The following is a 115,343-nucleotide window of genomic DNA, read 5'->3' as shown; positions in this document are numbered from 1 at the left end:
AGCGTTTTTGAACACGTTCAAAGCGCTGCAGAAGGCAGTTGCCGACAATGACAAGGAGAAAGTGGCCGATTATATTTTGTACCCTCTGCGTGTTAATGATAGTGAAAAGTCGTTAACGATTCCGAATAAGAAAGATTTTATTGCCAAGTATGATCAGATTTTTACGGACGCGATTCGCGAGGCGCTTGTGAATCAAAAGACAGATGATTTGTTTGTTAATTATCAGGGAGTCATGGTGGGATCAGGTGAACTGTGGTTGAGAAGGGCTACGGACAATCCGAAGCTTTTTGGAGTCTTTTCGATTAATCTTGAAACGGTTGCCAACTAAGTCGTACCCCGTGTGTAAATGACCTCTAAACGGTCGGAAACATATACAATGTTTCTGACTGCCCCCCTTAAAGAAAGAAAAGTACAGATAATGCATACCAAAAAAAGGTTTGACATCACTCCTAAACTCTCGTATTATATCCGTATAACTCATTAAACAGGTAGGAATTAAAGAATTAAAGTTTGATCTCGCCATTTTGGCGGAGAACCTCTAGGAACAGCAGGCAGACACTGTCCACACGACAGGTTTGACCTAACAGGGCTGCATCAGGGAATTCTCCGCTCTTTTTTTAATTATGTCTGTAAATAACAGGCGTAAATGAATACAAATTACATAGAATTCGGGGTGTCTTGATGAAGAGGCAATGGAAAAGTGGACTTATTCTCGGACTATCTTTGGTTTTAACGATGATGCTAAGCGCTTGCGGGGCAAGCAAGGGAGGGACGGAGGCGGATGGTAGCTCTGCTGCCGTGGAGTTGCTCAATGTTTCTTATGATCCGACCCGTGAGCTGTATGAGGCATATAATAAAGCATTTGCCGCCCATTGGGAGAAGGAGAAAGGACAGAAGGTTACGATTAAGCAATCTCACGGAGGATCTGGCAAGCAAAGTCGTTCTGTGCAGGACGGGCTGGATGCGGACGTGGTCACTCTGGCTCTGGGCTATGATATTGATGCGCTACAGGAAAAAGGACTCGTTCAAGAGGGATGGCAAAGTAAATATGAGCATAACAGCGCCCCGTACACTTCAACCATCGTGTTATTGGTACGCAAAGGGAACCCGAAAGGGATTAAGGACTGGGACGATTTAATCCGTGGCGATGTGCAAGTCATTACACCGAATCCTAAAACTTCGGGTGGAGCACGTTGGAACTATCTTGCAGCCTGGGCTTATGCGCTCAAGAAGAACAATAATGATGAAGCCAAGGCCCAGCAGTTTGTACAGGAGCTGTATAAGCATGTGCCGGTATTGGATAGCGGAGCACGTGGAGCGACAACGACTTTCGTAGAGCGTGGAATTGGCGATGTGCTGATTGCATGGGAAAATGAAGCACTGCTCTCGGTGAAGGAGCTGGGTGCGGATAAATTCGATATCGTATATCCGTCGATCAGTATATTAGCTGAACCTCCGGTAGCAATAGTCGATAAGGTGGTAGATAAAAAAGGTACACGCGAGGTAGCGGACGCGTACCTGAAATATTTGTACAGTGAAGAAGGGCAGACCATTGCTGCTGAAAATTATTATCGCCCAACATTGAAGAGTGTGACGGCAAAGTTCAAGGATCAATTTCCTAAATTGGAGCTCGTAACCTTGAAGGATGTATTCGGGACATGGAAGGAGACGCAGCAGAAGCATTTCAGCGACAAAGGCATTTTTGACCAGATTTATGTACCCGGCAGTTCATAAAATAGGTGGACTGTGTAGACGATTGGATTGGTATCCGCGAGTGTCATAGTGAATGAATTCAGAGAGGGATGGACAGAACATGAGTCAAGTGCAAGCCACTCGAAAACGCGTACTTCCCGGGTTCGGGTTAACAATGGGTTATAGTGTGCTGTATCTCAGTCTGGTGGTGCTGGTGCCTTTATCGGCACTGCTTCTGAATTCAACTGGACTGACGTGGGAGAAATTTTGGGACGTGGCGACTGATGTCAGGGTGCTGGCTTCCTACAAGGTTAGCTTTTTGTGTGCCGCGGCTGCGGCGCTGATCGACCTGTTTCTCGGTTTATTGATAGCCTGGGTGCTGGTGCGTTATGAATTTCCGGGGAAACGAATTTTTGATGCGGTGATTGATCTGCCCTTTGCTTTGCCTACTGCGGTAGCGGGGGTTGCTCTAACTGCCCTATATGCGCAGAACGGCTGGATCGGTTCGTTGTTCGAACCGCTTGGATGGAGGATGGCGTACTCACAGACGGGGATTACGCTAGCATTGATGTTTATTGGCATTCCGTTTGTCGTACGGACAGTTCAGCCGGTGCTGGAGGAACTGGACAAGGACGAGGAGGAGGTCGCTGCTACGCTGGGAGCTGGCAGATGGCGTATCTTCTGCAGCGTTATTGTGCCGGAGCTGGTACCACCGCTGCTGACGGGTTTTGCGCTCGCCTTTGCCCGTGGCATTGGCGAGTACGGCTCTGTCGTCTTCATTTCTGGCAATATGCCGATGAAGACGGAAATTGCTCCACTGCTCATAATGTCCAAGCTGGAGCAAAATGACTATGCAGGAGCTACGGCGGTAGCATTGATGCTGTTGGTGATTTCATTCGTGCTGTTATTCGTGATTAACAGCATTCAGCGCTGGTCACGGCGCCGTGCAGTTTAACGTAACTGCCTAAACGCAACTGTTAATATAATTGTTTAACGTTAATATGCAGGGCTGCGCATAATACCCGCGTTCTAAGGAGGGATACACCATGTCACAAGCAATAACTGGGCAGGAGCTTGCTTCTGCACCAGTGCCTTCATCTGCACCGCCCAACAGGGTCACAACCGAAGCCCCTTGGGTGAAGTGGACGCTGATTGGTGCTGCTTTTTTAGCTTTGCTCTGGGTACTGGTATTGCCGCTAATCGTCGTGCTTACCGAAGCGCTCAAGCAAGGATGGGGCGTCTACGTCGAAGCGTTACGGGACCCAGATGCCATGTCTGCATTGCGGTTGACGCTGCTGGTGGCAGCGATAACGGTACCGCTGAATACGGTATTTGGTGTAGCTGCCGCTTGGCTGATCACGAAATTTCAATTTCGCGGCAAAGGCTTACTGGTCACCTTGATTGATTTACCCTTTGCCATCTCTCCTGTCGTTGGAGGGCTGATGTATGTATTAGTGTTTGGTGCACAGGGCTGGCTTGGACCGTGGCTGGACGAGCATGATATTAAAATTATATTTGCTTTGCCTGGTATTATTTTAGCGACGCTGTTCATCACCTTTCCATTTGTGGCGCGAGAACTCATTCCAATGATGGAAGATCAGGGACAGCAAGAGGAAGAAGCGGCGGTCACGCTGGGCGCGCGCGGTTGGCGCATTTTCTGGAAAGTGACGCTGCCGAACATCAAGTGGGGTCTGCTGTATGGCATCATTTTGTGTAATGCGCGAGCCATGGGTGAGTTTGGTGCAGTGTCCGTCGTCTCTGGACATATCCGGGGAGAGACGAACACACTGCCGCTGCATGTGGAAATTTTGTATAACGAATATCAGTTCTCGGCATCTTTTGCGGTGGCCTCGTTATTATTATTACTTGCTCTGGCAACCTTGGTGCTTAAAAGCTGGTTTGGACGCAAACGCGTGCATTAACTTATGATTTTGTATATGATCCCTTAGGGCCTCTCTTTGCGTCTATCGTCTGTTAACGGCGAGAAGATGGGAAGAGAGGCCCTTGTTCTAAGGTGGCTGATATGGATAATAAAATGATCATATCAAGGCACGTTGGTGTGCCCAGGAGGAGCGAAGGGAAAAATGAAACATCCGTTTCAGTCCTACCGTCAGCTGTTTCCAGTGCTGTCCTCACATATCCATGTAGGGAGCTGTTCCCAAGGGGCCGTATCGAGGCCGGTTTCCGCTGCCATTGAGGAATATCATCGAAGTTTGCTGCAACACGGTCATAACGGTGATCTGTCTATGGCACGTTTGGAGGAGGCTAGAGGGCATTTTGCCAAGCTCATCGGGGCGGAGACTGACGAAATTGCGGTCCTGTCCTCAGCCTCTGAGGCGATTGCCGGGGTGGCCACAGCCCTTCCTTATGTATCGGGAAAAGAAGGCATTGTGTATGCGGACACCGACTTCCCGACAGTGGGACACATCTGGCAGGCACAGGAGATGTTCCGTGATCACATCTGTTGTATCCCCTCCATCGAGGGAGAAGTGATAATAGAACAGTATGAGGAGCATGTTACGGAGAAAACTGCGCTCGTTATGGTGTCACAAGTGAACTATACCAACGGATTTCAGCAGGATTTAAAATCCATTGCAGATATAGCTCACCGAAATCAGGCGTTGCTGTTTGTGGATGCCTATCAGTCTGTAGGGATTATTCCAGTGGATGTAAAGGCAATGGGCGTAGATATTCTGGTCGCTGGAGCACGCAAATATATGCTTGGAATTCCGGGCGTGGCTTTTCTTTATGTAAGCAAGGATCGAATAGACCGCTTCAAGCCCCGTCTTACGGGCTGGCTTGGGCAGGAGCCCGCTTCCCGGTTTGATATTGCTCACCCGGTTCCGGCGGCGGGAGCCCGACGCTTTGAGACGGGATTGCCTTCTTTCATTAGCATTTTTGCCGCCAATGCGGCCTTAAAGCTGCTGCTGGAGATTGGAGTCACGAGTATTCAGGCCTATATGAGTGAGTTGTTGGATTTTTCCGTTGAACATGGACGGCGCAAAGGGTTACACATACGTGTACCTTACAGGGGAGGCACATTACCAAGCCTGCTCGCTGTTGAAGTAGCCGACGTGTCGGCTGTAGAGAGGCGATTGAGAAGCCAAAATATGATCGTTTCAGCACGAAAGGATGTTATCCGTGTGGCTCCGCATTTTTACAATACGGCTGAGGAAGTCCGACGGATCATAGATGAATTGGCAGAGAGATGTTGAACGGCAAAAGCCTCTTCCGAGTGAATGGGAGCATAACATGTCCCTTTTTACACAGGAGAGGCTTTTTTGGCGTTTAGAATTCTAATTATACGATTCGTTTGCGCAGCCAGCCGGAAATCAGATCCGTCAAAATGATCAGGACCACGATGCCGAGCAAGATAACGCCTACGCGGTTCCAGTTGCGCATTTGGAGTGCAAACAGTAGCGGAGTACCGATACCACCTGCACCGACCAGACCGAGCGTGGTAGCAGAACGGATGTTAATTTCAAAACGGTAAAGCGAATACGAAAGAAACTGTGGAATCACCTGCGGTAGCACGGCGAAGAAAATCACCTGCCAACGGTTGGCACCGCACGCGATCAAAGCTTCCTGGGGCCCGTGATCGACACTTTCAATCGTTTCCGAGAAAAGCTTCGCCAGCATGCCGATGGAATGAATGCCGAGGGCAAGCACACCCGCAAACGAGCCGGGGCCAACGGCTTTGATAAACAAGATGGCGACGATCATTTCGGGAAATACCCGGATGACACTAAGTACAAATTTCCCGCTACCCGATAAGGGACGCAGACGGGTCATATTGCTGGACGCCCAAAAGGCGAACGGAAGGCAGACAAATGCGGACACGAAGGTTCCGAGCACTGAAATGACCAGCGTATCCAGTAACCCGCGCAGTAAATCCTCTCCCTCAGGAATGTAGACGAACGACCAGTCGGGATGAAGGAAGCCGTCCAATATAGCGACAGAGACACTTTTGGCCGTTCCCTGTAATCCTTCAAACTGCATCCCGCGAAAAGCCCAAATATAAATGATGATTAGCAGAATAGCTATCGCCCATAGGCGCAGGCGGGAGCCAATAGGTCTGCGAAGCGTAGGATCATTCATAATAATTTCCTCCGTAGCAGGTTACTGCCGTAATCAATCGCAAGGACGATGACGAGGGTCAGTAGAATAATGATGCTTGCCCGATCATATCGGAACAGCCCCAGAGAACGGTCAAGCAACAGACCGATACCGCCAGCGCCAACCAGGCCCAGAACGGAAGCCGCGCGCACATTGACCTCAAAGGTATACAGCAAGTACGACACAAAATAAGGCAGAGCCTGCGGAACCACACCAAAGGCGATGACTTGGATGCGGCTCGCCCCAACAGCAGTCATGGCCTCCAGTGGTCCGGGATCAATGGCTTCAATCGCCTCAAAGGTCAGCTTGGCTATAATGCCAAAGGAGAAGAAGAGCAGGGCGAGCATCCCTGCAAACGGCCCGATGCCGAATACCGCCACAAAGATCGAGGCGAACAGCAAATCGGGAATCGTCCGTACTAGATTCAGGATCGTGCGCATCGGCAGCGAAATCAGCTTGTGCGGCATTACATTATAGGCACACAGCAACGCGACAGGGATCGCCAATATGGCTCCCAGTGTCGTGCCGACAATAGCGATCTGGATCGTTTCCAGCATCGGTTTCCAGATGGTAGGCAAGTAACTCCAATCAGGAGGAAACATTTCCTCCAGCAATTTGCCCATCTCCGGTAAGCCAACGATCAATTGGTAAGGCGTGGCATCCGTATGAATGGAGCAGGCTACCAGCACTACGATAAAGATCATCCAGGTGGCGTAACGCTTATAGCGTCCTGGCAAAGGTGGCCCTGCGGGCGGCTTACTTGGCTGCGGCGGTCCAGCATGCGGTGACGGTTGCGTCGAAGAGAGCGGCTGGGCAGTAGAGTCGGGCTTCATGATCCCACTCCCAGCAGCTCATCATGCTTGATGGCCCGGCCGTAGATCTCCGCAAAGGCCTCATCCGTAGCCTCCTTCGGTGTGCCGTCAAAGACCACTTCTCCGGCGCGCAATCCGATGATCCGCGTTGCATATTCGCGCGCGAGATCAATGAAATGCAGATTGACGATGGTCGTAATCTGCATTTCACGGTTGATCCGCTGGAGGTCATCCATCACCTGGCGGGTGGTCAGCGGATCCAGCGACGCGACAGGCTCGTCCGCCAGAATGATTTTAGCCTCTTGCGCCAGAGCGCGGGCGATGGATACGCGCTGCTGTTGGCCACCGGACAGTTCATCTGCCCGGCTGTAGGCTTTTTCGCGGATGTTCACGCGCTCCAGCGCTGTTAGTGCCAGTTCGATATCCTCCTTCGGGAAGAGGCCGAGAATGGTTCGCAGCGTCGAATGATAGCCGACACGGCCGGAAAGTACATTGCGGAGCACCGTCGAACGCTTAACCAGATTGAAACTTTGAAAGATCATGCCGATGTCACGGCGAATGCGCCGCAGCTCGCTGCTTCCAGCAGACGTGACGGACCTGCCACCCACGACAATATCGCCGGACGTAATGTCATGCAGTCGGTTAATGGAACGCAGCAGGGTAGACTTACCTGCACCGGATAAGCCGACGATGACGACCATTTCTCCCTCCTGAATCGTCAAATTAATATGGTTCAACCCTTTGGTGCCGTTCGGGTATGTTTTCGATACGTTACGGAATTCGATCATATGCTCCCAACTTTCTCCCCCGATGGGGTGGAATGAAAACAACACCGCCATGAATACATGGACGGTGCTGCCCTGTCATTCGTAAAGCCTGTTTCGTAGCTGTTACTTCATTACAGTACCTTGCTTGCTCCGGTTACTTAACCGCTTGGCCAACAGCTTCGGCGTATTCACGCACGGAGTCGAAGTTTTTATCGTCGCCCTTTTCATAACCTACATGGGTGTAAATCTCTTTAATGATTTCGCCGCCTGCTGGGTCTTTGGCAATGTCAATAAAGGCTTGGCTGATCTTGTCTCTCCACGCTTGATCCATATCAGAACGTACGCTGACGGTGTCATTTGGAATTTTAGCTGTGTAATGAATGACGCGAGTTTTTTCAAATACATCCGGGATTTCCTTCTTCACCGTGTTACGTGCATCCTGGAAAACAGCTACCGCATCAACCTGACCGTTCAACAACGCCAGAATAGCAGCATCGTGGCCTTTGATTGTCACACCCTGCACATCCGTGTCCGGGTCCACGCCAGCTTTTTTCAGCTCTGCTGCAGGGTACACGTAGCCTGCGGAGGAGGTTACATTTTGCCAGCCAACCTTCTTGCCTTTCAGATCAGCTAGACTTTGAATCGGAGAATCCTTTTTCACTACGATCATGGCTTTATAAAAGTTTACTTTTTCAGTCGTGTCCTTGCCTGTAGCATCTTCAATGCCGTAGCGTTGAGCTTGCAACAGCAAATCGGCTGCTTTACGGTTATCGTGTGCCAGTACATAAGCATTTGGCGGAAGGAATCCTACATCTACCTGTTTGGAAGACATGGCTTCCACGATTGTATTGTAGTCAGGAGATACCGTTACTTTCACCGGGATTCCAAGCTTGTCACCCAGTAGATTTTCGAGCGGTTTGGCTTTGGCTTCGAGCGTATCTGCATTTTGAGAAGGAACGAACTGTACCTTTAACTCCTTAGGAACATAGGCTGTGCTTTCGTTTTTAGAGCCATCTGTACCCGGAGTGGACACGCTGTTGTTATTGCTTGCATTGGAGCCACAAGCGGCCAGACCCGCTGCCAGTGTGAAGGTCATGCACAAGGTCAGTGCTTTTTTGAACAAAATAATTTCCCCCTAAACATAGTAATAACGAAATAAAATTAAAAACCTGTAAATGCTGTGACAAACCAAATCTTAACAGCTAGTCCCGCTGCTAGGGTAAAAACCACTCCTGACTTTGGTAAAAATGATGTAAAATTTATCATATTAACATTCTCTTAACAGTGCTCTGTTAGACTTGTTCAAGCTCTATGACCGAAGCTGAGGGAGAGAACAAGATTGGATATTTTGGATATTAACGAAAAGGCAGGCCATGAAAATGTAGGTCCTGTGAGGGTGAAGTTCCGCATTATGGTTACAACCGATCTGCATGTCAGCTTGTGGAATTATGACTATTATACAGATCAGGAAACGCTGCATTACGGTCTGGCGCAAACTGCCAGCCTGATTCAAACGGCCCGGGCAGAGGTGCCCAATCACCTGCTGCTGGATAACGGAGATGTGATTCAAGGGAATCCGATGGGGGATTATGCTGTACAACGTCTTCAACAAGACCCAAGCGCGGTGCATCCCGCCTATAAAGCCATGAATCTGCTTGGGTACGAGGTGGGCAATATCGGGAATCATGAATTTAACTATGGACTGGAATATTTGCAGACTTGCCTTCAAGGAGCGAAATTTCCTTATGTGAATGCCAACATTTATATAGCAGGAGAACAAGAACGAAATTATTTTACACCTTATCTATTGCTGGATAAGACGGTAGAGGATGAAGCAGGCAGTAAGCATCTATTGAAGGTGGGGGTCATCGGCTTTGTCCCTCCGCAAATTATGCAATGGGACAAGGCGTGGCTGGAGGGGAAAATCATTGTCAAAGATATGCTGGAAACGGCAAGACGGTTTATTCCGCAAATGAAGGCGGCGGGAGCCGATCTGATCATTGCCATGCCCCATGCTGGCTTCGAAGATATTCTCGAAACACCTTATATGGAGAATGCGGTGCTGCATCTGAGCAGGGTGGAAGGGATCGACGCCATTGTGTTTGGTCATGCCCATAAAGTATTCCCTGGACCTTCGTTTATGGGGAAAACAGGTGTTGATCTAGAGCGAGGTGCCATCCATGATATTCCAGCCGTGGAGCCGGGCTTTTGGGGGGATCATCTGGGTATCATTGATCTGGAGCTGACCTTTAGTGGAGGAAAGTGGCAGGTGGTTGCATCTGCTGCCGAGGTCCGAACGGTGTATGATCCGATACGCAAGGAGGCGCTAGTACAACCGGATACTGCCATTCAGCAGTCGGTAGCAGAAGAGCACGCCGGAACACTGGAGTATATTCGTGCACCTGTAGGTCAGACGACGGTGGCGGTGAACAGCTTTTTTGCTCAGGTGATGGATGATGCTTCGGTTCAGCTCGTGAATGATGCGCAAATGTGGTATGCGAAGCAGCAGATGCAAGGGAGCGAGTACGAAGGATTGCCCGTTCTGTCGGCAGCAGCTCCTTTTAAAACAGGCGGCAGATATGGCCCAACGTACTATACCGATATTCCGGCGGGGACGTTGGCGATCAAGCATATCGCCGATCTGTACAATTTTCCGAATACGCTGCATGTCGTTCGACTGACCGGAACGGAAATTCGGGAATGGCTGGAGTGGTCTGCTGGTCAATTCCGGCAAATTGATCCTTCAGCAGAACAAGAGCAAGAGCTGATTAATTCTGATTTTCCAAGCTTTAATTTCGATATCATCGACGGCATCAGGTATCAGATTGATGTAACACAGCCAGCCAGATATGATGCTGACGGGGGCCTAAAGGACCCAGATGCACACAGAATCATTCAGATGTCTTTTGATGGCGAACCGATGGATATGCAGCGAAATTATCTGGTTGTTACGAATAACTATCGCGCGTTTTCCTCTGCGCTGGTCAATCCGGGTGGAGAGCGAATTATACTTGCTTCACCGGATGAGAATCGTCATGTGCTGACCGAATACGTGCGGCATATGGAGACGTTGACGCCAAAAGCTGACGGCCATTGGTCCCTCGCCCCATGGTCAGGGCGTCCGCATGTGACGTTCCTGACCTCGCCGCAAGCAACGGATGCCGCTAATGCCTATTCGGAGTTGCTTTATGAAGGGTTAACGGTAGAAGGGTACGCTAAGTTTGCCGTCGATTTCGGACGTTCACGGTAGAACTGCTAACTAGTTTTTGTCCTATAAGTCCACAGCATCAAAATAATAGAAATAGACTGTCCCGCAGAGGACGGTCTTTTTTCATAAAACAGATTTAAAATCGTACAAAACTCGTGATTTTATATGTCCTGAGTCGTGTTTAAAGTTATTGACCTCTCGTATAAATAGACATATACTTTGATTAAACAAATTTTGGTTTAAAAGGTAATGAAAAAGTCACCATCATTCGTTTGAGGGGGTGTCCCTTTGGAAAAAAACACCACGATCCGCGCAGAAATAGAAAAGTATATTCAAAATGAAGGCATTTCAATGCAATGTTTTGCAGATGCTTCCAAGGTAAATCCGGGTACACTTAGCGGTATACTTAATCGGAACCCACCACGGCCGATCTCAGTCAATCAGCTTGATCTGATTACCGAGGCCATGGGATTGGAAGAAGGATCTTTGTTCGAGATGTATGTTGATGAATGTTTTATTCATTCCTTGCCGCACTGGAGGAGGTTGCGTCCGTTTCTCCTGCGTTGTTCAGAGTTGAACAAGCTGGAGTGTATACGCAGTGTACTTGCCTATTTGATGGACGATTTATCGAACGTTCCTGCCATTTTTGAGACCGCAGAAGCGATGTTTGAGGATGGCAGATATGAAGCTTCCATGCTTCTGTATGATTGTGTCATCGAAAGTGAGAAGTATACCCACTCTGAACGATTGGCGATCAGCTATTTCCGTATATTCCAGATTCAGATTAAGGATAGCCAACGGAACTTGAAGGCTGCTGTACAATTCCATTTGTACCGTAGTCGTCTACCGGAAATTTACGCATTGGAAGGCTTACATATGCTATCTCAAGTGTTTGCTTTAAAAATGCAATGGTCCGAGATGGAGATGTATGCGGACGAGCTAAGAGAGCTGGCGCAGGCATTGTATCGCAATCGGAACCGTTTCGGAGATGAGCACCTGGAGCTGCTTAAGCCGCTCGTTTATTACTATGCTCAGGGGCATCTACTCAAGGCCAGTTGCTATGAGTTTCAGGGTAGATATGAGGAATCCAAGCAATGGATTGAAGGTTATGCAGATTTGAGCTGGTTTGAGGGTTTAGACGAAGAAGGATGGAAAGTGGTCAACCTGCATCGTGTATATGCACAGGGCAACCGACTTTGTATTGAAATTAAAATGGGCAACACTTCTGCAATCTATGAATATATTACTTACCTGCGCGAGCATCCGGATGAGACATTGGAAGGCTTGAACACCTTGCTCGAATCGGCGAACCGGTTCGGTTATTTCGTGGATGCCGAACTGGGACTGTTTAGTCAGCAACTCAAGAACTTCTGGGAGCTTGCACCGGAACGATGGGATACTCATTATCGCAAGCACTTTAATGCATTTCGTTTTGCATCCTTTTGTAAGGTGTTTGCAGAATATTATTTCCGAAAAGGCGATTACCCCGAGGGAGTGGGACAAACACTGCACTGCTTGCAACTGTCCGTTGATAATAGCTATACCGAACATATCATTGGTTGTATGGCTTTATTTGAGCAGCATCGGAATTTTGCTACACCGGAACAGCAGCAATTGTATCAGAGCCTATGCCTGGGCGTACGTGCAAATGAAAAGAATCATGCCTATGATCACAGTACCGGCGGATATTTATAATTCTAAATTTCCTTCAAATTCTTCATATAACACGTTATTGCGAGGATATTCCCGTTTCAAAAGGGGATGTTCTCGTTTTTTAGCTGCTGCCGTCGCTTGTGACTTTTAGCATAGAGAGGACCGTTTTGCGCGTTGACAAGTTTCGCAAGCGGGATTAGGATAAATGCAGCACAGAAAGTGAAGGAGAGCATGAACAAATGACGATTCCCAAAACATTAACGATAGCCGGCTCCGACACAAGCGGTGGAGCGGGTATTCAGGCAGACCTGAAAACCTTTCAGGAGCTTGGCGTATATGGTATGACCGTATTGACAACCGTAGTAGCGATGGGGCCTAAAACCTGGGACCATCTTGTATATCCTGTTGCGTTGGATGTGGTAGAAGCGCAGCTGCGTACTGTATTGGAAGGTATCGGCTTTGATGCGATGAAAACCGGCATGCTAGGCTCGGTTGATATTATCGAGCTGGTAGCCAGCCATTTGAAAAAGCATGATTTGAAGCGGATCGTAATTGACCCGGTCATGGTCTGCAAAGGCACGGATGAAGTGCTTCAGCCGGAAAATACAGAGGCGATGCTGGAATTGTTGATCCCTGGCGCTGACCTGGTAACACCGAACTTGTTTGAGGCTTCGCAACTGGCGAAGAATGGACCGATCACGACACTGGAGCAGATGCAGGAAGCGGCTGCGATTATCCATGAGCGTGGAGCTAAGCATGTACTGATCAAGGACCGTGGCAAAATTCGTGCAGGTAAAGCGATGGATCTGCTATATGACGGAATCACTTTTGACTGGTTTGAAGCCGATGTTGTAAAAACAAACTTTACCCACGGTGCAGGCTGCACCACTTCGGCAGCGGTAACGGCTGGTTTGGCACAAGGGCTGACTGTACGTGAAGCAGTGGATCAGGCCAAGAGATTCATTACACAGGCCATTGAAGGTAGCTTCAAGCTGAATGAATTCGTCGGTCCAACCCTGCATGCGGCACATCGTTTGCAAAATCAATAAAGCATGAAGGTCTGCGACTTTGGGGAGGCTTATAAATCCCCACCAGGCTGTATATATATTTAGGTTGCTTTAGGCAGCGACATCTATGATATATAAGTTAGATTAGGCTCAAAAGCCGCAATACATAGTATTGCGGCTTTTGAGGTTGTATTTTTTTGGAATTGCAGCTTCCAGTTTGGCCTAATCGTACTGTATAATAGGCATCAGATTTAGTACATTTAAGGAGGAACCGAAGCAATGACATTATTCAGCCAAATGGCTTACAGCCGACCAGAGCAACCTGAAATTGAACAGCGGTTTAAAACGCTGTTGCAGCAGTTTCGTGAAGCGGACAGCGTAGAACGTCAAAATGAAGTGATTCATGCGATTAACAAGCTGCGCAGTAACGTGGAAACGCAATTGCAATTGGTGGAAGTTCGGCACTCCATTAATACGGAGGACGCCTTTTACAAAGCGGAGCAAGAGTACGCTGATGATTTCATGCCGGTTATTCAGGAGTATGTAACCGATTACTACCGGGCATTGGTGGATTCTCCATTCCGCAACGAGTTGGAGAGTCTATGGGGCAGCCAGCTTTTCAGTATTGCCGAGGTAGCCCTCAAGTCGTTCCATCCGGATATTATTGAGGATTTGCAGCAGGAGAATAAGCTGACTTCGGAATATGCTCAATTGATTGCTTCAGCGAAGATCCCGTTCGAGGGGGAAGAACGCACATTGTCACAGCTCCTGCCATTTGAAATGGCTACCAACCGGGAGACACGCAAACAGGCCTCCGAGGCTAAATATCAATTTATGAGTGAGCATGAGGACAAGCTGGATCGAATTTATGATGAATTGGTCAAGGTACGTACGCGCATGGCACACAAGCTGGGCTATGACAACTTCGTAGAATTGGGCTATGCCCGCTTAGGACGTACAGATTACAATGCCGAGATGGTAGCCAATTTCCGCGAGCAGGTGCTGAAGCACATCGTTCCTTTGGCAACCAAGCTGAAGGAGCGCCAGCGCGAACGGATTGGAGTAGATCAGCTTCGCTATTACGATGAAGGCTTCAACTTCCTGTCAGGCAATCCTACGCCTAAAGGTGACCCGGAGTGGATCCTTCGTAATGGAGCACGCATGTATGAGGAGCTTTCAGCGGAAACACATGAATTTTTCAGCTTTATGATCGAACGTGGATTAATGGATTTGATCAGCAAAAAGGGAAAACAAAGTGGAGGCTATTGTACATTTTTGAGCGAATATGGCACGCCGTTTATTTTCTCCAATTTCAATGGTACGTCCGGTGATATCGACGTATTGACGCATGAAGCAGGTCATGCCTTCCAGGTCTATGAAAGCCGACATTTTGAAATTCCCGAGTACCATTGGCCAACGATGGAGGCGGCTGAGATTCACTCTATGAGCATGGAGTTTTTTGCATGGCCCTGGATGAATCTGTTCTTCGAGGAAGATACGGACAAATATCACTTTGAACATCTATCTTCATCGTTGCTGTTCGTTCCTTACGGCGTAGCCGTGGATGAATTCCAACATGCCGTATACGAACATCCGGATTGGACCCCAGCCGAACGTAAAAGCGCATGGCGCTCCATTGAACGTAAGTATAAACCGCATCTGGATTATGAAGGCAACGAGTATCTGGAGCAGGGCGGATTCTGGCACAAACAGGGGCATATTTTCCAATCTCCGTTCTACTACATTGACTATACACTCGCGCAACTGTGCGCGTTCCAATTCTGGAAACGCATGAGTATCGACCGGACAGCAGCGTGGGAAGATTATTTGAAGCTGTGTCGTGCTGGGGGAAGTCGATCCTTTACCGGATTGGTTGAGCTGGCTGGACTCATCTCGCCATTCCAAGATGGTTGCATTGCCTCAGTAATCGGAGAAATCGAAGCATGGCTGAACAGTGTGGATGATAAAAAGCTGTAAGCATAACTAATAAGGGCACTTCGCTTACCAGTTAAAGCTGAAAAGCATGCAGATGACATGTTTTTTTAGGTGAAAGCAGGACGGTTGCACGAAAAAAAGCCGGGAACCTCTACATGATGTAGGAGTCCCGGCTTTGTGTGATTTTAGAGCAAATATACCTTATTCATGTTTGGTGTTGAGTGGTTTGAGATTAGCCTCAATCGAAGCACGGCGCGACTCCAAAAATGGAGGCAGTGATAGGGATTCGCCCAGAAACTCCAATTCCTCATCGGTGTCAAACCCTGGTCCATCGGTAGCCAATTCAAACAGAATGCCGTTCGGCTCACGGAAGTACAAGGAACGGAAATAAAAGCGATCTACAAAACCAGAGTTGGAAATTTGCAGCTGACCAATACGCTCTACCCATTGTTTGAGCTCTTCCTCGGTTTCAACACGGAAAGCTACATGATGCACACTGCCGCGTCCTGGTCGCTCTTGTGGCAGATCGTTGCGCTCTTCCAGATGCACCTCAGTTCCTGTACCGCCTTCACCCGTTTCATAGATGACCACATCCGGTTGTCCAGCAACAGGGGAAGGATAGGAGCCCTTTTTGCGGAAGCCCATAACCTGTTCAAGAATGAGAATAGTATTCTCCGCTTTGGGAATGGTCAGATGAACGGGCCCAAGTCCTACAATGCCGTATTCGGCAGGGACAGGGCTTTTCTCCCAAGGCGTGCCGCCACGCATTCCGTGATCATGCTCATCTGAAACGAGGAAGAAGCGTTGTCCTTCAAAATCCTCAAACGAAAGTGCCAGGCGTCCTGCTTGATCCGTAATTTCGCCATGTTTTACATCCAGCTGCTCGAAGCGGTTTTTCCAGTAATCCAGTGCCTTGTCATTTGGTACCCGTAGGGAGAGAGCTGAAATGCTGTTATTTCCTGTACGAGTTTGTCCCGCATGTGGAATTTCAAAGAAAGTGACTTCTGTACCCGCAGTTCCACGCTCATCTCCGTAAAAAAGGTGATACACACTAACATCATCTTGGTTCACCGTTTTCTTGATCAACCGAAGTCCCATTACCTGAGTATAAAAATCAACATTTTTAGCCGCTGCCGCTGTAATCGCCGAAACGTGATGCAATCCTAATAGTTTCATGTCATTATCCTCCTTGGTTTTTATATGATTAGGTTTTTCTAAACAAAATAAACAGTCGAAAAACTTTTCTTTATATTTATTATCTTGATATTAAGATATATTATTTTTGATTGTTTGTCAACTTAAATTATGACTTTGCTTGGAAGACGGACAAAACTAGAATTTCGAAATAATGCAAAAGCAGATACAATAAAGCCCAATAAGGCCCAATATAGATAGAACGAATTTTATTATAAAAGGAGTGTACTCAATGTATACGGATAAGGATTTAACGATTAGGCCTGTTACAGAAGAAGACCTGCCGGCTCTTTGGACGTTAACTTTTAAGGAAGAAGCACCGGAATGGAAGCAGTGGGACGCACCTTATTATGAACATAAGCCACTTTCTTTTGAGGAGTATTTAAAAGAGAAGGAAAAGCGAATCGGGCAAGATGACTTTTGGATCATTGAAGTGGAGGGTAAGGTCATTGGATCGGTTAGCTACTATTGGGAGCATCAGCCTTCCCAATGGCTTGAAATGGGGATAGGTATCTTTGATTCGCGGTATTGGAGCGGTGGGTACGGTACGAGGGTGCTTCGACTGTGGATCACGCATTTGTTTAATACATTACCTCTAGTAAGAGTGGGCTTTACAACCTGGTCAGGAAACCATCGGATGATGAAGGTTGGGGAGAAACTGGGCATGACCCTCGAAGCCAGGCTTCGCAAGTGCAGATATTATGATGGAGAGTATTATGATTCGATCCGAATGGGGCTTTTACGGGAAGAGTGGCGGGGATAGTTGTTCTGCAAATAAGAACCTTTCTAAGCATAAAAAGATGATCTCTGAATGGATCAGAAGTCATCTTTTTTGACGCGCATGGGTATTTTGCTTTCTTATTGTTAGGTGTATCTACTCTGATCCTCGAAGTCGCTCTACAATACTTTGTTTGTTGTTCATAGAATAGACTGCTGCTGGAATAAGTATCCCAAGCAATAACAGTAAAGGCAATGAGACTAGAAGTGGCCAAATTATAAAGTGATAGCTTAAAAGCCATAGCAAGCTGCAAAACGGTTTCACAATCAAAAGAGAAAATAAGACTGCCAATAGAATAGAGGTTAGGCTAGTAGCCCCAACATAATATAACCCTTCATAAATTAGCATTCCTCGCAGCTGCCGTTTGGTCATGCCTATGCTCTGCAGCATAGCAAATTCTTTGCGTCGGGTCAGTATGCTGGTTAAAATCGCATTAATAAAGTTCAGGATACCAATCAGGCCAATAATCAAGCTGAGCAGGCCGCCGATCATTATAACAGTAGTTTGCATACCTGATAAAGCATCTCTGGATGTAATTTTAGATTCATAGCTCATCATTGGTTCAATTGTTTCAGTGTATCGCTTCAAAAAACTCTGCATGGATGCTTCCTGAATTGAAGATACATTAAAGGCATAGCTCATTACCGCAGGCTGCTTTACAAGTGATTTGTATATATTCGCCGGGAGGTAGAAGCTATAACTCTGAAAGCGATCCGAATTGGAATATTTGATACCCACATGGCCAAGTACTGTAAACTTTTGCGTTATATACTCTCTATCCGGTGGAGCATCTGATGTACTCACATAACTATGCAAAGTAACGTTTTCTCCTACTTTATGATGAGTGGATTTCATGTAGGGCTTATCGTTGTCATCCAGTTCGACGCCTTCTAGGATATACTTACCGGAAGCTAGTTTCTTAAAATCAAGCTCACCATCAATCAATTGCAGCCGATGTAGCGGTAGCTCTTCAAGACCATACACTTCTATAAGGAAGTTGCCGCGAGCATCAGTGTTCTGGGTTTCATCCGTGATTCCTTTTGTATTCTCAGCAGTGAGAACCGTTGGACTACCGTACAATCGACCGCCTTCTTCAAAGCCTGGTTGTGCCTGTACAGCCTTAATAAAACTTTCAGTGGTTTCATTTTCATGCCCACTAAAACTGCTCGGGACCTGGAAATATCCAGCATGGGCAATGAGAAAATCGGTATCATTAAATTTGGATAAAAATTTATCCATATCAAAACTCTGAGACAGCGTGAAAACTGTATTTAGAAGCACCAAGCTTAAAGAAAGACTAATCACCACTAAAATAGTGCGTTTTTTATTACGCCCCAGGTTGGAACGAGCCATGAGGTGGATTTTTGCACCTCCGGTTGATTTTTTCAGCTTACCATTGTTCTTGTTTGCCCCACTTGTGTATCTGACTGCTTCTATCGGTGATACGGATGATGCAACTCTGCCTGGCTTGAAAGTGCTGATCATTACGGTAATGAGCGCGAACAAAGCAGATCCGATAAAAATCCATGGGTTGGGAGATACCGATATCACGGTACCGTTAAAATTACTCATATTTATAATAAAAGGCACGAGCGATTTACCAATAAAAAAACCTGCAATCAATCCAATCGGGATTCCTAGAACTGATAGAATCAGCGCTTGTCTGCGGATGATCCTGCGAATTTGTTTACTGCTTGTACCGATCGTCTTTAAAAGACCATAAAAACGGATATCTCGCATTACCGATATTTGGAATATATTATAGATGATCAAATAACCAGTAAATATGATCAGTAACAGGGCAGAAGTCAACGCTATGATGGTCTCTGTATCTAGACTAAAATTGGTTGAGATGTATGCCCAATTTACATTACTCGCGATATAGTTCGGTGCATCTTCGTCAAGCGAATATCCACTTTCGGTAATCACTTTATTGAGCTTTCCTCGCAAATCAAAACTATTGTCGAACATCATATATGCACAAATGACTCCTGTATAGAAGTGATCCTTTTTATAGGTGCTTTGTAATTCCTTGGCATGAGCATCGACATAGGCTTTAGAAGCGAATATTTGCCCTACCTTAACTACAGGATCACTTTTCCACCAGCCAGAGAGGACAAAATCACGCTGTACTTCTTTACCTCGTATGTTAAGCTTTATTCTCAAAGGTGCTCCAATCTTCAGTGGAACATCCAATAGCTGCAACGTCTTGGAGTCTGCAATCACTTCATTTTCTGCGACAGGCTTGTGCCCCTCTTTAAGCTCAATAAAACCGAGCTTCATCCCTACATCATCGTAATACCAGAACTCTGTACGGCGTTTTAGGAAGTTGTCGTTTTTAACTCCGTCGCTTAATATACGGTTATAAGCGATTTCCTTGATCAATGGATGATCCTTGACATGATTAAATTCATCATCCGTTATATATTTGAGTACGGCATGTCCATCTCCACCGACCTGTCGCATAGTTGCCCGTTGTAAGTTTTCTATAGCGCCAATCCCCATAGTGAACAGTGTTGTAAATAGCAATGAGGTTAGTGCTATGGCAACAATAGCAAAGAGGTTACGGGCTTTATTTACTTTGAAGCTCTTCTCTGATAAATTACGGATTACTTTTTTGTTCTTTACCTTGATCATTTTGTATCACCGCCGACAATTTTACCGTCCTCAATACGGATGATACGATCCGCCATTTGCGCAATTTCCTCGTTGTGGGTGATCATCACTATCGTTTGGCGGAACTGCTGGCTGGATACTTTGATCAATCCCATCACATCCAGACTGGTTTTACTGTCCAGATTTCCGGTGGGTTCATCTGCCAAGATAATGGCGGGCTTGGCTGCCAGTGCTCTGGCAATGGCTACACGTTGCTGTTGTCCACCGGAAAGATTGTTTGGCAGATTATTCATTTTATGGTCAAGGCCCAAGGTATGTACAATTTTATCTACGTGGGTTTTGTCGGGTTCTTTACCGTCCAGTTCAATAGGAAGCACAATATTTTCGTAGACATTCAAGACAGGTACCAGGTTGTAATTTTGAAACACGAAGCCAATCTTTCGTCTGCGAAAAATAGTCAATTCTTCGTCTTTCAGTGAAGAAATATCCTTACCATCAATCGTAACGTTTCCACTGGTTGGGCGATCAAGTCCACCCAGCATATGGAGAAGGGTGGATTTGCCGCTCCCGGACGTACCGACAATAGCGACAAATTCTCCGCTTTCCACCTCTAGATTCACGCCGTCTAAGGCATGAACAGCGGTATCCCCATCACCGTAATTTTTCTTTAATGCCTGAGTTTTTAATAAAGTCATTTTGTTTCCCTCCAAGAAATAGTCTGTATCTCCTTGCTATACTATACAGACCGTATCATAATAATCTTTCAACAATCTTTCTGAAATCTAACAATGTTGAAAGAATAACCTGCCTATGGAAAGAAAAATGGAAAAGGTGAGCTACCCCGGCGTGAACATATCTTGATGTAACCACCTTCTACCATGAGCTCTTTTTCTTGCTAAAAATAGTCCAATGCCAACACCCTCCTACGAATTAGCGGTATGGGAGCGATAGTAGCGCGTGAAGATTTTACCATATTCCTCTTCCACAATGCCTATGCCATTATCGGTAATATCAATTCGGCAAAAAATCGTACGCATCACTTTAATGTTCATGTGTCCGGCAGTTTCTGTGTATTTGATCCCTTTAGCAATGCATGTATAAGGAAATGAAGTTTTTCGGCTTGTGTGGATAGAGCTTTTATACAAGAGGAGTATCCTCCAGCAAATCATATTCGCTAAGCAGTTGTGAGTAAAGGAGGATGTAGCAATGCCATTCGCGTTTTCATTAGAGTCCCGTTGCCAGGAGGGATACGGATCAGCGAAATAGATTTGTACATCATGAGTGGCTTCCAAATTTGAATAGCAGGCAAACTCTTTACCGCGGTCAGCGGTTACCGTTTGGAATGCAGCAGTAGGGTACGGGGAAGCAGCTATACCAAACGCAATCTCCATGGATAACGCCGTGCGATCCGGCATCTGAATGGTGGTGTACAAGCGGGTTTTGCGTTCCACAAATGTGGCCACACAGCCTTACTTTCTCCACGGACTGAAACGACGGTGTCCAGTTCCTAATGACCGAACGTTTCCCGAGACCGTACCTCTTTTGGACGCTGGGAGATGGGCTTGCCTTTGTGTCGCAGGACGGTAAGTAGGCCTTTCACCAAAAGGTCTATATATAGCCAGCGATAGATGGTTTTAAAGCATACGATAATGACCCAGCCAGAAGTTTTGACCAGGTCATTTTCTTTACAGGGGGATTTATTCTTCTGTTCGCAGTCGTTCTACGATAGTTTTCCTGTCGCTCAGAGAATAAATAGCGAGAGGAAGACATATCCCAAGAGCGAGCAGAACAGGCAGCACGAGGATCAGCGGCCAGATAATAAATTTATAACTCATAAACCATATTTGACTACTCAAGGGTCTCGCAATCAGGACGGAAAATAGGCTTCCTAATAAGATGGAGCATATGCTGGTGCCGAGCACATAGTACATCCCCTCATAAACAAGCATTGTTTTTAATTGTTTGTTGGTCATGCCGATACTTTGTAGTATAGCAAATTCTTGATGGCGGGTCAGAATACTAGTTAGAAGCGCGTTTGCAAAATTAATAATGCCAATCACCCCAATAATAATACTGAGCGCACCGCCGATCATCAAAATTGTTTTTTGCATACCTGAAAGCTCGGCAATTGAGGTGAATTTGGATTTATAATGCATCGTGGGCTCCTTTATTTCGGTATAGTTCTTTAAGAAGCTCTCCATCGTTTTTTCTTTACTATCGGATACATTAAAGGCATAACTCATCACCACAGGCTTCTTCACAAGCGTTTTGTAGATATCCGCCGGGAGATAGAAGTCAGTATAACTAGCAACGGCTACACCAGAATTGGATGATTTTACGCCAACATGACCAAGCACTGTGAATTCATGGCTAGTATACTCCTGGGCATTTGCTGTGTCCATATAGTTATGAAGAGTAACCTTTTCACCTACTTTGTATACGGATAGTTCCATTTCAGGATGATCGTAATTGTCTAACCTGATTCCTTCCAAAATATACTTTCCTGAAGCTAGCTTGCCATAATCAAGCTCACCATCAATTAATTGTAGTCGGTGAAGGGGGAGATCTTCAAGCCCATACATTGGTGCAGATAAGTTGCCGCGAGCGTCAGGAGTGACGATTTCCCCGTACAGCTTCTTCCCCTCTTTGTTCTCTTTATACTCGACAGTGAATAAATTGCCGCCACTGTACAATCGTCCACCTTCTTCAAAACCGGGTTGTGCCTGGACGGCCTGAATATAGCTTTCTGTCGTTGCATTGTCAGGGCCCGTGAAATGTTCTTGAAAATAATCAGCATGTGCAATCAGAAAGTCAGTGTCATGACTTTTAGACACATACTTATTCATATCCAGACTTTGGGATAATGTAAAAGTAGTATTCAGTAGCACTAGACCTAGAGAAAGGCTAAGCAGCACCAAAATAGTCCGCTTCTTATTGCGGCCTAAGTTGGTTCGAGCCATCAGCGGCATTTTAGCACCGTTAGTAGATTTTTTTAGTTTTTTCTTATCCTTTTTGGTAGTTCCGTCTACGTATCTTACTGCCTCGATCGGAGACACAGTCGCCGCAATTCTACTAGGCTTATATGCACTGATCATAACTGTCATGACTGCAAACAAAGCGGAGCCGATAAAAATCCATGGGCTGGGGGATGTAGTTACCTCAGCATTTGCGTGCATAGAAGTGTTCATAAGCAGCAGAGGGATAAGCGATCTGCCGACTAAAAAACCTGCGAGCAAGCCGATAGGAACCCCGATCAAGGAAAGAAATAATGCCTGTCTGCGGATAATTCTGCTGATTTGCCTGCTGGTTGTGCCAATGGTTTTTAGAAGACCGTAGAAACGAATATCACGCATCACCGAGATTTGGAAAATATTATAGATGATCAAGTAGCCAGTAAGCATGATCAGTAACAGACCAGTGGCTAGGGGGAAGACGGCTTCAGGGTTCGAACTGAAAGTGTTGGAAAGATACGCCCAGTTCACAGAACTTGCAATGTAGTTCGGTGCATTTTTGTCAAGGGAATAACCGCTTTCTGTAATCACTTTATTAAGATTTTCCCGCATATTCGAGCTGTTACCGAACATGATAGTTGCATTGATGGTTCCGGTCATATCATGATCCTGCTTATATGTGTAGCGTAATTCTTCGGCATGTGCATCCACATAAGCTTTAGAAGCATAAATTTGACCTCTGTCTATCATGGCGGCGGGGTCACTCTTCCACCAGCCGGAGAGGATAAATTCACGCTGTACCATTTTGCCGTGAACCTCAAGCTTCAAGGACAATGTGGCGCCCTCTTTCAGGGGAGTACCCAGTAACTGTAGGGTCTTCGAGTCCGCGATAACCTCATTTTCCGCCACTGGCTTGTGGCCTTTTTCTAGCTCAATCAATCCTAGCTTCAGCCCTACATCGTCATGATACCAGAACTCCGCATGGCGCTTTAAAAATTGCTCGTTCGTCACCTTTTCACTTAACAGGCGGCTATACGCTATCTCTTTAATAAGAGTGTGGTCTTTGATGTGATTAAATTCCTCATCGTTGATATATTTGAGATAACCCTGCCCTGCCCCACCAGCCTGTCGCATCGTTGCCTGTTGGAAGCTATCCATCGTGCCAAGCCCCATAGTAAATAGAGATGTAAATAACAAAGTGGTTAAGGCAATAGCGATAATCGCAATAATATTGCGGATTTTATTCGCTTTAAAACTTTTATCTGATAAATTACGAACCGCCTTACTGTTTTTTACTTTGATCATCGGGTCGCACCACCTACTATTTTACCGTCCTCAATGCGGATGATCCGATCTGCCATCTGCGCGATTTCTTCGTTGTGGGTAATCATTACCATCGTTTGGGCGAACTGCTGGCTGGATACCTTAATCAATCCCATTACATCCAAACTGGTTTTACTGTCCAGATTTCCGGTGGGTTCATCTGCCAAGATAATGGCGGGCTTGGCTGCCAGTGCTCTGGCAATAGCTACACGTTGCTGTTGTCCACCGGAAAGATTGTTTGGCAGATCATTCATTTTATGGTCAAGGCCCAAGGTATGTACAATTTTATCTACGTGGGCTTTGTCTGGTTCTTTACCGTCCAGTTCAATAGGAAGCACAATATTTTCGTAGACATTCAAGACAGGCACCAGGTTGTAATTTTGAAAAACAAAGCCAATCTTTCGTCTGCGAAAAATAGTCAATTCTTCGTCTTTTAGTGTAGAAATATCCTTGCCGTCAATCGTAACGTTTCCACTTGTCGGACGATCAAGTCCACCCAGCATATGGAGAAGGGTAGATTTTCCGCTCCCGGACGTACCGATAATAGCGACAAATTCTCCGCTTTCCACCTCCAGATTCACGTCGTCTAAGGCATGAACAGCAGTATCTCCGTTCCCGTAATGCTTCCTTAATGCCTGAGTTTTCAATAGGCCCATATACATTCTCCTCCACAAAAAAATGTCTGTATCGTAGTCATCTACAGTACAGACACTAACACACTAATCTTTCTACAATCTTTCTGAAATCTAACGGTATTGAAAGAATTAAGTATCCATAGAAAGAAAAATAGAGAAGGTAGAACCACGGCCGTAGTGTGACCGTACTTTGATGTACCCACCCTCCGCAGCGATGATTTCTCTAGCTAAAAACAGTCCAATCCCGACACCCTCCTGCGAGTTAACAGTAGGGGAGCGATAGAAGCGGGTAAAGATCTTCCCTTGTTCTTCTTCTGCAATGCCTATGCCGCTATCAGTAATATCAATTCGACAAAACAATTCGTATGCCATCACTTTTATATCCATGCTTCCGCCTGTCTCTGTATATTTTATAGCGTTATCCATAATGTTATAGACAGCTTCACTGGTCCACTTTAGGTCAAAATAAGCATGAATAACGGTGTCCTCCCTAATAACTGAAATCCCTTTGGCATCTGCTTTTGGCGTTATTTGCTCCAGTGCAGCATCAAGGAGCTTATGAACAGATTCTTGCCTTGGCGCTACCGTGATAATCCCCGTTTCAAGCCGCGATGTTTTCAACAATGCCTGGATTAGGAAATTAAGCTTTTCGGCCTGTGTTGATAGAGCTTTCACACAAGTGGAGGTATCCTGTGATAGTTCGTATTCGCTAAGTAGTTGGGAATAAAGCAGGATGTTGGCCAATGGTGTTTTCGTTTGGTGTGAAATATCGGAAATCAGCTCATTTATTTTATTCTTTTCAGCAAGCAGATTTTTGGAGGACACGGAACAAATGGAAAGAAATCTCACGAATTTAGCTTCTATTGAAGAAAGAACGGATTCATCAAAGACATCCTCTGAGAAGCTGCCATTTATCGCGGCATCCAGCATGTTCTCAATGGTTTTCATTGTTTTATGGATGCTCCTGCGATACAGCATAATAGCACCCACAGCGGTGCATACAGCAACAACGGCAATTCCAATACATATATATAGGAGTGTTGTCATTTCAACGCCCATGTGTAGCCCAGCCCATAAACCGTTTTAATATATTGTGGGGAAGAAGGATGATCCTCGAGCTTGTCACGTAGCCTTTTTATCGTAACCGACAAGGCATTTTCACCTACATATTCAGCCCCGTCAGTCCAGATGCTGTCTATTAAATGATCACGCGAAACGGTATTTCCTCGATTGTTGATTAGAATGCGCAACAATTTTTGCTCCGTTTTACTTAGTTCAATCGGTATATCATTCTTATTAAATTCCATCCTCTCAAATGAGAAGGAAAAATCACCTAGCTGAATGGAGTCTGCAAGCGAGTATTTGGATTTCTTAAGCTGAACACCAACTCTTGCTCTCAGTATCATCAGACTGAAGGGTTTGGTGATGTAGTCATCAGCACCCAGCTCAAGACCAGTGACAATATCTGTTTCCATATCATTCGCAGTCAGAACAATGACTGGTAAAGCTTTTGTTTTACGTATATGGGTTAAGAGGTCGAGTCCATTCCCATCCGGCAAGTTTACATCAAGTATCACTAGGTCAAAAGCAGTGATGTTCAATTGTTCTTTTGCAGCAGTAATGTCATATGTTTGCGTAAATACGTTGTTAGGTTCTTTGAGAGCAAGAACAATACCATTACTCAAGGCGGTATCATCCTCGACGATTAATATGTGATTCATCATTCTCCTCCTGTTTTTTTGGTCTATCAAATTAATGAAACCCGAATTCCAAGAACTGCTTACAGTAAAAATGGAAAAGAGGGCCCAAAATCTTCCACCTCTATTTTACAGGATATTGCTCTTATTTGCTCATTCGCTCTTTAGACTATTCAGGTTTTGCTAACACCTTTCTTGATATGGTTTATTCATTGCAAAAAAATTTGACAGATACAATATCACTGATATAATTTATGCTAGTTGATTTTGATAATCATTATCATTATTGGAGGGGAGGACAGGGCCGAAGCTTGGTGCAGGTTATTGGACAGGCTCCCTTAGTTAGAGATGAAATTGCGTTATTTAATACTGGCTTTTCTAGTACTGGCCTTCGCCTCGGTTTTTATTGGTGTTCATGATGTAACTCCACTTGATGTGTTCCACTTAACCAACGATCAGGCGCAGGTACTCCTGATTAGCAGATTCCCACGTTTGATCAGTATCATTATCGCAGGGGCGAGTATGAGTATCTGCGGGCTCATTATGCAGCAGCTTACCCGGAACCGATTCGTATCGCCCACCACCGCAGGAACGATGGATGCGGCACGATTGGGTGTGCTGATGGCTATTATGGTGTTTGGAGCGGCGGAATTCTGGACGAAGATGCTGACGGCTTTCGGATTTGCTCTAGGGGGAACACTGATTTTTATGAAGATACTGGATAAAATCCGTTTCAAGGACCCGGTGTTTATCCCGCTGGTCGGTCTGATGTTTGGGGGCATTTTAAATTCGGTAACGACTTTTTTTGCCTACAAATATAACCTGATTCAGGGCATTTCTTCGTGGATGCAGGGAGATTTTTCTCTCATTATGAGTGGTCGCTACGAGATGCTATATCTTAGTGTTCCTTTGGTTGCGCTGGCGTACATATATGCGAATCGTTTTACAATTGCAGGCATGGGTGAGGATTTTGCGGCCAACTTGGGTGTACATTACAAGCGCACCGTCAATGTCGGGTTAGTGATCGTGGCTTTGGTTTCCTCTGTTGTCATCTTAACGGTGGGGACAATTCCCTTTTTGGGGCTGGTTGTACCTAATCTCGTCAGTATGTATATGGGGGATAATCTGAAAAAAAACCTGGCCCATACCGCGATCTTGGGCGCCGTTTTTGTGCTGTTTTGCGATATTTTGGGACGGGTGATCATTTATCCGTATGAAATTTCTGTAGGGCTTACGGTGGGTGTGATCGGGAGCGCGTTGTTCTTGTATTTGCTGCTGAGGAGAAGGGCCTATGAATCCTAAATTAAAAATCGGCATATTAGCCGCTGCCGCGCTTGTGTTGATTGCTGCTTTCGTGTTTATAGATCTTCCGCATACCTGGCATTACGCGCTGCCACGACGATTGAAAAAGATCGCAGCTTTCATTCTGACAGGTGGCTCCATTGCTTTTGCAACCGTTATTTTCCAGACGGTTACGAATAATAAGATTTTGACTCCGGGTATTATCGGCCTGGATTCACTGTACATGCTGATTCAGACGACGATTATTTTTGCATTTGGCTCCGTCCCGTTGATTTCGACCAGCAAAGAATTAAACTTCTTGCTGTCGGTGGGGCTGATGGTGCTGTTCGCAGGACTGCTATACAAATTAATTTTCCGCAAAGATGGACGTGGGATTTATGTACTTTTGCTGATTGGTCTGGTGTTCGGCACACTATTCAACAGTCTGTCTACCTTTATGGAGGTACTGATTGATCCAAACGAATTTGCGAAAATCCAGGACAAGAGCTTTGCCAGCTTTAGTAATGTAAACACCGAACTGTTATGGCTTTCTGTATTCGTGCTTGTGCTCGTATTTGCTTATGCGTGGAGATTCATTAAGTATCTGGACGTGCTGTCGCTCGGACGAGAGCATGCGATTAATTTAGGTCTCCCTTATGGTTTTATTATCAAAAGGCTGCTAATTATCGTAGCGATTCTCATTTCCATTTCTACAGCGCTTGTCGGGCCGATTACGTTTCTCGGATTAATTGTGGCCAATGTGGCTTATCAGGTGATGAAAACCTATCAGCATCGTTATATTATTCCGGCCTCTATCTGTGTCAGTGTTATTGCGTTGGCAGGATGCCAACTGCTGGCAGAAAGAGTATTCGACTTATCGACAACAGTCAGCGTCATTATTAACTTTATCGGGGGGGTGTACTTCCTGTACCTTTTGCTGCGGGAGAATAAGTCATGGTAGAAGTCAAAAACGTATCCAAACGCTACGGGAATAAAAATGTGGTGGATCAGGTATCCGTCACTGTACCTAAAGGAACGATTACCTCCTTTATTGGACCTAACGGCGCTGGAAAAAGCACCTTGTTGTCGATGATCAGTCGCCTGACTGACAGTGATGAGGGAGAAATCCTCATTGACGGGCAGGCCGTGAGCCTGACGAAAAGTGAGGAGCTAGCCCGGAAGATATCGATTTTAAAACAGACGAATGATGTCAATATTCGCTTAACCGTGAAGGAACTAGTCAGTTTCGGTCGTTTTCCGTATTCCAAGGGCAGATTGAACAGCGAGGATCGCAAAATGGTGGAGCAGTCTATGGCTTACATGGGACTGGAGGATATGAAAGATAAGCATATTGATTTGCTTAGTGGGGGACAGCGACAACGGGCTTTTATTGCCATGATTTTGGCTCAGGACACAGAATACATCCTGCTGGATGAGCCACTGAACAATCTGGATATGAAGCATTCGGTTCAGATTATGAAGACGTTGCGTGGTTTAGTTGATGATCTCGGCAAAACGATTCTAGTCGTGCTGCACGACATTAATTTTGCATCCTGCTATTCAGACTATATTGTGGGGATGAAGGATGGCAGGTTGCTAAAACAAGGAACGGCAGACGAGATGATTGATAGTCAGGTATTAAAGGACTTGTACGATATGGATATTCCGATTCAACAGATTGGTGACCATAAAATTTGCGTTTATTTCACTTAGGGGGAATGTTAAATGAAGAAAAATATGATGTTTTTAACGCTGATGCTTGCATTGGTACTGATCGCGTCAGCCTGTGGCAAAGCAGCTCCGGCAACACAAGAGACGACTGGAAACGGCTCCTCTGCTGCAACAACGGAATCCAAAACCATCTCGGTCAAACACGCACTGGATGAAAACCCGGTCCAAGTCAAAGTTAACCCCAAAAATGTCGTTGTCTTTGATTTTGGTTCATTGGATACGCTCGATAAGCTGGGTGTTGACGTTGCGGCAGTGGCGCAGCAGGATCTTCCTACGTATTTGAGCAAATATAAAGATTCCAAATATGCAAGTGCGGGCACGCTGTTTGAACCGGATTACGAGAAAATCAGTGATCTGTCTCCTGAACTGATCATCATCGGCGGCAGACAAGCTGATGCATATAAAGAGTTGAGCAAAATTGCACCGACCATTTCGATGGCGGTAGACACCAAGGATTATATCCATTCCTTTAAGAAAAACGTTGAAACACTGGGGCAAATCTTCGACAAAGAGGATGCGGCCAAGCAGGAACTGGCTGCGATTGATAGCTCCATCAAGGGCGTACATGACAAGGCTGTAGCGAGCAAAGCTAAAGGACTGATCGTGCTGACAAATGAAGGAAGCCTGAGCGCATATGGCTCACAATCCCGTTTCGGTATCATTCATGATGCTTTTGGCGTAACCCCTGTAGATCCTGGCATTAAAGTATCCACGCATGGACAAAAAGTTTCTTTTGAATATGTACAGCAAAAAAATCCGGATTATATTTTTGTCGTTGACCGTGGAGCAGTGGTGGTCGAAGAAGGCAAGGAGCAGGTTACAGGTAAACAAACCATGGAGAATGAACTGGTGAAGAAAACCAATGCATTTAAAAACGGTCATATTATATACCTTGATCCTAACTACTGGTACCTGTCAGGTAATGGTCTGGAATCCGTATCTGAAATGATCAAGGAAATGGATGCTGCATTGTAATGCATACATTTACATCATGGGGGACTGTGTAGGATGAAAGGTCATGTAGATGAAATTTCATTAGATGGGTATCTTGTGCACGTCTATACACCTCCCGTCTCCGTGAATCATAATGAGCTGTATCCGGTGCTGTATGTGCAGGATGGTAGCTCTTTATTTCTAAGCGGATTAGATGAGCTGGAAAGAGGTTTTTCTACGGGGGAGCTGCCCCGTGTGGTGCTGGTAGGTATTAAGCCCGTAAATCGGCTGGATGATTATACGCCTTGGAAGGCAGCTGCTTTAGTAGAAGGAAGACCTGCTTTTGGTGGTGGTGGAGATGCCTATCTGGCGTTTGTGGTTACAAAAGTAATGCCATACGTCGAGGCAAAATATCCAGTGCATACTGGAACGGAGCATACGGGCATTATCGGCGCCTCATTGGGCGGATTAATTTCCATGTATGCCGTCTTCCAGTATAAGGACGTATTCAAACGCGTCGGTTCTATCTCAGGCTCGTATTGGTATCCGGGTATGATTGATTATATGCAATCTGCATCATGTGCAACTGTGAGGGATGGGACACAACGCTTTTATATATCTGTCGGGACCCGTGAAGGTGAAGGAAAGACGAATGTACAAAAAGATATGGTTCCGCTCACCCTCCAGGCATACGAGTTGCTGCGGACACAGGGACTGGATGCAAAAGATGTGCTTCTTGAGCTGGATCAGGATGCGGTACATCGTGTGGATTGTTTTCAGCGTCAATTTCCTAAGGCCGTTCAATGGCTGTTCGGATAGCATGAATGGAATACAAATCTCATACAACAACCTCTAAGGATTGGAGAGCGTGGAGTCTCTATGTCTTTGGGGTTGTTTTTTTCGTATAATAGAGAAATATTGAAAATTTAAAGTTATACGTTATTGGAAGTGAGGGGAGCATAAATGAAAAGAAACCGCCTAGGATCATCAGATTTGCTGGTAGGTGAGATTGGCCTGGGATGTATGTCGGTCGGTACGGAGGAGCAGCAAGCTGTTTACTTGATTCATGAAGCGTTGGATAAAGGCGTAAACCTGTTGGATACGGCCGATTTGTACCAGCACGGACGCAATGAAGAAATTGTGGGTGCAGCGATCCGTGGACGGCGACAGGATGTCATCCTGGCGACCAAGGTCGGCAATCGGCGTCTACCGGGGCAGGAGGGCTGGGGATGGGACCCATCCAAGAAATATATTCTGTCTGCTGTTAAAGAGAGCCTGAGCCGCCTGGGAACGGACTATATCGACCTGTATCAGCTGCATGGAGGGACAATTAACGATCCGATAGACGAAACCATTGAGGCTTTTGAGCAGCTACAGCGGGAGGGCGTCATCCGTTATTATGGTATTTCCTCCATTCGCCCGCACGTCATCCGTGAATATGTCAAACGCTCGAATATCGTTAGTGTTATGAATCAGTATAGTTTACTGGACCGACGTGCAGAGGAAGAGGTACTGTCTTTGCTTCAGGAGCGGGGAATCAGCGTGATTGCACGTGGACCCGTAGCGAGCGGTGTATTGGCTGATAAGGGGGAAGAAAAGGCAGCGAAGGGATACCTAGACTACGAAGAAGCAGAGCTGCTGGACGTGCGTAAGCAATTAAAGGCTTTTGCAGGGGCGGACCGTAGTATGGGGCAGACAGCTATCCGTTATAGCCTTTCACATCCGACTGTCGCTGCTGTGATCCCGGGTGCAAGCTCTTTGGGACAATTGGAGCATAATATTTCTGCTGCAGATATTGCACTGCTAACTCAACAAGAGCGGCAGGCGCTACAGCAAATTAGCCGAGCCAATCGTTATGATGCGCAATACCGCTGATCCCGGCAATGATGGGACAAGTGTCAAACATGTACCCGTCCCAGTTGCAATTTATAAAAGAACCATTACAATATAAGAATAAGCTTCCGTTTATATAATTCCATATGTGAATATGGAGATGTTTTGTAAATACAACCTAGGAGGGACTAACGAATGGAACGCATCGAATCTCAGCAGCAATATCAGGATTTAATTAACGGTGACGGTCTGACCGTCGTGAAATTTGATACAACCTGGTGTCCGGATTGCAAGACACTGGATAAATTTATGGACGGCATTATAGAAGAAAACGCGGATAAGCGTTTCTTTGCGCTTGATGCGGAGAAATTCCAGCCGATTGCCGACGAAAATCAAGTGCGCGGCATTCCGAGTCTGCTCGTGTTCCGAAATGGCGAAAAAATTGCTCATTTGCACAGCAAATACGCTAAAACGCCAGCTCAAATCTCGGAATATTTGACTACGCTGGAATCCAAACAATAATCAGAACGCATGATAGGGATCGTTCAGTACGATCTATCCTTTCTGCAAAATAGTAAAAGGGATATCCAAGGCTGATCATTCAGATCCTATGGATATCCCTTTTTAGTTAGTGGTTATCGGTACCAAACAATGGCTTATAAAATAATGAAAAAGAACACAGCCGCCAGCACGAAGCGGTAAATGGCGAACGTAGTCAGACTCAAGCGTTTGAGCAGACCGAGGAATGTTTTGATCGCCAGCATCCCGACGATAAAGGAAGTAATAAAGCCTGCTGCGAACACCGGAAAATCACTCATAGACAGATGATCCATACTTTTAATCATATCAATACCCGATGCACCCAGCATGACCGGAACCGATACGAGGAATGTAAATTCCGCGGCTGCCGTATGACTTACACGTGCGAATAGGCCCCCAGACATGGTTGAGCCTGAACGGGAGAAGCCTGGCCATAGAGCTAGGACTTGGAACAGACCGATGGTAAAAGCCTGTTTGTACGTGATCTCATCCAACGTATGTGATCTAATGGGCGGATGAAATTTCTCGGCCGCAATCATCAACAGGCCTCCGATGACTAAACTATAGAGAACCGTTTCAGGACCAAACAGGTATTGCTTAATTACATCACGGAACAGTACGCCAATTAGCCCAGCTGGGATCATGGCTAAAATAATATGTAACAGGTTTAGACGTGGCTGACTCGAGATTTTGCGTCTGAAATCAAACAGGCTCAGGAATCTGCGCCAGTATAATACGACGACTGCCAGCACAGCACCTAATTGCACGATAACCTCAAACGTTTTGACCGTATCATTCTCTGTGTTTAATCCTAGAAGATCAGCCGTGAGGATCATGTGACCCGTCGAAGAGACCGGCAAAAACTCTGTCAGCCCTTCAATAATTCCCATAATAATAGAAGATAAAATATCCACTTTACTAGCTCCTCCTTACACGCGTGCAGGGCAAACGACCTAAGCCGTTTGCCCTGGAGATATGTCATTTCAGTAGGAGTGAACACAAGTGTCAAGTGCAAAGATAACGCTCAGGTCACACGGTTCATTCCCGGGAAGAAGTGTCCGATTCTGCTTCCAATTCAGATGCGGGGGATGTGTAGTGTAAAATAATCTCCACCCGACGAATACGATTTTTACCCATTTCACGAATGATAAATTTCACATCTTCTTCTATGAATTCCTTGCCCTGTCTAGGTTCCGGAACCCGGCTATACACCCACCCTCCGACAGTATCCACGTCTTCATCGTCCAATGTCAAGCCAGTCAGATCACTCAGATCGGAAAGCATCACTTTACCATCCATCAAATAACTGTTCTCCGTCAGTTTCTCGATTTCCTTCCGTTCATCCTTATCAAATTCGTCCCGAATTTCGCCAACAATCTCCTCCAAAATGTCCTCGATGGTAATAAGACCGGAGGTTCCACCGTATTCATCGACCAGGAGAGCGATATGAACCTGCTCCTTCTGCATACGTTTCAGCAGTGTGTTGACGGGGATAACTTCCGGAACGGTCAAGATCGGTTGAATCAGGCTGTCGAAAACAAGCTCGGGATTGCGATCATACTCAAGGAATAGCTGTTTGGTATTAATCATACCAATGATCTGATCCTTGCTATCTGTCGCCACCGGAAAACGGGTATACTGCTCTTCGTGAATAGTCAGCATGTTTTCTTTTAGCGAGCGATTCGTAAACAAGCATACCATATCTGTACGTGGCACCATAATTTCTTTGGCAACGGTCTCGTCAAAAGCAAAGATACGATTTACGTAGCCATATTCGGTGTTATTGATCTTACCACTTTCCACGCTTTCGGACAAAATGATCTGAATTTCTTCCTGAGAGTGCGCTTCTTCATGCTCACTAGCCGGTTGAAGACCAAACAGACGAACCAGACGATTGGCCGAGCCGTTAAGGAGCCAAATAAACGGATACATAATCCGGTTAAACCACACGATGACTGGAGAGGTTAACAAACTGACAGCTTCCGCTTTGCGGATCGCCAATGTTTTGGGAGCCAGTTCGCCGATCACCACGTGCAGGTAAGTTACAATGACGAATGAAATAATAAAGGCCAGGATATGTGAAAAATCCCCATTGATGTTGAGCTGTTGAAAGAGAGGCTCCAGCAATTTGACTACGGTCGGTTCACCGAGCCAGCCGAGTCCCAACGCTGTAATCGTAATACCAAGCTGACAGGCGGACAGGTAGCCGTCCAGATTATTGACGACCTTTTGTAGCGCCAGTGCGTTTTTACGGTTCTCCACAACCAGCTGATCGACCCGGCTGGAACGGATTTTAATAATCGCAAACTCGGTAGCCACGAAGAAAGCACTAAATAAAATCAACACCGCAAACAAAAATAGACTGACACCTATACCCATATAATTTTCACTCATCCCTTTTTCGTTCAATTTTTTTAAGGAACTCCATTTTAAGTTCACTTGAACTTATTTTAAGAACTTAAAAGAAAATATACAAGGTTCATATGGAATCGTAGCAGGTCGCCTACCTCCAATTTACACAGAAAATAAGGCATAATAGAACCCGCACGTCTCATTGCTTCACTTTACAAGCCTAGTTTGAGGGCGTATGATGAGTTCAAATGAACTTGAAATGTAATAAAGGGAGGAAAGCAGATGGAGTCTTTTACCCTTACTCGTCGTGATATGGCCCATTTGCTGCTGGCCATGGAAGGTCGCCGCGAATTGCAGCCTTTGGCCGTTCTGCAGGACGCCTGGAGGCGCACTCATGGCCATCTCGCCCGCTCCGGGAGCGCGATGCCGACATTTTTATACACCGATGTGACACCTGTGCTAGATAAAATCATCAAGGGAAAGCACAGCGCAGCCTTTTCGCTGCAAGAGATTGTTTCCCTGGGGCAACTAGTCGAGTACAGCCATGTGTCACTAGCATCTATGCAAAATTGGGTCAAACGCGACTTCAAGGAATTTCTCGGCGCTCCGAAGATCGGCAAAAAATACTCGGTCAACCAGGCAGCTATATTGCTCATTGTAGAAGATTTAAAATCATGTCTTGATTTTGAATCCATTCGTCAGCTATTTCATATCCTGTTCCAACAGCCCGAAGATGATACGGACGATCTGATCCAGCCGGTTGATTTGTACGCCGCATATTCAACTTTGTTTGAGGAGCTGGATGCGAACGGAGACCAACTGCTCGATGTTGCTGGTGCAGGCTATGTAAAGGATAACGGAGATTCCGTTACAGTACAGCAGCGTCAGGAAGGTGCGACAGAGGAGTTGCTGGTTCAGGCGGCTGATCAATACACCAGTCGTTTACAGCATTTGACCCCTAACCAGTGTGAAGCAGTGCGTAATACTTTGCTGGTGGCAGCAGTAGCGGTGCAAAATAGTTATTTTTTGTCCATGGCACGTCGGTATGTGAATGCGACGTTGTTTCTGGACTTCCAAGGGTAAATCAGGATTGGCATTAGAAGCCAATCCTCAGATTGTCGAGAAACCCCGTCATTTTGAGACGTGGGTTTCTTTTTTACATCATAATGCTTTGGTCTCTGGAGAAGCAGGGGGGGTTACCCCTGTTTCTCCAGGCGATCTAGGTGGATCGCCATCTTCTTCATGTTCTGCACGGCTGCCGTCATAAGGGCTTGTTCCCTGACGTTTGGAAGACCGCGCAAACGACAATAGCGAAACCCATGGAGCTCTTTGGCATCCGCGAAGCTTCGCTCAATCGTCTCTTTTCGTTTGCGGTACAGCTTTTTACCAGATGGGCTCAGCCGGTTGCTCCGTACCCATTCTTTGCTGTCTTCCCAGACATGCCGAGTCACCACTTTGCGGTGGTTTCGAGACTGGGTACACTGACTTAGCAGTGGGCAATGCTGGCACTGAGCTGGGTCAGAGGCATACTGCCGGTATCCCTTACGGTCCGTCGTTCGGTAGGGCAGTTCCTGTTGGGCTGGGCATCTATACGCATTGCGTTTGGCATCGTATTCAAACTTCCATTTCGGAAACAGTCCTTGTCTGGGATGGAATCTTCGGTGAGCAATCACGGCAAAAATCTTTCGGTTCTGCAAACCTCGGCAAATCGGCGTTGTTAAATAACCTGAATCTAGTGCAACAGCTTCTACTTGAAAACCAAAACGTTCTCTTTGGCGATCCAAACGGGACAAATAGGGGACAGAATCATGTACATTCCCTGGTGTCACATGCACGTCCGTAATCAGATTGTACTTCATATCCACCGTGCGGTGGTCCAGATAGAAGAAGCCTTCGGGCTTGCCATCACGGATCATATAGCCGCTGTCCGGGTCTGTTTTGCTCACTTTAATTTCTTTTTCTTCGTTCACCTCCTCTCGGGATTTTAAGGCTTTTTTCCGTGGTTTCTCCGGTCATCCTTCACCGCTTCGTTCAGCTCGTCCATATAGTCTTTAGTATTCTGCAACACTTGTTCTTTGGTGTACTGGTGCCTGTTAGCATTGGCTTTGACGTGTGTGGAATCGGTGACGAGAACACGCCCACCCACCATTCGATGAGAGATCGCCTGCAGCACAATTTCATCGAAGATATCTTGAAAGATCGTGGTGTCTTTAAAGCGAGTGCGACGATTCCAGCTAATCGTCGTATGGTCCGGAACTTTATCCGTTAAGCCCAACCCCAGAAACCAACGATAAGCTAGGTTCGTCTGAATTTCTCGCTCAAGTTGCCGTTCTGAGCGAATGCCATAGAAATAACCGAGAAAGATCATTTTAAACAATACGGTAGGATCAATGGCAGGACGCCCGTTGTCTGCACAATACAGTGGTCGAACTTTATCATCGATAAACGAAAAATCGATATACTTATCTACTTTGCGGAGCAAGTGATCTTGAGGAACCAGATCTTCGATGGAAACAAATTCGTAGGATTGTTGTTTTTCGCGGTTGGAGCGTAGCATATCAACACCATCCGTTCTACAATAGTTACCTATATTATACAACATTAACGCGGTGTCGTCTTAAACAAAATTAACATAAAATAGGCTGTCGAGACTTTCTCGACAGCCTGAGGATTGGCATTAGAAGCCAATCCTATTTTTTTACTCTTTTTAGAGGATTGTCTACCCTTTTGGAGACTGAAAAAGTATACAAAAGAGGTATATACACTAAAACGCTGTCAAAGATACAATAAACATATATAATCCAGCAATTGGAAAAACTTTGAATATCTCTTCCAAAGCATCTGGATACACACACAGGAGGTAATGGCATGTCCGATGTCTCCATCATCATTTGTACCCGCAACCGGATCGAAGACCTGACACGCTGTATACAATCTATTGCAGTACAGCAGCAATTGGAGCATACGGCTGTAGAACTGCTGATTGTTGATGACGGCGATATTTCCGACCAACAGATCGAGCAGTACCGTCACATGGTATCCGGATTGCCTCAAAGCGTTTTGAAATATTATAAAAAAAGTCGTCCCGGCGTTTGGTTATCTCGCTATGAGGCCTTGTCCCTTGTGCGGTATGATATTGTGCTGTATTTTGACGATGATGCAGAACTGGACGATAAACTCTATATCCGGCGCTTGCTCGATACCTATGATCAGGATAAAACGATTGTGGGTGTTGGAGGGATTGCAAAGGGATTACATTCGAGCCGGGCAGGAAAGCTGCTGGGCGTTTTGACATTTCAGATGTCTTCATCCCTCGGCAAGCTCTCGCCTAGTAGTCTGGCAGGTTCTTTGCTGCGTTGGGGCGAAGCAACTGAGGTTTTCGATACAGAATTCTTTCATGGCTGCAATATGTCCTTTCGTAGGGATGCGCTTCGGGATATGAAGCCGTATCCGTGGATGACCAGTTATGCTGTGGCTGATGATTTGTACATGTGCCAGTTGGCGAGCCGTTACGGCAAATTGGTTATCAATCCTGACTTAACCATTATTCATCATGAATCTCCAAGCTCGCGCGATAAGGCGGGCAAAGTAGCCAAGGCTACAGCGATTAACCACTATTATTTTCTTGCCTTGAAAAAGGCTGGAGTGATTCAGTATGGAGCCCTTTTATGGACCTTATCCTACTTGATGCTCAAAGAAACGCTGCGTCGCAATTTTAATGCCGCAGATGGATACAAGCAGGGGGTGTTGTTCATTCTGAACCCGCGCAAGCAAAAATATAACGAATATTTAGGCCCGGCGGTTCAGTAATCTGTTTTTTTACACATTGACAGGATAAAGGGGGAGTATGATGTTAAGCTTGTCCATTGCTCTGTGCACCCGAAATCGGGTTGACGATCTGACCCGATGCATCAATTCAATTGCCATTGGGGGAGCACCGGAGGCATGTGAAACCGAGCTATGGATTATTGATGACGGAGAACTGCCGAAGCATGTGCTGGAACGCTATGAGCGTCAGTTGGGCAGAGCAGGAATTACCTACCGATATCATCGTAAGGAGCAGCCGGGATTATGGTTATCTCGTGTAAAGACAGCTGAACTTGCGCAGGGTGACATTATTTTGTTCCTTGACGATGATGTTGAGTTGCCGAGCAACTATTTAAATGAGTTGATGCGTACCTATGAAGCTTACCCGCAGGCTGCTGGTGTCGGCGGTATTGCACAGGGAATGAGTAACAGCTTCATGGGAACGATTCGATGCTTGCTGTCATTCCAGCAGTCTTTGTCCAAAGGGAGGTTGTCCCTCAGCGGTCAGTCCGGCTCGATGTATAACTGGCATAAGGCCAAGAAGACGTTTAGAACCCAGTTTTTTCATGGCTGCAATATGTCATTTCGCCGTGAGGCGATTCGCAGTCTGGAGCCGGTACCTTGGTTGCAAAGCTATAGCGTAGGCGAGGATCTGTTACTTTCGCGCATCGCAATGAAAAGCGGTCCGTTATACATTAACCCGGCGCTTACGCTGCTTCATCACGAATCGCCGTCCTCACGCGACAATATGGAGCAGGTTACTTATATGCGTGTGATGAATCATATTCATTTACTGCGTGATGAGGGATCTGGGCCGATTGGTTATGCAGCGCTATACTGGACGACGTTGTATCAGATTTTGAGAGAAAAGCCCAAGAAAAATCATACTGCCATTCAAGGCTATAGAAGAGCGTTGAAAGCAATCTTTTCAAGTCCAAAGGAGCTTGTTGGCGGGGGGCAGTTGCCTGAACGCAATTCCAAAAAAACGGTAGGCTGATGGAGGTGCGTCAAAAGACGCGATGCGAGCATAGAGACGAGAGGCTTAATAAGGAACAGGAGTTGGACGTAACATGAGCACATGGACAGCAGCAAGGAAAGTATTCACGGGTGACAGTCTCGCCAAAACGATCATGCGCACGAGCTTTAACAATTTTTTTGTGCTAATCGTCACGACCCTGACTTCCATCCTGACCGCACGTATGCTCGGAGTAGAGGGGAAAGGAGAACTGGCGGCAGTTCTGTTCTGGCCTACGCTGATCGGCAGTGTGTTGAGCTTCGGGTTACCAACGTCGTTAATTTATAACATCAAGAAGAAAACAGGCACGACGGAAGAATTGCTGGCGTTGTCGCTCTGGATTCAGTTGCCTGCCAGCTTGTTGGCAGGAGCGGTGGCCTGGATATGCATGCCGCTGTGGCTGAATGGTTATGGTGCGGACATCATCCAACTGTCCCAGCTTTATTGTGCGGCAGCCATACCGCTGGCAGTGCTTACAGCGCTGACGACAGCATTGTCGCAAGGGCTGGATCGATTTAGCGTATATAACGGCCTGTTGTTTTACTACCCACTACTGAATTTCATCGGTCTGGTGACACTGTGGCTGATGGGCTTGCTCAATGTGCAACTGGCTGGAGCAGTGAATTTTGCCGCGAGTTTCCTTGCACTAGTGTGGGCGTTCCTCCGTTTGCGCAAGTATATGAATTTGCGTACTTTCCGCCCATTTACCAGCCGCCAAGTGCTTCGTCCTTATTATAGCTATGGAGCGAGGGTTTACGGGATGGAGTTGATGGGGACGCTGTCCACACAAACGGACAAAATCGTTATTGTGGCACTGCTATCACCCAAAGCGTTCGGCCTGTACTCTGTCGTCTACGCCTTGTCTCGTGTGTTCAATGTAGTGCAAAATGCCGTCACTAACGTTACCTTTCCAAAGGTTACGGGAATGGAGCACAGCAAGATTGTCGAAACGGTAGGACGTGCTTTTCGCATCTCTATGGCTGCGATGCTAATCGTCATTGTGCCTGCTCTCTTCATTGGACGATACATGCTGGGTTTGCTGTACGGCCCCGCTTTTCTGGAAGCATCGCTAACGTTCTACCTGCTGTCACTGGAATGTATCATTGGTGGCGGCTCATGGATTCTGGCTTCGGCCTTTAACGCGCTGGGGCGTCCGGGACTGGTATTGTTCCGGCAAATTGTAGCCTATGCGATCACCGTCGGTCTGTTTTTTATTTGTACACCGATCTTCGGTCTGGATGGCATTGCGATTGCTTTGCTTGTAGGCGCTTGTGTTCGGTTGGCGTTCTCACTGTTCTCGTTCCCCATGTTTTTCAATGTTCCGCTATCACGGATCATTTTTGATAAAAGTGATATTACATTTGTCATTCAAACTATACAAAAGAAGCGCAGGAAGGGAGAACTGAAAGATGCCGAATTTGCATCCCATGGCTAAACTGAAAAATAAGCTGAGCGTCATTCTCGACGTAGTCCCCCAAGGTTCGAATATCATTTATGTCGACTATCCCGTCTATAATAACGGTGGGGATGTACTCATCATGAAAGGCACCGAGGCGTTCTTCAAGGATAATGGCATCCGTGTCCGTGCTCGTTATAGCGCCATGGATATTCCCGATCAGCTTCAAATTCCGGGTGACTGGATTATCGTGTGCCACGGCGGCGGCAACTTCGGCGATCTCTATTCAAATCACCAAAATTTGCGGGAACGCATCGTTCGCGATTTCCCTAACCACCGAATTGTGATTATGCCGCAAACGATCCACTTTCAATCTGAACAGAAGGCTAATGAGGTCGCTGCCCTGTTTAATGCTCACCCGGATCTACATATGTTTGTGCGGGATACTCGCTCTTATCAGTGGGCTAAGGACAAGCTGAACCAGTGCAGTATCACACTATGTCCTGATATGGCTCACCAGCTCTGGCCATTGAAGCCGACTACGGAAACCGTGAAGGACGTACTGTACTTCCTGCGTACGGATATTGAAACGGTGGGGGGCCAAAAAAAATTCGATGACGAGGCTGATGCCTCACACCGTCTGGACTGGGATACTTTATTCACTCCGCTGGAAGTGAAGGGGATCGTCTATTTCCAAAAGTTTTACCGACTGAATAAGAAAATCGGCGGCCCGTTGCCTACCCGTACATTCTGGTACAAGTACACCGACCATCTCATGAACAAGGCGGTTACGCTGTTCAGTTCTTATCGCGAGGTTCGCACTTCACGGCTACACGGTCACATTCTGGCCTGCCTGCTTGATATGCCGCACGTTGTCATTGACAATTCCTACGGCAAGAACTCGCAATATTATAATACCTGGACACACCCGAATCCAAAGGCGAAGCTGTTTAGTGAAGCTCCAAGTGCGTTGGAGCAGCCATCTTAATAGTAAGAAAAATTATTTTCAAAAGCCTCCTGATCATTGAAATGATTTAGGAGGCTTTTATATAGAGACAAAATCATTTAATGTGATAAATAATAAAGGCAGTGTATATTTAATGACTTAATCTAAAAGAGTAGGACGCCCCCGTAGAGGTCTTTATTGCGCCAATTTCCCCCCCAAAAAACGTCGCTTTATTTTGACAATTCATTTCATGAATAGATATAATTTATGGGATAAAACTTGCAGAAAACCGGGAAATCCCACAGTTTTTGCACCGCATCACATATTACATGGCAGTACATCACATGAAAATATATTTATTTTAATGAATCGAGGCTGACGAATGAGTAATCAATCGATGGACATGCTTCTCACGAAGGATATCGTGCGTGAAGGGGAGTCTATTTTGCGTACGAAGGTTGATCCGGTATGCTTGCCACTATCTGAAGAGGATCTTCAACAGATGCAATGGATGCTGGATTATCTGAAAAATAGCCAAAATGAAGAGCTGGCTACCCGCTATGAACTGCGCCCGGGTGTGGGGTTATCTGCAAACCAGGTAGGTTTGAACAAAAGAATGTGCGCTATTTATTATGAAGATGGAGACAAAACGGTAGAGTATGCGTTGTTTAATCCGAAGTTAGTCAGCCACTCCACGTCCATGATTTATTTGGAGCAGGGTGAGGGGTGCTTGTCGGTAGATCGGTACGTAGCCGGATATGTACCGCGTTACGAAAAAATTCGTATTAAGGCCACTTTACCAGACGGAACACAGGAGCTATTGACGTTCAAAGGTTATGCAGCGATTGTTGTACAGCATGAAATGGACCATTTGGATGGTATTATGTTCTATGACCGTATCAACCCGGAAGATCCGCACAAGCTACCGCAGGGAGTGCATATCGAACCTTTTGTACGTAAATAGTTTAGGAATCGTAAAGTGTGGTGACTCTGTTCGCCACATTTTTTAAATTTTGCAAAAAACATAGATATAGAGGTTACGAAGCATTAAACTGGATACATACATATAGGTCGAGATGGAGGATGTGAAAACACGCAAAAAATGTAAGCGCTTATCTTGTGGGAGGGATGGCATGAATCGTGGAGTATGGCTTCTGATGAGTAATATGCGTATGCGGAATAAGCTGCTGTTCTCCTACGTACTAATTGTCATGATTCCGGTGCTGGTGGTTGGCGGCTGCGTAACTTTTTATTTGCGAGAGCAGGCATTGAATAGTGCAATTGCCCAGACGGTAAACAATGTGGAAAAGATCAAAAGCCAGACGGCAAATTTACTACGTGTGCCAACGGATATTTCAAATGGGTTGATGTTCGATAAAAGGCTGAGGGAAATGGCAAACCGACGGTATCCGGGTATGGTAGAGCTGATGAATGCGTATCATCAATACAAGGATTTTAATGAGTACACTCAGCAATATAGAGAGGTTGCTACCATTCGGTTCTATTCGTACAATCCGACGCTTGTCAATAATCTGGAGTTTATTCCAGTGGACTCTAACATTGAGCGGCAACAGTGGTTCCAGACGGCATTGAAGGGGACGGCGATTAACTGGTTTTACATTCAGGATAAGGAAGATAATCCGGTTAATCGCCTGAGCCTGATACGGCAAATTCCATTTCCTGAATACAATACCAAGGGAATTCTGATGATATCGCTGAGTCAGACCGAGTTGAATCATATGCTGAGCAAGGAGCCTTTTGAAACATTGATTACGGATCGTAACGGGATTGTGGTCGCAGCTACTCGCCCGCAGTCGGTGGGGCAGACGTTGGGCGATTTACATTTGGGCTTTGATGTCCAGCGTGCGGGTAAGGGGATATATGAAGCGAAAATCAACGGAATACCCTCCAACATCATTGTGGATGAGCTGCTGCCCGCCTCCAGTGTGAGCGGATTTACGATTATTTCAGTGTTTTCAACGGAGCATATTGTACAGGGAGCCAATCGAATCAGTCTGATTGGTGCTTTATGTGTCCTTGCAGTGCTGATTATGGCACTGATTCTGATCACCATCATTTCCTGGCTGATTACCAAACGCCTTCAGCGGTTGAGCTATGAGCTGGGTAAGGTAGCCGCGGGCGATTTTCATGTGGTATCGAGTGTGGAGGGAAGGGACGAGATCGGGGATTTATCCCGCCGTTTCAACTATATGGTGAGTAGTATTCGCCAACTCATGGCGCAGGTCTATGAGACGAGTGAGCACAACAACAGGCTGGAATTGGCACAAAAGGATATCAAGTTAAAAATGATGGCCAGCCAAATTAATCCACACTTTCTGTTTAATGCATTAGAATCTATTCGAATGAAAGCACATCTGAATGGGGAAGCGGAAATTGCAACGACGGTGCGTTTGCTTGGCAGGCTGATGCGCCGGAATCTGGAGATTGGCAGTGGTAAAACGACGGTACTACAGGAGCTGGATATGGTGCGATCCTATTTGCAAATTCAGCAGTTCAGATTTGGAAATCGCTTGATCTATGAAGTGAATTTGGAAGAAGATGCGACGGACATGTCGATTCCTCCCTTAATCATACAACCGCTGGTGGAAAATGCGGTCATTCATGGACTGGAAAATAAGGAAGAGCCGGTTACCGTGAAGGTAAATATTGCAATAGAACAAAGAAAGTTGAAAATTAAAGTAGAAGATGACGGGATCGGCATGGAAGCTGGGCAACTGACCCGTCTGCTAGCTCGGATCAGGGGGACGGATGAGCCAGAAGGGAGCAGTATTGGCCTGCGTAATGTACATCAACGTCTGACATTGATGTATGGTGAACGTTATGGATTGCATATTGAAAGCGCATTACAAGTAGGAACAACCGTATACTTTTCCATACCAAGGGAGGAAGAGTCGAATGTATAAAGCGATGATTGTAGATGACGAGCCAGCGATTCGTGAAGGATTGTCCTCCATTATTGACTGGGGGGATTGTGGCTTCCGTATTGTCGATACGGCAGGGAATGGACGCGAGGCTCTGGATAAGTTCGGAGAGCATCGGCCGGAGCTAGTCATTGTAGATATTCGTATGCCCGGGATGAGTGGACTGGAGGTTATACGTAGTATACGTGAAAAGAACGGGGAGCCGTATCATTTTCTCATATTAAGCGGATATGCAGACTTTGATTATGCACGGCAAGCCATGGGCTTCGGAGTAGATGGCTATCTACTGAAGCCAGTTGATGAGGAAGAAATGACGACAGAGTTGAAGCGGGTACGGCAAAACATTGAGGATGAGAAAGAAGTCGGCAAATGGGGAAGTCCGCCTTCTCATGAGCGTAATTGGATCGAAGCTCTATTGTTTCCGGTTCATCGAGAGTATACTCGTAATGCTGTAGAAAGCAGCGATTCTCTGCACAGAGCATCCAAGCAGGCTGAACATCAAAGCGGTAACGGAAAATATGGACAACAGCCAGCGTTACCAGACTTGGACTGGAGTAGCTATCAGGTTATTCTGCTGGATTTACGTATACCTGACTGGGATCGGCAAGCCCGGCAGTCGGCAGCAAAGCAGCGACTAACAGAAATGTGCCATGAGCAAGGCAGAGGTATCGTGTTTGAGGCTGGAATATATATGGGTCTTTTGCTTCCCGCCACGTTAAAAACGGAGAGAGATGCTGTTCAGTTACTAGCTGCTTGGCGACAGGAGCTAAAGGCGTGGGCTACGGAAATTTATGTGGCTGCCGGTGATCCTGTAGCCAGTCTTAGCGACATTCCCAGATCTTTTGAGCAGGCACTACGATTGTTAGAGCGTACGTTTTTGTTCCGGGCAGAAAGAGTCATGCTTTCCGGAGACCTACACAAATTGGAGACAGTCGAGACTGAAATGAGTGGAACGTCTGATAGTGCCACAGATGATCCCCTACGTTATGCAGAAAAGCTGTACTATGCGCTAGATATGGCTAATAGTGAAGCTGCAACCCGTGTCATTAAGGAAATGGAAGGCCAATTTCCACGGATTTATCGTACAGAATCCGCAATCAAGGCGGCGTTCGCCCAAACATTCACACTGGCGTTGAACAAGTATGCAGCCGGACAGGATCACAGCCGAACCGTGCTGGAGGAGCACTCCAGCTTTATAACCGATGTATATGCTTATTCCACATTGGGCGAGCTGGTGGATCACTCGCTGGAGCATGTGTTGCAATGGATTGGACAGACTGATCCCGGTGGCAAGGACATCATCATGAAACAAATGATTGACTTTATTCATAGTCATTATGATGAAAATTTGCGATTGGAGTTACTGGCAGATATGTTTAATTACAATAGTGGCTATTTGGGCAAATTGTTCAAAAGTCATACTGGCGAGGCCTTTAATGCCTACCTGGATAAGGTGAGGATTGAGCGAGCAAGGGAGTTGCTTGCACAAGGAATTAAGGTACACCAGGTGGCGGAACGCGTAGGGTATGCGAACGCAGATTATTTTCATAGTAAATTTAAAAAGTATGCTGGAATGTCACCTTCCTCCTATCGAAATCGGGTTCAAAAGAACGGAGGAACAGATGGCTGTTGATAGAATCCTAGGTATAACGCTATGAAGTCTCTCTTGCAGATGTCGGAGGTACAACCTCCGAACGAAGAGAGGCTTTTTTTGCATGATGAAAAAAAGATAGATCAATAGGAAATGTCACATTTATTATGGGATTTAGGCTGTTTTCATCAAATCGCCATCGTTATGACACAGCTTTGACACGATGTTCACATTTTCGATTCTATTTCATTTAAATTTATTCTATATAATGGGGATAATCTGAAGCCGGATCATGACACCATGGTGAAGGTAGTTGAGTGAGTCATTTTCTAAAAGGTGACCGCTGCATATGTAAGAATGTGAATACTGTCACAAATGTAGAAGACTTCAGATTACAGACACTATAAATCAATGTTAAGAGAAGTACAGGGGGAGGAGCAACATCATGGACGTATTGGATTTGGCACGGTTGCAGTTTGCAACCACAACGATTCTTCACTTTGTTTATGTGCCGATCTCCATTGGATTGTCGTTATTGGTGGCAATTATGGAGACTATGTATGTTATTAAGAAAAATGACTTGTACAAAAAAATGGCTCAATTCTGGGGAACGTTTCTGCTGATTAACTTTGCACTGGGCGTAGTCACCGGGATTTTGCAAGAATTTCAGTTCGGGATGAACTGGTCGGACTTTTCCCGTTTTGTGGGTGATGTATTTGGTACGCCGCTGGCGATTGAAGCGCTGCTTGCATTTTTCCTGGAATCGACCTTTATCGGATTATGGGTATTCGGTTGGGAAAGATTGTCCAAAACGGTCCATTTAATCTGTATGTGGTTGGTATCTATCGGTACGATGTTATCGGCATTGTGGATTCTAGCTGCTAATTCATTCATGCAGCGTCCAGTAGGATATGAGATTCAAAATGGACGTGCAGAAATGAAAGATTTTGCTGCTCTGCTAACGAATGAACAACTGTTATGGGAATTCCCACATACATTGTTTGCTGCTTTTGCGACAGGAGCATTTCTGATCGCGGGTATCAGTGCATGGAAGCTGATGCACAAAAAGAATATGGACTTTTTTAAACCTTCTTTTAAATTGAGTATTATTGTTGCCTTAATCAGTGCCATTGCTATTCCTTTGTTTGGTCATGGACAGGCTCAATATTTGGTGAAAACACAACCGATGAAGATGGCTGCCAGTGAGGGATTATGGGAGAACAGTGGTGACCCCGCTCCTTGGACCGTTATCGCATGGATTGATCCTGGAAACAAGGGAAATACCTTTGAGATTAAAGTTCCTTTTGCTTTGAGTTTTCTATCCTATAGTAAATTTACCGGCTCTGTGCCTGGTATGAATGAGCTGCAAGCCCAATATGAAAAAACGTATGGTCCGGGCGATTATATCCCGCCAGTACGTACCACGTTTTGGAGCTTCCGCATTATGATTGCGGCTGGATGTGGCATGATTGCACTCGCCTTATACGGGGCTTACCTGACGTTCCGTAAAAAGCTGGAAGGTTCACATCGCTGGTTCTTCCGTCTGATGATATGGGGGATATCCCTTCCATTCATTGGGAATACTTCAGGTTGGATCATGACTGAAATAGGTCGCCAACCCTGGACGGTATTTGGTTTGCTTCAAACGAAAGATTCTGTTTCGCCTACCGTTGTGGCAGGAGAAGTGCTATTCTCGTTCATCTCATTTACTACATTGTATTTAATTTTAACAGGTGTGCTGGCGTTTCTGTTTTACCGTACGGCTCGTAAAGGTCCAGATATTGAGCCACATCAGCAAACGGTAATTCATGATCCTTTTGCTCAAGGGGGTGACACCATTGTCGCTAAATGATTTATGGTTCTTATTGATCGCTGTGCTGTTTACCGGCTTCTTTTTTCTGGAGGGCTTTGATTTTGGCGTAGGAATGGCCACAGGATTGGTGCCGCGTAACGACCAACAAAAACGTTTGATGATCAATACGATTGGTCCATTCTGGGATGCCAACGAAGTGTGGCTGATTACAGCAGCAGGTGCAATGTTTGCCGCTTTTCCGCATTTTTATGCGACTATGTTCAGCGGATATTATCTCGTATTTGTGTTTATTTTGCTAGGTTTGATCTTGCGTGGAGTTTCTTTTGAGTTCCGCGGAAAGGCTGAAGGAAAATGGTGGACAGGAACGTGGGATGCCTGCATTCTGATTGGCAGCTTTCTACCGCCGATGCTGTTCGGTATGGCTTTTGCGGCTTTGGTGAAAGGTGTACCTATTCAGCAAAACATGGATTTGAAAGCTGGATTTTCCGATGTATTCAATGGATATACCGTATGGATTGGACTGACAGTGGTCGGAATGTGCCTAATGCACGGACTGACGTTTATTTCTCTGCGGACGATTGGAGAAGTACGGGATCGTGCTCGCGTGATGGCATCCAAATTTCTTCCGGTATTGGGCATTTTACTTGCGGGCATGGTGGTATGGACTTATTTTGCAACGGATTTATTTGCGCGTCGCGGTCCCTTTATGTATGCTGCGGTAGCAGTCGGAATTGTCGCCTATGTGCTGACGTGGTACTTCCTGAAGCAGCGCCGTGAAGGATGGGCCTTCGGGATGACAGGTGCAGTGATTTTGCTGACCTTCGTTTCGTTATTCGTCGGTTTGTTCCCAAGATTTATGGTGAGCTCGATTAACAGTGCTTTTGATTTGACGATTTATAATGCAAGCTCCAGTCATTACACCCTGAAAGCCATGACGATTGTTGCAGCAACGCTTTTACCCTTTGTGCTGGCTTATCAGGCGTGGAGCTATTTTGTTTTCCATAAGCGTCTCAGTGAGAAGGATCATTTGGAATACTAATGGATAAGGCATGGTTTGAATTAAAGGGCATTCGGCCAGTGATGCTGCTACTGGCTGCCCTTTCCCTGCTCCAGGGGGCCGCGGTGATTGCACAAGCAGTCTTCTTGGCAAAGGCTGTTACGATTTTGTTTGAACAAAATCCGCTGGTGATGGCTTGGCCGTCGCTGGCGTTGTTTTTCGCTGCTTTTGCAACGAGGCATACGGCGATCTGGCTGCAACGCCGGACAGCAGGCCGTTTTGCTGAAGCTTCAGGCGCTTCCTTACGGGAGCGTCTGCTTGCACGTTTGTTCGAACGGGGGCCGGGTTTTGCAGCGCAGGAAGGTAGCGGCAAGTTGGTGACGCTGGCGCTGGACGGCATGGATCGTTTTCGCACGTATTTGGAACTGTCCATTCCTCGAATGATTGACATGATGGCTGTCACTATACTTGTACTTGTGTATGTTTTCACATTGGATGTCATTTCAGGTGTGATTTTGACGACTACGATGCCGATCCTGGTAGGCTTCTTTATTTTGCTCGGCTTGGCAGCGCGGAAGCAGGCAGACAAGCAGTGGCGTTCCTATCGTCTGTTATCTCATCATTTCACGGATTCGCTGCGTGGACTTCAGACACTAAGGTTTTTGGGTCGTAGCCAAGAGCATGGGGAAACGGTTGGGAAGGTCAGCGACCAATACCGCACGGCAACAATGCGCACGCTGCGGGTAGCGTTTCTTTCCTCATTTGCCCTCGATTTTTTTAGTATGCTATCGGTCGCTTTTGTTGCGGTAGGCTTGGGTTTGCGCCTGATTAGTGGCTCGGTGGGTTTGGAGGCAGCGCTTGCGGTGCTTATTCTGGCCCCAGAATATTTTATGCCCATACGCCAGTTGGGATCAGACTATCATGCTTCACTGGATGGTAAGGAGGCTTGGGGAGCAATCCGCTCCATTCTCAGTAAAGAAGATGACGCGACCGAGCCGAATAAACAGGCAGCTAACGATAAAGGATTGGACATCACGGGACAGGACATTCTTGAGCTGTCCGATGTGTGCCTCCTTAATGAAGACGGTTCGGCTCGGCTTGAACATGTGTCTGCCAATGTTGAACCGCACATGAACATGATCGGCATCGTTGGAGCTAGCGGTGCAGGTAAAACGACGCTGCTTAGCCTGCTTGGCGGTTTTGCTGATCCCACTTCGGGCGAACTGCTCCTGAATGGATGCAGATTGGCTGGGGATGCAAAAGCTGAATGGCAACGGCATATTGCGTATATTCCACAGCATTCATACCTGTTTAGCGCTTCTCTGGCAGATAATATTCGTTTTTATGAACCGGAGGCATCCAACCAGCAGGTGGAGTGGGCGGTTGACGCGGTTGGACTGCGTGAACTGGTAGACGGTCTTCCGGGTGGAATGAATGAGTCCATTGGTGAAGCGGGTAGGACGTTGAGCGGAGGACAGGCGCAGCGGATTGCATTGGCGCGGGCGTTGCTCAGTAACCGTCCGGTCATTTTATTGGATGAGCCTACGGCGCATCTGGATATTGAGACAGAGTGGGAGCTAAAACAGACGATTTTATCGGTTTTGAAACACAAAAGAGTGTTTCTTGCCACCCACCGGCTACATTGGATGCCAGATATGGACTGTGTCTGGATGATGAATCAAGGTCGTCTGGAAGAAGTAGGTTCCCATAAACAATTGATTGCCCGTAAGGGGGCATATTACCGATTGCTGACGGGGATGTCGGAAGGAGGGAACGGACGATATGAGAGTAACGGATAATAGCAGACAAGGCTGGTTTGTGACGTATCTGAGACAATATTTTTGGGCCTTTCTGCTAGCTGCTCTTTTAGGCGCGCTGGCCATTGGATGTGCGGGCGCGTTGCTTTTTACGTCCGGTCATCTGATTACCCGTTCGGCCTTAAAACCGGAAAATATATTAATGGTGTACGTTCCAATTGTGCTTGTGCGAACATTTGGTTTTAGTAAAGCGGTTATTCAGTACCTGGAACGCTTGGTAGGACATGATGCCGCACTGCGTCTGGTGTCCCGTATGCGGGTACGCTTATATCGGGCAGTAGAACCGCAGGCGCTGATGATCCGCAGCAAATTCCGTACAGGGGATTTATTGGGGTTGCTGGCAGAGGATATTGAGCAGCTTCAAAACATCTATCTGAAGCTAGTTCTGCCTGCGCTATCGGCTTTGCTGATTTATGCAGCAGGCATCTCGGCGCTCGGACGGATGGACGGAACCTTTGCCTTGCTTATGGCGCTATATGGAGGATTTTTGCTTTTTATTGCCCCAGCTATCTCACTATGGACCTCACTCGCCAAACGGCGAATGTTCAAGCAGGAACGGAGTAAAGCCTATCAGGACCTGACGGATGCTCTGTTCGGCATGAGTGATCTGGTGCTGAGCGGACGGACTGGGCATTTCCTGAGTACCTTTACACAACGGCACAATAGGGCTGCCGTGATGGAAAATTCACTTCGCCGGGGCGAGTGGCGTTCTCATTGGATCGCACAATGCGTTGTAGGTGGCGGGGTTGTGATTATGACTGTGTGGGCGGGAGGACTGGTAGCACAGAATCGTATAGAAGCCACATGGCTGGCATCCTTTGCCCTTGTGGCTTTTCCGTTGCTGGATGCTTTCGTTCGCGCTGGAGAAGCAGTGGTGCATGCGCCGGAGTATCAGGATTCCCTTCGACGGTTGAAGGATTCGGAGAAAGATACACATACACCTGTGTCATCATCGCTTCCGGTTACTGTGGATGCAGGACACCCAGCAGCAGGCGGCACAGCTGACACTATAGATGAGCAGGCTACCGCTCTGGGATTGGGCCACGGAGGAGACCTGCTGCTGAACAACGTAAGCTACCGCTATGCGGCAACGCAGGAATGGAGCGTGCGTGATATCTCTTTGCACGTACCGCAGGGGGGCAAGGTTGCATTGCTTGGTCGCAGTGGTGCGGGCAAGTCCACGCTACTGAACCTGATTCAGGGAGCATTGCAGCCTGATGAAGGGAGCGTCACTATCGCAGGGATTCCCGTATATACAGGTGGAGCATACTCCAGTTTATTTGCGGTGCTAAACCAGCAGCCATATTTATTCGATACAACGGTAGCGAACAATATTCGGCTGGGACGACCCGATGCTACGCTGGATGAGGTGCGTGCAGTGACGAAGCAGGTAGGGCTTGGAACTCTAATTGATTCTTTGCCGGAGGGCTACGATACCCGAATGCATGAGACGGGCCTTCGTTTTTCCGGTGGAGAAAAACAGCGAATTGCACTGGCGCGGATTTTGCTGCAAAATCACCCGATTGTTTTGCTGGATGAGCCGACAGTGGGGCTTGACCCGCTGACAGAGCATGAGCTCATGCAGACGATGTTTCGTGTGCTGAAGGGCAAAACATTGATCTGGATCACGCATCATCTCACAGGAATGGAGCATATGGACGAGGTGATCTTTATGGAGCAGGGCACCATTTCCATGCGCGGCAGTCATGAGCAGCTGTGGCAGGAGCAGTCTCGTTACCGTAATCTGTATGAGCTGGATCATCCGAGCCTGTGAAATGAGGTATTTAAAATTTTGATTAACTTTTATATACTGGTTAGAGTTGATGCGTCACATGCAGACATTCAACTGGAGAGGCTGATATGAATGAAAACACTAATCTCTAAGCATTGGCATTTGATGCTGATTGGTTTTGTAGCCCTGAGCATGGGCGGGTTTGTCTTGTTTTATTTTCAGGGGAGCGTGTCGTCGTTTCCGGCCATTCAACCTAAACAAGCTCAGGAAGAGCCAGACAAAACTAAATATGAGATTGTTACAGTGGGTGTAAAAGGGGACGGTTTCTATCCTAAAAATATTGAAGTGAAAGCCGGCGTTCCAACCAAAATCAATTTCAAGAAAATGACATCCTTCACTTGCATTGATGAAGTGCAGTCGTTGAAGATCGGAATGGACGTTTACCTGGATCACGAAAATAATTATTTTACCGTCCAGGACTTGAAACCAGGCGTATATGAGTACAATTGCGGTATGTACATGTACTACGGGACGATCACAGTAAAATAAATCAAAAAAGCTTTCTGGCACATTGATGCCAGAAAGCTTTTTTTCCTTCAATCAATCATTAGGTTAATTGCGACAGTGTGTATATACCATCCACCACCTGTGGTGCAGTATGCATTATCCTTTTTGCATTATGCTTTATCCTTTACCCTTTACCTCTGATCAGCTTACATTGCTGATCTTTTGTTTTTTACAAGACTTCTTTCAGGGAATTTACATTAGAACGGAACAGGCGGAATGTGCTGGACAAGCGAAGCGGTCGCCTTAAAGCTTTCTGCAGGAAAGTTCGCATCGCAAGCATAAACTGTCCCCGGCTTTCTACCTTTGTGTGCTTATTCAAGAAATCCGGGGACAACAGCGATGGGAAGCACCATCCGCATGCGTAGTGGCACGAATGTAATTTTTTTCATCCCATATATCTAATTTTGAACTGATTTTTCTCCTAATTCGTCGGGTATCCGCTTCCAAGCCAGCAAAGTATGATAATAGTATCTAGAGATGAGGAGGAGCTTGTTATGGGATCTTCAACTGAAACCGCTTCCAACAATAGTGCTTTGATTCCTGAATCCAATAGGGGAAGACCACGCAAGGCTCGCGGCCCGAAGCCTGACCGTGGTAAAAAAGGCTTGTGGGACAGTGTGAAGCAGCAAAAGTATCTTTATTTTATGTCCATTCCTTTCGTCATATGGGTGTTTGTTTTCAGCTATCTTCCGCTTTGGGGCTGGACGATGGCGTTTCAAAATTATAAGCCAGCCAAATCTTTTACGGACCAGAAATGGGTAGGGCTGGATAACTTTATTGAGCTATTTCAGGATGAACGATTTTATCTGGTATTACGCAATACGCTAGCGATGAGCCTGATGGGGATTGTATTTGGTTTTGTCGTACCGATCTTCTTTGCAATTCTGTTAAATGAGCTGCGTGGTATGCTGTTCAAACGGTTTGTGCAGACAATATCCTACCTCCCGCATTTTGTATCCTGGGTAGTTGTGGCCGGCTTGGTCACCAAGATGCTGTCCATTGACGGAGGCATTGTCAACGATGTATTGGTAGCGCTTCATATTGTGGATGAACCGATTCAGTTCATGGCAAAGGGGAGCTGGTTCTGGTATATTGTAACCGCTTCCGACATATGGAAGGAGACAGGTTGGAATACGATTATTTATTTAGCTGCAATCACCGGAATTGATCAAGAACAGTATGAAGCATCGCGCGTGGATGGAGCGAGTCGTTGGAGACAGATGTGGCATATTACACTGCCGGGTATCCGCTCGACGATTGCCATTCTGTTCATTATGGCGATTGGACATCTGGTGAGCAACGGTTTTGAAAAGCAGTTCTTGCTTGGCAATAGTCTTGTGACGGATTATTCCGAGGTGCTGGATCTGTACGCGCTCAATTACGGGATTAATTTGGGTCGCTTCTCTTACGGGACGGCAATTGGTATTTTCAACTCGCTGGTTAGCATTCTGCTGTTGTTTACGGCGAACGGTATATTCAAAAAACTGACCAAAGAAAGCATCATGTAGGGAGGGAGAAGCGAAATGACGAATAAGGCATTTAATGCTACCCGGTCTGAGAAGCTGTTTGACCTATTTAACTATATCCTCATGGCTCTGATCGTGGTGTTGACGCTGTACCCGTTTCTGAACGTACTTGCGATTTCCCTGAACAATTCAACGGACACGGTTCGTGGTGGTATTTATATATGGCCCCGCCAATTTACGCTCGAAAATTACAAAACGATTTTCCAGTACGATGGCCTTCTTCAGGGACTGCAAATATCTATTCTTCGTACTTTGGTCGGGACGGTACTCGGATTGATCTGCGCATCTATGCTTGCTTTTACATTGAGTCGGGTCGAGTTTCGTGCTCGTAAGTTTATTTCTACGTTTTTGGCGTTGACGATGTATTTTTCCGGCGGGATGGTGCCCGTGTTTATTTTAATGCGGGATTTGCATCTTCTGGGCTCGTTTTGGGTGTACATTTTTCCAGGCTTAATCAGTGCATTTAACGTGTTTGTCATTCGTTCCTTTATGGATGGTTTGCCGTATGCGTTGCAGGAGTCTGCCAAACTCGATGGAGCGAATGATTTTACGATTTACTGGAGAATTATTTTGCCGCTGTGCAAACCAGTATTGGCAACGATTGCTCTTTTTCTAGCAGTAGGTCAGTGGAATGCTTGGTTTGATACGTATTTATACAACGGTGGGGCGTCGCAATGGACGACGTTACAGTATGAGCTGATGAAAATACTGCAAAGTACGCAGCAAGGCGGCTCCAGTATGACGAATAGCAATGACATGGCTAAACAAATGGCTCAAATTTCACCAGAGTCGATCAAAATGGCAATCACGATTACGGTTACGCTCCCCATCCTGATGGTGTATCCGTTCTTGCAAAAGTATTTTGTAGGCGGTATGACGCTGGGGGCAGTGAAATCATAAAAGCCAGGATTCTGGCAGTAAATAGTAGTTATTTGCAGGAGAAGTCATCATAAGAATATAGGAGGATTTATACATGAAAAAACACTGGTCCAGATTTGCACTGATTCCCTTGCTCGCGGTGTCACTTACCGCACTCGCAGGTTGTGGGGGAAGCGATAAAGCAGCGAAGGAGAGCACATCCAGCGGTACAGACCCGATTACGTTTAGCTTCTTCGGAGCAGATACAAGCCCACAATGGAACGGAATGAAGGATGAAATAGGCAAGGAAATCACCAAGAAAACAGGTGTAACCTTGAATGCGGAATTTGATGTCAGCGGTGGAGGTGGAGATGACCGAATTGCTTTGATGGCAGCAAGTGGAGAATACCCGGACTTGGTTTCTCCTAAAGCGAATATTAATAAGCTTGTGGATGCGGGGGCCATGATTGATCTGACAGATCTGATCAACGATCACGCACCTAATCTCAAAAAGCTATATGGACCCTATATGGATCGTTTGAAATACAGTAATAAGGATCAATCCATCTATGTCCTTCCTACGTATGCAGGTGTGGGACAGGAAAGTTTTGACGCAACAGGGGGATTTGAAATTCAGCATAAGGTGCTCAAGGAGTTAGGTTATCCAAAGGTAAGAACGCTACAGGATTATGAAAACGTACTCAAAACCTATACTGCCAAGCATCCGACGATCAATGGCAAAAAAACAATCCCACTCACGCTGGATGCAGATGACTGGAGAATTATGATTACCGTAACGAATCCTGCCTTCCAGACGACTGGAGCGCCGGATGATGGTGAATATTTTATTGATCCCAAAACATTTGAAGCCAAACTTCATTACAAACGTCCAGAAGAAAAGGAATATTTTCGTTGGTTGAACCACATGTACAATGAAGGGCTGCTCGATAAAGATTCGTTTGTGCAAAAAAGTGATCAATACAAATCCAAAATTGCCAGCGGCCGTGTCCTCGGTCTGATTGACCAGGAGTGGGGGTATCAGGATGCTGAAAATGCATTAAAAGCGTCAGGTAAGGCTGATGCCAGCTACGCGCATTTTCCAGTTACACTTTCGGAGGAATACAAGGATCGTTCCTTTCAGGATATGGGCTTCGTGTCCGGTTATGGTGTAGGTATTACGGAAAATTGCAAGGACCCGGTGCGGGCTATAAAATTCCTTGATTATTTAGCTTCCGATGAAGGACAGGTGCTAGTGAACTGGGGGATCGAGGGCAAGCATTATGAGATCAAAGATGGCAAACGCATCATTCCGGCTGATGTGCTGGAGCAAAAAACGAACAATGCAACCAACTTCAGCAAATCCACGGGTATAGATTTGTACACGCTCATCAGCGGACACTATGGTGACGGCGTGAAGGACCCTACGGGTAACTACTATACTGCCAAATTCCCGGAGCAAATTATCGCGGCTTATTCGAAGCCGGAGAAAGAATCCCTTAAAGCATATGGCGTAAAAACGTGGAAAGATCTGTTCCCAGACAAGAAAGAATTTGATGTAAAGCCTTGGGGCGCAGCCTATAACCTGACAACAGACAATGAATCCAACTATAACGTTACATTCAAAAAAACGACCGACATTATCCGCAAACGTATACCCGAAGCTATTTTAGCACCAGCTTCCAATTTTGATACGGTATACGACAACATGATTAAAGAACTGGATGCCGCCGGAGCTGTCCAAATGGAACAGCAATACACGCAACTGGTGAAGGACAGAGTGGAGTTATGGAGCGGTAAGGCTTCTAAATAGCTGACTGCTTTTAACGAAATTTTGAATGCCGGAATGACAGAGCGCTTGTCCTTAAGGTCCATACGGGATTAGCGCTCTGTTTGATCTTGATGGGGGAGGGTTTGATGTGACGAAAGGCGAAAGGCCACAGTCCCTGCGTTTATGGTATCGCCAGCCTGCTGAGGTATGGGAGGAAGCATTGCCAGTCGGCAATGGAAGGCTGGGAGCTATGGTATTTGGCGGAATCAGAGAGGAGCATTTGCAATTAAACGAGGATACGCTCTGGTCCGGGTTTCCCAGAGATGGCGTTCAGTATGATGTATTGCGATATTTGCAGCCTGCCAGAAAGTTGATTGCAGATGGAAAATACAAGGAAGCGGAACAACTGATTAATACGAATATGCTAGGTCGCGATACGGAAGCCTATCAGCCTTTGGGAGATTTGTGGATTACGCAGGAGGGCCTAGGGGAAATTGCACATTATGAACGGAAACTGGATTTGCTGACCGGAACCGCAGCGGTCACTTTTCAGAGTGATGGAGTCCGCTATACCCGTGAAGTTATCGCCAGTGCGCCAGATGGAATCATCATGGTGTCACTGACTGCGAATAAGCTTGGGAAGATCCAAGCATCCGTGCGCATCACTTCCCCCCATCCTTGTGAAGACGAGGTTGGAGAGGATGTACATTTTGGTGATTCATCCAAATGGGATAGCGATAAAGAGGATGATCCATCCGAGGAGCCATCCGGGGACTTTATGACATTGACTGGACGAGCGCCCAGTCATGTGGAATCTAATTATCACGGTGATCATCCACAGTCTGTCGTTTATGAAAATGATTTGGGGATGGCTTTTGCAGTTCAGGCGAGGGTTATTCCCGAGGGAGGAACCTTGACGAAGGACACTGATGGTGCGCTGATCATCTCAGGCGCGGATAAAATCACGGTGTATTTGGCAGCAGCTACTGGATTTAGGGGATTTCACGCTATGCCGAATAGTGATGCAACGGAGTCAGCAGAAGCATGTCAAGTCATTTTAGACGGAGCAATTTCGCTGGGAACTGAGCAGGTGCGGCAACGCCATGAACAGGATCATCGAAAGCTGTTTGACCGCGTTGCATTAGAACTGGGAGGTGATACTCTAACCGACGAATTCGTTCTACCGACCGATCTGCGATTAGAACGTTATCAGAAAGGTCAGGCCGACCCGGGGCTGGAAGTGCTGTTATTTCAGTATGGCCGCTATTTGCTCATGGGTAGCTCGCGTCCGGGGAGTCAGCCTGCCAATCTTCAGGGCATCTGGAATGACCGGGTGCAGCCGCCGTGGAACAGTAATTATACAACCAATATTAATACTCAGATGAACTATTGGCCCGCAGAAGTATGCAATCTTGCCGAGTGCCATGAACCCTTGCTGCACATGATTGGAGAAGTGGCTCGTACGGGACGGAGGGTAGCCTCCATCCATTTTGGTGCTCAAGGGTGGACTGCTCATCACAATGTAGATGTGTGGAGATACGCCGGACCTTCAGGGGGCCATGCCAGCTGGGCATTTTGGCCGCTTGGAGGTGTATGGCTAACTGCTCACCTATGGGAGCGCTATCTGTTTACCTTGGATACAGCCTATTTGGCAGAACAAGCTTATCCGCTCATGAAGGGGGCGGCAGCCTTTTGCATGGACTGGCTCGTAGAAGGCCCGGAGGGTCAGCTTGTGACGTCCCCATCCACATCACCTGAAAATAAATTCAAAACGACGGATGGCGAGGATTGCAGTATATCTATGGGCTCTACCATGGATATGACGCTGATTCGAGAGCTGTTGGGGAACTGCATTCAAGCTGCGGATCTGCTGGAACTAGACGATGAGTTCCGCAACCGCTGCGAGGAGACACGAGACAGATTAATGTCCTATCAAATTGGTCGCCACGGTCAGCTACAGGAATGGTTTGTCGATTTTGAGGAAGCGGAGCCTGGGCATCGACATGTTTCGCATCTATATGGGTTATATCCTGGTCGACAAATTCACATCCGTGATACCCCGGAGCTAGCTGAGGCGGCTCGCATATCGTTGCGTCGACGGCTTGATCACGGTGGTGGGCATACCGGATGGAGCTGTGCCTGGTTGATTAATCTGTACGCTCGACTGGAAGATGGCGACGCCGCACATCGGTATGTTCGCACGTTGCTGTCGCGATCGACCTATCCTAATTTATTTGACGCTCACCCGCCTTTTCAGATCGACGGTAATTTTGGTGCGACGGCGGGGATCGCAGAAATGCTGCTACAAAGCCGTCCGGGAGAGCTGACGTTACTGCCTGCCCTGCCAACGGCATGGCCGGAGGGACGGGTCAGTGGATTGAAGGGACATGGCGGGATGACGGTCGGCATGGAATGGTCCGGTTCCCGGCTTGTCCGTGCAGAACTGGCCACATCCATCTCAGCAGGAAGCTGCACGATTCGCAGTGCACATCCATTTAGCGCAGATGCTCGTCAGGCTCTGCCTGATCCTGAGCACGGAGGATTTATTTTGTCATGGATTTTTACCAAAGAACAGGAAATAACGAACGGACATACGATTATAATTGAAGGAGAGGAATAGACAATATGACCATTTTTCAATTTCCGCAGGACTTTATGTGGGGCACCGCGACGGCAGCCTATCAAATCGAAGGAGCTTATGAGGAGGATGGGAGAGGCTTGTCGATCTGGGATACCTTTGCCCATACGCCTGGCAAAGTATTCAACGGTGATAACGGCAATGTAGCTTGTGACAGCTATCATCGCTACGAGGAAGATATCCGCCTAATGAAGGAGCTGGGCATTCGTACATACCGTTTTTCCGTGTCCTGGCCGCGTATATTTCCCAATGGTGACGGTGAAGTCAATCAAGAAGGATTGGACTATTATCATCGCGTAGTCGATTTGTTGAACGAAAACGGGATTGAACCGTTTTGTACACTGTACCATTGGGATCTGCCTCAAGCGCTTCAGGATGCTGGAGGATGGGAGAATCGTCACACGATTCAAGCATTTGTCCAGTATGCAGAAACGATGTTCCGCGAGTTCCACGGTAAAATACACCATTGGCTAACATTCAATGAACCGTGGTGTATCGCCTTTTTATCCAATATGCTGGGTGTTCATGCCCCAGGTCTGACAAATCTTCAGACAGCCATTGATGTAGGACATCATCTGCTAGTTGCACATGGTCTTTCTGTGCGCCGCTTCCGTGAGCTGGGCACCAGTGGCCAGATCGGTATCGCTCCCAATGTCTCATGGGCTGTCCCTTACAGTACATCTGAGGAAGATAAAGCTGCTTGTGCGCGCACCATTTCCCTGCACAGTGACTGGTTTCTTCAACCTATTTATCAAGGCTCGTATCCTCAGTTTTTGGTAGACTGGTTCGCGGAGCAGGGAGCTACCGTGCCTATTCAGGATGGTGATATGGATATTATTGGCGAGCCTATTGATATGATCGGTATTAATTACTATAGTATGTCGGTTAATCGCTTTAATCCTGAAGCCGGGTTTCTTCAATCTGAAGAAATCAATATGGGGCTACCTGTAACAGATATCGGCTGGCCAGTGGAGTCGCGTGGGCTGTACGAGGTACTGCATTATTTGCAAAAATACGGTAACCTCGATATTTATATCACAGAGAATGGGGCTTGTATCAACGATGATGTCGTGAATGGCAAGGTTCAGGATGACCGTCGCATTTCGTATATGCAGCAGCATTTGGTGCAGGTACACCGGGCGATTCATGACGGCCTTCATGTCAAAGGATATATGGCATGGTCACTTATGGACAATTTTGAGTGGGCAGAGGGATATAATATGAGATTTGGCATGATTCATGTCGATTTTCGCACACAGGTCCGCACCCCGAAGGAAAGTTACTATTGGTATCGAAATATAGTAAGTAATAACTGGTTGGAGACCAGACGTTAAACGAAGAGCAATTTTTTTAAAAAATATAGCAAAGACGGATCTGTCTTCATTCCCTTTTGTTTGAATACTGGGTCTTCCGGGGTAATAATAGTCAGGATATGCAGAGGGTTGTTTCAGGTATGTAGAGACCAAAGGGAATAAAGAAGCAAGATGTGTGCATACTGACAAAAATACCGAACGAGGGCGTTAAAATTATTTTGGACCGAAGGGAGTGGAGGGGATGGCTGCAAATTTTAGAAAATCAGGATCAACTGACGGGCAGATGAGCCGTACGGTATCTGTTATCGCTTTGATCGCTTGTATTGCAGGTATTATCCTTATTTTGCTTGATATAGGAAATTTGACTGATCGAAATATATATTTAATGACAGGCATTGGCTGCGTTATTGCCGGGATTTTTATTTTTCTCGTTGGGAAATCATTTGTCATTGCACGCAAGAAGGAAGACCAGGAAAACGGTCGCAGTTAATAAAATTAAAAATGATTTAAAGCAAATATATACTGAAAACAACAACGTGGGGCTTCGAGCAGTGTAGGATGATAACTGTAGGGAGTCCCGCTTTTTTCTTTAATATAACTTCTTTAAGATACACAAATAACGTTTTTTAATATGTCATCTTTGAATTATAATATATTTTGAATTTGCAAGAGAAATTTTATTTTTAGAGATATTTTTCACAAAAATCGGACAAATAATCGACAATTCTGTTAACAATAAAAAAAGTGGCCGCTTTTCTGCTATCTTATATAGGGGCAACATTACAGGAGTTCGTTAAGTTTTGAGTAATTTATTATTTAAGGAGAGGGGAACAACATGAACAAAAAACCAAAAGCGATTATTGCGTTGGTTTTGACCGTGCTCACGGTAGCATTGCTCATTTGGACGTGTTTTTATGCTGGCGGAAAATACGTTGTTTTCGATCCGAAAGGACCCATTGGGCAAGCACAAAAAGAGCTGATCATTCTTACAACGGCATTGTCTGCGCTAATAATTGTACCGGTCATGATTTTGACTTTCTTCATCATTTGGCGGTATCGTGATACACCGACAAACAAGGTGAAGTACCAACCCCACTGGGATGACAGCAAAAAGCTGGAGACCACATGGTGGGCTATTCCAATTATCGTTATCTGTATTATTGCGGTTATTACTGCAAGATATACCTACTTGCTGGAGCCTTCCAAGCCGTTGGCAAGTACGCAAAAGCCAGTAACCATTCAAGTGACTTCACTGGACTGGAAATGGCTCTTTATGTACCCAGAGGAAGGTATAGCTACAGTTAACCAAGTTCACATTCCTAAAGGTGTTCCAGTCCGTTTTGAACTGACTGCTGACGCACCGATGAACTCGTTCTGGATTCCGCAATTGGGCGGACAAATCTACACCATGTCAGGCATGGCTATGAAACTGCATTTGCAGGCCGATCACGAAGGAACTTACTTTGGTTCGGGTGCAAACTTTAGCGGTGAGCATTTTGGACAAATGCGTTTTGATGTAGAGGTCCAGTCGGATGAAGAGTATAAAAACTGGGTCGCTGACATCAAGAAGCAGTCTAAGCCGCTGACGAAAGACGGCTATTTGGCGCTTGCAAAACCAGGTTTGTCCCAGCCTGATGAGTATTCTTCGATTCCAGATGGCTTGTTCAAAGAGATTGTCAACAAGTATGTAGTGGAAGGGGCTCCTAACCCCCATGCTGGACATGGCGGAGCTACATCCACAGAAGATTCAACCAAGTCCGGCACAGAAGATCATGCTGGAATGGACATGAGTCATATGAATATGAGCGGACACAATTAAATGATTATAAGGAAGGAGGCCCCCAATGCTTGACAAAATAAAAGAGTTTGCATCCACTTTCTTCGTTACTGGAGACCCAATGATCTATGGAGCGGACGTCTCCATCGCATTAGCGACGATCGGGATCGTGTTTGTGCTCACTTATTTCAAAAAATGGGGCTGGCTTTGGAAAAACTGGTTGACTACTGTTGACCATAAAAAAGTCGGTATTATGTATATTCTTGCGGCCATCTTGATGTTATTCCGCGGAGGCGTGGATGCATTATTGATGCGTGTTCAACTGGCTACACCGGATGTGACACTTCTGCATCCTGAGCATTACAATCAGATTTTCACAACTCACGGCACGATCATGATCCTGTTTATGGCGATGCCGTTGATGTTTGGTTTGTTTAATATCGCCGTACCCCTTCAAATTGGTGCGCGCGACGTTGCGTTTCCTTTCCTGAACGCATTGAGCTTTTGGCTTTTCTTTATGGGAGCGATGTTGTTCAACTTGTCCTTTGTTATCGGCGGTTCGCCAGATGCAGGGTGGTTGAGTTATCCACCGCTTTCAGAACTGCAATTTAGTCCTGGCGTCGGTCAGAACTTCTATATCTGGGGTATTCAGATTTCTGGTATAGGTTCATTGGCTACGGGGATCAACTTTATTGTGACCATTATTAAAATGCGTGCACCTGGTATGACTTGGATGAAAATGCCTGTCTTTACGTGGTCCGTATTTTCGTCATGTGTTATTATCATTTTCGCATTCCCGATTCTGACGGTTACTTTGGCATTGCTGTTCCTTGACCGCTTTGGAGGAGGACACTTCTTTACGCTTGATTTCGGCGGTAACCCGATGATGTATATCAACTTGATCTGGATGTGGGGTCACCCTGAGGTATACATTGTAGTTTTGCCTGCCTTCGGTATTTATTCCGAGGTCATCAGTGTATTCTCCAAAAAGAAATTGTTTGGCTACAAATCCATGGTTTACGCTATGTTCATGATTGCGATCCTGTCCTTCTTCACCTGGGCGCATCACTTCTTCACGATGGGATCAGGCGCAGATGTTAATGCATTCTTTGCGATTTCGACGATGGTTATCGCTATACCGACAGGGGTTAAAGTATTTAACTGGCTGTTCACGATGTATCGGGGTAAGATTACATTCAAGACCCCTATGATGTGGTCAATTGCTTTTATTCCGAACTTCTTGATTGCTGGTTTGACGGGCGTCATGTTGTCTGTAGCGCCTGCTGACTTCCAGTTCCATAACAGTTACTTCTTGATCGCTCACTTTCACTCCGCTCTGATTGGTGGTGTAGTGTTTGGTTACTTGGCAGGTCTGTACTATTGGTGGCCTAAAATGTTCGGTTTCACATTGCCTGAAACGCCTGGTAAATGGGCTTTCTGGTTCTGGAACATCGGTTTCTATGTATGTTTTATTCCACAATATTCTCTCGGTCTGATGGGTATGACGCGTCGTCTGAGCACTTATGGCTGGGATACCGGCTGGCAGCCGCTTAACCTCGTTTCGACCGTTGGGGCATTCCTGATGGGGATTGGGTTCTTGTTCCAGGTTCTTCAAATTCTTCTGGGCATCAAGAATTACCGCAAGCTGAAGGATACAACAGGCGACCCTTGGGGTGGCCATACGTTGGAATGGTCGATACCTTCACCTGCACCGGAATACAATTTTGCTACCATTCCACAAGTAGAAGAACGTGATGACTGGTGGGCAGAAAAAGATAAACGTGCAAAAGGTATTTTCAGAAAGCAACCGCCAATTGAAGCGATTCATATGCCGAAAAACTCGGCGATTCCATTCATTATGTCGGTATTCTTTTTCATTGCAGGTTTCGGGTTCGTATTCGGATGGTCGTTCTTCTATATTCCAGGGCTGATCGGTGTGGCAATTTGTATGATTTGCCGTTCGTTCTTCTCCTACGATGGCGACTACTATATCCCTGCGGATGAAGTAAAACGCACGGAAGCGGCAATAAGGGGGTCTGTATAATGGCACAAGCTGCAGCACATCACAGCCATGATCATGACCACGGGCATCACGATCCGCAAGAGCTGAAGATGCTTGGTTTTTGGATCTTCCTCGTAACGGACGTAATCCTGTTCAGTACCTTGTTCGCAACCTTCGTTGTCCTTCGGAATAACACGGCCGGAGGACCAGGTGGCGCAGAGCTGTTTAACATGACGGGCGTTATTATTGAAACGTTCCTCTTGCTCACGAGCAGCTTCACAAGTGGTCTGGCTGTGTTGGCTATGAACAAAGGAAGCATGAAGGGATTAATCAGCTGGTTAATCGTAACAGCGATCCTGGGTCTTGGTTTTATCGGTTTTGAAGTTTACGAGTTTGTTGAAATGGTACACGAAGGAGCCAATTTTGGAACCAGTGCGTTCTTGTCGGCATTCTTCACTCTAGTCGGAACGCACGGACTTCACGTTTCGTTAGGTCTGGTTTGGATGATTGGACTCATGTTCCAGTTGAAAAAACGCGGGCTTACACCAGAGACGAAGGGGAAAGTTTCGGCATTGAGCTTGTACTGGCACTTTTTGGACGCTGTCTGGATCTTCTTGCTGACAGTCGTCTATTTGATGGGGGTGATGTAGATGGCACAGCATCAATCAGGAGCGGGTTCGCATGGTCATGATGATTCTCACGGTTCAGTGAAATCCTATGTTATCGGGTTTATTCTGTCCATCGTACTGACCATCATTCCTCTCTTCGTGGTGATGAATCATATGTTGAGCCGCACTTCGACCATGGTTGTTATTTTAGCCGCGGCAGTGCTGCAATTTCTGGTTCAGCTTTTCTTCTTCATGCACATCCGTGAAAGCAATGGACCACGTTGGAATGTTATGACCTTGATTCTTGGTGTAGTGATCCTGTTGACCGTCGTTGGTGGTTCAGTATGGATTATGGAATACAACATGGTAGCACACTAAAAATCACACAAGTACAAACTAATTAGGAAAGAAGGAGCGGACTTAGAACCGCTTCTTCTTTTTTTGTGTAGCTTATTAAAATTAAAACTGTGGTTTCTTGAACTCAAGTTTACATATGTGTAAAATGGAATTGTATAACAGTAGAGTGAAAACGATAATACTAGTGGAGAGCGGAGGAAAAAGTAATGAACACAGAATTACTGTTTAAACCTTTTAAGGCAGGTAATTTAACTCTTCCCAATCGGATTGTTATGGCGCCAATGACACGAAATTTTTCTCCTCAAGGTATCCCAGGGCCTGACGTGGTGATGTATTATCGTCGGCGTGCAGAAAATGCGGTTGGTTTGATTATTACGGAGGGAACTGCTATTAATCATCCCGCAGCTGTAGAGCACACCAGCATTCCTAATTTTTATGGTGAGGGATTAAAGGGGTGGGCCAAGGTAGTCGAGGAGGTTCATGCGGTAGGTGGCAAGATTATACCGCAGCTCTGGCATGTGGGTACAGCTCGCCAAATAGGTGCGGATAACCAACCGAATCCCGAGGCATTGCCTGTCGGTCCGTCCGGTATTTCTCCTGCCGGTGAAAAGGTAGTTGAGCCGTTGACCGAGACCGAGATTGCTGATATTATCGCAGCCTATGCTCAGGCCGCTGCCGATGCCCAGCGAGTGGGTTTTGACGGTATTGAGCTCCATGGAGCACATGGCTATTTAATTGATCAGTTTTTCTGGGGCAAAACGAATAAGCGTACCGATCAATATGGAGGCAATCTGGTCCAGCGTACTCGGTTTGCGGTGGAGGTCATTGAGGCTTGTCGTCGTGCAGTAGGGCCGGATTTCCCAATTATACTGCGATTCTCCCAGTGGAAGATGTACCACTATGAAGAAAAGCTGGCACAGACACCTCAGGAACTTGAACAGTTTCTCGCTCCATTAGTGAAGGCAGGAGTGGATGTATTCCATTGCTCAAGCCGCCGTTTTTGGGAACCGGAATTTGAAGGGTCCGATCTAAACCTGGCAGCTTGGACGAAAAAGATAACAGGTAAGCCAGTTATTACTGTAGGCTCCATTGGCTTGGAGAAGGCGTTTTTGAGTGATTTTGAAAAAAATAATAATCGTCAAACCGAACAATCCAGTAGTGTAGAGGCAAGATTAGAACAACTCGTGGGGCAAGTAGAACGAGAGGAAGCTGATCTGGTTGCGGTTGGACGTGCTTTGCTGGTTGATCCAGCGTTTGCGGTGAAGTTACGTGATCAACAAATAGAAGAAATTATTCCTTACAGTGATGAAGTATTAAAGACGCTGAATTAAGCTTTATGTACTGTAAAGCTATAGCGTTAGGCAAGCATTTGAGACTTGGAAGTCTTCTGTTACAGGGCAAGCTGTAATATAAGCTATTCGTAAACTCTACGAATTTGCTATAATAGGAGCATCAAGTCGAAATACACGGGGTGAAAAGGATGAATTCTGAAACGGAAGCTTTGGATTGCGAGCCGGCTTGTCACGGTTCAGATCAGGAAATCGAGCGCATAAAATCTTCCCTTGTTGAGGATTCCATCGCATACAAAATGTCGGAGCTGTTTAAAGCTTTGGGTGACCCGACACGAATCAAGCTGATTTATGCCCTGGCACAAAAAGAACTGTGTGTTCATGATCTGACCCAGGTGCTCAATATGGGACAATCTGCGGTATCCCACCAGCTTCGTTATTTGCGCAACCTGCGTATTGTCAAACGACGCAAAGAAGGCAAAACGGTGTTTTATTCACTGGATGATAATCATGTGGAGCAGATCTTTTTGCAAACCCATCAACACATATCACATCAATAATCTTTTGGGATAAAACAACAGAGGGCGCCAAGCGATTGGCGCTCTTTTGGCGTTTGTCCGTTGAAGTCGATTTTTTTGTTAAAAAGGGCTAGATGTCATTGACTTTTGACCCTGATCCTGAATATAATGACCTTAATAAATAATATATGAACAGTTGCTCATATATAGTTAATTGGAGGCCAATGATTATGGATGCTCTAAAAAGAACGGAACGGCATGAATGGATTTTGGAAGGTTTGGATTGCGCCAACTGTGCGCTCAAGATTGAAAATGGAGTCAGTAAAATAGAAGGGGTCATGGATTGCTCGGTCAATTTTGTTACGAAAACGTTGACGATGACCACAAGTTCGGATCAAAAAGAAGAGGTTTTTCGCCAGACGGAACGGAAGGTTCATAGACTTGAGCCACATGTTCGGATGGTGGTAAAAAGTGCCCGGGGCCACCTACATGAAGACAGTCGAAGCCATGCTGGTGCAGTACAATCAGATAGCGTAGAGGATTGTGCATGCGGTCATGAGCATAATGATGAAGGTGAAGGACATACACACGAGCATCACAACCACCATGCAGAGCACAAACATGGTGAATCCACCCATGCTCATTCACATTCGCATGGAGATGATAGCCACGCTGGGCATACGCATGATCACGGTACGGACGGTATGCGCCGCATGATTGCGCGTTTGGCTATTGGTGCGGTCGTTGCGGCTGTTGCCTGGTGGTTACCTGTCGAAGGTGTAGGCAAGCTGGCCCTATTTTTACTGGCATATATCATCGTTGGCGGTGATGTTGTCTTGCAGGCTGCACGCAGTCTGGTGCGTGGAATGGCCTTTGACGAGTACTTCCTGATGACGCTGGCTACTGTTGGTGCATTTGCGATTGGGGAATACCCGGAAGGCGTAGCTGTCATGTTCTTTTATCAAATCGGAGAACTGTTTCAAGGTGTTGCAGTTAACCGTTCACGTAAATCCATCAGTGATCTGATGGATATTAGACCGGACTATGCGAACCTGAAGACGGCTGAGTCCGTACGGAGAGTGTCTCCAGAAGACGTTCGCATTGGGGATTTGATTGTGATTAAGCCAGGCGAGAAGATCCCGCTGGACGGTAAAGTTGTAGATGGTAAATCGCATGTGGATACCTCTGCGTTGACTGGTGAATCGGTGCCTCGTACTGTGGAGCCGGGAAGTAGCGTGTTGAGTGGATTTATCAATACGAACGGGCTTCTAACGGTAGAGGTTAGCAAAGAGTTTAGTGAATCCGCGGTCTCTAAAATTTTGGAATTAGTGCAAAATGCGAGTGCCAAAAAAGCGCCGACTGAAAAGTTTATCACGAAATTTTCCAGATACTATACTCCCGTAGTGGTTATTGTAGCGCTGTTGTTGGCGGTTGTTCCACCGCTTGTTGTGCCAGGTGCACAATTTGCAGATTGGGTGTACCGTGCGCTTGTTTTCCTCGTTATTTCTTGTCCATGTGCGCTGGTAGTATCTATTCCATTGGGCTTCTTTGGGGGAATCGGGGCAGCCTCCCGTTCAGGTATTCTGATCAAGGGCGGGAATTATCTTGAAGCTCTGAATCATGTAAAATACGCTGTTTTTGATAAAACAGGCACACTCACCAAAGGTGTTTTCCGTGTAACAGGGATTTATCCTGCCGGGGATTTTACAAACGAAACCCTGCTCGAAACCGCCGCTTTGGCGGAGCTGCATTCGACACATCCTATTGCTGCATCTTTGCGTGAATCCTACGGTAAAGAACTCAGAGCAGAACGGGTTCAGCAGTATAGTGAAATATCCGGTCACGGGATTCAGGCACAAATAGATGGTCGTCTGGTATCAGCCGGGAACGCCAAGCTGATGGAGCGGGAACATGTTGCTTTTAACGTGGCGCAGCAAGCAGGGACGCTGGATGAAGGAACGGTCGTACATGTGGCGGTAGACGGAACGTATGCCGGGTGCATTCTGATTTCAGATGAGGTTAAGGAAGACGCAGCCCAAACGGTTACTTCACTGAAAAAGTTGGGTGTGGTGAAAACCATCATGCTGACGGGTGACAATCGGACAGTTGCCGAGGCTGTAGGACGACAGCTGGGTTTGGATGAAGTAAGGGCAGAGCTGTTACCTCAGCACAAAGCCGAAGCCATCGAGCAGTTGTCTGCAAGTAAAAAAACGAGCGACAAAATTTTGTTCGTGGGCGATGGAATCAATGATACACCCGTACTGGCGCTGGCCGATGTCGGTGTAGCGATGGGTGGCTTGGGTTCGGACGCTGCGATTGAGGCGGCAGATATCGTAATCATGAACGACGAGCCTTCAAGGCTGGTTACGGCCATCCATATCGCCAAGCGCACACGTCGTATCGTATGGCAAAACATCATTTTTGCACTAGGTGTCAAAGCTGTGTTTCTTACGCTGGGAGCATTCGGTATTGCTACGATGTGGGAGGCTGTATTTTCCGATGTAGGTGTAACATTGCTAGCCGTATTGAATGTGATGCGTGTATTGAAGGTTCGTTCTTACGAGTAAAAAATAAACACCCCCGGGTTAACATCGGATGTAGGCATCCTGTGAAAACCGGGGGTGTTTATTTTATAGGTTCCTTTTTCGAGTGGTCTTGTACCAGCAGTATAGAGATTACTTGTGGGTTGTAGGGGAGCTGTGCCCAGATGTATAAATGCGTGGCGTGCCTAATACGTTAAGGTAGGGGCTTTACAAGTAAGGCCCATGTAAGATTCGGTTGCTCCATTATGAGTAAGCGTTTTCCTTATTTGGAGGGGTACTCAAATTCGTGTGTGCCAACTTGCTGACGGAAGAAAGGATGGATTAATAGCATGGAGGCTAAACTGATGCATGTATTCGCAGAGCTGTTGGGCGGCAAAAACAGCCGGGATCTCAAAGATCCAGAGTCGGTTATGGAGACTGCTGCACAGAGGTTGGCTATGGAGACGCTAAGGGCAGGCAGCCATGAAGTATCTGCTACGCAGGGGGAAGATCCGTTGGGCTGGCTGGTTGGTTTAGCTGAGCAGGGCGTAATCAGCCGAGCGGAGGCTTTGATGGCTGCGAATCCCGAATTACTTGGGGAAACGATGCTGAATAGCGGCAACGATATTGGGCAAGCAATGGGTACACTCCTAAAATGGAGCGATGAATACAGACGTACCTTCATACGGATTTATGCCGATGCTCCTACAAGTATGAGTCGTATAAGTACAGAGACAGCATCAGAAATAGGCAGTTTCGACGGTTATAGTCTTCTGCATGGCCCCTTGTCACAGGCCTCTGGCCGCGTTGGGGAATTATGCTATGCCTATCTGGACGTAGCTGAGTCTGGACAGACGATTCATGCCCCTGACGGGGAGCCCGACCCCATCCTTATTCCCGGCTCTCGTGCATCTGACACGTACAAAACCTTTAACCAGGCATCTGGCCTGCCTGGATTGTGTGAGCATTTGTCCCGCCGGATTATCAGCTTGCTGGAAACAGAGTATGAAGGCTTATTCGAGTCTCTGAACGGATCGCCACTCACTGTTGCCCTAATGGAGCAGAACAATGCAGTGGGTATTGGCAGCTTGCAAGATATGCAGCTGGAGGCATTACTGCGTGCGGCGTTGCGGAGCGTGCGGCAGGGGGGAGAACCCAAGCTGGAGATTATGGTACGCAATCCGGCTGACGTGGACGAATTCCGGGCAACCCGAGACTGGATTGACGGCGTTGCGGAGCAGACCTTATGCGGACGTCTTCGGTGCATTCCATATCGGGTAGGCGTGCTTTTGACAGTTGCCCCGTCTTTGGTGCCTAACATAAGCCCAACATGGAACAAGGAAGCCGCACGGTCGGAGGAGTCAGCCAACCCCAATAACATATCCAAAGTGGGTGCACGACATATCAAGCAGGTGGCTCAAGCTGCAGATCTGACACGTTTTGCCGATACGGTCATTTTAGAAGTCATACCAACTCCATCCGATGATATTAGGACTGAGGATCAGTTGATTCCACCCGGTGTCGATGGTCATGAGAATACTAGTGATACGATAAAATGCATAATGGAAGCTGTTCGACGTGTAAAGCCCGAGCTTCCTTTATGGGTAGCAATAGATGAAATTAACCAGTCTCTGGATGGGATTTCGATCTGGGAGAATGAGCTGACGGGGGTCATTTGCCCGGACACAGCAGTTCCCGCCGCACGCCTTGCAGCTGCGCGTTTGGGACTGCAACAGCCCGCAGATCGTCAGCGCACTTCTGGGGCTGCACACAACCATGCGTGGAAGTTTCCTTTAGCCTGAAGATAACCTGAATTCATGTAATAGAGGATTTTGCAAAAATCCAATAAGCGATTTTCAAAGAACAAAATATAGATCGAAATGGCCTAGTTCGTCTATATATTACACTTTGGAGCGACTGGAATCGATTTTTGCAAATCCTGAATCGGATGCTCTAAATATGGAGGATACCTGCGGTGTTTGCGCGGGTATCTTTTTTTATTTAGACCATTGCTGGTTTACAAGTGGAAAAGAAAAGGTATATAATAAAACAAAAGTTTCTCTAAACCAAAATAATTGTATAGACGCAAAAATGATTATCATTCTCATTTGCTAAACATGCTGCTTCGGGCTTCCCGAAGCAGCATGTGCTATTTTAGGGCACTTAACAATGGATATCATTCTCAATGAGATGCTAGTACAAGGAACAAAATATGGAAAGGAACGTGACATGATGCAAGCTGTTCAACGATTACAAGATACATTGTCTCCCTCTAACCGAACCCTTTCAAAAAACAGTGGCAGCGGACGACCCGGTCCGAATCGTAAGCCGCAATTTCAGCTTAAAAGTATGCTGAAAAACAAGGAGATGCAAGCTGCTCTAGGTAGTGGATTGCTGATGTTGATGGCATGGGGAGTCTCACATTGGTGGCAATGGCTATCGGTCATTCTGTATGTGGTGTCCTATGCCCTTGGGGGCTGGTCCAAAGCCAGGGAAGGAGTCGAAACACTGATCCGAGAACATGATCTGGATGTTAACCTGCTCATGATTGCTGCCTCCCTAGGAGCTGCGGCCATTGGCTATTGGAATGAAGGAGCCATGCTGATCTTTATTTTTGCACTCAGCGGTGCGCTGGAGAGCTATACCACCGAGCGTAGTAGTAAGGATATTTCTGAGCTTATGGCGTTGAAGCCGGAAACGGCTTTGCGCTTGTCTCGCGAGGGGACCGAAACGGTCGGCATTGAGCAGCTGTTGCCAGGCGACCTGCTGCTGGTGAAGCCGGGCGAACTGATTCCGGCGGACGGCCGAATCTCTAAGGGCGTTTCGGCAGTGAATCAGGCATCGATTACCGGTGAATCTATTCCGGTAAATAAGGTGGAAGGTGACGAGGTATATGCGGGCACCATTAATGGAGAAGGGGTGCTATATGTGGAGGTTAGTCAGTCCTCAGAGAACACTTTATTTTCGAAAATCATTCGTATGGTGGAAGAGGCTCAGACCGAAGTTCCTGATTCCCAGCGTTTTATTAAAACGTTCGAATCGGTGTACGCTCGAATTGTTGTTGCTGTCACGCTGATCGTCATTGCCGGTGCACCCATAGCATTAGGCTGGACGTGGGCAGCAGCGTTTTACAAGGCTATGGTGTTCCTCGTCGTGGCCTCCCCCTGTGCGCTCGTATCATCCATTATGCCAGTAATGCTATCGGCCATTTCCAACCGTGCCCGACGGGGCATCCTGTTCAAAGGTGGTGCACATGTGGAGAATATGGCATTGACTTCTGTTGTTGCTTTTGACAAAACAGGCACGTTAACGATGGGGTCACCTGTCGTCACGGATTGGATTACCGCCGCAGAATACGATGCCGATGAGTTATTGCATATGGTCGCCACAATTGAAAGCTATTCTTTGCATCCACTGGCGCGAGCGATTGTAGCCAAAGCCGAAGCTGATTTGGGACAGAGAGATCTTCTTCCAACCGAAGAAGTGCAGGCACTCACCGGATGGGGAATGGAAGGCATCATAGGTGGGGTGAAGTGGAAAATTGGGCGTACAAATGTACTGGATGAACCTGGTTCTCTGGCAGAGCCAAAGTGGATGGAGAGTCGGGCCCGGCTGGAAGCTGAGGGCAAAACCGTATCCATCATCCTCGCGAATGATCGGATTGCCGGAATGCTGGCACTACGCGACGAGCTGCGTCCGCAGGCCCAAGAGTCCGTGAAACGACTGCAAGCGCAGGGTATCCGGGTTGTCATGCTAACCGGGGACCGTCCAGAAACGGCCGCTGTGATCGCGGCGCAGGCCGGAGTTGACGCCGTGTATGCTGGCTTAATGCCGGAGGACAAAGTCAGCCATATTCGCATGCTGCGGGAGCAGTACGGGCATGTCGTCATGGTCGGCGACGGTGTGAACGACGCTCCTGCGTTGACAGCGGCAACCGTAGGACTAGGCATGGGGATGCATGGCAGCGGAGCCGCACTGGAGGTCGCAGACGTTGTGCTGATGAACGATGGAATCGAGGAGATTGCTCCGACGGTAGCACTGGCCCGCAAGGCGCAGCGGGTGGTTAAACAAAATATGATCTTTGCGGTAAGTGTCATTTTGCTGCTTGTGATCAGCAACTTTGTGCAAGATATAGCCCTGCCATTTGGGGTTATTGGGCATGAAGGTAGCACATTACTGGTTATTTTGAATGGCCTGCGCTTATTACGGTCATAGGGCTAATAATCACAAGAAGGAGCATTCATCCTCTTAAAAATTCAAGGGGTGAATGCTCCTTCTTTTGCAGCCTCGCAACGCTGTACGTCTATCTTCGGCGTGGCGTAGACCGTCGTAAGAACAAGGAAAACAATAGCCCTGCCAGCGCAATCCCTGTAGCAATGATAAAGGCATCATTAATGCCATGGATCGTCGATTCCGTAACAGCATTTCGGTACACCTGTTGTAGCGCCAACGATGAACCACTTTCTGTTGAAATACCCGCCGTTTGCGCGAGGGTTTGTCCCAACTGTGCTACCCCTTCGGTTAAAGGAACATTGGCGGTGGTAGCGACATTCGCATAATCCGCTACATGAATCGTGGTCCGGCTGCTCATTACAGTAATGAGCCAAGCGGTACCGATAGACCCGGCAATTTGCCGTACTGTATTGGACATGGCTGTACCATGGCTACCGAGATGGGGAGGCAACTGGTTTAGCCCTTCCGTCTGGACGGACATCATCAGCAGTGACATTCCGAAGCTGCGAATCGTATAGATGATCATAATATGTCCGTAGGTGGTGGCGTCGGTTAGCAGACTGAACTCCCATGTCGTGACTGCCGTAATGATCAGCCCAATGATCGCCAACGGCCTTGCGCCTATACGGTCAAATACTGCCCCTGATATGGGTGACATCACACCCATCAGCAGTGCACCCGGCAACAGCAGCAGACCGGATTGCAACGGTGTAAAGCCGCGTATATTTTGCAAATAGATTGGCAGCAGCAGCATACCGCCAAACATCGTCATGTTGACGGTAGCCCCGACTAAGGTTGATACAGTAAAAATATCATATTTAAACACACGGAACTCCAGCATCGGCTGTAGCATGTTCAGCTCGCGCACGATAAACAATACAATAAACACAATCCCGGCAGCGAGTGTGAGTATTACTGTATTGCTACCCCAGCCTTTGTCCCCAGCTGAACTAAAGCCATACAGCAGGAAGCCAAACCCAAGGGTGGAAAAGACGGTTCCCAGCAGGTCAAAGTTCGGTTTCGTTAGCTTGGATACATTTTTGAGCCAGCGTATGGCAAACAGAATATCAATGACCGCCAGCGGAATAACAAGTAAAAATAGCAGCCGCCAGCTGTAATGCTCCACAATATAGCCGGATAAAGTTGGTCCAATCGCCGGGGCAAACATCATGGCGATTCCCATAGTACCCATGGCAGCGCCCCGTTTTTCTGGAGGGAACACAGTCAGGAACACGTTCATCACCACAGGCATGATGATGCCTGCTCCGCTGGCCTGGATAACACGTCCAACCAGCATAGGCGCAAAGCCGGTACTGGCAGCACAGACGACAGACCCGGCAGTAAATAACCCCATCGCGGAGATGAACAGCGCACGTGTTCCGAAGGACTCAATCAGAAAAGCAGTGATAGGAATCAAAATCCCGTTGGTTAGCATATATCCGGTGGAAAGCCATTGAACGGTTGTGGCAGACACATTGAAATCATTCATTAAGTTTGGAATGGCCACGTTAAGCAGCGTTTGATTCAAAATCGAAATGAAGGCGCCTAGCAGCAGCACGGACAGAATACGTCCGACGGACATTTTTTGATCCATGACAGCCCCCTACTTGTGAACTCTGATAGTCGCACTCATTCCCGGGATAATACCCAGCCCCTTGTAACCTTGAATGGAAATATTGACAGGCACGACCTGCGTCACCTTGGTATAGTTGGCAGTGGTGTTGGAAGTGGGCAGTAGTGAAAAAGTCGATGCGGTCGCCAGGCCGATCTTTTCGAGTTTACCGCTCAGGGACGTATCCGGGTAAGCATCAATATATACATCTACGGTTTGTCCTACTTGAAGATCCTGTACAGCCGTTTCGTCTATATTGGCGGTAATCCATAAATTGTTTAGATCAAAAGCCTTCGCTAAAGGCGTGCCTGCCCCAACAATTGAGTTGTTGACCGCAGATTGCTGCACGATGGTACCATCGGTTGGAATCGTAACGCTAATTCGGCTTCCGCCTCCTTCTACATTACCCAGTGTGCTTCCAGCGGTGTAGGTTTTACCAACTTCAGCATTCCAGCCTGTGAGCTTGCCAGCGCCTGGAGAGGCAACGGTAACCGCTTGTCCACTCACTTGGGCATTATCGGTTTTTATGTAGTTGGCGGATTGATTGTAGTAATAGGCGGCGGCTCCACCTCCTGCCAGAATAATGATAATAACTAGCAAGTTGACTAATATGGCGCGTGAATTCATGTGTTAACATGCCTCCCTAGTTCTTGGATTTTCAAAGTATGCGTCAAACGATTCATAATATTCAGATGGATTTTGGGCAAGGTTAAGAGCGCATGCGAAAAGGATGATTTTGCTGACAAAGGATGATGCGCATAATGACGACGACCAGAATCATGATTGTATATGACAGTGAAAATGGGCATACCGAACGTCTCGCACGCTCAATTGCAGAAGGAGCACACCTTGAGCACACGGAAGTGTTGTTAAAGCATGTAAATGAGGCCGATGTGAATGAGCTAGTGAGTGTGGATGCGATCCTATGGGGTTGTCCGGGGCATTTTGGTACGATCAGCAGCGGTCTGAAAAGCTGGATTGATAAGCTGGGGTATCTGTGGGCGCAGGGCAAGCTGGTGGACAAAATCGGCGCTGTGTTTTGCACAACCGCTACCGTTCATGGTGGATTGGAATCCACACTTCTGAATTTGATTACTCCAATGCTTCATCAAGGCATGATTATTGTAGGACTGCCCGCCAATATTACGGAAAATGCATTATACGGCTCCTATTACGGCGTAGGGATAACATGTCCGGTGGAGACTGACCCCAATGGACCACCTAATCTTCCAACGGGTGATGATCTTGCACTAGGCCGCTCTTTGGGCAAACGGGTCGCTGAAATAGCGGGACGGTACCGTAGCGCTGAAAGAGAATAGGAGGCTACCGATGACCATTGCTTTTATCGTAGTAGCTGCGGTTGCCTTTATTTTTTTGCTGGTATTTAATACGAAGATGACGCGCAAGTCCTCTTCCAAGACTCGCTCTACCGAAGAGGACTCACGGCAAAGAAGCAAACGTCCTTATCCTGTACAGGTGGAACCCGAGGCGCGTGAATGGATAGATCCTGCGCAAGAGACGCCTCCTAAGGATATCGATGTCGAAGAGCATCATGCGGAGGAACAACACAAGGTGCCTGATATCCAGACGGATAAGAAGGTGGAAAAAGATCGCGAGAATATTAAAGATGCTTACGGAGATCAGGATTATCGTGCGGCTTTACGTGGTTTTACCAAAAAGGACGAAGAAAAGGAAAGACGTTCTCCAATATCCAATGGAGAGAAGGAGACTTACAAAAGTGAGGACGAGCAGTACCGTGAAGCACTGCGCTCCATGAACCAAAAAAAATGACGTATCTCCATATTAACATGCCAAAAAGGCTGCTTATCTGTCTGGATTACAGGCAGATAAGCAGCCTTTTTGTGTTGCTCGGCTATAGCCATTCGGTTAGCCCAATCATCGTAATTAAGCCGAGAATAAAAGAGAATGTGGCGATCCGCTGGTTGCCATCCCCGTGACTCTCGGGAATCAGTTCCTTGTAGACGATAAACATCATGGCTCCGGCGGCAAAAGCAAGGCCGTAAGGTACCAGTCCGTTCACCCAGCTACTCAAATAAAAGCCGATCAGACTCGTAATGATTTCCACAGCTCCGGTGAGGGTAGCAATGCCCAAGGCCTTGAAACGGCCGATGTTTTGATTCACAAGGAACAACGCTACGATAAAGCCTTCCGGGGCATTTTGCAGGCCGATAGAGAAGGCGATCAGATTGCCGAGATTGTGAGTCTCACTCGCATAGCTGACCCCAACAGAGAGTCCTTCCGGTAAATTGTGCAATGTAATAGCTGCGATGATGAGAAAAGATTTGGATTCCAGTTGAAAGGTCTTGGAATCTGGGTCCTCCAAATCCGCATGGGGAATGTACATCTCCATCACCAGTAATACGAGGCAGCCGAGCAGAATTCCCGCAGTCAGCACGAACCAATTGGAATGCTGGATCGCTTCGGGAATGAGGTTATACACGGAGGCAGAGGTCATAATTCCTGCGGCATAAGCCAACAGAACATCGCGAAGCCGATGCGTGATATTACGCATAAACAGTATGGGCACGGCGCCGAGTCCAGTGGACAGGGCAGAAATAAAGCTACCTACAAAAACGTCATTCATAATCGGGATAATCCCTCCATACCTGATTTATCTTTAAGCTTCGCTTCATGAAAACTTCATTTGACTGTTTACAGCTATTTCCGCATAATGAAATTAGGATTTAGAATCAGTCTAAGTCATAAAAAGCTACAAAACAAGTGATTCGTTTTTGTAATATCCGGGTGTCCACATTTTGGGATAAGCTTCTGGCGGAATTACTTTTAGAGTATATGCAGTTGCCCAGCGCCCGGTTCCGAAAACTCGTTATATAATACTTATGATATTTTAGGAGGAACCAAGATATGTACAAGTCCATTATTATAGGTACCGGCCCTGCCGGTTTGACCGCTGCAATTTATCTGGCACGCGCTAACATGAGCCCACTGGTGATCGAAGGACCACAGCCAGGCGGACAATTAACTACGACTACGGAAGTTGAAAATTTCCCAGGTTTTCCGGAAGGAATCATGGGACCCGATTTGATGGATAATATGCGTAAGCAAGCGGAGCGTTTTGGCGCTGAATTCCGCACAGGCTGGGTAAACAAAGTAGACACAACTGCTCGTCCATTTACTTTGGATGTAGAGGGTTTGGGTGAACTGGTTACTGATACGCTGATTATTTCCACAGGAGCGACTGCCAAGTACCTGGGTATTCCCGGTGAACAGGATAATATCGGACGTGGCGTAAGCACTTGCGCAACATGCGACGGCTTCTTTTTCCGTGGCAAAGAAATTGTTGTCATCGGCGGCGGAGACTCTGCACTGGAAGAAGCCAATTTCCTGACTCGTTTTGCCTCTAAAGTAACGTTGGTGCATCGTCGTGAAGAAATGCGCGCCTCCAAAATTATGCAGGATCGTGCTCGTGCGAACAACAAAATTGAATGGGCGCTTAATCGTACTCCTGTAGAAGTGATTGCGGACGAGAACGGAGTCACTGGCTTGAAAGTGCTGAATAATGCAACAGGTGAAGAGGAAGTTATTACGGTTAGCGGCGTATTCGTGGCGATTGGTCATCATCCGAATACGGGCTTCCTCGAAGGACAAATTACAACGGATGCGAACGGTTATATCGTCGTAAATCCGGGTACTTCCGAAACAAACGTGCCTGGCGTATTCGCTTGTGGCGACGTACAGGATACACGCTACAGACAAGCAATTACCGCAGCAGGTAGTGGCTGCATGGCTGCTATGGACAGCGAGAAATACATCGAAAGCCTGGAGCACAGCGCACTGGCCCTGTAATGATCCACGCAAGTTTGAATAAATATGATGTAACAAAATAAATGATGAGGTGATATTCATGGAAAAAGCAATCGTATACACATCTACAAACTGCCCGCATTGCCGTCAAGTAAAAAGCTACTTGAGTGAAAAAGGCGTGGAGTACGAAGAACGCAACATTGAAACCAATGAAGCTTTTGCTCAAGAGGTTTGGGATATGGGCATTCGTGCCGTTCCATTGACTTTGATCGGGGAAGAACGTATTTCCGGTATGAACAAAACCAAGTTTGAAAAAGTGTTGAACGCTTAATCCAACCTAACAGCAGACGACGGTCCTATGATCGTTATATGGTTAAGAAAAGGCTCCTATCGCAGCTACATACTGCAATGGGGGCCTTTTTACTTATAAGGACACGCGTACACGCCCGAGAAAAGGAGCGGTTGCTGCATAGGCGGCGCCTAGCATCGTCGAACGGCTGCCAAGCGTGGAGAAACGAATCTGTAGTTGCCGACGGTGATAGGGCAAGGCACGTTCGTCAATCACTTCACGCATACTTTGCTCCAACCAAGGTCTGGCTTCCGCCAGTGGACCGCCAATGATAAGCATCCCGGGGTTAAGGCTGTTCACAATGCTGGTAATACCCACACCCAAATATCGTCCAATATCTTCAAGGACGCTTAATGTACTCGCTTCACCTTGCTGAGCAAACGGCAGTAATTCCGCTGTATTATGTGCAGGCAGTTTCAATGTGGATGATGCATACGCCTTCTCTGAAGCATACAGCTCCCAGCAGCCGCGACTACCACAGGAGCAGAGCCGTCCGTTCCAATCAATGGTCATATGACCCGTCTCTCCGGCGTACCCCCAAGCTCCTTGATACGGTTTGCCGTCAATGATAATCCCGGCCCCGATTCCAGACCCTGCACTGATGTAGACCAGATCCCGCACCAGCTGTCGGTGATCGCCGTCCATACCATAGTACAACTCGCCCTGCGCGCCGACGTTGGCTTCGTTATCTACTACGACGGGCAGACCTAGCTCAGCCTCAAGCTGCTGCCGCAGCGGAACCCCTTCCCAGCCCAGATTGGGTGCGAACAGCACGGTTCCGGTCTCATCCACCATACCCGGTACCCCCAGTCCAATGCCGACAATACCATGAGGGGAGGGAGGAGTGACCTGCATAAGCTCCTGAACGAGCTTTCGAATCTGTTCCATAACAAAGGCGGGATCATGCTGGGTTAGAGAAAAGGTAAGCTCCGTTTCAATGGTACCTGCCAGATCGGTCAGAGCGCCCTTGATGTACTGTACGCTGACCTCAATACCGAGTACAAAGCCTGCACGGCTATTGAACAGCAGCATTAAAGGCTTACGCCCACCGCTGGATTCTCCTAATCCTGTCTCATACACCAATCCATCGGTAATGAGCTCTGCCACCAGATTGGAAACGGTTGCCTTGTTTAATCCAGTTTGACTGGATAACTGTGCCCGGGATAGCGGAGCATGAAGGCGAATACGCTCCAGCACAATGGATTTATTCAGCTTTTTGACAAGCGCCTGATCGCCAGTGACATTCATGGTTCATTCACTTCCTGTTGGTGTAATTCCTGATATTATATCATAAAAACAAACTTAGTTTAAGCAATAGACAAAGTCTTTTGGCTGTGCTAGAATCGTTTTTGTAAACGTTTACTATAAAGGAGGAACTTATAATGGCTTATTTCGAACAGGTATCTAAAATTAACTTTGAGGGCAAGCAATCCGACAATCCTTTTGCGTTCAAATTTTATAATCCACAGGAAATTGTAGCGGGAAAAACGATGGAGGAGCATTTACGTTTTAGCATGGCCTACTGGCATACACTGGTTGCAGGCGGCTCCGATCCTTTTGGTGTAGAAACAGCGGAACGTCCATGGTCCAAGTTTACCGGGCTGGATTTGGCGAAGGCACGTGTGGAAGCTGCCTTTGAACTGCTGGATAAGCTGAATTTACCTTATTTCGCTTTCCACGATGTGGATATTGCACCGGAAGGCGCGTCATTGAAGGAATTTTACAGCAATCTGGATACCATCGTGGATCTGATTGAGGACCATATGAAAGCTACGGGGAAAAAACTGCTGTGGAACACGGCGAACATGTTTAGCCATCCACGTTATTTGCATGGTGCTGCCTCGACTTGCAATGCAGATGTATACGCACACGCAGCTGCTCAGATTAAAAAAGGACTGGAAGTGGGCAAACGTCTGGGCGCAGATAACTATGTTTTCTGGGGAGGCCGTGAAGGCTACGAAACACTGCTGAACACGGATTTGAAGCTGGAGCAGGACAATTTGGGACGTATGTTCCATATGGCCGTAGACTATGCGCGTGAAATTGGCTTTGACGCTCAGTTCCTGATTGAGCCAAAACCGAAGGAGCCAACGAAGCATCAGTATGATTTTGATGCTGCGACGACGATTGCTTTCCTGCAAAAATATGATCTGGATCAACATTTCAAGCTTAATCTGGAAGCTAATCATGCCACCTTGGCGGGTCATACTTTTGATCATGAAGTGCGTGTAGCACGGATTAACGGCATGCTGGGATCACTGGATGCAAACCAGGGAGATTTGCTGCTGGGCTGGGATACGGACGAATTCCCGGTTGATCTGTATGATGCGACCCTGACGATGTATGAAGTGCTGCAAAATGAAGGCTTGGGCCGTGGTGGTATCAACTTTGATGCCAAGGTACGCAGAGCATCGTTTGAGCCAGAAGACTTGTTCCTCGCGCACATCGCAGGTATGGATACGTATGCGAAGGGGCTGAAGGTAGCTGCCAAACTGATCGAGGATCGTGTGTTTGAGGACTTTATTGAGAAGCGCTACAGCAGCTTTAAAGAAGGTATTGGAGCAGACATCGTATCCGGAAAAGCAACGCTTGCTTCTCTGGCTGAATATGCTCTGGCGAACGAAACACCACGTAAAAACGTATCCGGTCGCCAGGAATATCTGAAAGCAACATTAAATCAATACATTTTGGCTGACTAAGCATATATAAAATAAGGAATACACGATAACAGGGAAGGAGGAACTCCGATGCAGGAGAAGCTAAATCAGGAGCAGGAACGCTATGTCATCGGCGTAGATTTGGGTACCAGCGCGGTCAAAACGGTGCTGGTTAACCTCAAGGGTCAGGTGGCTTATGAAACCTCCCAGTCTTATCCACTCCATCAGCCGAAGGCAGGATATAGCGAACAGCATCCTGAGGACTGGGTCAGTGGCACGTTAGCATCACTGAAACAGCTTGTGGAGAAGGCCGGAATCGGCGGCACAGATGCCGTAGACGGTATTAGCTTTTCGGGACAGATGCACGGGCTTGTGCTGACTGACAAGGAAGGCCAAGTGCTTCGTCCGGCTATTCTGTGGAATGACACGCGTACGACAGCACAATGCCGTCGTATTGAAGAACAGCTCGGGTCGGACCTGCTGAATATCGCACGTAATCGCGCGCTGGAAGGCTTCACGCTGCCCAAGCTGCTGTGGGTGCAGGAGCATGAGCCAGACGTGCTGGCCCGTGCGGCACATTTTATGCTACCCAAGGATTATGTGCGCTACTGTCTGACAGGAGAGCTGGCGACGGAGTATTCGGATGCGGCGGGCACGCTGCTGCTGGATATTGCGAACAAGCAGTGGAGCGAAGAGATCGCTGCCGCGTTTGATCTACCGTTGTCGCTGTTCCCGCCGCTGGTGGAATCCTTTGATCAGACGGGTACGCTCTTGCCGGAGATTGCGAAGCAGATCGGGCTTTCGCCTGAAACGAAGGTCTTTGCAGGTGGTGCGGACAACGCATGTGGCGCGATTGGTGCCGGCATTTTGAGTGAAGGCCGCACCCTATGCAGCATCGGCACCTCAGGGGTTGTACTTTCTTATGAGGAACGCAAGGATATTGATGTGCAGGGGCGGGCGCATTTTTTTAATCATAGTGAGCAGGATGCTTATTATATTATGGGGGTTACGCTCGCGGCCGGATACAGCTTGACTTGGTTTAAGGATACCTTTGCACCAGAGCATTCTTTTGATGCACTATTGGCAGATGTGAATTCTATTGAGCCGGGCAGCCAAGGGCTGCTGTTCACGCCTTATATCGTTGGCGAACGTACACCTCATCCGGATGCAACCATTCGAGGCAGCTTTATCGGGATGGATGCGGGACATAAGCTTGCGCATTTTACACGAGCGGTACTGGAAGGAATAACGTTTTCGCTCAAGGAATCTATAGATATTCTTAGAGGGACGGGCAAAACGGTGAATGAAGTGATTTCCATCGGCGGCGGTGCGCGTAATGAGGCATGGCTGCAAATGCAGGCAGATATTTTTAACGCGGATATCATCAAGCTGGAAAGCGAGCAGGGACCTGCCTTGGGGGCGGCCATGCTGGCTGCTTATGGTAGTGGCTGGTTTGAATCTCTGCAAGCGTGTGCTGAAGCATTTCTGCATGAAGCAGCGAGATATTCGCCGAACCCGGACCGTGTGGCACAGTATGAAGGTCTATACGAGCTGTATCGTGAAGTTTACTTGCACACGCGAGAGCTAAATGAGCATTTGGCAGTGTATCGCTGAATACGGTGAGCTTTAAGCGTAAATAAGAAGCGGCTTCGGGTGTAAGAAACCCCCGAAGCCGCTTTTCATGTGATGATGAGTTGGAATTAAATACTTTTCTTGATTTTCGCATAATCTTCATGCATAGAGCTGGCTGCACAACCCGGACATGACTTGCTCGACGAACACCCCGCACAGGCGCCTTGACGGCTTTTTCGCAAAAATCGTACCAGCACCCACGCACTATAACCGAGGATCGCCAATAAAATGATGATATTGATCATGGAATACACTTCCTTTTATTTACTATAGGGCCTGACTTTAACCCCAACCTAATAATCTGCCGCATTGATAGATCAAGACGGCAATGATATATGCAACGGCCAAAGGATAGATCACAGAAAATGCGGTCCAACGCCACGAAAGGGTTTCTTTACGAATGACCGCTACCGTAGCCAGACACGGAACATACAACAGAATGAACACCATAAAGCTAAGAGAGGCAAGCGGTGTAAAGGCATGTCTGACTTGTAGTTCAAGTCCCTGCATATCAGGAACGTGGTAAATAATATTCATCGTTGATACGACAACTTCCTTGGCCATAAAGCCTGTGAGCAGGGAAGCCCCTGCTTGCCAGGTGCCAAAACCGAGAGGGGCTAGTAATGGAGCGAACCAACCTCCAACGGTGGCAAGCAGGCTGTCATCCATTTCTACCCCGAAGCCCTGCGGACCGAAATTGGACAAGAGCCAGATGCCAACCGAGCCTGCAAGAATAATGGTTCCGGCTTTACGGACGAAGCCTTTAACCTTCTCCCATGTGCTGCGGAATAGTGTAAGAGCCTGCGGCACTCGATAGGGAGGAAGTTCCACGATGAAGAGGGAGGGCTCACCCGACAAAATGGATACTTTGGAAAAAATTTTGGCAAGTATAAGTGAAACGACGATTCCTAACACATACATCAGCATGATGATGCTTGCCGCATGTGTTGGGAAAAACACACCCGCAAACAACGCATATACCGGCAGGCGGGCCGAACACGACATAAAGGGCACCAGCAACGTGGTAATGAGACGCTCTCTGGGCTGTTCAATGGTGCGTGCTGCCATAATCGCAGGGACATTGCAGCCAAATCCGATGATGAAGGGAATGAAGCTTTTCCCGTTCAAGCCCACGGCTTGCATCAGACGATCCATGAGTATCGTGACCCGTGCCATATACCCGGAGTCTTCGATCACCGAGATAATCAGAAATAAAATAGCAATTTGAGGCAGAAAAACAAGCACACCCCCGACTCCAGCCACGATGCCGTCCACGACTAGACTTTGCGTAAAGGCAGACGCGTTCAAGTGAACGAGTAATTCAGAAATCCAACTGCTGAGTGCACCTGAAAAAAATCCATCCAGCATATCTGAAAGGATCGTACCCGCCCAATCGAAGGTGAACTTGAAGGTAGCGTACATCAGCAGCAAAAAGATCGGAATCCCCAGATACCGGTGAGTTAATAGTGCATCTAGCCTATCCGTTAGGCTGTGCGGCTTGAGCTTGGAGGTGTCGAGTGCCTTGGTACACAGATCAGCAATCCATGCTGTTCGTACAGAACGAATATGCTGAGCAGGCGTGATGGCACAGCCTTCACTGAGCAGCTCTTCTTCGCAACGGCGAATACGCGCAGTTACTTGTTCACGCTGCACCTCATCTGTCATCCATTCCATGACGACAGGATTGTTTTCCAGACATTGCAGTGCGGCCCATCGGAGTTGCGGTACAGATGCATTCGGCAGTAAGTTGCAAATATCATGAATAGCCGCTTCGACGGCTGGGCCGTAATCCAGTTGAAAAGTATTGGATGCATGTCTTACTTCTCGAAGAGATGCGAGCATTTGCTTACTTCCACTACCTGTGCGTGCCACCATAGGAATGATGGGAACGTTCAATTGTTCAGCCAACAATTCCTTGTTTACGCGAAGACCCGTGGCATCAGCTACGTCAGTCATGTTTAAGCCAAGTACAAGGGGACGGCCATATTCCAGTAGTTGTACGGTCAGATACAGATTACGCTGGAGCTGGGAGGCATCCACGATATTGATCAGGGCCGCAGGCGGCTCTTCCAGCAAATATCGGGTTGCAACACCTTCATCCAGCGAAAGAGGGAGTAAAGAGTAGGCACCTGGCAAATCCACCAATACGGCAGACTTGTCACGCAGGAGCCCTGTTTTCTTTTCCACGGTGACGCCGGACCAGTTCCCTACTTCTGCATACGTACGAGTCAGCTTGTTGAATAATGAGGTTTTTCCTGTATTGGGATTGCCAAATAGAGCGATCATGTCCATGTCGGAACGACCTCCAGTTGTTTCACTTGATTTTGACGGAGGCCGACCAGTTGGCCGTTGCATTCAATGACGATCGGGCCGCCCAATAAACTGATTTTTTTTAAGCGTATGATGGAACCTTCGTTGATGCCCATGTCTGTCAAGCGGCGGCGCAATGAGGGATGAAGAGGGTCAAGGGATTGCAAACGCACAGTCTGACCTAGTGGCGTACGAAGAAGTGAAATACATTCTGGCATGGTGTTCAGCCTTTCTGATCTAGAATGAGAATCAATATCATTTACTTCCGATGCCAGTACCATATCATGAGGATACTTAGATTGCTGTGATAAAATTCGCTGCGAACGACATGTTTGCCCCTTGCTCCCATCTGTTATATCGCCGAGTATGTGTGTCGCAACCTGTCTTTTTAACTGTCCCATTACTCGTCTGCAACCGACAAAACTAGAGCGCTTGGGGCAACTGTTTTTATGGTAAGATAGAGCTGTTTATAACTATGCTAAGAAGGGCAGGAACGCTCTGTATGAACAGAAAAATCGGGGTTAGGCTTGTAAAATGTCTGGTTGCGGGTGCAGCGCTGGCTGTGTTGCTGCCGCAGGCTGTGGAGTGGGGCAGCAATGTGTATGCGGCGTCGATCAAGCCGGCTCCATCGGTATCATCGCAGCAGCTTCAGAACAAGCTTTTACAGGCAATGGCTACGCGGAGTGAAACGCTGACCTTTACATATCAAGGGCGAGTGAACGGTCTCAAACAGCAATTACAGACGGCCATCCAACAGGCCATGGAGAGCGATCCGTATGTGAATTATACGATCAAAAGCTACGCATTCAGCTATACAGGCACAACGACCTCCGCTCAGGTTACGATTCGTTTAAGCTACCGGGAGACGAAGGAACAGACAGCTTATGTGGATAGCACAGTTAAAGCGGTGCTGGGGGATATTATTACGAAGGGAATGACGGATCATGAGAAGGTGAAGGCCATCCATGATTGGATCGTCGTTCGCCTGAAGTATGATGAAGCACAGCAAAAGTACACAGCCTACGATGGCCTGAAAACGGGAAGCACGGTCTGCCAGGGTTATTCACTGCTAGCCTATAAAATGCTGGAACGTGCAGGCATTACGAATCGGATTGTGGAAGGTAGAGCAGGGGGACAGCTGCATGCATGGAATCTTGTTTTATTAGATGGTCGATGGTATCACATGGATACGACATGGGATGATCCAACCCCAGATCGCGCGAACGAAGTAAGCACTTCATATTATCTGCTGACGGATACCGAAATGCGGCGGGATCACTCATGGGTGAAACCGTATCCTCAGGCGAATACATCGTATCGGGAAACCTTATCAGCACTGGTAGCTGCCGGAGGATTAAAGGCTGCTGTGTATCAAAAACTGTACAATACCCTCGAATATCCGCTGCAAGATGGTAAGGGTCTGGTTAAATCATCCGCCGACATCAAGGAACAGGTGCGTAAGATTGTAAATAAGGGAGGGACGACGCTTACCTTCGCCTATCAGGGAACAGAGCGAAGTCTCAAGGAGGATTTACAGTCCTTATATCAACTCGGCTTAAAATCCATTTCTTATCAGATTACGGACCTTGGAAGTACCGGCAATCTTCGGGTAACCCTGAAATGGACCTAATCATCTGCTGTAAAAAGCTACATTAACAAAGGAGTATTTTATTTATATGCACAGGCGTTCCTTTACCTATTTGCTTGGCACGCAGACCATGTCCAATGCGGCCGACATTCTTTATATTATGGCACTTGTGTCTTTGGTTTTTCATGAAACAGACTCCATCTTCTCTTCGGTGCTCGTTCCGTTGCTGCGAATGGGGGCACAGATGATCAGCGGCTTTTTAGCACCGCTCATTTTGGCCCGATTCCAGCTTCCTTTTATTTTATTCGTTTCTCAGTTCGGGCAACTGGCTTTCTTTGCTGTTCTGCTGGGCCACTTGTGGTCAGCAGGCACGGAGCCGATATGGGTGATTGTGTTTACGTTGGTGGCAGCCATGTCCTTTCTGGACGGATGGACTACGCCTGCGCGTAATGCGCTGATTCCTCGCCTTGCGTCCGGGGAAGGACTTATGCGGGCAAACAGTCTGGTATCGGTCAGCGATCAGACGGTGCAATTAGCGGGGTGGGGGCTTAGTGGTGTGCTCGTAGCCATGCTAGGTTCGGAAAAAACACTACTGGTTGCTGGCGGATTATATATGATAGCCATGATCTTCACCAGCCTGATTCGAGATCCACTAGAGGGCAAAGCTCATTATTTGCTGCAACCTGGAACAAGGGTGCGAGGTGGAGATGTCTCAGTTTTCGAAGCTCTAACTGAACCCGGGCAAGGGCATCATGACTTGCCTCCTGCACAGTTGGAAGATACACTATATGGCCCGGAATCTGAGAGCCCCACACTACCTCCCAAGCGTAAAAAGGAAATACTTCGTGAAGGCTGGAGCCTCATCGGAGCCAGTCGCAGACTGAAAGCTCTTATTTTTATGGATATGATTGACCTTCTAGGGGGTTCGGTTTGGGTAGGCGCGTTCACGCTTGCTTTCGCTCAGCAGGTCTTGCACAAAAGTGAGGCATGGTGGGGATACATCAATGCAGCGTATTTTGCAGGAGCGATTGGCGGCGGTATCGTGGTCCTCGCCTGCGTCAAGTATTTGCAGCGCAGACTGCTGCCCGCCATGTTGGCGGGGATGGCAGGTTATGGGCTGCTGACAGCTTGGTATGCACTGAACACATTACCGCCACTAACGCTGCTTATCGTGCTGTTGATGGGACTACCTGCGGAAATGTCCGTCGTATCCCGCCGTACGATGATGCAAATGAGTGTGTCTGTACATGATTTGCCTAAGGTGCTGTCCGCCCAGGCTACGCTGACAAGCCTAACGTTTTGTATTTCGCTGCTTTTAATGGGCTGGATTGCAGATCATTTGGGTATCGTTAATTTGTACTTGTTTTCAGCAGGGTTGACGCTGATTGCTGTCATATACGGTATTTTTAGTCGTCGTGCCTTATCTATGTCTTTATCAGCTGAAGTAGCTGCTTCTTCCAAATAAACAGAAAAAGAAAAAGAAAAGGCCCGTCTCCGGGCATATACAGGTGAACATGCGGATAAACAGTCTTGGACCAGGTTTACCAGCGTGTTCTCCCTGATATGTGGAGACGGGCTTTTTTTAATGTCTTCTATTATTTATCCGAAGAAGCATCCGGGCTCAAATCACATTCTTTTAATGGCACGATTTTAGTACGTTTGGTCCATTTGTAGCCGAGCCACAGCAGAAGGAATAGCGGCACACTCATGTACGTAGCGATCATCGTTTTCCAGTCAATCTCCTGTCCGGTGAAGGCATCCGCCCCTTGCCCGATAATGACAATGATACACAGAGCGAAGGCGAACAACGGGCCAAATGGGAACCAACGGGCTTTGTATGGAAGCTCACTCAGACTGTGACCCTGTGCATTAAAGGCACGGCGGAAACGATAATGGCTGACTGCAATTCCGACCCACGTAATAAATCCGCACATTCCAGAAGCATTCAGCAGCCAGTTATAGACTACACCGTCTCCATACAGGGAGGCGAGAAAGGCTAGCATACCGACAGCGGTCGTGATCAGCAGCGCGTTCATAGGAATGCCGCGTCTATTGATACGTCCGAGGAAACGCGGGGCTTTACCTTCTCGTGCCAAAGCGTACAGTACCCGAGTGGCCGCGTACATACCCGAGTTACCTGCCGACAATACGGAAGTCAAAATAACGGCGTTCATAACAGAGGCAGCAATCGCAAGCCCTGCTTTTTCAAATACGAGCGTGAACGGGCTGACCCCGATATCACTGATATCTCCCCGCAGCAGATTCGGATTGGTGTACGGAATGATCAATCCAATCACGAGAATTGCGAGAATATAAAAGAACAGGATGCGCCAAAAGATTTGACGGATGGCGCGCGGCACATTTTCACGCGGATTTTCGCTCTCTCCTGCGGCTACCCCAATCAGCTCCGTTCCCTGAAAGGAAAAGCCCGCTGCCATGAATACACCCAGTACAGCAAAGAATCCACCATGGAACGGGGCGTCTCCTACCGTGAAGTTGGCAAAGCCGACCGCAGGACCACCCATAATGCCGAAGATCATCAGCACACCTACAGTCAAAAAGATGACCACAGTCACAATTTTAATCATGGCGAACCAGTATTCAGACTCACCGTAGCCTTTGACGGTCAACGCGTTCAGTGCGAAGATTACGGCCAGGAATAACAGACTCCACCAGGCAGAGTGACTTTCCGGGAACCAGTATTTGATCAGCACGGTCGCTGCTGCCAATTCGGCAGCAATCGTCACCGCCCAGTTGTACCAGAAGTTCCAGCCCATGGCGAAACCAAAAGCCGGATCGACGAAGCGACCTGCATAGGTGTTAAAAGAGCCGGATTCAGGCATAAATGTAGCCAACTCACCGAGGCTGGTCATAAGGAAGTAGACCATGAGGCCAACTGCTGCATAAGCCAGCAGGGCACCACCGGGTCCAGCTTCGGCAACTGCGCCTCCACTGGCGAGGAACAGACCTGTTCCGATAGAACCGCCGAGGGCGATCATCGTCATATGGCGGGCTTTGAGACTTTTACGCAAGGTTCCGTCAGATGTTGCTCTGTGTTGCACGTTCAAACACTCCTTCATGAAATTGTATTTCATGTCAGGGCAAGAGCTAGAAGGAGGGGGAGTATATAAATCAAAAAACCGCAGGGAATACGCCTGCGGTTTTGTCTATGCATTCCGCACCATACCTTCTTCTATAACAAGATAGCTCAACACACGTGTCTGTGTTAGGACAGCGTGTGACAGTTCTGCTCCTTTCGGTTAGCAGCCCCAGCATTCGGAGTATTTACAAAGAGTCAGCTCCGCATACTTCGGCGGGTGTACCTTTCCACTGGAATCTCAGACGGCTCTTATCGTCTCCTCCGGTGTACCGATTACATCCGCGACCTCTACCTCATCATAAAACAGGGTTGATGAGGTGTATGACATGATATTTTATTGTATAGCGAATTACAGTATATCGTACCTGTACATCTTCTGACAATCGACAATTTTTTGAAAATCACTCGTAGAATCTTAAATTAAGAGTTCCGCTTGGCCATCTGCTGCCAAACTGTGCCCGCGGCTTGTTCGCCTGATTCGATGCGTTCCAGCGCCATTTTAGCCTGTAGACTGACCTCGAATTCGGGATCATCGACCGCCTTCTCCAACGCATCACGCGCATCCTCGGTTCCCACCTCGTATAAAAAACGTGCCGCCCGCCAGCGTACCAACTTGCTGCTATCCGACAGGGCTCCGATCATTGCACTGGTAGCGACCGGATCGCCGATGTCCGACAACGTGTCGCCTGCGGTGCGGCGTACTGCCGCTGAAGGATCGCGCAGCGCCTCGGCTAGCAGTTCCATCGCTTCCGGAGAGCGAATATCGCCCAGATAGACCACGCCCAGCCGCCGCAGCTGCATTTTATCGTCATGCAGCGCTTGCCGGATAAGCGGCAAATGCTCGGGCGTCGGTTCCAGCCGATCCAGCGCAGCGTAGCGTGTGCGCCAATCCCCGTGCTGCAGGGCCTGCTCCAGCTCGGCATCACTCCACTCGCGGCGTTCCTCCACGAATTCGCTGTTGTTTGCACCGTGGGCAATCGCTTGTTGGATAATCTGCTCCAGCCGCTCTTGTGGAAAGGCTGCCTCCAGTTCCTGCTCAACCTCACGTGCAATGTCCGGCAGTTCACCATAGCGGACGCCGTAATCACTCAGCTTGCGTTCCTTAATCAGCGTTGCACTCGCTACACGGGTAACGGCCTGCACGAATCGGTCGGACAAGGAAATTCGTTCCTCCTGCTGCCCTGCCTTGACTCGGATTTGCATAGGAATGCCGCGAAAAAATTGCACAAAGACCTGTGCTTCGCCAAATGCTTCTCCAGAGGTTTCCTCTGGCAAATCCCAATTGGCGTCAGCGCCTTCCTCGCCTAGCTGATCCCGGACTTGACCCAGAATGGTGGACCAATCTGCATTCCCTTTGCGGTCAAGGGCTACGAAGTCGGTTGTGTGAAACACGCTTTTGACCCCTTCAATGCCCAACATGCGCCGGATAAATGGGGGAGCGGAACGCTCATTGTCCCGTGTATATGTTCTGCGGATACCCGCTTCCAGTCGCTCATCCAGATGCAGCATCATGGTGTTCGGACTGGGAGTTGGCTCGATAGATGTTATTTTCATAGCTCAGTACAGCCTCCTGTTCAAAAGTTCTCCATATATATCTTATCTGTATTGTAACTCATTCTGCGAATCTCTCCAAAGAGAAGTTGGCGTTTCCGAGGAAAACACAATGACATATCTCACACTAATTCAGGTAAACATGTCTGATGAATATGGAGGTTTTTTAATAAAAACAGGATGCTATATAAGCCGAACTCGGAAAATTAACATGAAAACGGAGTAGGCGGAATGGTGCTGTACAAGCGTAGCGGTCGCTTTGGTCCCCGGATTTTTACCCTAATCATAGGCCTTATTCTAGAAATCCGGGGGCGGTGGCGATGGGAAGTAGCATCCGAATGCGCAGTGGCACTATAGGTATCTTTATTCGGTTTATAGTTTGATGCTGTTTATGCATTCCGCCTCAGCGGATCGTTCTGGTGGCTGCGAATGAGCAGGGAGCGATAAATCCCACAGACAGAACTGCCGCCAGCAGCATAAATGTAGTCATCTGATTGCCGCCATTCCCCATCAAACGAATGGAGAGCATAGGAGCTAGACTTGTACCGGCAAACAGGATGAAGGTATATAGTGAGACAGCTATAGCTCTCGCTGCACCGCCGAGCTGGCCGACGATTGCTATGAGTGAAGGAACACTCAGGGCAATGCCGCTGACAAAGCATACACTCAACACCACGATAGTCATAAGAGAGTGTGTCATTCCCATCAGCGCCAAACTCAGAATGGAAAGAATAAGAGCTGTACGTAATATAAGGTGCACACCGTATTTCTGGGCTAGCTTTCCTGCGAATGGTGAAAGGAGCATGCCGATGATACCAGCGGTTCTGACATAAAGCATCTGTCGGCTATTCAGGCCAAATTCAGGGCCGCCAAGATAGTTACCCAAAACCGTATACATGCTCACAAAGGACATCAGGAGAACAAAAGCAACCGTGTAGCTTAACCATAAAGGATACGAGCGCAGAACGGTCTCCAACTGACTGAAAGCTGCCCAAATGCGAACATCTCGTTGAGGGGAGGGGGTTTTAGGTAGGAAAAAAAGGACGATTAGGAAGGTAATTGCATACAAAATGCCTAGCATCCGAAATACCGTATTCCACCCCATTTGTTCGCTAATGACAATACTAAATACCTGACCAGCAATACCCGCTACTAGAAAACCGGTGCTGATAAAGCCGATAGCTGTTACCCGTTTTTCGGCCGGAAACATATCGACGGCGTATGCGAGAGCAACGGGGGAAAAGGTGGCTGCAGCCAAACCTTGAAGCAAGCGCAGTGTAACTAATACAGAATATTGACTGGTTAAGCTGATGGATAACGAAATAATCGTTAATGCGAGCAGTCCGATGACGATAACCTGCTTTCGTCCAAAGCGGTTAGACAATCCACCATAAACAAGACATCCCGCCGCAAAGCCTAAGGAAAAGATACTGCCCGGTAGGGCTGCTTCGGCAAGCGTTTTTCCAAACACTTTAGCAAAAAGAGGGACCAAAGGGATCGTCACATACAGGCTGGACATAACGGCAACCGCTGACCAGCATAGGATTACAGTCATCCATGCATAAGGGAGAGCCACATTTTCTTTCTGTATAACGGTATGATTGGTTCGTAATTTACTCATCAATTGAACACTCCTTGATCATAAAATAAGTGGCTTGGTAATACACGAAATTAAATATATTAGGTAACCTAATTATATGTTTAAAAAAAATTTATCTGCCCACCCCCAATCTGTTTTCCATATGATGATGGATTTTTTCTATAATCCGCGAAAAAACGACCTGCTCCTCAGGCTCCAAAATACTCGCTAGAGAAGCACAGGAAGACCAAAATACAGGAAGCACTTGCTGTACAAGATGAGATCCCCCTTCTGTAATGCGCACATGAATTTTGCGTCGATCTGAGGAATTATGTTCTCTGATAATCCAGCCTCGTTGCTCTGTCCAGTCTAGGAGAGATGTAACAGATGCACGACGAATTCCCAGACGGTCGGCAATCATTGAAGGGCTCATCTGAGCCTGGGATTGGTGTAGTGTCAACAGCAACAATAAATCTAGCTTACTCTCTGTCAGGCCATAAGCAGCTAGATCCAAATCTATTGCGTCGAGCGTATTATCACCCGTCCATAGCAAGAAGAGACCAATACGGGCGAGTTGTCGATTCGTTTCTGCAAGAGCAGTTTGATCCATTAGCTCCAGATAAGGTTCTGGACCCAGACGGGGAAGAGGTTGCTGGACGGTGTCCCGCATACTTTGTTTTGGTGGCATACATTCACTCTTTTCATATAATTAGGTTATCTAACTATATATCAATATAGCGTATTGAAATGCATAAAACAATATCTAAAAAGAAATACTGCTACATTCAATGCAGAAGCAGGGTTAAAACTCGACAGAATGAACCAAACTGTGAATAGGTTACCAAAATGCGCCAATAGATAAGTGAAGGAGGCGTTCCTATGTTCCGCAAGCAGGAAAGAACGCTCATTATTGTATGTATAGTAATTGCGGCCATTATGCTATATGCCGTAATTAAAAGCATAGCTCGCTTGACTCCTTAGTTGGTAATCCAGAGTGATCCGCGATGTTTAAAATGTGAAATGAAGGAGTGAAACCCATTTGTCTTCACTGGACCCTGTATTACTAAGCCGGATGCTGACCGGAATTACCCTGTTTGTTCATATCGTATTTGCATCTATCGGCGTCGGCGTACCCTTAATGATTGCACTAGCAGAATGGCGCGGGCTGCGAACTGGTGATCCGCATTATACCCTGCTGGCCCGACGGTGGGCGCGAGGGTTTGTCATTACCGTTGCCGTGGGTGTCGTTACAGGTACCGCCATTGGTTTGCAGCTCAGCTTGCTTTGGCCCACCTTTATGCGGGTGGCTGGACAAGCGATTGCACTGCCTCTGTTTTTGGAGACGTTTGCTTTTTTCATCGAAGCTATATTCCTGGGCATCTATTTGTATACTTGGGATCGGTTTAAAAGCAAATATTTTCACCTGATGCTGCTCATCCCGGTAGCGATTGCCTCATCTGCATCAGCGGTTTTTATTACGACTGTGAACTCGTTCATGAACCAACCTCAAGGCTTTACACTCAAAAATGGAGTCATGACAAATATTCATCCCATCGAGGCCATGCTAAATCCGGCTACGCCGACCAAAGTTTCTCATGTACTGGCTTCCTCGTATACATTGAGCGCTGGGGTGCTGATGGGACTGGCTGCTTACAGTATGCTGCGGGGACGTAATCACGCTTATTTTAAAAAGGCGCTGAAGCTCACTGCCACCTGTACCATTGTGTTTGCCATCAGTACAGTGATGATTGGAGATGCATCCGGTAAATTTCTGGCCAAATATCAGCCGGAGAAGCTGGCCGCCGCCGAATGGCATTTTGATACGATGACGCACGCGCCCTTCGTATATGGCGGATACATGGATAAGAACGGTGAAATCAAATATGCCCTGAAAGTGCCTTATGCACTTAGTGTGTTGGCCGGGAACCTGCCCAGTACGGAGGTCAAGGGATTAAATGATTATCCCGTAGATGAGCGTCCGCCCCTGTCTATCCATTATATGTTTGACCTCAAAATCACCACAGGGGTGCTGATTCTCGTCATTCCGCTGTTGTATCTGATCCGCAAGCGTTTGCCAGGTCGCAAACCATACCCCAGATGGCTGCTGTTGGCGCTCATTCTGGTGGGGCCGATGGCGATGGTAGCTATTGAGCTCGGATGGATGTTCGCGGAGGTCGGTAGACAGCCGTGGATTTTACGCGGATATATGAAGGTGTCCGAAGCAGCAACCACTTCTACGAGTGTTGGGTGGATGCTGGTGTTGTTTGTTATTTTGTATCTGGTGTTGTGCTTCTCGGCCATTAAGGTACTCAGCAAGCTATTTCGCAATAAGGATGCGGTGGAAGAGATAAGACAGCTCGGCCTGGAAGGGGCTGATGGTAAGTGAGCTATGAAATTGTAGGCATCGCCATTTTGTGGACGTTCTTGTTCGGATATTTGCTTATAGCATCTATTGATTTTGGTGCAGGGTTTTTCAGCTTTTACAGTGTGTTAACAGGCCACCAGAACAAAATCCACAATATTATTCAACGGTATCTATCCCCGGTGTGGGAGGTAACAAACGTATTTCTCATCTTTTTTGTGGTGGGATTAAACGGGTTCTTCCCGGATGCGGCATATTACTATGGTACGGCGTTACTCGTTCCCGGCAGTATTGCGATTGTACTTCTCGCCATCCGGGGAGTGTATTATGCATACAATACGTATGGGCATTCCGGCACCAATAATATCGTCTACATGGCGTTGTACGGTGCGACAGGGTTACTGATTCCGGCGGCACTGTCGACGGTCCTCGCTATATCGGAAGGCGGCATTATTGTGGAGAACAGTACAGGTGTGCACCTGCAATGGGGGCAGCTATTAAGCAATCCCTACACGTGGGCGGTTATTTTTCTGGCGTTGGTAAGCGTACTGTATATCTCGGCGATGTTTTTGGCCTATTATGCCAAAAGGGCAGGAGACAAGGTCGCTTTTGAAATCGTACGAGGATATGCACTGCTTTGGAGCGGTCCAACGATTGTTGCGAGTCTGCTCGCATTTTTTCAGATTAACAAACAAAATCCAGATCATTTTACCAATATGCTGAACATAGCCTGGATGTTTGTCGCATCCTTCATATGCTTTGCGGGAGCAGTTTATCTGGTATGGCAGCGGCGGCATCTAGGGGTTTCGTTCATATTGGTGATGCTGCAATTTGCATTTGCCTGGTATGGCTACGGCCGCTCGCATCTCCCGTATGTTCTGTATCCCTACATTAATGTCTACGACAGCTTTACAAATTCTACGATGGCGTATGCGTTGATTACGGCGTTTGTTGCGGGTCTGCTGGTGCTGATCCCTTCGCTGATCCTGATATTAAGATTGTTTCTGTTCGATGCAAAATATGTGCGCGGACATGAAGGGAAGAAAGGGTGAGTTAGAGTGGCTGCTTTCGAGCATTTTACGATTATGTATGAGTCACCTATCATTATCGTCGTGGCGATTGTGTTTTTGTTTATTTATTCGGCACGCTTTAAAAATCCACAAGATTGACAACAACAGGTGGAACAGGCCTTCCTGATTGATCCGGGAGGTCTGTTTTTGCTGTATTATCGCAGAATTTCCTTTACAGACGTGATTGAATTATACTTTACATAGATCAGGATGTTGCATCATTTTATGTTCACACTCGAATGACAATATATAGTTAAATTGAACCGCTGCGTTTTTTGGAGAACGGGTTCATCAGGGAGGGAGCTGCATCATGCCCAAAGTTCGCTTTAACAATATGGATCATGTAAATACCGATAAAACCATCAAGCAATTCAGACAATGGCGGCAGGAGCGACGCAGCAAAATAAAGGATTATACGTTCGTTGTGCCAAACCATCCCCCGGAGCTGGAGTTTCTGCATAGCAATCGGGAGATGGCGACAGCCACCTGGGTGGGACATTCCACCTTTTTCATCCAGTATCTTGGGCTGAATATCATCACCGATCCGGTGTGGGCAGAGCGTATGGCTTTTGATAAAAGGTTGGCCCCGCCCGGCATTCGCATCCAGGATGTACCACCACTAGACATCATTCTGCTGTCTCATTCACACTATGATCATTTACATTTAGAATCCTTACGGAAATTATATCGTGCAAATACGCTGATGCTTGTACCCACAGGGTTAAAGGCAAAAATGATCCGCAAAGGTTTTCGTAACTGTCATGAGCTGCAATGGTGGGAGCATTTTACGGTAGGAGGGGTACGATTTACATTTGTTCCAGCCCAGCATTGGACACGACGCACGCCGTTTGATACGAACACTTCGCATTGGGGTGGATACGTTCTGCAAAGTGAACAGCAGGTGATTGGCTCTGCCACGTCCGTCACGGAATCTCATCCTCATTCGAATACAGATTCAGAGCATACACCGACGTTGTATTTTGTGGGAGACACTGGATATTTTCGTGGGTTTAAGGAGATTGGCGAGCGCTTTGCCATTGACCTGACCTTTATGCCGATTGGCGCGTATGAACCGGAATGGTTCATGACCTCGCAGCACGTGACACCGGAGGAGGCATTGCAAGGGTTTGTAGATTGCGGCGCAGATCAGATGATTCCGATGCACTACGGAGCCTTCAAACTAGCGGATGATACGCCAAGAGAGGCGCTGGATCGTCTCGAAGCGGAGCGTGAGCGTATGGGTATTGCGAAGGAACGCATTCATGTTCTAGGGCACGGAGAGACGCTGAAAATTGGACGTCGCTGTTCAACTACAATCTGAGAGATTCGACATCATCCTTATATAAGAGGATTTTGCAAAATCCTGATAAACAAAGCGGCTCGGCGGACAATTAACTTTGCCTGCCGAGCCGCCTTTTTTGGTTTTTAGCTATAATGCAGGGTTAAACTGCTTCGGAATCACTTGCCAAAGAGGAATCGCTGTTGGCGATGGGATGACGAACGATTTTAACTTCATAGAACGTGATTTTATTTTCAATAATATAGTCCGGAATTTGACGATGGCTATGGGATTCGCGGAAAGCTTCGCTTTTCGTCCAGCCTTGGAAGTTCTCTTTTTCTTTCCATCGTGTACTGATCGTTACTTCCTCATAATCCTCCGTGTTTTCAGTCAGCAGCACTTCCAGACCGAGAAAGCCTTCCATTTTTTCAACTTTTCCTTCTTTGTTAAATCTTTCGATGAGTAGATGTGCATTGCCCGGTGTGATTTTAGATGTATTTGTTACGATAACCATATTAAATTCCTCCTGAATGATGTGGTATGGTCGGTATAATAACCGGATAGCCATCCTCAAATTTGATGGTAGCGTTCATTTCATAAATGTCGCGAAGAAAAGCAGACGTCAAAATCTCATGGGGTTCGCCGACAACGGCGATTCGTCCCTTTTTAAGCGCAATCATATGATGACAATAGGCCGCAGCTTGCTGCAAATCATGTAGTACCATAACAATCGTCAAGCCGGACTCGTGATTGATACGCCGCAGCATATCCATAACTTCAAATTGGTGGGCGATATCCAGAAAAGTGGTCGGTTCATCGAGCAAAAGAATACCCGTTTGTTGGGCCAAGGCCATTGCAATTCGCGCTTTTTGTTGTTCACCTCCCGATAGAGTATGGAACATCCGATCCGCATAGGGCTGGATACCCGTGATCTTCATGACATGGTCCACGATTTGCTGGTCCTGTCCGGTATAGCGTACCTTCAAGCCCTTGGCATGAGGAGATCTTCCGTAAGCGACCAGCTCGCGGACCGTCAATAACGGCAGCATATCCTTCATTTGCGGTAGCATTGTAATCGTCTGGGCAAAATCACGCCGCTTGTATTCCTGCACGGGCTTGCCCAATACGGAAACCTGACCCTGATCCTGCTTGAGCAACCGGGTCATAATCCGCAAAAGCGTGGATTTGCCTGAACCGTTCGGCCCGACGATCGCGGTGAGCTGACCAGCAGGCAAGGTGATATTCACATCGACCAGCTTGAAATACCCACGTTGTAAGGAGATATGCTCACCCTGAATGGCTGTCATCCGAAATTCCCCCGTTTCTTGAGTAAGATTAAGAAGAACGGTGCCCCAATGACGGCCAGCAAAATACCTACAGGCAGTTCAATCGGGTCAAACCAGGATCGCGCCACCGTATCTGCGAGAACAACCAGCGTTCCGCCGCCCACAATGGAAAGGGGAAGGAGGAAACGATAATCTTCCCCGATTAGCAGCCGTATGACATGGGGAACGACCAGTCCTACAAAGCCGATCAACCCGGCTACACTGACTGCTGTACCGGCCAGCAGGGCAGAAAGCAGGATAATGAGCATACGTTGAAGCTCTACTCGCTGGCCCAGCAGCTGTGCTGAATCGTCGCCCAGTAGCAGTAAATTAGCAGGTTTAATCGCAAAGAAAGAGGCGATTAATCCAATGATGGCGTAAGGCGCCATGAACTCCAGATGATGCCAGCTTCTTCCGTTTAATCCGCCGGATAGCCAAGGAAGAACGGCCTGTACGCGGTCGCTGAACATGACCATTACGCCGTTGGTGAGTGCGCCCAGCAGCGCATTGATCGCAACGCCAGCCAGCACAATTTTGACAGGCGACGCCCCTCGGTCCCAAGCCAGCAGATAAATGACGATTGCGCTCAGAAAGGCTCCCAAAAAGGCGGTTATCGGAAGAAGGTAGCTAAGCTGGGGAAGCATCACCATCGTAATGACGGCGGCAAGTCCACCTCCAGCCGATACACCAATAATGCCAGGGTCAGCCAATGGATTTTTCATGACACCTTGAAGAAGGGCTCCGGAAGCTGCAAGACAAGCTCCTACCAGTAAACCTACTAATACTCTGGGTAGCCGGAGATCCATCAGGATCGTGCGATATGTAGATTCATCATTATGTAGCAAAACATGATTGATTTCTTGAAGTGGAATCGACACCGAACCGTAGGCTAGACCGTACACAGAGACGGCCAGCAGTAGAATCGGAAGGGTAATCCAGGCGATGGTGCGTCTTCTGGCGCGCTGTAGTTTGTTCATCGCCATCGCCTATTTCGCCGGATACAGCTTTTGATGCATCAAATCCAGCGCTTTAGTGACCCGTGTGCCCGGATTCGTACCGAACAGATCTGAAGGTAAAACCTCGACCTGATTGTTTTTAACTGCTCGGATTCCGTTCCAAGCTGCATTTTCCTGCATTTCCTTTATAAATGCAGCTTTAACATCTTCTGTATTGCCATGAGTCATGATGAAGATGTAGTCAGGGTCAGCCTGTATGATGCGTTCTGTGTTCAGCTGCGCATATTGCGGGAAATTTTGCAGGCCCGGAAAATCAGCGGCGATGTTAGAGCCACCCGCAGCTTCCAGAATGTTTCCACTCAGTGAATTCGGCAGTGCCGCCATGTACGTAGCCGGGGCTCCGTAGACGAGCAACACCTTCGGTTTGGAGGCAGAAGCGGTTTCCTTTTGTAGCTTGGTTACTTGTTGGTCAATTTGCTGGTTCAGCTTTACGGCCCCGGCTTGCTTTTGTAGTAATTGTCCGAACAGTGTAATTTGTGTCTGGATATCCTGAACTGAATTGGCACTAGTCAGCAGCAGCTGTGAACCTACTCCTTCAATGGCTGGAATGTCTTTTTCATTCATAGGATAATTGCCTAGCACGACATCCGGTTTGAGCATCGTAATTTTCTCCAAATCTACTTCATGAGTGGAGCCTATTTGCTGAACGTTCTCAGCAGCAGGTACGACGACAGGTCCATTGGAGTTGGGTCTTCCTACGGCTGTCCCGCCCAATGCGTATATAATATCCAGATCGCCATTGCTGAGCGCAACGATATGTTGAGGAACCTTTTGAAACGCCAACGTCCGTTTTGAAAAATCAGTAACTTGGATGGCTGCACTGCTTGTCGTGCCAGAAGTGGCAGATACGGAGGCACTGGTTGGTTTATGATCTGTGGTCGGGGCACCATTACTACATCCGGTAACTGCCAATAAAAGCACTGCGGACGACCACAACATATAAGATTTCATGTTATTCCTCCTGCAATTTTCGAGTTAAACAATAATGATAATCATTTTCAATTATATATAAGAGAATGATAATGAATATCACTGGGCAATGTCAATTAAAAAAACAAAATTTTTAAATAAATTTTGAACTAAAAATAAAAGGGATATATTCGAATTAAAGAAGAAGGAACCACAAATTTTTCTTAAAAAATAGCATATATCAAGGGATTATGTACACGCAAATACATATTGACATTTTCGAAAAGTGTAAGATATATTGGTGATGGGTTTACTTTATTTTGCGAAATTATGGAATAGGGAGGTGGGGAGACAAGCTCGAAAAGAGCTATTTTTTTAAATTATCAATTGAGAATGATAATCAATTAGTTTATTCTCGTGGGGAGGGACTGCTGTCAAAATGAAGAAGGGGTATTCTGCAATTATTGCTGTGTTTCTGCTGGTGAGTGTGCTGAGCTTTTGGCCAACTTCGTCATCTGTAGGAGCCGCTACGGCTTCTCCAAAATTGGCGGATGGTACATACACGCTCAAATACAATATCCTCAAGGCAGAAAATGACTCGGTGTCCATGGCTAATGATTATTTTGAAAAACCAGCTAAGTTGTATGTGAAAAAAGGTCATATGACCATGCAAATTAAGCTGAATCATAGCGAATGGACAACCGGGTTTAAAGTAGATTACAAAGGCAAAATCATCGATACCAAGGTCATCCATAAGGATGCCAAAACCGATACCCGCACCGTACAATTTCCAATTACGAGTGTGAACAGCCCGCTAATCTCTAAAATCCATGTTACTGTCCCTGCGTATAACTACGATCATGACTATACGATCCGCTTCGCTTTTGATTCCAAAAGTGCCAAAAAAGTAGCAGCCGTCCAGTCAGCAAAATCAACTAAATCTTCCAAGAAGTAAATTCAAGCCATCTCTATCGTTCATAAAATCAACACAAATTCAAGCATAAAAAATGGAGGAGTGTGTGTAGATATGAATATGGTAATGAATCGCTTTGAGCAATTTTCTTTTAAGAAGGTATTCGTAGCATTGATCATGACAGCGCTTGTTTTTGCACTTGTTGCTCCATTCTCAGCTAAAGCGGCAGCAGCCGACGGCACGTACAACGTAGACTACACCGTTCTGAAGGATCAAACCAATGAGACTTCTCGATTGGATAGCTACCTGACGAAGCCTGCTCAGGTTACGGTAGCTAACGGCAAAAATGTCGTTCGTCTGACTGTGAAAAGCAGCAATCTGATTACAACGTTCAAAGTAGAGCAAAATGGCGTACTGCAAGATGCGACTGTAGTGAGCACAGATACTGCTAGCAACACTCGTGTAGTGGAATTCGAGGTTGCTGATCTGAATGCAAAAGTGAATGCTTACGCTGAAATCACAATCCCAGTAATCGGCTACACAGGCAAGTATGATGTACAACTGCAATTCGACGAAATATAATCCAAAAATAAAACGTAAAGGAGATTAAGAACATGAACATGATTATGAATCGTATGGAAAAATTGTCTTTGAAAAAAGTAATGCTTACTGTACTGATGGCAGCGCTTGTTTTTGTGGTACTGGCCCCATTTTCTGCCAATAAGGCGAATGCGGCTTTGCCTAATGGAACGTATCAATTGCCTTATACCGTTTATAAAGATGGAACCACTCAGCCATCTTACATGGATACAAATGGTTATGTGAAAAAACCAGCCACACTGATTGTTACGAATGGTCAATATAAAGTGAGAGTAGCTATTACCAAGAGTGCATGGGTTACTGAATTCAAAACTCAACAAAACGGTCAGTATGTGAATGCGACTGTGGTAAGCACATCAGGGGATACAAGAATAGTCGAATTCCCTGTAACTAGCCCGTCTCAAAAATTGAACGTTAAACTGCATGTAAGTGTGCCTGCAGAATACACTGGTGGTATTCCGTACGATCACGACTATGTTGTTCAATTCCAATTCGACGACAGCGATATCTAAGGCTTCTTTTTGAAAATATAATTTTGAATTGAATACTCATTTGGAGCTTACTTTCAATGCCCCAAATGAGTATATTTTAAGTAGGGGGATACATCACCTTGAAAAGCCGATTTAACAAATACATTACGACATTCGCTGCTATTCTAATGTTGTTTTCTTTATTTTCACCATACGTAGGAGCAACCCCTGAAGTTGATTCCACTTCCCAAAATTTGCCCGATTCAAGCACTACAGTCACTAGTGCTACTTATGCTACTTATGAGATGCCGGTAGAAGTACCTAGCACATATGCTGAGCCTACCAATGCTGTAACTACCACAGATGCGACCTATGCAGATGGAGAATACCTGATTGATTACAAACCTTTAAGAAAGACAGTCAGCGGTAACACCAGAGATTCGAGTTTCAAAACAAACTATACCTATCCTGGAGATTTGATCATTAAGGATGGAAAATACCATTTTTCATTTAAGTTTGCGGAAACTCAAGGGCTATCGAAATTTTTAGTAGAACAAAACGGGGAAACAGTTCCCGCAAAAATAGAGGTGGATTCTGGGAAAGCTTCCGGGACTGTAAGCTTCGATGTTTATGATTTTCATCAAAATGTAAATACGGAGTTTGGATTTAATAGCAGTTCTCCGTGGTATGTAGATACCGATCCAGATCGTTCAGTGAAGGAATGGATTGAGTTTGATCCTTCCAGCTTGAGACTTAAAAACTCAACGGAGAATCCAACGGTTCCACCTGTAACACCACCGGTGACGCCTCCTAATGCAGGAGAAAAACTTTCTGATTTGGACTTTACCCTTTTGAAAGATGGAACCAATGAAAAGTCTATGATGGATGGGTATACGGAGAAACCAGGCTCACTAATTGAGCGTGGAGGTAAACAATATGCCCAGTTCACATTAAAGAACAGCAAACAGATTGATGGTTTTAAGGTAGAGCAAAATGGGGTGTTAACCGACACTTCTGTTGTAAGTGAAGATCAAACTGCGAATACACGAGTGATCGAGTTTGAAGTGAAAGAACTGCCTGCCAAGCTCAACGCATGGGTGAGCATCAACTGGCCTGAGCTGGGCTACGTGCATACTTATAATGTAGATCTTCAGATGTCTTCTGCACCCGCCCCATCAGATTTGGCGGATGGAACGTATTCTATTAATTTTAATACCCTGCACGCCACAAAAGATCAGCCATCAGCCATGGCACAGTATCTGTTGTCTCCGGCAACTTTGACGGTAGCGAAGGGACAAAAAGAAGTTTCCTTCACCATTAAAGACAGCACTACAGTGACGGAATTCAAAACTGAACAAAATGGAACGTTGACGGATGCAGATATTGTAAGTGTGGACAAGACCGCCAATACACGTATTGTGAAATTCAAAGTAGCGGATTTGGACGCGATTTTGAATGCGCAGGTACATGTGAGCACGACCTATCCAGGTGGGGTTTATGAGATGGACCATAAACTTCGGCTTCAGTTCGATAAAAACAGTATCTCGGGAACGGACAACGGTTCAACTCCAGTAACGTCAAATCTGGACTTCACGCTGTTAAAAGACGGTTCAAGTGAAAAGTCTATGATGGATGGATATACAGAAAAACCGGGTACTCTGGTTGAACGTAAAGGCAAGAAATATGTACAGTTCACTTTGAAAAACAGCAAACAAATTGACGGCTTTAAAGTAGAACAAAATGGAGTATTGACCAACACGACCGTAGTAAGTGAAGATCAAACGGCGAATACACGTGTTATCGAATTTGAGGTTAAGGAAGTGCCTGCCAAACTGAATGCATGGGTAAGCATCAACTGGCCTGAGCTGAACTATGTAGAAACCTATGATGTCGATCTTCAATTAGGAGCGGCAACAACCCCGGTTGATCCTGGGACGCCAGGCACACCAGGCACGCCCGGAAAGAATTTAGCTGATGGAACGTATTCAATCAACTTCGATGCGCTGCACGCAATCAAAGATCAAAAATCGGCCATGGCGCAATATTTATTGTCTCCGGCCACACTGACGGTATCAAAAGGCAAGTATGAAGCCTCCTTTACCATCAAAGACAGCACCACCGTGACAGAGTTTAAAACAGAACAAAGCGGGACACTTACGGATGCAGATATCGTTAGTGAGGACAGGAATGCTAATACACGTGTTGTGAAATTCAAAGTGGCGGATTTGGACGCTATTCTGAATGCACAGGTACATGTGAGCACGACCTATCCAGGTGGGGTTTATGAGATGGATCATAAGCTTCGTCTGCAATTTGACCGCAGCAGCATTACAGCTAAAGGACCGGATAACGGAACCACAACCCCAGTTGAAAATGGCAGATACAGCATTGATTTCTCCGTACTCAAAAACGGAAGCAATGAAATATCTGTGATGGATGGATATATGCAAAAGCCAGCCACACTGTTAAAACAGTCTGGTAAAAATATCATTCAGATCAAAATGGACAAGAGCAGCTGGATCAAAACGTTCAAAGTAAATGGTGCAGAGGCTCAGGTTGTCGATCAATCAAGCTCCGCAAATACAAGAACAGTACAATTTGAAGTGCCAAATCTGTCGGATAAAGTGACAGTGAATACGCATGTCATCGTACCTGGATTGGATTTGAGTGGTATCCCATATGATCACGTGTATGATGTGCAGTTCCAATTCGAGCCTGCTACCATTCGAAGCTTTGTTGAGCCTACCTCTTCAGGGGCGGCTGATCCCATGATTAAACTGGATTTTGACAAGCTTGCCAATGGTAAATATGCTTTGAAATTCAGTATTGTTTTGTCAGATGGCTCAACAGCAGCAGATTCACAGGCTCAACGCTTCATCACTGACGAACCGGCGCAATTGGTCGTGGAAGGCGACAAACGGTTTGTAGGTCTGAAGCTGCAAAACAGCAATGAAGTGAAGGCGCTGCGTATTTGGGACAACGCAAGCGGGGACTACCGAGATGCAGAAGTGACCCAGGAAGATGCAGCAAGCAATACGAAGCATGTTCGTTTTAGCGTAAGTGACTTTAAGAGCAATGTAAAAGGCCAACTGGTTGTCTACGAAGCTCCTAAAGTGGCAAGTAGCGCTCAGATGGTTTTCAAGGCGGAGGATCGAGTAGAAAAGGTATATGATTTTGAATTTAAATTCGATACCAGCAATGTATCTTATCACAACGAAACCAAAGCAGACGAAGTAGAACAGGGGAAAAATAACTTGGCCGATGGAGAGTACACTGCGAACTTCCGTGTACTGGCGAACGGAACAGACAAGGATTCTCTAGTGGCTCCTTTTGTGCAGAGTCTAGCGAAGTTGATTGTGAAAAATGGCAAGGTTCAGGCTCATGTAACCGTTACGGACAACCAGGCTTTGAAGCTATTCCAAACGGATTTTGAAGGCCGTTATGCCAATCCGATGATTATGGGTTCGGACACTAAAGGTGACACGCACACGATTGCGTTCGAAGTACCTGATCTGGATAAGAAGTTAAGTGTGTACACACAGGTATATCTGCCTGAGAAATACATTCTAAATGAGAAATTCGGCGGACAGATTCAATTTGACCGTGCATCGCTTAAAGGTGAGGGGGTCAATACAGCTACAACCGTAACCCCTACTGAACCGATAGTAGCTTCTACGGACAAGGCAGCAGAAACAACTGCATCTGTAGCTGAAACCAAACCAGTAGTTGAGCAACCGGTTCAAATGGCTTCCGAGAAGCAATACACGATTAATTACAACGTATTTAAAGACAAAACGAGTGAAGCTTCCGTTATGGACGGTTATCTCGACAAGCCAGCCACACTGATTGAAAAGGGAGACAAGCGCTATATCCAAGTGACATTGAAAAATAGTTCTTGGATGCCAACTTTACAAGTGGAGCAAAACGGTACCCTGAAAGATGTAGAAGTGATCTCGACATCCGGCGATACACGTGTCGTTCAATTCGAGGTAGGGGACTTGTCCCAGAAAATCAGTGCTTACACACACGTTATTGTGCCTGGCTTGGTTCTTGGCGGAGTGCCGTATGATCACTGGTATACAGTTCAGTTCCAATTTGATGAAGCAAGCCTGAAAGCGAAGTAGCCTCAGGTTGTGACCTCAATGAAGCCCGAATAACAGCAAAGTTTGTATGCAAGCAAGTCTTGGTGCCTCGGCGTCAAGACTTGTCAGCATTTACATACCCGAGGAATTTGCAAAAATCCAATAAGCGACTTCTAGTGAACAATATGTAGATCAAACAGTCTAGTTCGTCTATATATTGCACTTTGGAGCGACTGGAGTCGAATTTTGCTAAATCCTGATACCCGAAAAGTTAGGGTTCCTAATGCAGTTCTATATTTTGAATTGAGGTGACTGGATTTTCATGAAACGATATATAGCATGGGCTCAAGGAAGATCGTTTTGTTTGTATATGTTAATCGGCATCGTGATCTTGTTGCTGGCCGGATGTTCGGGAGGAGGACAGGCTGGACAGAATCAGAGCGATGGTTCGAAATCAGCGGCAACATCTGATGCAACCGGAAAGTCGTCTGACGGTAAAGCTCAAGCTCCTCGTATTGTGGCGACTACGGTAGCCATTGCGGAAATCACGGATGCGCTGGGCCTGGATTTGGCAGGTAAGCCGACAAGCACGAAAGTGCTGCCTGACCGTTACAAGGATGTGCCTGATGTGGGTAATCCGATGAGTCCCGACATGGAAAAAGTGATGTCACTGAAGCCGACGGATGTACTGTCGGTGACGACACTGAAATATGATCTGGAGCCTAAATTTAAAGATTTGAACATCAATGCCGAATTTTTGAATTTTGAAAGTCTCGCGAATATGCAAAAAGAAATTCAAAAGCTGGGAGACACGTTTGGCAAAGCCGAAAAGGCTAAAGAGATTAATGGAGCGTTGGATGCCAAAGTAACTGAGATTCAACAAAAGATCAAAGGGAAGAAATCTCCTAAAGTATTGATTTTGCTGGGAGTACCGGGAAGCTATCTGGTGGCTACCGAGCATTCCTATATTGGGGATCTGGTTAAAATTGCAGGCGGAACAAATGTGGTTCAGGGCGAGAAGGTGGAGTTCATTGCCCACAATACCGAAGCCTTGCAGCAATCCAACCCTGATATCATTTTGCGCGCTGCACACGGGATGCCGGATGAAGTAGTGAAAATGTTCGATGAAGAGTTCAAAACCAACGATATCTGGAAGCATTTCAACGCTGTGAAAAATGGGCATGTCTATGATCTGCCTGAACCGTTGTTTGGCACAACAGGGAATCTAGCGGCAAACTCGGCGCTAGATGAGCTGATGAAAATGCTGTATCCTTCGAATTAAAGGAGGCTGATGACATGTCCAAAAAAGGTTGGAGTCTTATTGTTGTAATGGTCTTGCTCGTCGGCGTCATGTTATATTCAGCGATGACAGGTAGTCTCAAGGTGGATTTGAGTCAGTTGGTCACCGGATTGTGGACAGGTACAGATGATCAGGTGAATGTGGTCAAGGACCTGAGACTACCGAGAATTATCGTAGCCGTTATGGCAGGTGCAGCACTTGCAGTGGCGGGTGTCTTGCTGCAAGCTGTTATGAAAAACCCGCTGGCAGATGCCGGAGTTATCGGCATTTCTTCGGGAGCAGCATTGATCTCGCTGATTGCGGTGACGGTCTTTCCAATGCTTTATTTCTGGATGCCGTTCTTTTCATTTATTGGCGGTGCGATAGCTTGTTTAATGGTTTATGGATTTTCATGGAGATCCGGCTTGCATCCGATTCGTCTCATTCTGATCGGGGTAGCTGTGAATGCCATTTTTTCTGGTTTAGGTCAGTCATTTAATTATCGAGGCAGTTATGCGGTCACCAGCATTAACCAGGTTACTACTTCAACCTTGTCTATGAAAAAATGGGTAGATGTCGAGGTTATTGTGACCTATGGCGGGATTGGACTAATTTTGGCCATGCTCGTGTTCTCTTGGTGCAATTTCTTGTCCCTTCAAGATAAAACAGCTAAAAATCTGGGATTCAATGTAACGCGCGCACGACTTTTGATTTCTGTGATTGCAGTGCTGCTTGCAGCAACGGCTACAGCCATCGCAGGAGTGATTGCCTTTATCGGCCTGCTCGTTCCGCATTGTGCCCGCTACCTAGTTGGCTCGGATCATAAGTGGTTGATTCCATTTTCAGCCTTATGTGGTGGCTTGCTGCTGCTGCTCGCGGATACTCTGGGGCGGACGGTGCTTGCTCCCAATGAAATCCCGGCTTCTATTATTATGGCCGTCATTGGCGGGCCGTTCCTGATATTCCTGATCAGAAAGGCGGATCGCACCTATGGACATTAAGGATATAACCTTCTCATATGATCGGAAAACAGATCGTCTGCACGCTATTCATGCTGTTATTGAGTCGGGACGGATTACGACCATTATCGGTCCCAACGGATGCGGCAAATCGACGCTGCTCAGCGTGATGTCCAACAATGCTGTTCCTCGCTTGGGACAAGTGGTTCTGGACGGCAAGGAGATAGCCCACTACAAGCCCAAGGAGCTGGCCCGTCAATTGGCGGTAGTTCATCAGCAGAATGAGGCACCTTCCGACTTGACTGTAGAAAAGCTCGTTAGCTTCGGCAGGTTGCCGCATAAGAACATGTTCACAGCGAGGCGTGACGAGGATGAGGAGGCGATCGAGTGGGCGATAGCCTGTACTAACCTGAACGAACGTAGAACTCGCACGTTGGATCAACTCTCAGGAGGAGAACGGCAGCGTGTATGGATTGCAATGGCCTTGGCACAGCGGACGCCCATTTTATTTTTGGATGAGCCGACTACCTATTTGGATATGTACTACCAGCTTGAAATTTTAGAGCTCATTCGGCAGTTAAACCAGGAACATGGACTGACAATCGTGATGGTGCTGCATGATATCAATCAGGCTATTCGGTATAGCGATGTAATGATTGCCATGAAGGAAGGGCGTATTATAGCGAACGGCCCACCTACAGAGGTCGTTACATCTGAACTGATCCAGGCAGTTTATGATGTGGAGGTCGTAATCAAACAGGATGATGAAGCGGGCATGTATCTCATTCCGATAGGAGTCGGGGCTTCCTGACATTTACAAGCATACGGAACATTAATGCTGCGACTGAATAACGCGTTTGTCCTCACGGCATTTCAACGAATTTAAAACATGAAAATGGCTCTGGTCCATGTGTTTTGTCAGGTGACAACCGTGGAGACAGAAGCATTTTTTATTTTATTTATAAGATATTGGATGAGATTCAGGGACGGTTATGCTTATACTACGGTTCGAATCCGATCTTTTGTGTGTTATACTATTGCCGTCGGTAATTTTGTGTTTAGCACTTAACTAATGATAAGGATGGTATGCTTATATGATCAGTACAAGCGGCGTAACGCTTCGTTATGGGAAACGCCCACTTTTTGAAGACGTAAATATCAAATTTACTCCTGGGAACTGCTACGGCCTGATTGGGGCGAATGGCGCGGGCAAATCCACTTTTTTGAAAATTCTTTCCGGTGAAATCGAAGCCAATTCAGGCGAGGTTCACATGACACCGGGCGAACGGATGGCAGTGCTCAAGCAGAACCATTATGAATACGATGAATTCCCGGTTCTGGAAACCGTTATTATGGGTCATACGCGTCTGTATGAAATCATGAAGGAAAAAGATGCGCTGTATGCCAAAACAGAATTTACTGAAGCAGACGGCCTGCGTGCCGGTGAACTGGAAGGCGAATTTGCGGAGCTGAACGGTTGGGATGCTGAGCCGGATGCAGCTTCCTTGCTGATCGGTCTTGGTATTCCTCGCGACCTGCATGACAAGAACATGTCTGAGCTGAGTGGTAATGACAAGGTACGTGTTCTCCTGGCTCAAGCGTTGTTTGGTCGTCCGAACAATTTGCTGCTTGATGAGCCTACCAACCATTTGGACCTCGAATCCATTCAATGGCTGGAAAATTTCTTGATGGACTATGAAGGCACCGTCATCGTCGTATCCCATGATCGTCACTTCCTGAACAAGGTATGTACGCATATTGCGGATATCGATTTTGGCAAAATCCAGATGTACGTCGGCAACTACGACTTCTGGTATGAGTCCAGCCAGCTTGCGCTTGCCTTGACGCGTGATGCCAACAAGAAAAAGGAAGAGAAGATCAAGGAACTGCAAGCCTTTATTCAGCGCTTTTCCGCGAATGCTTCCAAGTCCAAACAAGCTACTTCACGTAAAAAACAACTGGATAAAATTACGCTGGACGACATCCGTCCATCGAACCGTAAATATCCTTTCCTGAACTTCAAGCCTGAACGCGAAGCAGGCAAACAACTCTTGACAGTAGACCGCCTCAGTAAAACCGTTGAAGGCGAGCAAGTGCTGAATGAGTTCAGTCTGGTTGTGAACAAAGGCGATAAAATCGCGTTTGTTGGGCCGAACGGTTTGCCTAAATCGACGCTCTTCCAAGTATTGATGAACGAGATTGAAGCAGACAGCGGAGAATTTTCTTGGGGGATTACAACTAGCCAAGCTTATTTCCCGAAAGATAATTCCACCTATTTTGAAGGTGTGGACATGAATCTTGTGGAATGGCTCCGTCAATATTCCAAGGATCAGGACGAAACGTTCCTGCGTGGCTTCTTGGGACGTATGCTTTTCTCTGGTGAAGAAGCACTTAAGAAAGCAAGTGTACTGTCCGGGGGCGAAAAGGTTCGCTGTATGCTGGCGAAAATGATGCTGAACGGTGCCAATGTGCTGTTGCTGGAAGAACCGACCAACCACTTGGATTTGGAGTCCATTACAGCGCTGAACAATGGTCTGATTGATTTTGACGGTACTATATTGTTCACATCTCATGACCATCAGTTTATTCAAACGATTGCGAACCGCATTGTGGAAATTACACCAAACGGCGTAATCGACCGTACGATGAGCTATGATGAATACTTGGAAAATGAAGAAATCGCGAAATTGCGTGAACGTATGTATCCGGTAGAAATCGGCTAAAATTCCAACCGGCTATCTTCAACAACTAGATAAACGAAAGAGGAGCTCCTTTAGGCCATTGAGATGGCAGGGAGACTCCTCTTTTTCGTTTTTGTGCCATGCCCATAGCTTACCTGGCTCTGGCCGTGAGGTAAGATAGACCTCGCCAGACCTTTGGTACCCTATAAAGGCTATGAGGTGGCTTATGATCCGCCTGTACGACGGCGTTGGTTGTTCGGCTTCTTCGTATTTTGGCTTTTCAGTGTTTTGGTGGAACCGCCTTGAAAGCCGCCCTGCTGTGAAGCGCCGGACTGCTGTTTTTTTTGTGCCAGCTTTTCCCGAATGGCATCTGCGAGATTAACTTTACGTGGTTCATTGGCATCGCTCATGAATAAATTCCTCCTGTTGCCGCCAGATTCATGTCAATCATGTTGGATTGAAGAAAAACGCGGCTGTGTCCTCATTTTATACGTTTTTAAAAGAAGGGACAAGGGCAACAATGATAACACCCATCTGGGGTGGGGCGGGAGAGAAAACGTCTGTTTTTTGTGTGAAGGAAAAAATGTTTTGTGTAACCTACAGGAATGGGGCCTGGCAATACTTTTTCGTTGTTCCTACAGCGATGCAGATCGGAAAGACTGTTTCTCTAGACCCACACAAAGTTCGTCTGCTATCCTGAAAATAACAGTTACCCAAAGGTGAATTGTTATTTTCAGGATAGCTACGCTGCTTGTTTGAAAAGTTAATGTTGAGGGTTCAAGGCAGCGATGCTGCTATTTTTATTTTTGGGCCCGGTGAGGTCGTTCTGCTGGGAACTATATATTTGAAGGAGTGTCCTACGTTGTGGTAAATGTCTATGATGAAATCCGAAAAGGTGAGCGTGGGGCGTGGGTAAGCATTGCTGCTTATCTCTTGCTGTCCGCCTTTAAGCTGATTAGCGGGTATATATTTGCTTCTAGCGCATTGCGGGCGGATGGCTTCAATAATGTCACCGATATTGTAGTGTCGGTTGCTGTACTGGTTGGACTGAGAATTTCCCAAAAGCCACCGGACTCTGATCATGCCTATGGACATTTTCGGGCAGAAACGATCGCGGCGCTGCTGGCGTCCTTTATTATGGCTGTCGT

General features: G+C 46.9%; 96 protein-coding genes, 1 pseudogene and 1 riboswitch (2 of these 98 running past the window's edge). Of the genes and pseudogenes, 66 read left to right on the top strand and 31 right to left on the bottom strand.

Annotated features, from left to right (window positions below; genetic code table 11):
- From MKX46_RS11505 to MKX46_RS11485, 5 genes are all read left to right on the top strand, one after another.
- Positions 1-328, top strand: the end of a protein-coding gene (locus MKX46_RS11505; protein ID WP_029519308.1) for a hypothetical protein. 356 nt of this gene lie to the left of the window's left edge; only the last 328 of its 684 coding nucleotides appear in the window; its start codon lies beyond the left edge, outside the window; the stop codon is at positions 326-328.
- A gap of 353 nt (positions 329-681) precedes the next feature.
- Positions 682-1,734, top strand: a complete 1,053-nt coding sequence (locus MKX46_RS11500; RefSeq protein WP_341071252.1) for a sulfate ABC transporter substrate-binding protein — start codon at positions 682-684, stop codon at positions 1,732-1,734.
- Positions 1,735-1,813: 79 nt separating this feature from the next.
- Positions 1,814-2,647 carry a sulfate ABC transporter permease subunit CysT gene (gene cysT / locus MKX46_RS11495; RefSeq protein WP_103048302.1) on the top strand — a complete coding sequence of 278 codons (834 nt, stop codon included), beginning with the start codon at positions 1,814-1,816 and terminating at the stop codon, positions 2,645-2,647.
- A gap of 91 nt (positions 2,648-2,738) precedes the next feature.
- On the top strand, positions 2,739-3,614 hold the full coding sequence (gene cysW, locus MKX46_RS11490; RefSeq protein WP_069011947.1) for a sulfate ABC transporter permease subunit CysW: 876 nt from the start codon (positions 2,739-2,741) through the stop codon (positions 3,612-3,614).
- Positions 3,615-3,776: 162 nt separating this feature from the next.
- Positions 3,777-4,907: an aminotransferase class V-fold PLP-dependent enzyme gene (locus MKX46_RS11485; protein ID WP_340956916.1), complete on the top strand. Its 1,131-nt coding sequence runs from the start codon at positions 3,777-3,779 to the stop codon at positions 4,905-4,907.
- Between the two features lie 85 nt (positions 4,908-4,992).
- Here the strand turns inward: MKX46_RS11485 and phnE (MKX46_RS11480) are convergent, their stop codons facing one another.
- The 4 genes from phnE (MKX46_RS11480) to MKX46_RS11465 form a co-directional block, all read right to left on the bottom strand.
- Positions 4,993-5,790: a phosphonate ABC transporter, permease protein PhnE gene (phnE, locus tag MKX46_RS11480; RefSeq protein ID WP_013312028.1), complete on the bottom strand. Its 798-nt coding sequence runs from the start codon at positions 5,788-5,790 to the stop codon at positions 4,993-4,995.
- Entirely contained in the window at positions 5,787-6,641 is an 855-nt protein-coding gene (gene phnE, locus MKX46_RS11475; protein WP_341071251.1) for a phosphonate ABC transporter, permease protein PhnE, read from the bottom strand. The genes phnE (MKX46_RS11480) and phnE (MKX46_RS11475) overlap by 4 nt, the downstream gene beginning before the upstream one ends.
- A complete protein-coding gene (gene phnC, locus MKX46_RS11470; protein WP_341071250.1) occupies positions 6,638-7,408 on the bottom strand; it encodes a phosphonate ABC transporter ATP-binding protein in 771 nt (256 codons plus the stop codon). Before phnC ends, phnE (MKX46_RS11475) begins: the two co-directional genes overlap by 4 nt.
- 133 nt (positions 7,409-7,541) lie before the next feature.
- Positions 7,542-8,510, bottom strand: a complete 969-nt coding sequence (locus MKX46_RS11465; RefSeq protein WP_069011952.1) for a phosphate/phosphite/phosphonate ABC transporter substrate-binding protein — start codon at positions 8,508-8,510, stop codon at positions 7,542-7,544.
- A gap of 216 nt (positions 8,511-8,726) precedes the next feature.
- Here MKX46_RS11465 and MKX46_RS11460 point away from each other — a divergent pair, with 216 nt between their 5' ends.
- The 4 genes from MKX46_RS11460 (at position 8,727) to MKX46_RS11445 (ending at position 15,232) form a co-directional block, all read left to right on the top strand.
- Positions 8,727-10,637: a bifunctional 2',3'-cyclic-nucleotide 2'-phosphodiesterase/3'-nucleotidase gene (locus MKX46_RS11460; RefSeq protein ID WP_069011954.1), complete on the top strand. Its 1,911-nt coding sequence runs from the start codon at positions 8,727-8,729 to the stop codon at positions 10,635-10,637.
- Between the two features lie 246 nt (positions 10,638-10,883).
- Positions 10,884-12,290, top strand: coding sequence for a DNA-binding protein (locus MKX46_RS11455; RefSeq protein ID WP_341071249.1), 1,407 nt, complete (start codon positions 10,884-10,886; stop codon positions 12,288-12,290).
- Between the two features lie 197 nt (positions 12,291-12,487).
- Positions 12,488-13,297 (top strand): bifunctional hydroxymethylpyrimidine kinase/phosphomethylpyrimidine kinase, encoded by an 810-nt coding sequence (gene thiD, locus MKX46_RS11450; RefSeq protein WP_341071248.1) that lies wholly within the window; start codon positions 12,488-12,490, stop codon positions 13,295-13,297.
- 237 nt (positions 13,298-13,534) lie between these two features.
- Complete coding sequence (locus MKX46_RS11445; RefSeq protein WP_341071247.1) at positions 13,535-15,232, top strand: M3 family oligoendopeptidase; 1,698 nt, start codon at positions 13,535-13,537, stop codon at positions 15,230-15,232.
- A 159-nt stretch (positions 15,233-15,391) separates the two neighbouring features.
- Here the strand turns inward: MKX46_RS11445 and MKX46_RS11440 are convergent, their stop codons facing one another.
- Entirely contained in the window at positions 15,392-16,366 is a 975-nt protein-coding gene (locus MKX46_RS11440) for a ring-cleaving dioxygenase (RefSeq protein WP_029519287.1), read from the bottom strand.
- 250 nt (positions 16,367-16,616) lie between these two features.
- Here MKX46_RS11440 and MKX46_RS11435 point away from each other — a divergent pair, with 250 nt between their 5' ends.
- Positions 16,617-17,147, top strand: coding sequence for a GNAT family N-acetyltransferase (locus MKX46_RS11435; RefSeq protein WP_029519285.1), 531 nt, complete (start codon positions 16,617-16,619; stop codon positions 17,145-17,147).
- A gap of 111 nt (positions 17,148-17,258) precedes the next feature.
- Here MKX46_RS11435 and MKX46_RS11430 read toward each other — a convergent pair whose 3' ends face one another.
- The 7 genes and pseudogenes from MKX46_RS11430 to MKX46_RS11400 form a co-directional block, all read right to left on the bottom strand.
- Positions 17,259-19,799, bottom strand: a complete 2,541-nt coding sequence (locus tag MKX46_RS11430; protein ID WP_029519283.1) for an ABC transporter permease — start codon at positions 19,797-19,799, stop codon at positions 17,259-17,261.
- Entirely contained in the window at positions 19,796-20,473 is a 678-nt protein-coding gene (locus MKX46_RS11425) for an ABC transporter ATP-binding protein (protein ID WP_165149490.1), read from the bottom strand. The genes MKX46_RS11430 and MKX46_RS11425 overlap by 4 nt, the downstream gene beginning before the upstream one ends.
- Positions 20,474-20,968: 495 nt before the next feature.
- A pseudogene (locus tag MKX46_RS11420) lies at positions 20,969-21,423 on the bottom strand (IS30 family transposase); the annotation flags it as partial.
- A 52-nt stretch (positions 21,424-21,475) separates the two neighbouring features.
- The gene (locus MKX46_RS11415) at positions 21,476-24,034 is read right to left on the bottom strand and encodes an ABC transporter permease (RefSeq protein ID WP_165149488.1); all 2,559 of its coding nucleotides are present in this window, start codon (positions 24,032-24,034) and stop codon (positions 21,476-21,478) included.
- A complete protein-coding gene (locus MKX46_RS11410; protein ID WP_165149486.1) occupies positions 24,031-24,708 on the bottom strand; it encodes an ABC transporter ATP-binding protein in 678 nt (225 codons plus the stop codon). The genes MKX46_RS11415 and MKX46_RS11410 overlap by 4 nt, the downstream gene beginning before the upstream one ends.
- A gap of 108 nt (positions 24,709-24,816) precedes the next feature.
- A complete protein-coding gene (locus MKX46_RS11405) occupies positions 24,817-25,734 on the bottom strand; it encodes a sensor histidine kinase (protein ID WP_029519273.1) in 918 nt (305 codons plus the stop codon).
- Positions 25,731-26,408, bottom strand: a complete 678-nt coding sequence (locus MKX46_RS11400; RefSeq protein ID WP_340933969.1) for a response regulator transcription factor — start codon at positions 26,406-26,408, stop codon at positions 25,731-25,733. The genes MKX46_RS11405 and MKX46_RS11400 overlap by 4 nt, the downstream gene beginning before the upstream one ends.
- A gap of 324 nt (positions 26,409-26,732) precedes the next feature.
- Between MKX46_RS11400 and MKX46_RS11395 the strand changes: the two genes are divergently transcribed.
- The 7 genes from MKX46_RS11395 (at position 26,733) to MKX46_RS11365 (ending at position 32,684) form a co-directional block, all read left to right on the top strand.
- Positions 26,733-27,686, top strand: a complete 954-nt coding sequence (locus MKX46_RS11395; RefSeq protein ID WP_341071246.1) for an ABC transporter permease — start codon at positions 26,733-26,735, stop codon at positions 27,684-27,686.
- Positions 27,676-28,626 carry an iron chelate uptake ABC transporter family permease subunit gene (locus MKX46_RS11390; RefSeq protein ID WP_209949892.1) on the top strand — a complete coding sequence of 317 codons (951 nt, stop codon included), beginning with the start codon at positions 27,676-27,678 and terminating at the stop codon, positions 28,624-28,626. Before MKX46_RS11395 ends, MKX46_RS11390 begins: the two co-directional genes overlap by 11 nt.
- Entirely contained in the window at positions 28,620-29,378 is a 759-nt protein-coding gene (locus MKX46_RS11385; protein ID WP_039273792.1) for an iron ABC transporter ATP-binding protein, read from the top strand. Before MKX46_RS11390 ends, MKX46_RS11385 begins: the two co-directional genes overlap by 7 nt.
- Before the next feature lie 12 nt (positions 29,379-29,390).
- Complete coding sequence (locus MKX46_RS11380; protein WP_340956880.1) at positions 29,391-30,371, top strand: siderophore ABC transporter substrate-binding protein; 981 nt, start codon at positions 29,391-29,393, stop codon at positions 30,369-30,371.
- 33 nt (positions 30,372-30,404) lie between these two features.
- Entirely contained in the window at positions 30,405-31,148 is a 744-nt protein-coding gene (locus MKX46_RS11375) for an alpha/beta hydrolase (RefSeq protein WP_341071245.1), read from the top strand.
- Between the two features lie 144 nt (positions 31,149-31,292).
- Entirely contained in the window at positions 31,293-32,204 is a 912-nt protein-coding gene (locus MKX46_RS11370) for an aldo/keto reductase (RefSeq protein ID WP_029519260.1), read from the top strand.
- A gap of 153 nt (positions 32,205-32,357) precedes the next feature.
- Positions 32,358-32,684, top strand: a complete 327-nt coding sequence (locus tag MKX46_RS11365; RefSeq protein ID WP_025721930.1) for a thioredoxin family protein — start codon at positions 32,358-32,360, stop codon at positions 32,682-32,684.
- Between the two features lie 134 nt (positions 32,685-32,818).
- Here the strand turns inward: MKX46_RS11365 and bacA are convergent, their stop codons facing one another.
- The gene (gene bacA / locus MKX46_RS11360) at positions 32,819-33,616 is read right to left on the bottom strand and encodes an undecaprenyl-diphosphate phosphatase (protein WP_029519259.1); all 798 of its coding nucleotides are present in this window, start codon (positions 33,614-33,616) and stop codon (positions 32,819-32,821) included.
- A gap of 124 nt (positions 33,617-33,740) precedes the next feature.
- Positions 33,741-35,111, bottom strand: coding sequence for a hemolysin family protein (locus MKX46_RS11355; protein ID WP_029519258.1), 1,371 nt, complete (start codon positions 35,109-35,111; stop codon positions 33,741-33,743).
- A gap of 225 nt (positions 35,112-35,336) precedes the next feature.
- Here MKX46_RS11355 and MKX46_RS11350 point away from each other — a divergent pair, with 225 nt between their 5' ends.
- The gene (locus MKX46_RS11350; RefSeq protein WP_029519256.1) at positions 35,337-36,137 is read left to right on the top strand and encodes a DUF1836 domain-containing protein; all 801 of its coding nucleotides are present in this window, start codon (positions 35,337-35,339) and stop codon (positions 36,135-36,137) included.
- Between the two features lie 113 nt (positions 36,138-36,250).
- On the opposite strand, the gene MKX46_RS11345 is transcribed toward MKX46_RS11350, so the two are convergent.
- Positions 36,251-37,611, bottom strand: a protein-coding gene (locus tag MKX46_RS11345; RefSeq protein WP_241113430.1) for an IS1182 family transposase whose coding sequence is annotated in 2 segments (ribosomal slippage) — positions 36,251-37,044 and positions 37,044-37,611 — 1,362 coding nt in all. Because the reading frame shifts where the segments join, the coding sequence is not laid out codon by codon here.
- Positions 37,612-37,922: 311 nt separating this feature from the next.
- Here MKX46_RS11345 and MKX46_RS11340 point away from each other — a divergent pair.
- The 27 genes from MKX46_RS11340 to MKX46_RS11210 all read left to right on the top strand — a co-directional run bounded on the left by MKX46_RS11340 (position 37,923) and on the right by MKX46_RS11210 (position 75,068).
- Positions 37,923-38,864 carry a glycosyltransferase family 2 protein gene (locus tag MKX46_RS11340; protein ID WP_029519255.1) on the top strand — a complete coding sequence of 314 codons (942 nt, stop codon included), beginning with the start codon at positions 37,923-37,925 and terminating at the stop codon, positions 38,862-38,864.
- A 40-nt stretch (positions 38,865-38,904) separates the two neighbouring features.
- A complete protein-coding gene (locus tag MKX46_RS11335; RefSeq protein WP_029519253.1) occupies positions 38,905-39,858 on the top strand; it encodes a glycosyltransferase family 2 protein in 954 nt (317 codons plus the stop codon).
- A gap of 73 nt (positions 39,859-39,931) precedes the next feature.
- Positions 39,932-41,311: a lipopolysaccharide biosynthesis protein gene (locus MKX46_RS11330; protein ID WP_029519252.1), complete on the top strand. Its 1,380-nt coding sequence runs from the start codon at positions 39,932-39,934 to the stop codon at positions 41,309-41,311.
- Entirely contained in the window at positions 41,286-42,260 is a 975-nt protein-coding gene (locus MKX46_RS11325; protein ID WP_069011653.1) for a polysaccharide pyruvyl transferase family protein, read from the top strand. The genes MKX46_RS11330 and MKX46_RS11325 overlap by 26 nt, the downstream gene beginning before the upstream one ends.
- 340 nt (positions 42,261-42,600) lie before the next feature.
- On the top strand, positions 42,601-43,182 hold the full coding sequence (gene def, locus MKX46_RS11320; RefSeq protein ID WP_023990342.1) for a peptide deformylase: 582 nt from the start codon (positions 42,601-42,603) through the stop codon (positions 43,180-43,182).
- A 169-nt stretch (positions 43,183-43,351) separates the two neighbouring features.
- Positions 43,352-45,142, top strand: a complete 1,791-nt coding sequence (locus MKX46_RS11315) for a cache domain-containing sensor histidine kinase (protein WP_165149466.1) — start codon at positions 43,352-43,354, stop codon at positions 45,140-45,142.
- Positions 45,135-46,793, top strand: a complete 1,659-nt coding sequence (locus tag MKX46_RS11310; protein ID WP_069011654.1) for a response regulator transcription factor — start codon at positions 45,135-45,137, stop codon at positions 46,791-46,793. The genes MKX46_RS11315 and MKX46_RS11310 overlap by 8 nt, the downstream gene beginning before the upstream one ends.
- Positions 46,794-47,196: 403 nt before the next feature.
- Positions 47,197-48,603 (top strand): cytochrome ubiquinol oxidase subunit I, encoded by a 1,407-nt coding sequence (locus tag MKX46_RS11305; protein ID WP_069011655.1) that lies wholly within the window; start codon positions 47,197-47,199, stop codon positions 48,601-48,603.
- Positions 48,590-49,603, top strand: coding sequence for a cytochrome d ubiquinol oxidase subunit II (gene cydB / locus MKX46_RS11300; protein WP_080710733.1), 1,014 nt, complete (start codon positions 48,590-48,592; stop codon positions 49,601-49,603). Before MKX46_RS11305 ends, cydB begins: the two co-directional genes overlap by 14 nt.
- Positions 49,603-51,360, top strand: coding sequence for a thiol reductant ABC exporter subunit CydD (gene cydD, locus MKX46_RS11295; protein WP_341071244.1), 1,758 nt, complete (start codon positions 49,603-49,605; stop codon positions 51,358-51,360). The genes cydB and cydD overlap by 1 nt, the downstream gene beginning before the upstream one ends.
- Positions 51,344-53,152, top strand: coding sequence for a thiol reductant ABC exporter subunit CydC (gene cydC, locus MKX46_RS11290; RefSeq protein WP_341071243.1), 1,809 nt, complete (start codon positions 51,344-51,346; stop codon positions 53,150-53,152). The genes cydD and cydC overlap by 17 nt, the downstream gene beginning before the upstream one ends.
- 90 nt (positions 53,153-53,242) lie before the next feature.
- Entirely contained in the window at positions 53,243-53,659 is a 417-nt protein-coding gene (locus MKX46_RS11285; RefSeq protein WP_209949899.1) for a cupredoxin domain-containing protein, read from the top strand.
- Between the two features lie 512 nt (positions 53,660-54,171).
- Complete coding sequence (locus MKX46_RS11280) at positions 54,172-55,185, top strand: ABC transporter permease (RefSeq protein ID WP_029519240.1); 1,014 nt, start codon at positions 54,172-54,174, stop codon at positions 55,183-55,185.
- A 15-nt stretch (positions 55,186-55,200) separates the two neighbouring features.
- Positions 55,201-56,103 carry a carbohydrate ABC transporter permease gene (locus MKX46_RS11275; RefSeq protein ID WP_029519239.1) on the top strand — a complete coding sequence of 301 codons (903 nt, stop codon included), beginning with the start codon at positions 55,201-55,203 and terminating at the stop codon, positions 56,101-56,103.
- A 73-nt stretch (positions 56,104-56,176) separates the two neighbouring features.
- Positions 56,177-57,871: an ABC transporter substrate-binding protein gene (locus MKX46_RS11270; protein WP_039273751.1), complete on the top strand. Its 1,695-nt coding sequence runs from the start codon at positions 56,177-56,179 to the stop codon at positions 57,869-57,871.
- A gap of 106 nt (positions 57,872-57,977) precedes the next feature.
- Positions 57,978-60,449, top strand: a complete 2,472-nt coding sequence (locus MKX46_RS11265; protein ID WP_341071242.1) for a glycoside hydrolase family 95 protein — start codon at positions 57,978-57,980, stop codon at positions 60,447-60,449.
- A gap of 5 nt (positions 60,450-60,454) precedes the next feature.
- Positions 60,455-61,801, top strand: a complete 1,347-nt coding sequence (locus MKX46_RS11260; RefSeq protein ID WP_029519234.1) for a GH1 family beta-glucosidase — start codon at positions 60,455-60,457, stop codon at positions 61,799-61,801.
- Between the two features lie 220 nt (positions 61,802-62,021).
- Positions 62,022-62,270, top strand: a complete 249-nt coding sequence (locus tag MKX46_RS11255; RefSeq protein ID WP_341071241.1) for a hypothetical protein — start codon at positions 62,022-62,024, stop codon at positions 62,268-62,270.
- Positions 62,271-62,615: 345 nt separating this feature from the next.
- Positions 62,616-63,599, top strand: coding sequence for a ubiquinol oxidase subunit II (cyoA, locus tag MKX46_RS11250; RefSeq protein WP_029519232.1), 984 nt, complete (start codon positions 62,616-62,618; stop codon positions 63,597-63,599).
- Positions 63,600-63,624: 25 nt separating this feature from the next.
- Entirely contained in the window at positions 63,625-65,601 is a 1,977-nt protein-coding gene (locus MKX46_RS11245; protein WP_025723659.1) for a cbb3-type cytochrome c oxidase subunit I, read from the top strand.
- Positions 65,601-66,209: a cytochrome o ubiquinol oxidase subunit III gene (gene cyoC, locus MKX46_RS11240; RefSeq protein WP_013373104.1), complete on the top strand. Its 609-nt coding sequence runs from the start codon at positions 65,601-65,603 to the stop codon at positions 66,207-66,209. The genes MKX46_RS11245 and cyoC overlap by 1 nt, the downstream gene beginning before the upstream one ends.
- Positions 66,210-66,545 (top strand): cytochrome o ubiquinol oxidase subunit IV, encoded by a 336-nt coding sequence (cyoD, locus tag MKX46_RS11235; protein WP_029519230.1) that lies wholly within the window; start codon positions 66,210-66,212, stop codon positions 66,543-66,545.
- Positions 66,546-66,730: 185 nt separating this feature from the next.
- Entirely contained in the window at positions 66,731-67,855 is a 1,125-nt protein-coding gene (locus MKX46_RS11230) for an NADH:flavin oxidoreductase (RefSeq protein ID WP_318628083.1), read from the top strand.
- A 149-nt stretch (positions 67,856-68,004) separates the two neighbouring features.
- Positions 68,005-68,373: an ArsR/SmtB family transcription factor gene (locus MKX46_RS11225; RefSeq protein WP_007432172.1), complete on the top strand. Its 369-nt coding sequence runs from the start codon at positions 68,005-68,007 to the stop codon at positions 68,371-68,373.
- A 188-nt stretch (positions 68,374-68,561) separates the two neighbouring features.
- Positions 68,562-70,898: a heavy metal translocating P-type ATPase gene (locus MKX46_RS11220; protein ID WP_208332610.1), complete on the top strand. Its 2,337-nt coding sequence runs from the start codon at positions 68,562-68,564 to the stop codon at positions 70,896-70,898.
- Positions 70,899-71,203: 305 nt separating this feature from the next.
- Positions 71,204-72,655, top strand: coding sequence for a PEP-utilizing protein (locus MKX46_RS11215; RefSeq protein ID WP_029519225.1), 1,452 nt, complete (start codon positions 71,204-71,206; stop codon positions 72,653-72,655).
- Between the two features lie 430 nt (positions 72,656-73,085).
- A complete protein-coding gene (locus tag MKX46_RS11210; protein ID WP_049817084.1) occupies positions 73,086-75,068 on the top strand; it encodes a heavy metal translocating P-type ATPase in 1,983 nt (660 codons plus the stop codon).
- Between the two features lie 88 nt (positions 75,069-75,156).
- Here the strand turns inward: MKX46_RS11210 and MKX46_RS11205 are convergent, their stop codons facing one another.
- Both MKX46_RS11205 and MKX46_RS11200 read right to left on the bottom strand, forming a co-directional pair.
- The gene (locus tag MKX46_RS11205) at positions 75,157-76,680 is read right to left on the bottom strand and encodes a DHA2 family efflux MFS transporter permease subunit (protein WP_341071240.1); all 1,524 of its coding nucleotides are present in this window, start codon (positions 76,678-76,680) and stop codon (positions 75,157-75,159) included.
- A 9-nt stretch (positions 76,681-76,689) separates the two neighbouring features.
- A complete protein-coding gene (locus MKX46_RS11200) occupies positions 76,690-77,325 on the bottom strand; it encodes an HlyD family secretion protein (RefSeq protein WP_025724158.1) in 636 nt (211 codons plus the stop codon).
- Positions 77,326-77,459: 134 nt separating this feature from the next.
- On the opposite strand from MKX46_RS11200, the gene MKX46_RS11195 reads away from it, so the two are divergent.
- Entirely contained in the window at positions 77,460-78,017 is a 558-nt protein-coding gene (locus MKX46_RS11195) for an NAD(P)H-dependent oxidoreductase (RefSeq protein ID WP_165149444.1), read from the top strand.
- A 10-nt stretch (positions 78,018-78,027) separates the two neighbouring features.
- Positions 78,028-78,489 carry a hypothetical protein gene (locus MKX46_RS11190; RefSeq protein ID WP_165149442.1) on the top strand — a complete coding sequence of 154 codons (462 nt, stop codon included), beginning with the start codon at positions 78,028-78,030 and terminating at the stop codon, positions 78,487-78,489.
- A gap of 82 nt (positions 78,490-78,571) precedes the next feature.
- On the opposite strand, the gene MKX46_RS11185 is transcribed toward MKX46_RS11190, so the two are convergent.
- A complete protein-coding gene (locus tag MKX46_RS11185) occupies positions 78,572-79,303 on the bottom strand; it encodes a ZIP family metal transporter (RefSeq protein ID WP_013311970.1) in 732 nt (243 codons plus the stop codon).
- A 281-nt stretch (positions 79,304-79,584) separates the two neighbouring features.
- On the opposite strand from MKX46_RS11185, the gene trxB reads away from it, so the two are divergent.
- Both trxB and MKX46_RS11175 read left to right on the top strand, forming a co-directional pair.
- Positions 79,585-80,526, top strand: a complete 942-nt coding sequence (gene trxB / locus MKX46_RS11180) for a thioredoxin-disulfide reductase (RefSeq protein WP_013311969.1) — start codon at positions 79,585-79,587, stop codon at positions 80,524-80,526.
- A 58-nt stretch (positions 80,527-80,584) separates the two neighbouring features.
- The gene (locus MKX46_RS11175) at positions 80,585-80,815 is read left to right on the top strand and encodes a glutaredoxin family protein (RefSeq protein WP_007432162.1); all 231 of its coding nucleotides are present in this window, start codon (positions 80,585-80,587) and stop codon (positions 80,813-80,815) included.
- Between the two features lie 93 nt (positions 80,816-80,908).
- On the opposite strand, the gene MKX46_RS11170 is transcribed toward MKX46_RS11175, so the two are convergent.
- Positions 80,909-82,081, bottom strand: a complete 1,173-nt coding sequence (locus MKX46_RS11170; protein ID WP_165149440.1) for an ROK family transcriptional regulator — start codon at positions 82,079-82,081, stop codon at positions 80,909-80,911.
- A 134-nt stretch (positions 82,082-82,215) separates the two neighbouring features.
- Here MKX46_RS11170 and xylA point away from each other — a divergent pair, with 134 nt between their 5' ends.
- Positions 82,216-83,532: a xylose isomerase gene (gene xylA, locus MKX46_RS11165; protein WP_039273722.1), complete on the top strand. Its 1,317-nt coding sequence runs from the start codon at positions 82,216-82,218 to the stop codon at positions 83,530-83,532.
- A gap of 48 nt (positions 83,533-83,580) precedes the next feature.
- Positions 83,581-85,104, top strand: coding sequence for a xylulokinase (gene xylB / locus MKX46_RS11160; RefSeq protein WP_029519213.1), 1,524 nt, complete (start codon positions 83,581-83,583; stop codon positions 85,102-85,104).
- A gap of 86 nt (positions 85,105-85,190) precedes the next feature.
- Here the strand turns inward: xylB and MKX46_RS11155 are convergent, their stop codons facing one another.
- The 3 genes from MKX46_RS11155 to MKX46_RS11145 are packed head-to-tail and all read right to left on the bottom strand — an operon-like array spanning position 85,191 to position 87,650.
- Positions 85,191-85,367: a FeoB-associated Cys-rich membrane protein gene (locus MKX46_RS11155; RefSeq protein WP_080658679.1), complete on the bottom strand. Its 177-nt coding sequence runs from the start codon at positions 85,365-85,367 to the stop codon at positions 85,191-85,193.
- Positions 85,368-85,404: 37 nt separating this feature from the next.
- Positions 85,405-87,414: a ferrous iron transport protein B gene (gene feoB, locus MKX46_RS11150; RefSeq protein WP_340956851.1), complete on the bottom strand. Its 2,010-nt coding sequence runs from the start codon at positions 87,412-87,414 to the stop codon at positions 85,405-85,407.
- The gene (locus tag MKX46_RS11145; protein WP_029519210.1) at positions 87,405-87,650 is read right to left on the bottom strand and encodes a FeoA family protein; all 246 of its coding nucleotides are present in this window, start codon (positions 87,648-87,650) and stop codon (positions 87,405-87,407) included. Before MKX46_RS11145 ends, feoB begins: the two co-directional genes overlap by 10 nt.
- A gap of 284 nt (positions 87,651-87,934) precedes the next feature.
- Between MKX46_RS11145 and MKX46_RS11140 the strand changes: the two genes are divergently transcribed.
- Both MKX46_RS11140 and MKX46_RS11135 read left to right on the top strand, forming a co-directional pair.
- A complete protein-coding gene (locus MKX46_RS11140) occupies positions 87,935-89,062 on the top strand; it encodes a transglutaminase domain-containing protein (protein WP_069012161.1) in 1,128 nt (375 codons plus the stop codon).
- Positions 89,063-89,108: 46 nt separating this feature from the next.
- On the top strand, positions 89,109-90,485 hold the full coding sequence (locus MKX46_RS11135; RefSeq protein WP_029519207.1) for an MFS transporter: 1,377 nt from the start codon (positions 89,109-89,111) through the stop codon (positions 90,483-90,485).
- Positions 90,486-90,615: 130 nt separating this feature from the next.
- On the opposite strand, the gene MKX46_RS11130 is transcribed toward MKX46_RS11135, so the two are convergent.
- The 4 genes from MKX46_RS11130 to MKX46_RS11115 all read right to left on the bottom strand — a co-directional run bounded on the left by MKX46_RS11130 (position 90,616) and on the right by MKX46_RS11115 (position 95,938).
- Positions 90,616-92,082, bottom strand: coding sequence for an amino acid permease (locus tag MKX46_RS11130; protein WP_029519205.1), 1,467 nt, complete (start codon positions 92,080-92,082; stop codon positions 90,616-90,618).
- A gap of 134 nt (positions 92,083-92,216) precedes the next feature.
- A riboswitch (Lysine riboswitch) is annotated at positions 92,217-92,419 on the bottom strand.
- A 121-nt stretch (positions 92,420-92,540) separates the two neighbouring features.
- Positions 92,541-93,674, bottom strand: a complete 1,134-nt coding sequence (locus MKX46_RS11125; RefSeq protein ID WP_340933177.1) for a virulence factor — start codon at positions 93,672-93,674, stop codon at positions 92,541-92,543.
- 400 nt (positions 93,675-94,074) lie between these two features.
- Positions 94,075-95,292, bottom strand: a complete 1,218-nt coding sequence (locus tag MKX46_RS11120) for an MFS transporter (protein ID WP_341071239.1) — start codon at positions 95,290-95,292, stop codon at positions 94,075-94,077.
- A 91-nt stretch (positions 95,293-95,383) separates the two neighbouring features.
- The gene (locus tag MKX46_RS11115) at positions 95,384-95,938 is read right to left on the bottom strand and encodes a MarR family winged helix-turn-helix transcriptional regulator (protein ID WP_029519201.1); all 555 of its coding nucleotides are present in this window, start codon (positions 95,936-95,938) and stop codon (positions 95,384-95,386) included.
- A gap of 351 nt (positions 95,939-96,289) precedes the next feature.
- Between MKX46_RS11115 and MKX46_RS11110 the strand changes: the two genes are divergently transcribed.
- The 4 genes from MKX46_RS11110 to MKX46_RS11100 all read left to right on the top strand — a co-directional run bounded on the left by MKX46_RS11110 (position 96,290) and on the right by MKX46_RS11100 (position 100,003).
- Positions 96,290-97,636 carry a cytochrome ubiquinol oxidase subunit I gene (locus MKX46_RS11110; protein ID WP_069012158.1) on the top strand — a complete coding sequence of 449 codons (1,347 nt, stop codon included), beginning with the start codon at positions 96,290-96,292 and terminating at the stop codon, positions 97,634-97,636.
- The gene (locus MKX46_RS11105; RefSeq protein WP_029519198.1) at positions 97,633-98,664 is read left to right on the top strand and encodes a cytochrome d ubiquinol oxidase subunit II; all 1,032 of its coding nucleotides are present in this window, start codon (positions 97,633-97,635) and stop codon (positions 98,662-98,664) included. Before MKX46_RS11110 ends, MKX46_RS11105 begins: the two co-directional genes overlap by 4 nt.
- Before the next feature lie 6 nt (positions 98,665-98,670).
- Entirely contained in the window at positions 98,671-98,781 is a 111-nt protein-coding gene (gene cydS, locus MKX46_RS25580) for a cytochrome bd oxidase small subunit CydS (RefSeq protein ID WP_007432143.1), read from the top strand.
- 211 nt (positions 98,782-98,992) lie between these two features.
- Positions 98,993-100,003 carry an MBL fold metallo-hydrolase gene (locus MKX46_RS11100; protein ID WP_029519196.1) on the top strand — a complete coding sequence of 337 codons (1,011 nt, stop codon included), beginning with the start codon at positions 98,993-98,995 and terminating at the stop codon, positions 100,001-100,003.
- A 121-nt stretch (positions 100,004-100,124) separates the two neighbouring features.
- On the opposite strand, the gene isdG is transcribed toward MKX46_RS11100, so the two are convergent.
- Genes isdG through MKX46_RS11080 form a run of 4 tightly spaced genes read right to left on the bottom strand, consistent with a single transcriptional unit; the run spans position 100,125 to position 103,253 of the window.
- On the bottom strand, positions 100,125-100,475 hold the full coding sequence (gene isdG / locus MKX46_RS11095) for a heme oxygenase (RefSeq protein WP_029519194.1): 351 nt from the start codon (positions 100,473-100,475) through the stop codon (positions 100,125-100,127).
- A 1-nt stretch (position 100,476) separates the two neighbouring features.
- Complete coding sequence (locus MKX46_RS11090) at positions 100,477-101,268, bottom strand: ABC transporter ATP-binding protein (RefSeq protein WP_069012157.1); 792 nt, start codon at positions 101,266-101,268, stop codon at positions 100,477-100,479.
- On the bottom strand, positions 101,265-102,263 hold the full coding sequence (locus tag MKX46_RS11085) for a FecCD family ABC transporter permease (protein ID WP_176715747.1): 999 nt from the start codon (positions 102,261-102,263) through the stop codon (positions 101,265-101,267). Before MKX46_RS11085 ends, MKX46_RS11090 begins: the two co-directional genes overlap by 4 nt.
- Before the next feature lie 9 nt (positions 102,264-102,272).
- Positions 102,273-103,253, bottom strand: a complete 981-nt coding sequence (locus tag MKX46_RS11080; protein ID WP_069012155.1) for an ABC transporter substrate-binding protein — start codon at positions 103,251-103,253, stop codon at positions 102,273-102,275.
- A gap of 397 nt (positions 103,254-103,650) precedes the next feature.
- Between MKX46_RS11080 and isdC the strand changes: the two genes are divergently transcribed.
- From isdC to MKX46_RS11040, 8 genes are all read left to right on the top strand, one after another.
- Positions 103,651-104,166: a heme uptake protein IsdC gene (gene isdC / locus MKX46_RS11075; protein WP_029519188.1), complete on the top strand. Its 516-nt coding sequence runs from the start codon at positions 103,651-103,653 to the stop codon at positions 104,164-104,166.
- A gap of 72 nt (positions 104,167-104,238) precedes the next feature.
- Positions 104,239-104,706, top strand: coding sequence for an NEAT domain-containing protein (locus tag MKX46_RS11070; RefSeq protein ID WP_029519187.1), 468 nt, complete (start codon positions 104,239-104,241; stop codon positions 104,704-104,706).
- A gap of 32 nt (positions 104,707-104,738) precedes the next feature.
- On the top strand, positions 104,739-105,236 hold the full coding sequence (locus MKX46_RS11065) for an NEAT domain-containing protein (RefSeq protein ID WP_039273678.1): 498 nt from the start codon (positions 104,739-104,741) through the stop codon (positions 105,234-105,236).
- Positions 105,237-105,334: 98 nt separating this feature from the next.
- Positions 105,335-109,318: an NEAT domain-containing protein gene (locus MKX46_RS11060; protein ID WP_318628072.1), complete on the top strand. Its 3,984-nt coding sequence runs from the start codon at positions 105,335-105,337 to the stop codon at positions 109,316-109,318.
- 280 nt (positions 109,319-109,598) lie between these two features.
- On the top strand, positions 109,599-110,558 hold the full coding sequence (gene isdE, locus MKX46_RS11055; RefSeq protein ID WP_165149420.1) for a heme ABC transporter substrate-binding protein IsdE: 960 nt from the start codon (positions 109,599-109,601) through the stop codon (positions 110,556-110,558).
- 14 nt (positions 110,559-110,572) lie between these two features.
- On the top strand, positions 110,573-111,556 hold the full coding sequence (locus MKX46_RS11050) for a FecCD family ABC transporter permease (RefSeq protein ID WP_039273670.1): 984 nt from the start codon (positions 110,573-110,575) through the stop codon (positions 111,554-111,556).
- Complete coding sequence (locus MKX46_RS11045; protein ID WP_318628071.1) at positions 111,546-112,325, top strand: ABC transporter ATP-binding protein; 780 nt, start codon at positions 111,546-111,548, stop codon at positions 112,323-112,325. The genes MKX46_RS11050 and MKX46_RS11045 overlap by 11 nt, the downstream gene beginning before the upstream one ends.
- 283 nt (positions 112,326-112,608) lie before the next feature.
- Positions 112,609-114,237 carry an ABC-F family ATP-binding cassette domain-containing protein gene (locus MKX46_RS11040; protein WP_013311942.1) on the top strand — a complete coding sequence of 543 codons (1,629 nt, stop codon included), beginning with the start codon at positions 112,609-112,611 and terminating at the stop codon, positions 114,235-114,237.
- Between the two features lie 182 nt (positions 114,238-114,419).
- Here the strand turns inward: MKX46_RS11040 and MKX46_RS11035 are convergent, their stop codons facing one another.
- Positions 114,420-114,605 (bottom strand): hypothetical protein, encoded by a 186-nt coding sequence (locus MKX46_RS11035; RefSeq protein ID WP_029517162.1) that lies wholly within the window; start codon positions 114,603-114,605, stop codon positions 114,420-114,422.
- 454 nt (positions 114,606-115,059) lie between these two features.
- Here MKX46_RS11035 and MKX46_RS11030 point away from each other — a divergent pair, with 454 nt between their 5' ends.
- On the top strand, positions 115,060-115,343 hold the beginning of the coding sequence (locus tag MKX46_RS11030; protein ID WP_029517164.1) for a cation diffusion facilitator family transporter. The gene runs 586 nt beyond the window's last position; the window shows 284 of its 870 coding nt (coding positions 1-284); it begins with the start codon at positions 115,060-115,062; its stop codon lies beyond the right edge, outside the window.

This window comes from Paenibacillus sp. FSL P4-0113 (assembly GCF_038009305.1).
Lineage (GTDB): Bacteria > Bacillota > Bacilli > Paenibacillales > Paenibacillaceae > Paenibacillus > Paenibacillus polymyxa_D.
The sequence above is the reverse complement of the archived record's forward strand: the minus strand, read 5'-3'. Positions and strand labels throughout refer to the sequence as shown.

Bases quoted from the DNA above. Each gene is read 5' to 3' on its own strand.
- MKX46_RS11500 (WP_341071252.1), top strand. From the start codon at position 682: ATGAAGAGGCAATGGAAAAGTGGACTTATTCTCGGACTATCTTTGGTT.
- cysT (WP_103048302.1), top strand. From the start codon at position 1,814: ATGAGTCAAGTGCAAGCCACTCGAAAACGCGTACTTCCCGGGTTCGGG.
- cysW (WP_069011947.1), top strand. From the start codon at position 2,739: ATGTCACAAGCAATAACTGGGCAGGAGCTTGCTTCTGCACCAGTGCCT.
- MKX46_RS11485 (WP_340956916.1), top strand. From the start codon at position 3,777: ATGAAACATCCGTTTCAGTCCTACCGTCAGCTGTTTCCAGTGCTGTCC.
- phnE (WP_013312028.1), bottom strand. From the start codon at position 5,790: ATGAATGATCCTACGCTTCGCAGACCTATTGGCTCCCGCCTGCGCCTA.
- phnE (WP_341071251.1), bottom strand. From the start codon at position 6,641: ATGAAGCCCGACTCTACTGCCCAGCCGCTCTCTTCGACGCAACCGTCA.
- phnC (WP_341071250.1), bottom strand. From the start codon at position 7,408: ATGATCGAATTCCGTAACGTATCGAAAACATACCCGAACGGCACCAAA.
- thiD (WP_341071248.1), top strand. From the start codon at position 12,488: ATGACGATTCCCAAAACATTAACGATAGCCGGCTCCGACACAAGCGGT.
- MKX46_RS11445 (WP_341071247.1), top strand. From the start codon at position 13,535: ATGACATTATTCAGCCAAATGGCTTACAGCCGACCAGAGCAACCTGAA.
- MKX46_RS11440 (WP_029519287.1), bottom strand. From the start codon at position 16,366: ATGAAACTATTAGGATTGCATCACGTTTCGGCGATTACAGCGGCAGCG.
- MKX46_RS11435 (WP_029519285.1), top strand. From the start codon at position 16,617: ATGTATACGGATAAGGATTTAACGATTAGGCCTGTTACAGAAGAAGAC.
- MKX46_RS11430 (WP_029519283.1), bottom strand. From the start codon at position 19,799: ATGATCAAGGTAAAGAACAAAAAAGTAATCCGTAATTTATCAGAGAAG.
- MKX46_RS11425 (WP_165149490.1), bottom strand. From the start codon at position 20,473: ATGACTTTATTAAAAACTCAGGCATTAAAGAAAAATTACGGTGATGGG.
- MKX46_RS11415 (WP_165149488.1), bottom strand. From the start codon at position 24,034: ATGATCAAAGTAAAAAACAGTAAGGCGGTTCGTAATTTATCAGATAAA.
- MKX46_RS11410 (WP_165149486.1), bottom strand. From the start codon at position 24,708: ATGGGCCTATTGAAAACTCAGGCATTAAGGAAGCATTACGGGAACGGA.
- MKX46_RS11405 (WP_029519273.1), bottom strand. From the start codon at position 25,734: ATGACAACACTCCTATATATATGTATTGGAATTGCCGTTGTTGCTGTA.
- MKX46_RS11400 (WP_340933969.1), bottom strand. From the start codon at position 26,408: ATGAATCACATATTAATCGTCGAGGATGATACCGCCTTGAGTAATGGT.
- MKX46_RS11395 (WP_341071246.1), top strand. From the start codon at position 26,733: ATGAAATTGCGTTATTTAATACTGGCTTTTCTAGTACTGGCCTTCGCC.
- MKX46_RS11390 (WP_209949892.1), top strand. From the start codon at position 27,676: ATGAATCCTAAATTAAAAATCGGCATATTAGCCGCTGCCGCGCTTGTG.
- MKX46_RS11385 (WP_039273792.1), top strand. From the start codon at position 28,620: ATGGTAGAAGTCAAAAACGTATCCAAACGCTACGGGAATAAAAATGTG.
- MKX46_RS11380 (WP_340956880.1), top strand. From the start codon at position 29,391: ATGAAGAAAAATATGATGTTTTTAACGCTGATGCTTGCATTGGTACTG.
- MKX46_RS11375 (WP_341071245.1), top strand. From the start codon at position 30,405: ATGAAAGGTCATGTAGATGAAATTTCATTAGATGGGTATCTTGTGCAC.
- MKX46_RS11370 (WP_029519260.1), top strand. From the start codon at position 31,293: ATGAAAAGAAACCGCCTAGGATCATCAGATTTGCTGGTAGGTGAGATT.
- MKX46_RS11365 (WP_025721930.1), top strand. From the start codon at position 32,358: ATGGAACGCATCGAATCTCAGCAGCAATATCAGGATTTAATTAACGGT.
- MKX46_RS11350 (WP_029519256.1), top strand. From the start codon at position 35,337: ATGGAGTCTTTTACCCTTACTCGTCGTGATATGGCCCATTTGCTGCTG.
- MKX46_RS11340 (WP_029519255.1), top strand. From the start codon at position 37,923: ATGTCCGATGTCTCCATCATCATTTGTACCCGCAACCGGATCGAAGAC.
- MKX46_RS11335 (WP_029519253.1), top strand. From the start codon at position 38,905: ATGTTAAGCTTGTCCATTGCTCTGTGCACCCGAAATCGGGTTGACGAT.
- MKX46_RS11330 (WP_029519252.1), top strand. From the start codon at position 39,932: ATGAGCACATGGACAGCAGCAAGGAAAGTATTCACGGGTGACAGTCTC.
- MKX46_RS11325 (WP_069011653.1), top strand. From the start codon at position 41,286: ATGCCGAATTTGCATCCCATGGCTAAACTGAAAAATAAGCTGAGCGTC.
- def (WP_023990342.1), top strand. From the start codon at position 42,601: ATGAGTAATCAATCGATGGACATGCTTCTCACGAAGGATATCGTGCGT.
- MKX46_RS11315 (WP_165149466.1), top strand. From the start codon at position 43,352: ATGAATCGTGGAGTATGGCTTCTGATGAGTAATATGCGTATGCGGAAT.
- MKX46_RS11310 (WP_069011654.1), top strand. From the start codon at position 45,135: ATGTATAAAGCGATGATTGTAGATGACGAGCCAGCGATTCGTGAAGGA.
- MKX46_RS11305 (WP_069011655.1), top strand. From the start codon at position 47,197: ATGGACGTATTGGATTTGGCACGGTTGCAGTTTGCAACCACAACGATT.
- cydD (WP_341071244.1), top strand. From the start codon at position 49,603: ATGGATAAGGCATGGTTTGAATTAAAGGGCATTCGGCCAGTGATGCTG.
- cydC (WP_341071243.1), top strand. From the start codon at position 51,344: ATGAGAGTAACGGATAATAGCAGACAAGGCTGGTTTGTGACGTATCTG.
- MKX46_RS11285 (WP_209949899.1), top strand. From the start codon at position 53,243: ATGAAAACACTAATCTCTAAGCATTGGCATTTGATGCTGATTGGTTTT.
- MKX46_RS11280 (WP_029519240.1), top strand. From the start codon at position 54,172: ATGGGATCTTCAACTGAAACCGCTTCCAACAATAGTGCTTTGATTCCT.
- MKX46_RS11275 (WP_029519239.1), top strand. From the start codon at position 55,201: ATGACGAATAAGGCATTTAATGCTACCCGGTCTGAGAAGCTGTTTGAC.
- MKX46_RS11270 (WP_039273751.1), top strand. From the start codon at position 56,177: ATGAAAAAACACTGGTCCAGATTTGCACTGATTCCCTTGCTCGCGGTG.
- MKX46_RS11260 (WP_029519234.1), top strand. From the start codon at position 60,455: ATGACCATTTTTCAATTTCCGCAGGACTTTATGTGGGGCACCGCGACG.
- MKX46_RS11255 (WP_341071241.1), top strand. From the start codon at position 62,022: ATGGCTGCAAATTTTAGAAAATCAGGATCAACTGACGGGCAGATGAGC.
- cyoA (WP_029519232.1), top strand. From the start codon at position 62,616: ATGAACAAAAAACCAAAAGCGATTATTGCGTTGGTTTTGACCGTGCTC.
- MKX46_RS11245 (WP_025723659.1), top strand. From the start codon at position 63,625: ATGCTTGACAAAATAAAAGAGTTTGCATCCACTTTCTTCGTTACTGGA.
- cyoC (WP_013373104.1), top strand. From the start codon at position 65,601: ATGGCACAAGCTGCAGCACATCACAGCCATGATCATGACCACGGGCAT.
- cyoD (WP_029519230.1), top strand. From the start codon at position 66,210: ATGGCACAGCATCAATCAGGAGCGGGTTCGCATGGTCATGATGATTCT.
- MKX46_RS11230 (WP_318628083.1), top strand. From the start codon at position 66,731: ATGAACACAGAATTACTGTTTAAACCTTTTAAGGCAGGTAATTTAACT.
- MKX46_RS11225 (WP_007432172.1), top strand. From the start codon at position 68,005: ATGAATTCTGAAACGGAAGCTTTGGATTGCGAGCCGGCTTGTCACGGT.
- MKX46_RS11220 (WP_208332610.1), top strand. From the start codon at position 68,562: ATGGATGCTCTAAAAAGAACGGAACGGCATGAATGGATTTTGGAAGGT.
- MKX46_RS11215 (WP_029519225.1), top strand. From the start codon at position 71,204: ATGGAGGCTAAACTGATGCATGTATTCGCAGAGCTGTTGGGCGGCAAA.
- MKX46_RS11210 (WP_049817084.1), top strand. From the start codon at position 73,086: ATGCAAGCTGTTCAACGATTACAAGATACATTGTCTCCCTCTAACCGA.
- MKX46_RS11205 (WP_341071240.1), bottom strand. From the start codon at position 76,680: ATGGATCAAAAAATGTCCGTCGGACGTATTCTGTCCGTGCTGCTGCTA.
- MKX46_RS11200 (WP_025724158.1), bottom strand. From the start codon at position 77,325: ATGAATTCACGCGCCATATTAGTCAACTTGCTAGTTATTATCATTATT.
- MKX46_RS11195 (WP_165149444.1), top strand. From the start codon at position 77,460: ATGACGACGACCAGAATCATGATTGTATATGACAGTGAAAATGGGCAT.
- MKX46_RS11190 (WP_165149442.1), top strand. From the start codon at position 78,028: ATGACCATTGCTTTTATCGTAGTAGCTGCGGTTGCCTTTATTTTTTTG.
- MKX46_RS11185 (WP_013311970.1), bottom strand. From the start codon at position 79,303: ATGAATGACGTTTTTGTAGGTAGCTTTATTTCTGCCCTGTCCACTGGA.
- trxB (WP_013311969.1), top strand. From the start codon at position 79,585: ATGTACAAGTCCATTATTATAGGTACCGGCCCTGCCGGTTTGACCGCT.
- MKX46_RS11175 (WP_007432162.1), top strand. From the start codon at position 80,585: ATGGAAAAAGCAATCGTATACACATCTACAAACTGCCCGCATTGCCGT.
- MKX46_RS11170 (WP_165149440.1), bottom strand. From the start codon at position 82,081: ATGAATGTCACTGGCGATCAGGCGCTTGTCAAAAAGCTGAATAAATCC.
- xylA (WP_039273722.1), top strand. From the start codon at position 82,216: ATGGCTTATTTCGAACAGGTATCTAAAATTAACTTTGAGGGCAAGCAA.
- xylB (WP_029519213.1), top strand. From the start codon at position 83,581: ATGCAGGAGAAGCTAAATCAGGAGCAGGAACGCTATGTCATCGGCGTA.
- MKX46_RS11155 (WP_080658679.1), bottom strand. From the start codon at position 85,367: ATGATCAATATCATCATTTTATTGGCGATCCTCGGTTATAGTGCGTGG.
- feoB (WP_340956851.1), bottom strand. From the start codon at position 87,414: ATGGACATGATCGCTCTATTTGGCAATCCCAATACAGGAAAAACCTCA.
- MKX46_RS11145 (WP_029519210.1), bottom strand. From the start codon at position 87,650: ATGCCAGAATGTATTTCACTTCTTCGTACGCCACTAGGTCAGACTGTG.
- MKX46_RS11140 (WP_069012161.1), top strand. From the start codon at position 87,935: ATGAACAGAAAAATCGGGGTTAGGCTTGTAAAATGTCTGGTTGCGGGT.
- MKX46_RS11135 (WP_029519207.1), top strand. From the start codon at position 89,109: ATGCACAGGCGTTCCTTTACCTATTTGCTTGGCACGCAGACCATGTCC.
- MKX46_RS11125 (WP_340933177.1), bottom strand. From the start codon at position 93,674: ATGAAAATAACATCTATCGAGCCAACTCCCAGTCCGAACACCATGATG.
- MKX46_RS11120 (WP_341071239.1), bottom strand. From the start codon at position 95,292: ATGAGTAAATTACGAACCAATCATACCGTTATACAGAAAGAAAATGTG.
- MKX46_RS11115 (WP_029519201.1), bottom strand. From the start codon at position 95,938: ATGCCACCAAAACAAAGTATGCGGGACACCGTCCAGCAACCTCTTCCC.
- MKX46_RS11100 (WP_029519196.1), top strand. From the start codon at position 98,993: ATGCCCAAAGTTCGCTTTAACAATATGGATCATGTAAATACCGATAAA.
- isdG (WP_029519194.1), bottom strand. From the start codon at position 100,475: ATGGTTATCGTAACAAATACATCTAAAATCACACCGGGCAATGCACAT.
- MKX46_RS11090 (WP_069012157.1), bottom strand. From the start codon at position 101,268: ATGACAGCCATTCAGGGTGAGCATATCTCCTTACAACGTGGGTATTTC.
- MKX46_RS11085 (WP_176715747.1), bottom strand. From the start codon at position 102,263: ATGAACAAACTACAGCGCGCCAGAAGACGCACCATCGCCTGGATTACC.
- MKX46_RS11080 (WP_069012155.1), bottom strand. From the start codon at position 103,253: ATGAAATCTTATATGTTGTGGTCGTCCGCAGTGCTTTTATTGGCAGTT.
- isdC (WP_029519188.1), top strand. From the start codon at position 103,651: ATGAAGAAGGGGTATTCTGCAATTATTGCTGTGTTTCTGCTGGTGAGT.
- MKX46_RS11070 (WP_029519187.1), top strand. From the start codon at position 104,239: ATGAATATGGTAATGAATCGCTTTGAGCAATTTTCTTTTAAGAAGGTA.
- MKX46_RS11065 (WP_039273678.1), top strand. From the start codon at position 104,739: ATGAACATGATTATGAATCGTATGGAAAAATTGTCTTTGAAAAAAGTA.
- isdE (WP_165149420.1), top strand. From the start codon at position 109,599: ATGAAACGATATATAGCATGGGCTCAAGGAAGATCGTTTTGTTTGTAT.
- MKX46_RS11050 (WP_039273670.1), top strand. From the start codon at position 110,573: ATGTCCAAAAAAGGTTGGAGTCTTATTGTTGTAATGGTCTTGCTCGTC.
- MKX46_RS11045 (WP_318628071.1), top strand. From the start codon at position 111,546: ATGGACATTAAGGATATAACCTTCTCATATGATCGGAAAACAGATCGT.
- MKX46_RS11040 (WP_013311942.1), top strand. From the start codon at position 112,609: ATGATCAGTACAAGCGGCGTAACGCTTCGTTATGGGAAACGCCCACTT.
- MKX46_RS11035 (WP_029517162.1), bottom strand. From the start codon at position 114,605: ATGAGCGATGCCAATGAACCACGTAAAGTTAATCTCGCAGATGCCATT.